We start from the raw sequence: 104,866 nt of genomic DNA on the forward strand, positions 1-104,866 counted from the left end.
TGGTGCTGACCTACCCCACCGCGAAGAGCGCTTTGCCTTTCTGTGGTGATCGCATTCTGAACAGCGGCACTGGTGCCTCCCCCCCCCTCGACCAGGACTGGCTCCCCTCCCCGGATCCGGTCTATGCCGAGATGATCCGGCATACATGGACGGCGCGCCCCGCCGCGGCACCGGCTCTCGAAAGCAGCTGAGAAAATCTATCCACATTTTTCGGTTCGCATAGGTTTTGTCAGGGTATCGGGGCAGAATGAGATATGCGAAAAATAGACCGCGGCCAACAGGCTGCGCTCAACGAGAAAAACCGGAGACACACATGTTCGGATTCTACGATCCCGCCAGCCTTTCCATCGGGGAGAAGAGCGCGGTCATCAACTTCATCAATGCGTCCGACGCCGACGATGTGACGAAAGTCAGCATCAAGACGCCTGCCGATGCGCGTCGCGTCTCTGAGGCGCTCGAGGTTCAGAAGACGCGCGGCATCACCACGCTTGCGGGCAATGTGGTCGAGTTCCGCGGCTCGATCTCCTTCAACCCGAAGGCGCCGGATGAGGCCCTGCTCACCCTGGATGACGCGGAGAACTTCGGACGCACGGTCCCCCTCAAGCTCGACTTCGACCTGGGCCAGGAAACCCTGCCGCGCCACGGTTACGCCATCGGCCAGGCGGCCGAGGTCGACGGTGCGCTCGTCGTCTACAAGCTGGCCATGCGCCCGTTCACGATGAACTTCGATCGCGACGTGATGCCCGGGAACTCTTCCCAGCTGAACTGATCCCGCTCCGGCAGACCGCAATAGCGCCTGAACAACCCCCGCAGCCGATGCCGCGGGGGTTTCTATTTGGAATGGCAGGGTGAGGAAATTCTAAAGCAGGTCGGGATTACAGACGATAACCTGCGCGCGGTGAAGGTCTTCGATGACTGCGAACGCGCGACAGCCGTGGTACCCCTTCGTTAGCCCCTACCCCTATCTCCTTTCGATTTGCCATCTCCGCGTTGAGACCGAAAGGGTACCCTCCCTGCTCCGGATTGGGCCTTGGGGACCTCGGTCGCTTTCTGAGGCGTTCCACCTGGATTTCGGCCCCGCAGTATCAGCCTCCAAATGAAGTGAGCCGCAGAAACAAGGAGGTACATGACGCCAGTTGAGATCGCCATGAGGAGCAGTAGGCCCCCGGTCGTTCCGGGATTGACCCAGATGGTAAACAATAGGCCGAAAACGAATGCTATGAGAAGTCCGCGGGGTATTTGAGCAAGTTCCATGTCAGCTACCCTGCGCCAATCAGCATTAAGAAGGCTTGTCCGTGTTGATCTGACCAGTCCCTGATCATCCGCCGCACATTCTCGATCGACAATCCATCGCGCAGCAGTTCAGGGTTCGTGGCAATCTTCTGCTGCCAGCTTTGCAGCTGCACCAGGGCCTGCTCGTAGGTGGTGACGCGCGACAGGTCCAGCATCAGGATGAGTTTGCCCTTCTGCCCATATTCATCCGCAGGTATCCAACCGAACAGATATGGTCCGCGGCCATCGAGCGTGATGTCCTGGGCTGCGCGAACATCCGTTAGCACTTCACGCGCTTGTCCATCATCATAATCGTCGATAGCCCTGGCGCATTTGGTCGACGTCTCAAGCCTGAGAAACGTACCGTTTAGGGAGGACGCCAACTTCTTGTCCTTGACCGGCCATACGGTGACAAATTGATCTTCTCGCTGCTCCCTGACTGATGACGTCGCTGGCAGACTGTTTACGTATGCTTGGCAGAGCTTCATGTGGCGGTCGTAATCATATTCTGAGGCCAGCGCGGGAAAGGCAAGAAAGCCATACCCCCTGAAGCGTGATGGCGGAAACTGTCCCGGTCCCGCGAAGACCCGGGTTGGAACCGGTGCTTCGAGGGGTGCGCTTGGCGGCGCCAAAGCAGCGGTCGCAATCGCAACAATCTGCTGGCGACCCTCCGCCTCTCGCGCTGCCGCTATAATTGCTTCAGCCTCTTTGGAAAGTGGATAACCGGTGGACGGGAAGCCCTTTGCTGCGCGGTACGCATTAAGCGCCCGTGATGTCCGTGATCCGAAGATCCCGTCTGCGGGGCCTGCATCAAACCCCAATACGTTGAGGCCTTGCTGTAAGTCGCGGATCGTTCGACGATGGATGCAAGGATTGTCTGGCACTGAAACACAGGGACGACCGCTATAAACCGAGGCCGCGCTCCCGGGAGACGGCGTGGGGAGGATTAAGTAGTTCGGCCTTTCTTTCGGTCTCCCAGCTACGCCCTGATTTCCGTTCACCTGGGCCTCGATCGCCGGTGCTATCCCTACAAGAAACGCTGCGAGAAATGCCGTGCAACTTGACCGAATACGAAATTCACTTTTTCCAAGCATGATCACCCGCCACAGACAAGTGTAGGACTAAACCTCACCCTGATGAGCATCTGATCTGCGGACTGGAATAACGTGATACAGAAGTCACCGAATACCTACACATAAAAGACTGCCTTAGGCGCCTTGCAAAATCAAGCTTGGCAAGCTTCGGCGCACCCGCAGGGAATACTATGAGCCAGCGGCACCAATCGTGACTGAAAGGTTCGTTGTAAGTGTCACCGCGTGAGCAGCCTTTCATCCCTATTTGGGCGGTAAGTCATTCGGCGACATCATGGGCAGCAACGCGCAGAACAGTTAGAACACGCCGCTTTCCATCACGGGTGTCCCAGTGGAGGGATGCCCCTTCGGACAAACCAATCAGGGCGACCCCAATCGGCGTCAGGATAGAAATCTGGCCCTTCGTGATGTCGGCCGCCTCCGGGTAGACAAGCGTGACGGTCTGCTCTTTCCCGGTGGCCTCATCGCGGTAGGTGACCTCTCTGCCAATCGACACGACGTTGGACGGCAGTTTGGCACGTGTCACAATGCGGGCCCGGCCGAGTTCGCCGAGCAAACGGTCTGCAAGGGCCGGGTTCCGGCGGATTGCGCCCTCGGCAAGCATCTCGAGCTTGTCCACACAGTCATCTGAGATGATGATCTTCGGTCGGCGGGCGGGACCGCGCGACACAGAGTTTCTTTCTTTCATGGAGTTCTCCTTACGCTCGTCAATCAAGGGCCTCGATGTGGGTGATCTGGTAGAGTGCCGGGAAACCCAGGCGCGCAATTCTTAGGCCACGCCGTTATCCGGTGCCGGAACTACGTCCAGAACAACGATCGTTTCGATGCTGCCATCATCCCGCAAAAGTGGAACCTTCTGCATCTTCCGCATGCCGACCAGGGTTGCGCCAAGCAGCGATGCGATGAGGACCCGCCCGGGGGCGGGCGCCGGGCTCATCGAGAGCACACCAGAGCGCGCGCCTCCGCCGCTGATCATGTACGTCACATGGCAACCGGCCACGACAAGCTCCGGCGGGGTGGGCCAGGGAGCGCCGCGCGAGATCCGCAGCTTGTGGTACAGGAACCCGCGCAGAAGCGCCGGATTAGGCGCATCTCTCATGCTCCGGCCGTGAAGAAGTCGCTCGATGCCAAGCCGGTCTTCAACGGTCAAGTGGAAGCCTGCGCCCAATGAGGTCCCCTCATAGAGCGAACGAAAGTCACTGCTCTCACGCAGCTGGTTCATCTTGATGATGGTCATAACATGTCTCCCGAGGCCGCAAGGCCCGCATTCTCGATTCAAGGATTTGAGAAGCCCCGGGTGGTCGAGAACGCGCCTATGCGCAGACCGCCCGGGGAACCGGGCGGTTCAGAAGAAGAAACCGGAATGGGTTTACGCTCTTAACCATAGGGAGAGCCTAGCCGCCGGGCACGCACTGTCAACCGTTATAAGTGTGCCCATGGCGACTTATTCGCCCACGCGGTTTTGTTGATGAATATCGCACCGCGGGCAGAAGCGGCGCTCGCGCACCAGGTCCGAGAACTTAGTCCGCGGCCGGGAAAAGTCGGTAGGTTCTGCCCTCTTTCTCCCGCCTGATTTCCCCGTTTTTCTCAAGGTATGCAACCAACCGGGCGGCCCGGCGGCCATCTTCGATGCCCAGCTCCGCCTTGATCCGGTTTTGAAGGGTGCCCGGCCTTTCCCGGACAACCCGCCTGATACGGGTGAACAAGTCGAGATCCTCGAAATGTGTGTCCGCCACTTCGCGGTAGTCCACGAGGTGCTCGAATTCCTGAACCAGATTGCGCAGCTCACTCAAGCCATCCCGGTCGGCCATAATTGCCATCATGGTTCCACCCTGAGCCAATGCTGGAATCCGTATGTCGAGTCGGTCCTGGTCGTCGGCCGGATTTTTCAGCCAGTCCCTCAGGTACGGCAGGCTGGCGCGCGCGGCGTCGGCAGCGGTCTGGTAATCGCGGTCAGATATGCTCTGAGACAGACGGTCCAGCTCTTTGAAGTATCCCTTGCCCGGAAGGGCTGGGGAAGCAGCTTCTGCTATCGCTGTTTCTGCGCTTCCCTCGGATGCCGCCCCGCTCCTGACCTCCGTGTCCCCAACATCTTTTCTGCCGCCAAACAGCCAGCTCAATAAACCCGGCATAGCCGTACCTCACTATTCTAATGTCCCAACCGAACCCTAGGATCTGTCAAAATTTGCCTTCCGATCTAGCTGCATAGCGTTCCCCTCGAAACCCCGTAAAACCCACCGAACATCAGGCCAGCCCTGACCGGGAATATTGACATTGCCGCGCGCGGCACTATTCTATGTCTTGCCTTATGACCGGTGCTCCCTGACTTGGCCTCAGTCGCCTTGTTACAGCCCGGTCTTCTAGTTTCAGACAATAGCGCATTATCATTGAGATACCTCAAGCAGCACAAGCCTATCGATGAATGCATCGACCTCATGTTGCTGAGAGGGATGGAAATCCCCGATCGATGTTATGCCGAACGATCATTGCACCGTATTGGGTACTACCGCCTCAGTGCTTTTACATATCCATTCCGCGACTTCTGTACGGTTCCGGCCCCAAACGGAGGAGGGGAGGAAAAGGTTCGGTGCGATAAGTTCAAAGCGGGCACGAAGTTCGAGCACGCGATCAACTTCTATCTCTTCGACAAGGCTCTCCGCATTGAGTTGCTAGATGCAATTGAGCGCATCGAGATTGCAGTCAGAACCGCGATTGTCGAGGTCCTCGGGCAACTGAACCCTCACGGCCACCGCGACAGGCGCTCGTTTAAGGATCGCTTCAGCGAAGACGACGGATCCGGGGATACTCCGCTCAACAGCTTCATCGAAGGCCTGGAGAAGCACTTCAGGAGTTCAAAAGAGGATTTCGCGAAACACTTCGCGGCCAATTACAGCGGGCCTCCGCCGATCTGGATAGAGGCTGGAACATGGACCTGGGGCAACCTGACCCATATTATCGCCAATCTATCCGACAGGAACAAAATGGCGGTCGCGGCACGTGTCCATCCGGACCTTCCCATGAAGACCTTCGCGTCCTGGATCACCGCTTTGAATGACGTTCGCAATAGCTGCGCACATCACGCCAGGACGTGGAATAAGCCGCTCATCAACAGTCCGGGCGTGCCTTCGCGCGCAAAATTTGCTGAATTGGACCACCTGCGGCAACCCCGCATGGGTGATGATGCCCCCACCAAGAAAATCTACAGCGCGCTCGTTGTCATGGCCTTCATGCTGCGCCAGTTCTATCCCAGAACGCGGTGGCACGTCAGGCTACGCAAGATGATCCTTGATCAAGAGTTCCCCAATGAAATCCGCCCATACACTGCCGGCTTCCCGGAAAAGTGGGAGCGAGAAGCCATCTGGAATTAACGCGTTGCGGATCCCCCTCCCAGGCGTGCAGGGTAGCGGCTAAGAAAGTACCCGCGCCTTGTGAAAGCGCGGGCCGGTATTTGGTTTTTTCGCAGAATGGCGTCAGGCCATTTCCATCGCCGGATCGTATTCCTCATCAGCATCGAGGTCTCCGTTGATGATCTTGGGCGCCTGCTCTTCAGCCATTGCCTCGATGCCGTCGACCAGTTCGGAAACCTCGCCGCGCAGGTGCGACAGACGCTCGAACTCGGGGCCTTTAGTTTTCCGGGACAGGGCAAAACTCTCCTGCACGCCCGCCGCCTCATTGACCGAAATGCCGCGCTCTTCGAGATGCTCGGCCAGCTTATCCATGTCCAGCTTGGTGACGATCGGCGCGCCCGCATCCAGGTAGTCTTTGAGCAGTTTGCTGACGGCTTCCTGGTCCTCTTCCTTGAGGGCCGCATGCAGATCCTGCAGGAAATCAGTAGCTGCCTGGGCGTCGACTTTGCCCTTCTTGTCGGGGATCTCGAAGGGTGTCACATCGATGTCTGCCGCCTCCGCCAGGTCGCGCAGCTTGTCCTCGTCCCATTTACGCTTCCGGCTGAATGCCGCAACGGTCAGGTCCATTTTGCCCGTTGCCACTTCATGCCACTCGGCACCCATGGTCGAGATCCGTTCGATAAGATCCTTCTGACGTTTGCCGAGCTCGTCGCCGAGGACTTTCAGGAAGGCAGCCTGTACACCAAAGTTCTTCAGCGCGGCGTCTTTAACGTTCAGCTCTTCGACGGCCGGCGCATCCGGGACAACGCCCATCATCACATTCTCATGCCACAGCCGGTGGCAGGCGCCCGCAATCTCTTTGGCCAGCTCGATGTCAAACTCCACCGGGAAAGAGACAATCTTGAAGCTGCGGGGATCGAAAGCCTCGATCGACATCACGTCGAACTTGGAGCCGGAGGCCAGCTGCAGGATCGCATAGTGATGCACCTGGCAGATGTAGTCCATCGACACACCGTTGTTCTCGTAATCCTCGACAACGGCGGCCGAGGGGGCCTTGTAGTCGAGGCAGCGTTTCAGACCGGCCAGATCGCCCTGCGTGTGCGTGACGATATCGTCCGGCGTGCCAACGGAGGCGGGGCGCTTTGCCCAGCGGAAATTCTTCAGCTTGGCGAGATCTTCCTCATCGCTCTTCACGCCATGCTGCTCATGGTACATGCGCTGCACCCAGGGCTCAGCGCGCACGCCGCGGGCCATCTCTTCGGTGGAAGGCTGCGGCGACATGATCAGCAGCTTCTCCAGCACCAGGTTGTGCGCATCCCCGAAGGTGCCCTTCTTGCCGCGGTAGTGCTTCAGGACGGTTCCGGCCTCCGAGCCGCCAATCCCCGACGCCCGGCGCACGTGCCAGAAGACATGGTTGTGAACATCGGCAACCGTGGCATTGCCCTCGCCGTGCTCAAGCTCCATCCGGTCAACGGCGGTGCGCATTGTGCGCTCCAGCCAGCGCGCTGCATGCTCATCCTTGATCGCGCGGCGCTGAGGCAGCTTGTCGATCAGCGCAGCCAGGCGCTTGCGGCTCTCCTCGAAATCGGTCGGCGCCTTGCGCGCCGCCTCCGCGTCAGCGGCCGCATCAAAAGCACGAAAGAGCGGCAGTGAATCCTCAAGCGGGAAAATTTCCGGCGCTTCCTTGGCACTCTTATCTTCGGTCGACATGCAAGTCTTCTCCAGTTTGCGAAAATCTAATTTGCTCACGCTGACCTTAATCGTAAAATTCGAAAATCAAAAGCACCACCTTGAGGGCCGAAACTCCGGATAACTCCCTCTGGGAAATATTTTTAGTCAAGCCGGGCTGCTAATGGCCTGTCAAAACTGAGGAAAACGATGAACGCACAGATATTGCGCCTGGCTATGCCGCCAGAGGAACACCAGGCCGCCCAGTCCCTCACCTCACTTCTTGATTTGCGAAATTCTGATTGTATCACTTGCGCCCTCGAGGACAGCACGCCTCCGGCAAACCCGGTCGCGGCCCGCAGCCGGGAGATCCTGAAGGAGGCGCTCCAGATATTCCATCAGCTGGAAGACGGCACGCCGCTGGTGCGCGTTGCGACAAACGCCAAGGAGGTTCACGCGCTCGGTATTGGCCAGCTGCTGTCGAACGGTTACCGCAAGGGTCTCATTGACGCCGATCTGAGCCCCGCGGATATCCTGAACCAGGTCTTCAATGCGGAAACCATGCGCATTCAGGACCGGCCCATCAGCCGCTACCGCTTTATCATCCACCTGAAGGCCCTGGGCATCGTGGCCCAGCGTCAGAACGAGCGCCAGCTGAAGCCTGCGGGCACTACGCCCTGCATGAAAGCGCTGGCCGCGCTGATCTTCGAGAACACGCAGATCTCCATGGATCAGATTGCCTCTGAGAGCCGCGTAAAGAAAATCGTGATCGCCCGGTTCAAGCTGATCTGGCTGATGCGCTCGGTTTGCGGGCACTCCCTGACGATGATCGGACAAAATCTCGGGAACCGGGACCACACCACGATCCTCAATTCCATCAACAAGGTGAAAAACGAGTGCGCCTCGGATGCCGGCTACAGCCGGTCGATCCACATACTTTGCGAAAGAGCGGATACGATTGGCATCCTGCAGAACCGCAACCTGCTGTTGCGCGCCAGCAAACACCTGCACTGATTATTGCGAAAAATCGAAAATGAAAGCACCCGTCACACCGTGGCGGGCGCATCTTCACGCGCTCAGCGCGCATCAGGCCATCCGGATGGCCCGTCCATGCGCGGCTTCAAGCGCCTGGTCACCGATCAGGGAGTCCAGGATGCCCTGCAGACGCTTGACCTCCTCTTCCCCCGGGATCTCTTCAGGCGAGATATTCAGGACTGTCTCGTTGCCGATCTCGGCCAGCGGGATGCGATCCGCGGTGGGCCAGGAGTAGACGAAGGCTTGCCCGGAAGCGGATCCGACTGAATCCCGGATCGCCAGGATGTCGATCCCATCCACCGAGAACACCTTCATCTCGAACGTATATCCCGGCATCTGCTCGCCGGTAATTTCCTGCGCGCGCCGCTGCGCGCGATCGACCCATTGCCCCGTCAGGGCCCGGTCGGACAGCTCATCGGCCAGGAGGTCATACTCCATGGAGCTGACCGCGGCCGCGCCCAGGCGGGAGAGCGGCGTTGCGGTCAGGGCGCCAAAGACTTCCCGGCTGAGCCTCTCGTTGGACATGATCATGCCGCGCAGCGCTTCATCCGTGACCTCCATTCCGCCGATCGACCGGATCTCCCCCCCGGACTGCGCAGAGGTACGGATGCCGATGTCCTGGAACACCTCGTCCAGATCTGCAGCCGCGGCGGCAGACAGCCCGTCGGGATGATCCGGCCGCACCCGGGTGATCTGTGCGCGGATCATATCCGCCCGCGCCTTGCGCCCGAACTCCGCATCGGAAATCGATGTGCCAATACGTCCGGCATGATCCAGCAGGGAGCACATGAACGCCTGACCGATCAGCTCCTCGCTGAACACAGCGGGATCCGCTTTTGCTGCGACGATCTCGAACACACCCTGAATGCCTTCCAGGATGGTCCGCTGATCCGCATTCAGCTGACGCCCGCGCGGCCCCATCGCCAGCAGCTGCTGGCGGGCGCTGAGCATATGGCGGCCGGTGAAAGGGATCTGGCGGTCAAAGCCATCACTCCCGGTGACCGGAACCACGAGACCGGCATCGCGGCCAGCGGGAATGTGCAGCCCCTCTTTTTGGCCATCGGGCCGGGCGCGCGATATGAGGATGTCGCCATACCGCAAGGACGGCAGGCGGGAAGGGTCAAACGGCGCCAGGCCGACCTGAGCCGCACGCGCGCGTTCGACGCTGTCTTCCGTTATGAACACCGCGCGCGCATCCAGCTCGGCATAGCCCCCCGTTTCCGGGTCGCTGGCCAGGCTCTTGCAAGCAAAGCCGCAGGTGTCCAGGAGTGCCTTGGTGTGTATTTTCATCGTGTTTTCCGGAACTTCACTGGTCTGCTCATCGAAAAAAGATTAGGCGTCTCCCGTGAAAACGGGAAACGCCTCCTCATCAGGCCATTCCCGGACCCGCCATTGCGGGCTTGGGCGCTGCGAAGGGATCGTCCTGGCCGCCTTCGGGGGTCATGTCCCACTGCATCGCCACATCCTCTTCCGCCTGGATCACCTCCATGTTTGACGGATCAGGTTCGGCACCCTTTTTCTTGCCCAGATTTCCCAGTTCCCGGATGGATTTCTCTTTCTGAGCCAAGGTAATCTTTTCTGCTGCGGCCTCCTCGATGTCCTGCTGCACTTCACTGTCACTCAACGGCTTGCGTGCGCTGGCATCGGTCGGCGCGGGCCCCATGTTCTGGGTCTCCACCCGCGGCTGCTCATTGGTGGCTCCCGGCGGTGTCGGCATGACCAGGTGGCGCCGCTTGTAGAGATTCCACGGACCGTAGAACTCAATGATCTCGGCCTGCACGTTTGCCTGCTTCGCCGCTTCGATGGCCGCCATGGCAAATTTGCGGTCCCCCTTCATCTTCATTGTGCCCCAGCCGCGCGCCACGCTTTCCTGGACCGCGAGATGAACCGATTGCGGGGTGATTTCCTTGAACCGGATTGCATCGGGGTGAGCAACCACGACCCCGCCATCGTTGGTTGTGGCGGTATTGTGGGCCCAGGCGCGCACCAGGTTGGATGCCTGACGGGTTGTCTTTTCGTCCAGCAGGCTGGCCCAGCGGATGCCGTAGTGGAGATCATCCGACGAGTGTTTCAGGTGGCGGCGCGCGCCATAATCAGCCCACGTCGGAACGCGCAGCTTCCTGCGCACAAAGGAGCCGCGCGGAACGCGGGGGTCATTGTGCTTGAGGATGTATTCGTTGATTTCCTCGGCTCGCGCCATCATCCTGGCCTGCATCTCCCGCATCCCGCGCAGATATTCTTCCTGCGCTTCACGGGAGGCTTTGCTTTTGATCAGCATGTCGAAATCAGGCTGCATTGGCCAGGCCATGACCACAGGCCACGACTTCGGCCGCTTCGGGAAACCCAACCGTTCCATGTGCTCCGCAACCGACAGCTCGTGCTCCATGGGGATCTCCGGTTCGGGATCGCCATTTTCGATCACGCCAAACCCGCCGCTGGCACCGGTCATCAGTTCCGCTTCAGCCTGTTCGGAGGGCGATGTCGCCGCCACCGGCAAGGGTGGAGCGCTCTCTGCCTCGGCAGAGGGAGCCGGTACTTCGCGCGCCAGCTCCTGGGCGAGCACCTTATCCAGAGCCGGAGAGCCTTCGATCCGGGCGCGGACCGGGCTGGTCTCGTCATGACCGAGCTTCGCGCGTGCCACACGGGTCGCCAGGTACGCCAGGTTCATGGTCTTGGTCAGGCGTTCGACATCGGCATCGCTGGGGTTATCGACACCGCTCTCCTTAAATGCGGCGGCGACTGCCGCGCGGATGAACGCCTTGCGCCGGGCATCGAGCTCCGCTTTCACTTCTGCGGTCAGCGTTTTCAGGGCCGGTACGACATCCCCTGCCTTGATAATCTGCTCATCGCCCAAGGTTGGCATTTCCAGACGATAGTCACCCACAGTCGGGTCAAGGGTGTCTTGTGCAGTTTTTTTGTTTTCCTGGTCCCCGTTTCCGGGTTCTTGGCTCGATGCCTGCGGCGCTTCTTTTTTCTCTTTTTCTTCTTCCTGGGAAGGGGATGTGGTCGCCGGCACGGCGCGGGCCTGCGGCGCTTCTTTCCTTTTTTCTTCTGCCGCATGGCGAACGGAAGCTTTCTCCCAAGCGGACTGAAGAAGAGTGTCCATCCGAATTCCATGAACCTCGAGATTGATTTCCGGCGCCGGAACAAACCGGATGCCCCGCGCTGAAGCCAGATGCGCGGCCATCAGGGCGCCCTCAACATTGGCAACGAAATCGCGCCGCGTGTCATGCGGCACCTTCTCGCTGCTGGACAGAATGGCTTCATGCATGGCTGCCTTGGCAGCGCGGCGCGAGATTTCCAGAACCTCAGCAGCGTGATCGGGGCTCATGGCGTGCAGCCTGGCCAGCGCCTCCTCACGCGGGAACGCCGGAATGTCGCTGCCGTCGGCCGAGCGCAGCCGGAACGGCACCTTCGGCGCCTTCGCCATATCCTGTTCGCTCCAGTCCCAGGCATTAGCACCGGCCGCCTTTGCTTCAAGATCCTGGTTGATCTGATCCCAGGCATCCGCGTCTGCCTGAGTTTTCTCAACTTCGAGTTCCTGGTTGATCTTGTCCCACTCGTTTCCAGCAGACTGGCCCTCAAACTGCTCGTCCAGGACCGCTTCATTCGATTTGGGCATCATTTTGAAAAGTTGGCTCATGATTTCTGTCTCCAGTGGTCCTTACATGGAAGGTTCAAAGTCGGGGTTGTCCCGAGGGTCCTCATGGTACGGGGGCTCCCAATCGTAGTCCGGCACCATGTCCCCAAAGTCGGGCTCCCCCTGCTGCATCTGCGCGAACTCCTCTTCGCTCACCGGTGCGAAGGGGCGGTCGTCCGGATCCTCCGGAAGCGCGCGTTCGGGAGGCAGCATCTGCTCGGGCGCGAAACCCTGATCGAAAAAGCTGTCCTGAACCGCGGCGGCCGGTGCGGGCGCAGCCGGGCTGCGGGTGCCAAGAAGTCCGGCCAGCTCCTGACGGGGCGGCAGCTTCAGTGCATCATTCCCGCTTGGGGCAGCCGGGGCCTTCTGAGCTGCCGGGCGCGACACGGGCTTAACGGGGCCGACCTTGTAGACCGCGTTGTTTGCACCCTTGATGGACGTCATCTTGAATGCGTTGTTGGGGCTGAGCCGCATCTCATCGATGAAACGCGAAGGCCGGTCGGTGCGGCCCCGGATGAACGGGCAGCCATAAATTTTCCAAGAGCGCGAAATCCGGACATCGTCGATCGCACGGGTCAAGGCCACATAGGCCAGGCGGCGCTCTTCTTCGATCGCCGCATCCCCTTCTTCCAGCGCGCGCCCATGCGGGAAGATACCTTCCATCCAAAACGGCAGGCGGACTTTCGAGAATTCCAGACCTTTGGAGGCATGCACGGTCATCACCTGGATACCGGCGGCCTGCTCGCTTTGGTCCATCTCCAGCGTTGCCTCCTGCATGAAGGCTTCCAGGCTTGCATGCGGCTCGGCCTGCTCGAGGAGCAGGGCGATGTTGCCAATCCGGCGGGAGGCTTCGGACAGCTGCCCCGCCCGGTCAGCAAGATCCTCCGAGCTGATGTCCTCGCCCACCTGCTCACGCTTGGAGGAGGTTTCCCGGATCAGCGCGGTCAGGAACTCGCGCGGCGGCAGATTGTCGAAGTCGACGTCCTTCAAGCCCGCCGAGCGAAGCGCATCCCGGCGCATGTTCGGCAGATAGCCCGAGCGCTCAAGGATGGCACGGATTGCCTCGCCCGCATTGGAGGCCGCATGCGCGTCGCTGCGCATCTGGCCGACCAGGAAGCCGAACTCCTTCAGCTTCTTCACGAAGGCAGGCTTGTACCCCTCCCCGTCTTCCGGGATCTCGATCCGGTCATTCATGATCGAACGCAGTTCCTCGATGAACGACATGTTCTTTTTTCGCGCATTCGCGTTTACGCGCCCGGTCGATGTCGGGCCAAGCCCGCGCGCAGGCTTGTTGATGATGCGGCGCAGGAATACCTCGGCATCCGGGTTCGTGATGAAGCCCGCGAAGGCCATCGCATCCCGGACCTCTGCCGTTTTGCGAATATCGGACGCCTTGCCCTCTGTGACCGGCAGGCCGGCGGCCCGCAGCTCCTTGGCAACCGCCTTGGCCAGATCCCGGGTCCGGGTCAGGATGGCGAATTGGGAGGGGTCTTCGCCGGAGGCGATATGGTTCTGCGCCTCGGCTGCCAGGCGGCGGATTTCATCCTCCGGGCGCTGATGCTCTTCAACGTATACCGGGGCGCGCGGGCGGGTTTCATCGGCCGCCTTGATCACCTTGTCATAGCGTCCGGCATTGTTGCGCACCAGCGTGTTGGCCACATCCAGGATGGCGGGCTGGCAGCGATACGACTGGCGCATGAACTTCACATCGAGACCCGGGTAGCGGTCGGTCAGGAGCCGCATGATCGAGGGATCTGATCCCCGGAATGCGTAGATGGACTGATCATCGTCCCCCACGAATGCCACCGTCGGCCGCGGGAACTGGCGGATGCGGAAGCCGTTCACTTCATGCATGCCGTCTCCGGCATTGGCAAACGCATTCTCGTCTGCGCCTTCCGGCATTACCATCTCGCGGCCGCCATCGGTCAGGGCATCAAGCCAGGCGACCTGCGCGCGGTTGGTGTCCTGGACCTCATCCACCATGAAGTGGCGGAACGTCGAGCGCCAGGAGTTGCGCACCTCTTCGTTTTCCTGGAACAGTTTGGTCACCCGGTTCATCAGATCCGAGAAGTCGACCGCGTTCTGTTCATCGAGCGCGGATTGATAGGCGGTATAGACGCGCGGGAAGTCCTGGGTGTGGAATGTGCCGAGGATCTTCTCCCAGGTGGCGAGGTTCTTGGGCAGAACCGGGCTGTCGAGCTTCGACATATGGATATCGAAGACCTTCTTGGACAAAAGGTCTGCCGACAGAAGCCGCGCCTTCGCTGTCTCGAGATCCCGGAAGAACTCATCGACATCGAAGCTGTCCAGGTCCAGCTGCTCAGCGACCTCCTTGGCAAGGCCCGCGGCATCGGATTCATCGAAGATCGAGAAGTTGCGGCCCAGACCCGCCTTTGCCGCCTCGACACGCAGAATGCGCAGCGACAATCCATGGAAGGTGCCGATCCAGGGCTCTCCTGTGATCCGCGGGTTCATCGCCTGCAGGGCGCCGATGATCGGCTTGATACGCTCACGCATCTCCTTTGCGGCCTTGTTGGTGAAGGTCACCATCATGATCGAGTTCGGGTCAGCCCCGAGGCCGCCCATCGACTGCGGCATCATCAGGTGGATGAACCGCCCGATGAGAGTCCTGGTCTTCCCGGAACCTGCGCAGGCGATGATCATGACCGGATCATCGGTCTTCAGCGCCGCGGCGCTCTGCTCGTCAGAAAGGGACCGCAGATATTCTATGGCGTCGTTGGACATGCCCTACTCCAGCTCGTTTGCCTGATTCTACAGGGGATTTGCGAAAATCGCTCAAGGTTTTCCCCATATTCCCGACAAGACCAAGCCCAAAATGCGAAAAACAAAAGTGCGGCACGACCCCATTGGGGATAGATTCAAGGAATACAGAGGGTCCAGCCCCGAAGATTGATAAAGGAGATCCCGATGAGCACTCGTGGCGAAGCGGAGAAGCTGCGCTCGGTCAATGTGAAGATGACCGACGCGATGAGCGATGAGCTCACAAGGAAGAACCCGAACCGCAGCAAGCTGGTGCGGGTCATTCTGGCCGCCATCCTGAAGGCTCACGCCGAGGGGCAGCACGATGCCTTCGAGGCCGCGGTGGTTGCCGCGCAGCGCAGCTCGGCGCGCGTGCAGAAGCTGACCGGCACGACCGGCATCGCTTGGCGTAAGGTCATCGTCTGGATCCCGGAACGCATGCATCAGGAGATCGTGGCGGAGATGCGCAGCCTGAATCTACGCCCGGCCGACTTTATCCGCGGCGCCATCATCGGCTTCACCGGCGTTGACCCGACCGAGGGCATCATCGGCGACGGCCGCGAGCTGTGGACCAGCGCTGTGGTGGACGAAGGCCGCGAAACCAAGGAAGGCTGAGCAAAATATGCCTGCAGGTCTCTATTCCCTGACAAATCTCGCTGTTGCTGTGGCGGGGACCCTGATGACAAGCCCGATGGGTTCCTTGTCTCTTCCGGGCCGGATGCCGGTTGATGTGACACCTGAGGCCCAGCCCGGGTATGTCATCCGCATCCATTCAGGGAAGGATGAGCCGATTGGCCAGGTGATCACATCCCGTCCGGTGCCGGTCGAGATGGGCAAGCTTCCCGCAGACTTCCTGAATGCGGTGATTGCGGCTGAAGACGAACGCTTCCTCGAGCATACCGGTGTTGATCCGGCCGGCATCGCCGCCGCCGCGCTCGATACGCTTGGCGGCAATCTCCGCGGCGGGTCGACGATCAGCCAGCAGATGGTGAAGAACACCCTTGTTGGGAATGAGAGAAGCTTAGGGCGCAAGCTGACCGAGGCCATGTCGGCGGTGCGGGCCCATCAAAAGTTCAGCCACCAGGAGATCCTGCGTCGCTATTTGCAGAGCGCCTGGTACGGGCGCGGGCTGACGGGCGTTATGCGGGCCCCCGAAGTCTGGTTCGGCAAGAGCTGGGACGAGATCTCGCTGGCAGAAAGCGCGACCCTCGCCGCAATGCTGAAGGGCCCATCGCTTTTTGACCCCTGGAAAAATCCGGATATTACCCGCGAGCGGCGCAATGCGATCCTGAAGGTGATGTCGCGCCACAGCTGGATCGATGAGGACGCCCTGGCTGCCGCTCTGGATGAACCGGTCCGGGCAATAGCGCCCGACTTGCCTGGCGAGGCCAGCCAGTGGGAGCAGCGCGCGGCAAAGCTGGATCTGGAAGATCGCGAATTTGTCCCGGACTACGGGATTGCCCTGAGCACCATCGACAGGGATTGGCAGGACCTGGCTGAAGAGGCGCTTGCGGACACGGTCCGGGAAGTTTCACCGGTGATTGCGCCCAGGAGGATCTCTGAGCAGCGTGTCTCGGAGTTGCGCGCTGCGGGGGATGGCATTCGTTTGCCTGCCGATCTGCGCTCTGCCCTTCCCGCAGGCTCCCCGTATCGCAGCGCCCTCCTCATTGAGGAAAGCGAGCAAGGCTGGGACCTCTTTGTGGAAGGTGAGGGTCTGCAGCAGGGTGTGGTCCTCATGGATCCGCACCCGGAATACGCGCCGGCACCGGGCGACCTGGTTCCGGTTGCGCAGCTCGATCACATCGGCGGCAAACCGGCCTATGATATCCGGCTCCCAACCCGGGTTGAGGGCGCCATCGTTATCCTGGACCCCCGCACCGGCCGCCTTCTTGCAACGGTTGGCGGCGTGGATGCCGGGCTGAGCGAGTTCGACCGGACACGCGCGCAGCGCCAGCCCGGATCCGTCATCAAGCCATTCCTCTATCTTGCGGCGCTGCAGTCGGGCTTCAGCCCGGAAAGCCCCGTTGAGGACATCGAACACACCTGGCATTCGGCTTCGGGCGTGGCCTGGCGCCCGCGGAATTATGACCACAGCCAGTCCGGGCTTATCCCGATGTACAGCGGCCTTGAGCGCAGCTCCAATCTTGCGGCAGCCTTTCTTATCAACCGGATCGGTGTTGAGGCGATGGCGCGCCAGGCGGAAGCGGCCGGGGTTTACCCGGAGGGCGGCATGCACCGCCACATCTCGGCCGCGCTTGGCACCTCGGAGACCACGCTGCGCGATCTCGCGGCCGGCTACGCTGCAATCGTCAATGACGGAATGCCGCGCAAGCCGCATGCGGTTTCCCGGATCACTGACGGAACCGGAGTGGCTTTCCATCAAGATTTCCGCCGTCCCGGACCCGTGGCCAGCCGGCGCTCCATCGAAGACCTGCTGGGCATGATGCGCGGCGTCACCCGGCGCGGCACCGCCTCGCGGGCCTTCGGCAAGCACCCGGTGACGATCGCAGGAAAGACCGGGACAACGCAGAATTGGCGGGATGCCTGGTTCATGGGGGTCACGCCGCATCTGGTGATCGGTGTCTGGCTCGGACGGGATGACAACAAGCCGCTTCCCAACCGCATGACGGGCGGAAGCGCTGCAGCTCCGATTGCCGCCGATATTCTGAAGACCGCCCTCGAACGCGGCCTGATCCGGGAAGATGGCTTGCGGGATGATGCGGTCAGCGCGTCGATCACCTGGCCGCCGGAGCTTCACGAACAGGGAGCCTCAACATCTCCGGGCAACACCCGCCAGGTGATCGCCGCGGCGAGCGCACTCCCGCTTTCCCCGGCAGGCGCCGAGGACGGAATATCCGGATTTTGGGGCGGACTGGAAACCCGCGAGGCCGCGCCCATCCCGGAAAACCGGAACGGCGATCTCCTGAACCTCTTGCGCTAAACGAAGAGCTTTGAATTCGGGGGCTTGCCGCCCTGCGGGGAAATGGGGCAGGCTCGTCCGGAAACCGGATAACCTCAGGAGAAGACATGGCAACCGGCACCGTAAAATGGTTCAACGACACCAAAGGGTATGGCTTCATCCAGCCGGATGAGGGCGGCAGCGACGTCTTCGTCCATATCAGCGCGCTGCAGCGCTCTGGCATTCAAAGCCTTCCGGATGGCCAGAAGGTCTCCTACGAGCTGGAAACCGGCCGGAATGGCAAGGTCTCGGCGGTGGATCTGTCCCTCGCCTGATCCCGCGGCACCGCTCTGACAGATAAAGACGGAGCCTGGCAGAATACTCTACCAGGCTCTTTTCGTTTTCACGATTTTCTACGACCCTTCTCGCAATGTGAAAAAGGGTCCGCCATGCTCATCAAATCCTATCACGCGTTTCTTGAAGATGGGGTGAAGCCATGAGCCGCCGCCCTTTCTACTCCACCTGCGTAAAATGGCCGGAAGGCCTGATGGCAGCGAAGGATTGGCTCGATGACCACGGCGAGGAGATCGGGCGAGAAGATTTTCTACGCCGAGTAGACAGCGGCGTGATGCGGCAGATCGAGCGCGGCCTCGGATATGGCAAACACCTGAGAATGGTGGATGACTATCATGTCAGGTATTTCCTGGAACCACGCAGCGGGATCCCTTTCTTCGTTCATTCTGCCACTGAATATGTCTTTGCAGAGGAGCGAGAGATCGAGGTGCTGGACCGGCAGGCACTTGATGCGGAACTCGCGAGAGACGATGGAATCCTTGTGATCGACCGGATCGGCCGCATGGCTGGCAAGCCACCGAAAGACCCCGAATTTGAAGGCGATCTCCAGGATGAAGCGGTCGAGCGGCTGATATGCCACCAGGGCGCGATTATCATCGTGGCAGATACTGAAGACGCGAACCTTCCGGTATATGTATCTCTCACCATCGAGCGCGCGCTGCAGCATGCCGGCCAGGAACGTACCGCTCGAATTTGGTTGGGCTTGCGGCCACAAGATGGCGCGCAGACCTCTTGGGAAGAGGTCATCGAAACGGAATCCGCTCTCGCGTCCAAGGTCAGCGAGATCTCTGTAAGCCGCGGATTTTACGGTGAATTGGAGTTCGTTTCCTCACTCGCTGAAACGGAACCCCAACCGGCATTTTGATCGCCTCTATCCGCCTTCTTCCGGCCATCCTGCCCGGACACAAGCAGAGCGGCCGGCCTGAAGCGCCTCAGAATTTCAAGAACCGGCGGACTTCGCTCTCGTCGACATAGCCGTCAGCGGCGTGGATGGCCTTGTTGCCATTGCTGTCGCGGACGATGCGCATGGCGCCATCATGGATCAGCGGCGCAAGCAGCAAGGGCAGCTCGTCTTCCCGGCAGCCTGAGATCAAGGCGAGATGCTCCAGCGGCATTGCAGGGCGCACCGCCCCGCCTTCCGCGCGCAGGTAGAACCCCGGATCCTCGATGCGGGCCGCCTTGGCACGCGCCAGGCGCGCGTGGGTGTTGACGATGGCCAGCAGCCCCAGAAGCTCCGTGAAGCTCACACCGGACGCGTCCCGACGCATCATTTTCACACGGCCGCCCTGAAGCGCTCCGCACAGGCTGACCGTATGCTGCAGCCTGCTGGTGTAGACGTCGCCAAGCTTGACCGAAAGGATGCGAAGCAGGCGCGAAAACTCTGCTTCGTTCCCATCAATCTGAAAGGCAGTCATCCAGGCGCCGGTGCTCGGTGACATGTCCCGACCGATGCTTTCAGTTCCTGTGTTCATCTGCACTTTCCGTTTTTTCCGGGAATCCAACCATATGTGATTATTGGATTCTATATCTTGCCTATTTGTTTTTCAAACATTTTCCTCCCGCTCTTGTGCATTTATGCAACGGGCAAAGGGCCAGCCCCGCTTGATCGGCCACCGGGATTGTGGATTTCTTGTGCAAATGTCTATCTGTTTTTCGCATAGCCGCTTAGTCTGGGCGCAACCCGGATCCGCGGATCCGAACCCCGGACACTCTAGGTTTGAATGTGATCTCCCGCGCCATCAGAGCTCTCGTGAATACGGCCGCCTGGCTGGCAGTCTGCGCATTGGCCGGACTTCTCATGTGGCGCCTGGCCGAAGCCTGGGCTCCGGAACTCCTTCCCCACCCGGATATGCTTCCGATCATCTTGGGGGCGGCCTGCGCGGTCATACTGCTTGTGCGCATCTGCAGACACCTACCAGGACTTGGCGGCAGCAGGCCGCGCTTCAATCCTGCCCGGCCGCCCAGAAATGGCCACCTGTTCGAGCACTGGGTCGCGGAGAACCTCCGGCGGCACGGATGGCGCGCCAGCGTGACGCGCGCCAGCGGCGACCAGGGCCTGGACATCATTGCGCGCCGCGGCGGGCTGACCCTTGGCATACAGTGCAAGCGCTATAGCGGTGCTGTCGGCAACAGGGCCGTCCAGGAGGCCTATGCGGGTCAGGCGCATTACCGCGTCATGGCAGCTGCCGTTCTGACGACCGGGCACTACACAAAGAGCGCCCGGGACCTATCACGCAGCACCGGCGTGCATCTGCTGTCGGTGAAGGACATCCCATCCATGCACAAGACAATCCGCAAACGCACGGTCCGGGCGGCATGAGGCCAGTCGGGGCAGCTCTAAGGCCTATTCGCTGACCGATCCGGGGAGAAGCTGGGCAGTCAGCTTCTTGCAGAACCCTTCAAGGAACATGTTGCCCTCGGGTTCGGCCTCAAGGTCATAGAGCTCCTGCTTCATCTCAGCGAGTTCCAGCTCGGAGAGCTCGGCCTCCGTCTCCTCTGCGACAGCTTCAAAGTTTGAAAAGGCCGCCTCGAACAGATCGTGCTGGCCGTAGGTGGCCCGGCAGTTCGCAGCGATCGCCACCTGTAGTGCGGCAGCCTTGAACTCCTCATTCCCCTCGGCGGCGGCCTGCGAGGCGGCGGCCTGCGAGGCAGCTACTGCGAGGACGATGGCCAAGACCGGCTTGCGCATTTTCATTCGCCCGCCTTGAATACTTCGCCGTCCGCATAGACGAGACCGCGGACGCAGGTCGACACCACGACATCCTCCGGCGCCACGTCGGCAAGGCGGGTGTTTGTATAAAGCCCCTCCTGCTTCACAGATCCGCCGGCTGCGATCTTCTGGTCGGGCTCAATTGCAATGCGGATGATGTCCCGGCCGAGCACGTCCTGGAACAGAATGCTGCCATCAATCATCCGGATGTCACGACCGCTCTCATTGCTGAGCTGGACGTTGAGTTCCAGACCATTGGAGTAGGCAACCTGGGTGACGGACGCGTCATACTCCTGAACGGAGAGGAAATCGCTGCGGCCACCACCACACTTGCTTTGCGCGCTGGCGGCGGCGCCGGAGATGGATGCCAGAAAAACTGCTGCTGCTAAACTTAGACGCATAATACGGGTCCCGGAATCTACTAATGGGCTATGCCCTTGTTTGGCACCGAACTGCCCGCCGTGCAATCTATAGAAAAGGCGCCAGCCTCCATCTCCCGAAAGCTGGCGCCCAAGATGCGCAGTTCCCCTTTATGCCCTTCCAGGAAAGGCCGGTCTGTTAATGGGTCTCGATGCTGAGCAGAGAGCCAAGCCCTCCGGGGTTCATCATCGCGCCCATCATCACCTCAACGAGACCCACCGGCTCGATCGGGTTCATGGTTACACCGCCACGGCCGTTGCGGGCGATCCCGTTGATCCACTCCATGACCGGTTCGGAGATCTCCGACGGCGCCATGGCGGCCAATCCCGCCAGGCCGGCCGCATGCGCCGAAACGGGTTTTCCGGTGCCGCGCTCGATCAACTGCCAAATCCCACGGTCTTCAATCGAGAATTCCAGCCCCTCTATCTGAAGGTAAGGCAGAATGATCGCTGCCGGATGGCCGCCGGTCATGGCCATTGCGGTGCCCCCGCCCGCCCCTGCCGTGATGACCATTTCCAGGTCGAGATGCGCATCCTGCATCCCTTCCAGATCCGTGTCCGCCACCAGGCGAATGCGATCGGCCTTTGAGGAGAGCGACATCGCCGCCGCTCCGGTGACAACCTCGCTGCCGTTGGAGCCGATGCGGTCGCGCTGAGAATTGCTGAGCATCTCGCCCAGCGGGATCCGCAGCCCGGAAGCCGTGTAATGGAAGCCGAAGTTCCCGTCGGCAAGCAGCTGCACGATATTCGGAACCACCTCCTGCGGGTCAGTTTCCGCAAGCGCCTGCAGTCCCGCCGTGATGCCCTCATCGATCGAAAAGCCGTAAGACACGTTTTCTGCCAGAAGCAGCTCATCGCCATCAGGCCCATAGGCAACCGCGCCAGCCATGGATGCATCCAGGAAAACCGGCTGGCCGGATCCGGGCAGGATATTCGCCCGCCCTTCGGCACGGGTCACGCGCCCGATGGAGCCATCAGCGGCCACTGCCACCCCCTCATGCGCCGACAGCCTCGACACCATGAAGCATGGCGCATCAGTCAGGCCGTTGAAGGACATGCTGAGACGCTTAATGCGAATGACTTCCGGCCCGTTTGACGAGGCGCCTGCAGCAACCGCATTCATGACATCTTCAGGCGCACGCAAAACCAGATCGGCAAACTCCGCGTCCCCCAGATCCATCTGATCCGGGCCTGCAGCGCCGAACGGTGTGCAGCTGTCCTCCAGCATCAGGGTTTCCAGGAGTACGGCAGATTCAAAGCTGCCGTCCTGGAAGCTCAAGATGCCCTTGCCGTCATGCTTTGATTTGACGGTTCCCCGGATGACATTCACCTGGCCGCCCGGGCTAACAACGACACGATCGGCTTCAAGGATCATGCTGTCGCCGCGCAGGCTGAACCCGGAAAATTGAATGCCGGTTGCCGTGCCTGAGGCGATCACTGCGGCCGCGACATGGCTGTCAGCGCTTTGTACAGCGCTGCCGCGGGCAAAATCATCCGGCGTCAGGCCGAACAATCCCCGCTCGTCTTTCGCGGCCGCGAAGGAGGGCAGCATGAGAGCGATGGCCGCCGCTCCGAAAATTCCGTATTTCACTCTTTTTCCTCTTCGGTTTTCGCAGAAACATAGGTGCCAGACCAAATTCCGTGCGCTTTGTTTTTCGCATTGTCCTCGGAACGCAGGTAGGGGCTGATGCCGGTACCATTGTGCTCGACCATCAGGATCCCCGACGACACGCCGATTTCCGCCAGGTCCCGGCGGGACCCGTTGCGCAGCTCCAGGTCGCACCAGCCGTAGACCTCGCCATCCGCACCGGCCGCACGGTCCGTCAGATGGCATTTCAGCTCACGGCCATCGACGATCGTCTCCATGCCGCGCACAGCCCAGCCGGCGCAGTTGTAAGAACTGCCGTCAGATGTCTGGCAGGCATCCTCCTCAGACGGCGCGCGGACACCATCCAGCCGGATCAGCTGCCCATCTACATCCAGAAGATCTGCTGACCGGAATGTGACCGACCCCTCCGCCAGACCGCCCGCCCCGGCTTCGACCGGCGCATCCAGAGACCGGACCTGTTCGGGAGCCAAACCGGCGGGCACGTATCCGATTTCCCCGGCCGCGCGCCGGAAGTAAGCCTCATCCGGCTCCTGCAAGTCGCTTTCTTCGGCCATCCTGGCCCGGTGGAGCGTGGACCACGCCAGGCGCAGCTCTGGAGAGGCGCCATCTTCCCCGAGAACATATCCGGCCGCGCCCGCGCGTTCCTTCGTGCCCCCGATCTCCTCGGATAGGGTGACAGCCTTTTCCGGAGCCGGCTTGGCCCGCGGGATCTCAACCACGACCTTCTCCTGCGGAAGCACATAGGCCGCAGCAAGCGTGGCGCCGATCTTCTGAAGCTCGGCTTCGCCGGACGGCCCGTCTGGAACGGAGATGGCGTTGAGGACCGGCAGATCAGGCACGTCCGGGACCTCTTCGGGTGCCGCATAGCCCGCCACGTCGACCTGGCGGCCTTGGATACCGGCCCAGTGTGAGACCTCATGCCAGGCGGCCATCGCCAGCTCGGGCACCCGCGGCTCGGCCGCCAGCCGCACCCGCTCATGGTCCATCCACGTATGAGCCATGAAAAGTCCGCTGACCAACAAGGAAGATGAGGCCAGCAGCGTTGGAAAATCGAACCGCTTAAAGGCTGTATAGTTTTTCGCGTTCATTGAGGGACGTCCAATCCAGAAAGGTTTTGCGAAAAAGTATCACCTTCCTTGGCGCAGCTCAACGGAAAGATGCGGCGCGCGAAACGCTGCCCATGCCCAAGCCCCGCCCCCGGACGGCAAAGCGCGCGGACGGGCCGCGCGCTTTGAGTGGTCGAGTGAGAAGGCCGCTTATCCGGCAGACTTTTGCATGATGAAGGACTGCTCCTTCAGCTCCCGAACGAGGTCGCTGATCACATTCGTCTGCCCTGTCTTCAAACCGCGCTCGCCCATTTCCTCGATCCGGGCCATGCGGGTCTTGATCTCCGCTTCTGCGGTGCCGCCCGGGAACCGGGCTGCCAGGACCTGGCGTGTCGCCTTCGGACCGATCTGCTTGTAAAGCTCCGAGCGGAGCGCAACATCATCCGAGGTGGTTGAGAAGGCCCAAAGCTCGGCCGGGCCGAGGGTCAGCAGCAGCTCCTGGCGCACCTGACCCTTGCCCTTGATCTTGAAAAGCACCCAGACCGGGGCGCCGCGCGAGGACGGGCCATTGAGGTTGTGCCGGAGGATGGCTTTTTCATTCTCGGTCAGCCGGTACATCTCATCGAGATAGCTGACCGAGTTCTCCGAGCCCGCATTGCAGACGACGAGCGCGGTCGCAACTTCAACGATCGCTTTCGGGAAATCTTCGATCAGCTGCGATGCGACCTTGATGTCCACCTTGAATTTCCGGCCTTCGCGGGCATCCTGGAGGAGCTGATCGTTCACCGCGTCGATCGATCCGCAACGATGGTATTCATCCATGCAGAGGATCTTCGGAGTGTTCTTCATCTGTGTGGCGCGCTTGACGTGGTAGTCCATGTACATGTCGGGGACATCCCCGCGCTTGACCATCCCTTCGATCTCTTCCGGATCGATGAAGAAGTCGCGGGTCATGACCTGACGTGCCAGCATGTACATGATGGCCGTTTGCCGCTTGGCGGCATCGCCGGAACCCCGCGCCGTGACATCCATCAGGTCCATAGAGACAACCCGCGCCGAACCGATCGAGTAGCGGGTGCAGCCTGCGAGGATCGGATAATCACGGGCGACCTCCGAGATGACGCGCTGGAACGCATTCAGCACCGGCTGCCCGGTCGCGGCATCCACTGCATCCCCGTAGATCGAACGCACCTGATCCTGCTGGGATGCGGTGACGAGATCCGGAAGGGTCGGCACGGCCTGGCGCTGTGCGATCTCCAGCTCCGCCATCCGCCCATGCTCCATCAGAAAGTCCACGACTTCCCACCAGATGGTTTCCGGCATGGCCTCAAAGCCCAGCTCATCAAGCGCCTTGTCGACCGCGGGCTGATCATCGCGCAGATAGCGGCGCGGCGACCGGTGGTCCATCATCATGTCATAGGCCATGTCGATGGTGGCCGAAATCAGACCGCGCATGGGGCCGGAGGGCGGATTTGCACCGTCAGACATCAGAAGGGACATGAAGTTGATCTGGAAGATCCGTTCCCCGGACATCGGCTTGCGCATGCCGGGCTGCGTGTCGAAGATATTGATCGCATAGCTGGAGTCGTTCTTCAGCTTCTGGAACAGAACCTCATGGCGGCGATCCGCCGGCAGCGCCTCCTGAAGAAGCGAAATCAGCCCCGCAGAGGAGGGCCCGATATCAATGATGGAGATCCGCGGCAGCTGCGGCGTGTCCCCGACGGCCGCATTGGGGGCAATGGCCGAAGCGAAGTTGACCGCGTTCATCAGCACGGATTTACCCGAGCCGGGTGTGCCAACGATCAGGCTGACCCATGTCGTCTGGAGTGAGGATCCGGGCTGGTAGGCCCAGGGCTTTCCGGAACCGGTCCGGAACATCACCGCCCCGCTCTCCCACGGAGATGCCTGGCGGCTCAAGGGCATCATCGACAGCACATCCCGCATCGGCCCGGCCGCAACCGGAGCAGTTGACGACTGGGTGACACCCGGCATGGTCGACATGACGGTGGCCATCGGGTCGCCGGAGATGCCGTCGACACCACAGTTCCCCCAGCGCTTCACAGCACCAGTGACAATCTGGGAGTTCCGACGCAGAACATCCGGCTTGCCCGGAGGCGCCCAGGTCGAGAAAGACATCCGGAACCGGACGATGTTGTCCTCTTTGCCGTCGATCTCGCTGTTCAGCAGCAGCGCCTCGCGGATCCTGCGATTGTGGTTGCCGCCCGCCCAGGCAAAGATGGAGAGATACATCATCTTCAGGGTTTGAGCCTGAACCCCGCCGGACTCGATGCGCATCGATGCGCGCCACGGGATATCCATGCCCTTTGCGGTAATGTCGGCAACCAGAGAATTGAAGTCCGGCAGCACCTCCGGGGCGACCGTCATGTCGAACCCGTTGAAGACCATGTTCCCGATCCGGACCGACCGGTTGCTTTCGATGTAGCTGTCTTCTGTGGCCAGCTGCAGGTCGAAAGTCGGCACGGCGAGGTTCCCGAATTCCACCGCGTTCATCTGCGCGGGCGTTTCCGGAAGCATGGTCAGGGCGCGCTTGCCCGGGTTCACCGATGGCGTGGCTGCGCCTTCTTTCGACCAGGCGGGCAGGATCGGATGCCATTCATCCTTGGTCGGATAGGTGTCCGGATAGATGCCAGCGCGGATCTCCTGAAGCGCCTCGTGAACCCTCAGGACCCTGGACATCTGCCCCGCCTTGATCAATGTGCTGTTCAGGGCCTCAACCAGTGCGAGGTGACGGGCGTGCGCCGACAGCATTGCCTTGGAGGGAAGCTGACCACCTTCCATCACCGGCAGCTTGGCCATCCGCTCGCCGAGATTTTTCACATCCTCTTTCAGCTCCTCGCGGTCAAGTACCGCCGGGCGGGTTGTGACCGTGATCAGGCAGACTTCGCTGACCATTTTGGTCGAGAGGTTCGAGATCCGCTCCTGCAGCACGTCGTCGAGGTCGAGGCCGAGCCCATGCGCGCCGCGCTTGGTCCGGTTCACGATCCGCTCGATGTACTGCCGGGCGGCGTTGGCATCGCGCATGAAGTTGACTTCAATGGCATGGCCGGGTTTGGCGAAATACGACGCCAGCATGACGCGCAGCCGCTCCACCATCAAGGCGATCTCAGCCTCGCCTGGAGTTTCCAGGGCGCCCGCCACGTTGATCAGCGAGATCAGAGAGCCGTCTTTCAAGACCATGGTTGTATCATCTTCCATGGTTTCCAGGCGGATCTGGTCCATCATGGACTCCTGAAGCACACCGCCAATCAGCTTCGTGAATACGTCGAAAACGCCCATTCTCATTCCTTTTTCGCACTCATGCGGATGTCAGGATCCGGAACTGCCGGGCCCGTTCATCCGCTGGGAGATCCATGATCCCGTCAAGGGACCATAGTGCATTACGCTGGCGGCGGTGAACAACAGCAGACAGCAGGTAATCCACATCATTCCCGCCGAACAGGCTCGGTTCTGCCGGAATTGGAACCCCCATCTGCCTCAGAAGCTCCACGCTTTCCAGTGGCAGGATCAGTCCGCATTCCCAGGCCGCATCGACAACCAGCATCAGCAGCTCGATGTCCAGCGGACAGCGTACCGTGATGTTGCCGTAGTGGGCTGAGACAAGAGACGCCCCGACCTCTGCCAGCGCTTCGATAGCAGGCATCATGGCGGCCCGGTCCCGGGCGGCGATCCAGACGGCTTCCGCGGTCTGGCCGGGAGATTCCTTGCGGGCCGCCCTCAACGCCGAAGCAAGGATGTTTTCGGCCGCCAGGCCGACAGACCATGAGGCGCGCGCGGCATCGGCTCCGCCCGCGGCGGCCTCGAGACTGCGCAGCAGCTGGCCGGTTGCGGAGGGGCACCATTTGCTGCCCGCGACAACGCCCTCTACGGAAACCTTGTAATGACGCGCGAGAAGCTTGATCTCTTCATCGATAAACCTGGTGCGGTGGGTGTCTCCCATTGAAGTGTTCAGCCCATTGGCGAACACCTGCACATGCTCCGGAACGTAGCCCTCACCCGGCTGGCAGACAGCCTTGTAAATGGCCGGCCGGCCGGTCTGGCGCATATTCTCCAGAAAGTCCTCAACGCTCTGGTGATCCTTGCGATTGGCGATCTGCCAGATCGAGGAGGCCGGAACATCCTCTTCCGTGATGCGGCGCGCGTAGGTGAGGCGCGGGAAGTGGAACGCCAGGTTGATGTGGTCATCAGGCGGCTCTTTACGGCCCCCGATGTACATCCCGGCCTGGTAGGTTCTGGTGAAATGCTCGATCACACGCTTCTCAGATGACCCGGTGCGGGCAACCGCGGGCGCATTCACCGTGGCTATCGCGGTGGCAAGGGAGGCGGCGCGCTCCATCTGGCTTTGGAATTCATGCGGGGACTTGTAGCGCAGGTCGCCCATGTTATCGCGCAGCGCTTCCTGGGACAGGCGGTAGACCCGATGCGCGATTGTGGCGATGACCGGCAGCGACTGATCGGGGCGTTTCCCGCTGAGGCCGAAGGCTGTTCGGATCTGGTCAATCGAGAGCTTCAGCCAGCTATCTGACCGCATCGTCATGCCGCGCAGTTCCTTGCTGATCGCGCGGACCTGATCGTAGCCCATGTCAGCCACCCAAAGCCCTGGCTCAAGGCGCTGCGGCACACCCTCGCCCGCAGCGGTGAATCCGGTTCCGGTCCGTTGCGCCTGCCAGCTGCCATCTTCGCCGAAAAAGATTACCCCAACATTGGAGAAGGGATCCTCACTACCGGTACGGTCCTCTTGTTCAATATCCTGAAATTCAATGCCCATGGCGCGCTCCTCAAGCCGCCGCCACGGCCTCTGCCGCGGCCCGGATTTTCTCGAAATCGGGCGCGCAGTCCTGACGTATCGCTTGCGCAGCCTCATCTGCAATGACCTGGAACCCTCCGAGGCTCCACGTCGATAGCCGCGACCCTTTTTTGAGCCCCTCATACCCTTCCGTGAGTTCTGCAGGCCAGAACCGCAGGGACTGGTCGATGCGCAGAAGGGTTTCGGCCGCCTCCTTCTCCCCGATCAGCGCAGGCATCCCAAGGGCGGCCTCGAAAAGGGATTCCGCATCCTTGCACCCAAGCAGTTCACGAAGACGCTGACGACGGGCTTCGATGTCCGAAATCACTGCGGAAACATCGACAGGCGCATCATCCGGCGCATTACGCCATGCAAGCGCCACCCAGGCCAGGCGGTGAAGATCCTCCTGGCTCATGTCGGGTGCAAAGATCGGGATAATCCGCTTGCGGGCCCCGGCCCAGAGCGGGTGCTTGAGGTTGTGGCAAAACTGGCAGATGCAAGCCATGTCGGATGCCGGCGACTCACGGTGCCCTTTCAGGTGGTCGATTTCCATCATTCCGGGAACCCTGACACCGCAGATATGGCATCGTTCCTGGTCCCGCTTCATGACCTCACCGCATTCCTGCGCCTGCGGCACGAGAAGAGCGGCATGATCAACGACCCTAAGGTTCATCGTCACAAGCGACGATTTCAGCATATCGGAAAGCATCGTTCCCCCAAGTGCATCTGACAGAGCCGCTGGCTCCCGGCACGCATTTTTCAGTCAATCCGGATGAAGCCCGTTGTCCCGTTTGTCACATCAGCGCTGGCGCCGAATATGGTTGCCACGCCGGAGGACAGGAGAGACGGCAGAGCAACGAGGCACGCCCCGCACAGGATCAGCACGAAACCCGTCGAAATTGAGCTGGATGGATCATTCGGGCTTTTCGAATGCGCGTAGAATTTCAGAAATCCGCCGATCACCAGGCTTACACCGAGCAAGAACGCTCCGACGGTAATGAACCTGGTCCCTTCGGCAGCCTGACCGGTCATGCCGTTGGCAATTTGGCCCAGATCCCGGGCTTGCGCCGCAGCGGCCCCGGCTGACACCAGCGTGGCGGCCAATGCCTGAAAGGCGCGGGCCGGCGTGCGGATCAAGAATTTTGCCTTCATAGCTCTGCCCCCGAAGTGCCTAAGCGCCAAATATTTTTGGCGCTTAGTTTTTCGCATTTCGCTTAGTTCAGCGAGGTGAAGCCGCTGGTACCATCGGTTTTGTCTGCGCCGCTGCCGAACACGGTCGAGATACCCGAGCCCAAGACTGCAGGCAGCGCGACCAGGCCGGCGCCGACAAAAATCAGGATGAAGGCGGTCGACATCTTGTTCGACGGATCGTTGGGGTTCTTGGTGTTGGCATAGAACTTCAGGAAGCCCGCGATGCCGATCGCAGCGCCCGCCAGGAAGGAGATAACGGTTACCAGGGACACGGCTTCCGTGGCCTGCCCGCGGAGACCGCTCATGATGGTACCGGCATCCTGAGCCATGGCGGGAGCCGCAATCAGGGCTGCCGCAGTTGCCGCCGCAGCGAGGGCGGCACGTTTCTTCCAGGTTTTCATGTTCAATCCTCTCATAAACCTGCACGGCAGCGATCCGCATTCCCGGGCCGCCGCAATCTTCTGCATGTAGAGAATATGCGAAAAACTGAGAAATTCCCTAGTGCGCATTCGTATCCCGGCCAACGCAGATGTGGAAAACTCTGGCGGCCGGGCCGGAACTTCCCTTTCGTAACGCCTGGCCACCTATTGCCGGTTACACGCAACCATCTGTTTTCATTTGTTTTTTCTATCATGTATCGCTGTAACGGCGGTAACGGCAGGATTGTATGTAGAGGGGAGAGACTCTCCGTGAGTCCGGAAATATCCCTCTCTCTTCTTCTATATATATATCTATTACTATCTACCTGATACATAGATAGATAAATAGAAATAAAGGTGTAAAATCAATGACTTACTGGCGGATCTTCATCCGTAACGGACTGTAACGCTGTTACCTCATTGTTTTTATTGTCTTTTTTGGGATTTTTCATATCCATGCAGGAGCCGACCGACGCTCCGGCCTGGCGGATCCGGCCTCTCCGGGTTCCGGATAATATCTATTTTTTGTTTGTTTTCAGTGACGTAACAGTGATGAGGGGTGATCCGAGCATGTCGCGAAAACTTCCCCTCTTGCTTTTTCGCATATCAGGACTGATACTTGCCCCGACACACAGAACAGCGAGATTGCAAAATGGGGGAAGTGATGGCCGCATCCGGCTTCGGGCATGCGTCCGGCAAGGCTCCGGTTCGAAAGACCGGTCCCTGGCAGGATGAGGATGTTCAGCTCCTGATCCGTCTTTGGAAAGATGGTCACTCGAATTCCGAAATCGCAGAAAAACTGGGCCGCCAGGAGAACGCTGTAGCGATCAAGGCTTCACGCTTGCGGCTGCCGCCCAAGTCGGTTGCCGGCGAACGCATGTCTGCTGAGAATGCGAAAAATGGTAATGCGAAATTGCGGCCCTGTCTCACATGCGGGAAGACCTTTTTCTCGGAAGGCTTCGGTCACCGGATCTGCGATTCCTGCAAATCCACTTCAGCCTGGTCCTCCGGTGATTACGCCGTGTCCTTCGGAGGGAGTTTCTGATGGCCGCATATGCGAAAAAGAATGATGCGGCCAAAATGTCCCGCGAGGATATCATCCGGGCGTTCTCGGATCTAAAGGACGAGGTCAAGAGCCGCTATCGCATCGATCATGCGATCGCGGACCTGACGGGTGCCCAGCTGCGCCAGACCGGGCGCACCTTTGAGGCCCTCTGCCCGTTCCATGTCGAAAAGACCCCCTCATTCAAGGTCGATCCAAGCCGCGGCAACTACCGCTGCTGGGGGTGCGGGGAAAAGGGCGACGTTCTAACTCTGATCATGACCACCCAGAACCTGGACTTCCAGCCCGCCATCATTTTTGCGGCCGACAAGCTTGGTATTCCGGTCCCCGACCAGATCCGCAGCCTGGTGGAAGGCCGAAAGCCGGCCGGCCCCAAGAAGAAGCTCGTCCGTTACGAGAGCTCCAAAGTGCGCCCGGCGCCCGGAAATCTGGCGGATGCCGGGATTATCCCTGTCCCTGCCGATGTCAGGCGTCCCGCGGCGAAGCGTGACTTCCAGCTCTGGAATAACCGCGGCACATACGGAGACCGGGACCCGGCCGTTAAGCGGTATTTCCCGCAGATGGTTCATGAGTACCGCAATGCGGATGGGGATCTTCTCATGTGCATTCTGCGTGTCATGGGCCGTGACAAGAAATTCTTTATCCCTGCCCGCCTGATGGTTCCTACCGAGGATTGCCCGGAGCGCCTTCTGGAGAATGCCACGCACGACGGCAAGCGGCTTGCCTGGGTCTCGATCGGACCGAAGGTTGGCAGCGCAAGGCCGGTCTATGGCATGGAAGATGTGCGCGGCTGGAACGCTGCGGGCGGCAAAAACGTCCTCATCGTTGAGGGCGAGAAGACCCGCGATGCGGCTGCCCGCATGCTGCGTCAGGCCGACCCCGAAGGCAAATGGCTGGTGCTCACTCCGATGGGCGGGTCGAAATCGGCGATCTATGCTGATTGGGGACCCTTCTTCGATATCGTGGGTGACCGGAAGATCAACATCATCCAGTGGCCCGATGCGGATAAGCCGCTGCAGCGCCCGGATGGCACGGTCGAAGACCGTCTCAAGCAGGCCGTTGACCAGATGCAGTCCGTGATAGCGCAGCGCGCCCTGGACCGCGGCGTTCTGGACAATATCGTCCTCGGCCAGGTCAGGCCTCCCAAGGATGTTAAGTCCGGATGGGACGTCGCCGACGCTGAGGAAGAAGGCTGGGCACCGCACGAGCTAATCAATTTTATCAAAAAGAACTCCATGAGGACGAATATGGCCAACCTCGAGCTGCGCAAGACAGAGACCCCGAAGGACATGGACGCATCCGGCCTGGAGGAGCCGGAAATGGCTGCCCCTTTTGAGCTTGCCGGGGAACCGGCAGCTCAGGACGACGATATTGATTGGCTGGAAATGATTGATGAGACGCTGGATGATGGGGCTGACGGCACCGATACGGCGCCCATGCTCGACGCTCCGGAAATCGAAGACGTTGCGAGCGAGGACCTGATCTCCCCGGATGAGGTGGACCAGCATCAGGAGATCGAGGAAGAGAACGCGGGGAACCCCGCTTTCAACAGGCATTTCCGCTGCCTGGGCTACCTGGACACCGTCAACGTCTTCATGTCGCTGACCTCGGGCCAGGTGTTTGAGCTGGCCCCCAAGCAGATGAACTCAACTTCGTTGCTGCACCTGGCTCCCCTTGACTGGTGGGAGGAAAACTTCCCCAAGCTGAACCGCAACGGCCAGCCTGCAGGTCCGGACTGGCAGCGCGCGGTGGATTTCCTGATTCAGGCCACCTACAGTGCCGGTGTTTGGGATCCGAGACTGCGCTGCAGCCAGGGCGCGCGCCTTGACGGAGGAACAGTGGTATTCCACACCGGCTCACAGCTCTACGTCGATGGCGAAGGCAGTAAGCCGATTCACGAATTCACTGGTCAATACGTCTACACCGTCGGCCCCCGCACGCGGATGCCGGATGTCGTGACCCCGTTCACGGCCGAAAGCCCCGAAATTCGCCAGCTTCTCGATATCATCTGCAAACTGGACTGGCATCACGACCGCCGGGAGCTGTCGATCATGGCACTGATGGGCTGGATCGCAATTGCTCCAATCTGCGGCATGCTGCCGTGGCGGTCGCACATCTGGCTCGACGGTCCGCGCGGGTCCGGTAAATCCTGGGTTACCCGGAATATCGTCGGCAAGGTGCTGGGTGACTTTGTGGTGAGCGTGGTTTCCAACTCTTCCGAGTCCGGCATCCGGAACTTCCTGGTGAACCGCTCCGTTCCCGTCATCTTCGATGAGGCGGAGGGCGAAGATATGAAAGACAGGAAGCGGATGGACGACATCATCAAGATGATCCGCTACTCGTCGTTTGAGGATGACTCTGTTGTTGCGCAGGGCGTCTCGGGCGGCGGGTCTGCACGGGGCTACAAGGTGGCGTCCACATTCATGCTGACGTCGATTGTTCCGGGCCTCGAGAAAGCCGCAGACCAATCGCGCTTTGCCCGCCTCAAACTGTCCTCCGGGCGCAAGCACGACGGCTTCAAAAATGACATCGAAATCCCTGCTCTGGATCTGATCACCAAGGAATTCTCTGATCGGTGGATCGGCCGTATTCTGACCCGCGCCAAAGACTACATGGCGACTTACCGCCATATGGTCCATGCTCTGAGCTGCCTGGGTCTTGAGCGCCGCCTCGCAGACGTTTTCGGCAGCTTTGCGACCGGGTGCTGGCTGATGATGCGCGAAGGGACACCGGAAAACGAGCAGGAGGCTGTCTCCTTCATTGCAACCGAGTTCAACGTGATCGAGCAGCTGACCGACTTCAGTGACGTGGTCTCCGAAGACAAGGACCACACCCGCCTCTTCGCCGCGCTCCAGTCACATGAGGTGCGCCTGGATGGTCAGAACAATGCCGGCGCGCGCTCTGAGCTGATGGGCACCATTCTGGAGAGCGCATGCGGCTATGAAGGCAATGATGACGTGATGCTGAACGGTGATGAGGCGCGCAAGGTCCTTCTGCGCTACGGCATCCGGCCCGGCGTCGGCGATAAGCCCGCCCAGGATGGCGAGGTGGCCACCACCGTGCTTATCCACAAAAACTCGCAAGCGATCCGGGGCATCCTGGAGAAGACCCCTTACGCGCACTCCTACCAAGATGTTATGCATCAGGCAGACGATGTGAAAATGGGAAAAACTGTTCGTTTTGGCAGCGGCATGCCGCCATCCCGTTCCATCATCGTCCCGCTGAAGCATTTCTCGATTGGGGTCGACAACGGATGAGCATGAAAAACAGGTTCGGGGGCACTGAAACGGCCCTCGCACGCCATGAGACCTATCAGACCGGTTTCAAACGGATGGCGATTGCGGCCATTGTTGCATCCTCTGCGGCCGTAACCGCGACCGGTGCGGCCTGGTGGGCCTTCACCCAGAAGCCGGAGCCGCGCTACTTCATTGCCCGCGAGGATGGCGGCATTATCCCCCTGACGCCGGTCACCCAGCCCTACCTGAACGACGGGCAGGTCACCAACTTCGCCGTCGAGGCGATCACCCGGTCCCTGACCTTCAACTTCGTGAACTGGCGCCAGGATCTGGCGGAGGCATCGGAGTATTTCGAACGCCCCAATGGCTGGAACAACTTCCTGCAGGCCATCGAGGGTTCCGGGATGCTGGACTTCGTCCGCAACCGGCGCCTGATCTCCAGCGTTGTCGCCAATGGCGCCGTGATCGTCAAATCCGGGCCGGATGCGACCGGCCGCTTCAGCTGGGTCGTGCAGGTCCCGATCACCATCACCTATCAATCGTCCTCCGAACAGAGCACGGAAGACCGGATGGCCGAAGTTCAGATCAGCCGTCTGCCCACCTGGCAAACGTCGCGTGGCGTCGGGATCACCCGCGTCCTCGTCAAGTGATCCGGTTTTGCGAAAAAGGAAGTACCAGATGACCAAAACCAAACTTGCCGCTGGCGCCGCAGCCATCGCCCTGCTGTCCTGCACCGGGATGGCTCTTGCACAACAGAATCCGTCCTCCGCGGGCACTTCCCCCGCCGCGGAAATGGGCGGCCAGGCCGACGGCAGCTCCGGGATTTTCTCGGGCTATGTGCCGTCGGCCGCACCCCGGGGCATGGCCACCGGCGGCAGCGCTGTGCCAGCCGCACCCACGGATGCAAACGGCAATCCGCTGCCAAAGCTGAACGATGGCAATCAGCTCAACGCGGACAAGATCGATGGCTTCAACCAGGCCATCGAAAACAACTTTCCCATGACGCCCGAAATGGTTCGTAAGTTCCGCGATATCTATGAAGCCAACCAGCGTGCGCTTCTGGAACGTGAAGAGCCGGATGCGCGGGTCGATGCAGGCTTTATCAGCCTCGAGCCGGGCGAAACGCCTCCGGTTCTGACCCTGGCGCCCAGCATCGCCTCGGTGATCGGGTTTTACGATGTCACCGGTCAGCCCTGGCCGATCACGCAGTACGTCGTGGGCTCCGGTCAGGATTTCGAGGTCATTCAGCTCGGCGAGCAGGCCAACAACCTGGCGATGACCCCGCTGACGAAAGTCGGGTTCACCAACCTGGTCGTGATGCTCAAAGGGCAGGCCAAGCCGGTTGTGATGCGCGTCGGCATTTCCAATGAGACCGCTCATTTCCGCCATGACATCCAGATCATGAGCCAGGGGCCCAATGCCAAGATCAACACGGCCGTTGCGTCTGACAGCGTGACCGAGGCGGGCTCTGAGCTGCTGCTGTCCTTTCTCGCCGGCGTCGATATTCCCGCGCAGGCAAAGCCGGTGGCAATCCAGGGCGTCGATGCCCGCGGATGGCTGATGGGCGAGAAGGTCTACCTGCGCTCGAAGCACCCGCTGATGTGGCCCGCTCACACCAATGCCATGTCCGGCCCGGACGGCATCCGCGTGTATGAAATCCCGCGCAGCTTTACGGCGCTCTTTTCCGTCGCTGGCCAGATGGTCCGTGCCGACGTTGTCCTGCCCTGAGGAGCCAGCAATGACTGACAATCCCAACGAACTGGACCACATCCCCGAGGTTGAGGTCATGGAAGATCCGGCGCCCGTGCGTCACAAGAAAGGGCTGCCGCCGTCTCTGAAGCTGGCAAGCATTTCGGTCGTGGCAATGGTCGCGATTGGTTGCGGGATCTTCTACAACACGCAAAAGCAGGTCGAGCCCAGCAAGACGCCCCGCGCGGCCAGCCTGGATTCCACGCCGGGCGGTTCCGTCCAGCAGGATAGCCCTGAATATCAGCAGAGCCTGCAGGAGCTGAATGATCGCCGGGCGCAGCGCGCCGCAGAGCTGGGCGTGACATCCGTTCCCACCCCCGAGGGCATCCTGAAGCCTGTCGATGAGCCGGTGCAAATCGAGGATATCGCGGTCGAGGAAGAAAAGCCTGAGCCGAAACCGGAGGTGAAGCGTCCCGTTGTGACCGAACGCCGTGTGCTGCCTCGTCCGGAACCGGCGCCGCAGGTTGCGGAACGCCGGCGGGTGCCCGTCGCAGTGAAGCAGCAGCCCCAGCCCGTGATGGCCCCGGGTGCAGCTGACGAGCAGGAGAACCCGTATGTCGCACTGATGTCGAACCAGATGAAAACGGTTGCCAAGACTTTTGCCACCTCCGGGATGGCTCAGGGCGAAGTGTCGATCCCGAACGATGGATCAGACGCAAATGGCACCGGCTCCGGTGCCGCGGCGCAGCCTGCAGATGGCGGCGCGGCAGGCGGTGGTGCGGCTGAGATGATCCTGCGGCCTGGCGATGTCCTCTATGCTGAAACGCTGACCAATGTCTCTTCAGACATGAACTCGCCGGTGCTTGCGGAAATCGTCTCCGGTGATTTTAAAGGCGCCCGCCTGACCGGCAGCTTTACGGCTGACAAGACGGCAGACCGGATGGTTGTCAGCTTCACCAACATGACCACCAAGGACGGCACGGTCTATCCCGTGAATGCCTTCGCGGTTGATGGCGCCACCGCGGAAACCGCCGTGGCAAGCGATGTGGAGCGCCGGTACGTGTCGCGCTATGGTCCGCTTATCGCCGCGACCTTCATCAGCGGCTATGCCCAGAGCCGAGCGCAAACCGCGCAGACCGTGATCGGAACGGGTGACAACGCTACCGTTGCCACAGGGTCCGCCAGCGCCAAGCAAAGCATGTACGCCGGTGCGGCGAATGCTGCGAGCGCCATTTCCTCGGACATCCTGGCGAATGCGCCGAAGGGTCCGAAAATCATTCTGCGAAACGGCTACCCGATCGGGATCATCTTTATCGATCCCGTCGAGAAGCTTGTCCAATAATCACCAGAGCATCATCGGGGGAAAAGATGAGCAAGAAAAGCGCATCCACCGCTCAAATCCAGTCTGACACCGAAACCGGCATCGTTCTGGCAGGCAGCGCAAATGCTGAAGAAGTCCAGGCACGCAACCACGAGCTGCTCGACGGCAAGGCTATCGACCAGGCGACGTCCGACCTGGGCAAATTCGAGGAGCGTCTGACGCATCTCTCCAATATGTCGACCATCTTTGATGACGACGAGGATGCGGGCCCCATCAGCATGGGCGGCGGCACATCTGCCGTTGCGCCCGAAGCGCCGGCCGCACCGCTGCCCGCGGCGGATGATGCGGATCTCGATGCTGAAGAGGATGCCGTTGTGATCGGCGGCCTGGCTGATGAGGATGGGGGTGACGATCTTCTGGGCGATGTCTTCCCGGAAGGTGATGACCTGATGGCGCCCTTCGCCGATGACGCCATCTCCGGCGCCCAGGATACGGCCTATGCCGAACCTGATTTCCAGGAATTCACCATCCCCGGCGATGATGAGCTGCAGCAGAACAGCGCGGCTTCGGATACCGCTCTGGCACATGCGGACGCCGAAGATGAGGCGATGGATGATCTGTCCTACCTGCATGATGAGCTGGATGGCTCCGATGCGCTGGATGATCTGTCCGGCGAAGACGAAGCGGAGGCGGAGCCTGCAGCGCAGGACGGCTCCGCAGAGGAAGAGCCCGCGCCGCGGCATGACGTCCTCAATGTGGCAACCACCGAGGTGTCCGAAGCAGAAGATCAGAGCCTTTCCAGCCTGATCGGCGTGCAGCCCGCTACGGAGATCGTCTCCGGCGATGAAATGCAGAGCGAAGCCGATCCGGCGGAAAACTGGATTGATGATCTGGATGACGCGCTGCCGGAAGCCGAAGACGGTGCTGTCGACATTGATGAGCTGGATGCGGCGCTGAGCGATGCCATCCAGGACACCGGTGCCGCGCCAGCGGAAACCGAAGTCACCGGATCGGATGATGACTGGCTGTCGATGGATGACATGCCGCGTCCGGACTGGGCCGACACCGCAGATGGCACCAGCGTGCCCGGTTCGGCCTGGCAGGATGACACCTCAACGTCGGAGAGCGCGGTGTCCACGCTCGCTGATGATGGCGATGACCTCCAGCCCTGGAGCGTTGATCCGGACGAGGGATCGTCCGATGACACCCCGGTCAAAGATGTGGATTTCTCGGATGTGGAGGTTTTCACAGAGCCTGAACAGACCGATTATGCATCCTATGAAACGCCCGTCGATGATTACCGTGACGGGTATCAGGATGACGCCGCTGAGGCCGTGGCGGCCCCCGCTGTTGAAGAAGGACCATCGGGCGTGAGCGAAAAAGAGAACAACACTTCCGGTATCATGGATGGCATGGAACCTGACGCCGCTCGGAGCGAGGCGGTCGACGACAGCTGGTTTGATGCCGGCACACCGGATACTGCCGAGGAGACCGCTCCTGCGCAGGTGCCGTCCGCAGCCGATGCGGGGCAGCAGGATGCTCCGGCTCCCGCCGCTGAACCCAAAAGCAAGCGCGGACTTCTGATGTTCGCAACAGGCGCTGTTGCCCTCGTGATTGCTGCATCCGGCGGATACCTGGCTCTGAACAGGCTCTCCGCCCCCGCAGCATCGAGCGCCACCCAGGCACAGCTGCCCGCCCCGCAACCGGTTCAGGTTCAGGCTGAGCGGACCATTCTCCCGGCGGGCACGGCTGTTCCGGCAGAAGATGTTCAGTCAGAGGGTGGCACGTCGAAGACGGATGACCAGGAGAACGCGGCTGCTGTGGACTCCGGGGCCCCGGATCCGGTCACGCTGCCTGAGGCAGAACTGCCTGTCGACAACGGCGATCTTTCGGAGCTGATGCTTGAAGAGATCGCGGCACCGGGCGCTATTGAGGGCGAACAGGCTCCCGCAAGTGAAGCGGCAAGCAACCTGAATGACCTGACCGAAGATCTGGCCAGTGCGGCCGAAGGCGATCTGGATGCGTTGTTCCTGGACCTGCCCAGCGAGGAAGCTGAGCCCGCACCGGCGGCGCCTGTGCTGAACGAGGACGTCCTGGCGGACTATGCGAAAAAGGATGAAATCGCAGAGGTCCGCAACGCCATCGACCTGATGTTCGAAACGGTCGAAACCCTGTCGGCCGAGGTCGTGGAGCGCGATGCTGCAATCGTCTCGCTGCAGGAACAGCTCGCCCTGGCTGAGGCAAAGGCGCAGCGCGCGGAAACCCTGGCGCTTGGCCAGAACGAGGTTCTCGCCGAGTTCCTGCGGGTGAAGGAAAAGGTCGACATGGCCGAAAACCTGATCGTCGACCTGTCCCGCCGGACCGCCGCGATGGAAACCGCAGATCCTGCTGACCGGGTTGCTGTGGAACGTTCGATCACGGATCTGAACGAGCGCCTCGAGGGAATGGCGCGTGATCTGGGCCTCATTGCGCGGGTCGCCATTAACGGCAGCACCGCCAAATCAGGCGCCGCCACTGCCGCCGCGGGCGTCCCGGGTTCGGACACGGTCTATGTGAAGTCGCCGGGCGGAATTCCGGCACCCGGCACGAAAGCGCATGTCCCATCTGATGTGAAGGTCGGCGATTTTGTCGAAGGTTACGGCTATGTTCTGCAGATCATGCCCACCTCGGAGGGCGGCAAGGTTGTCGTCATGGAAAACAAGTCGGTCCTGATCCCGGGATGATACTTACGGGGCGGCTGCAGCTGCCCCTTCGACCTTAATGCGAAAAGTGAAGCCGGAGCCCTCCAATGGTCGATCTCCTTAAGATCATCGAAAACCTTGTTGCTGCGATCTCACCGGGCGGCGGCGGCCTGACCGGCCTGCTGTATGTGCTGTCCTGGATCACGGGCATCGTGATCGTGATGATGTCCATCAAGGCGGCTTCCAAGCGCAGCGAGATGGGCCGCAACGCCGGATCCTGGGCCTCTCCGGCCTGGTCTTTCATTATCGGCGTCTGCTTTATCGCCCTGCCCGGCCTGACCTCTACGATCGCGCAAACGATCTTTGCTGAAGAGGCTCATGACGCCGCCTCCATCTTTGCCTATGCCCCGTCGACCGTGGGCTTGTTTGAGGCGGATACCGCGGGCAGATCGATGATCGTTGGCATTGTCACGGTCGTGCAGTTTGTTGGGCTGATCGGCGTCATGCGCGGCCTGATGCTCCTGCGCGATACTGCGATTGGCGGCGGGGGCGGCCCCAAGACGTTCGGTCCGGGAATGACCTTTATCATTGCCGGCGTGCTTGCGGTCAACTTTCCTCTGGCGGTCAGCGTTATTGAGCAGCTCATCACGGCGAGCGCACCCTGAGATTAGCGTGCGGCACTCATAAGCTGGTAAAGTAAAGGAAGCGAGGGGGCATGTAGCCCTCTCGCTTCCTTTATCGTGTATGATTGGTGCAGGTGTGGAATACACCACTTGTTGACTAGCCCGGGGTATCAACCATTGGTGTTGAGAGTTCACCGGTCTCAACCTCAACTTTCAAGCTTTTCCACACACGGATTTTATCCAATGGTCAAACATACCCTTATTGCGATCGCCATTTCAGCGTTGGCCAGCACAGCATCAAGTTCTGAATGGGTACCGCGAGTTGTCAAGCACATGCACAGTCTTGGGTACAACATGCAGACGCTTGAGGCGTGTGCTGGGGTTCAGGAGGTTGATCAAAGCGAGAGACTTCAGATCTACCAGACCCATGTGAAATCGGCCGAGCAGCTATGCGCGGCCTCGTTCAATTCAAATGCCACCGTATGTCAGATTCATTTGGATGAGGGGCGCCGCCGCGCAGCAACTTCTGATAAGCCTTATTGTCAGCATGTGATGCGGACCGGGCCGAACCTTCCTGCCCAAATACAGAATACCCTTACCCCTGTAGCGCGTCCGCAAGGCGTACCTGAGAAGCATTGGGCGAAAATCTTGCGGCTTACGTCCATGATCGAAAAGATGCACTTTTGCCCAGAGCACATTGGGCGCCCCTCTGAGAGGCGCGCCTCAAGGCGCATAAGCCATGCGATTGATGATGCATGCGACTCGGTCCCCAATGTCCGGGGAGTATGCGGCGGTGCCTTCACGCACGCGGGGCAGTCGCTTGACGTTTTTTTTGACGGAATGACCGCAGCTGAAAGCGGGACCTATTTCGCCAAAGAGTGCCCCGCCCTTGCTGATGAAGCCAGGGAACTCGCAGAGAAGATGCTTGAGGGCTTGGCAGTCGGAGAGGTTTATAGCCCTGCGAAGCTCAATGAATACAATCGGCGGGACATGTTCCGCGCCGCCTATTTGCACTTCAATGCGTTTGGGGATGTAGCTGTATCGTACGAGAACGCGGTCGCAAACTACATGCTTTCGACCAGCTGCCAATACTCGGATGCCGTTCGCTGGACGGAGGATGAAGCTGAAGAAGTCTACGACTTCTGGTCGAGTATCGCGGAAGATCTCTTGTCCGAAGGCAAACTGACAAAGCATCACATCGACAAGGCGCATGAGGAAGGCGATCTCAACAGCCAGTTCCTGGAACGTGGAGACAAGCGGCTACTCAGAAGCGAATGCGCGCGGATTGCGATTGGGATCGAGTAATCGCCTTCGCATATGACAAAGCCGCCCGTAAAGGGCGGCTCCAAAGCGGCTTCAAAAGTCCGTCCTACTGCGGAAAGCGGATCTCCTCCCCATCCTCGATCGTCATTGTTCTGCGACGCTCCTCGACCGCGGCCATCGGCTCATACTCATCTTCCAGATCCGGCTCCGGGAAGCAGATGCGCTCATGTCCACGCAGACGCAGGATTGAGCGGGTCGCGGCCACATAAAGCGCATTCCACTCTTCGAGTGCGAGCGTCTTGTGCTTCTCGGATTGTGAGACCGCTTTGCGGTACCGCTTGCCCATCGCCCCGACATCTTTCCAGTCGGCGCCGAGCTGTACAGCTGGCCACTCAAGGCCCTTGGAGCGGTGCGCGGTGCAAATCATCACGGCCGCTTCGCCCTGGTCCTTGCGCTGATGGCTGGACAGCGCCTCGATCTGCGGGACCATCTCCCCCTCGACGAGGTTGACCAGCTTCATCAGGGACTGGTCCGCCTCCTCCGCTTCCATGCGCAGTTCATCCCAGGTGTCGTACTGCTTGAGATCGGCAGACTGAACTTTATCCGGGCGGCCCTCGTACAGAGCCTGGGCCGAGCGCACGTCCTGCAGAAGGCCCTGCATGTTGTCGACATGAAGGCTCATCCCTTTTCGCATGCAGTTCAGCGCCTCGTCGATCATGCCTAGGTTTGTGCGGCACACGATGGCGATCTTGGCTCCCTCATGCCCGGTGATGTTTCCGGAGCCGGCGCCGATAAGGCGCTGCTCCGGCCCGCCGTCCGGCCGGGTGTTGAGAATGTGCCGTGCGATTTCTGCGATGTCTTCTCCGAAGCGGAAGGACTGGGTGAGGTACTTGGTTTCGCCAGGCAGTAGGTCCAGCGCGTTTTCCGCCCCGCGCCACGAGTAGATCTGCTGGTACGGGTCGCCCACAGCGATGATCGGAAGGCCCGTTTTGGTGATGATCGAGCGTTGCACTGGGTTGATGTCCTGGGCTTCATCGACCATCAGGTAGCGGAAGCTGGAAAACGCTGCGCCACGCAGGTCGGCATCCAAGTCGAGAACCTTGAGGTACATGTCGTGGCTCATTTCCTGCTTCTCCAGGTGATGGGTCCACAGCGCCTCGGCCATGTTCATGAGCGGTGTCGCCAACCGATGCATCGCATCACGTGCCTGGTCGCGCTTGCGGGGGTCACGGATCATGTCCGGATCACCAAGGGAGCTAATCAACGCCTCTTCGGCATGGCTGATATCGAACTCCTCATGTGAGGAATTACAGAAGGCGGAAAGGGTGCGGCCGACGGCCGAGGCAATTCGGTAATTGTTCCATCCTTCGACATTCGGAATGTGGAACCGGGACATGATGCCAGCCTCGCGAATGGAGCGCGCATTGATGGTGACCGGCTTTCCAATGACATCCCGAAGGGCTCCGAAAGCGAGGCTGTGCATCGTTGAGGCCGAGCACTTTGTCATTGCGAGTTTGCGCTTTGCCTCATCTGCGATCGATTTGTTGAACGCGAGGTAGACACCGCGGTTCTTTCGTGCGCTTGCGACAGCTTTCAGCGTCGTGGTTTTACCAGCGCCCGCGAAAGCGATCACCTTCAGGTTATCCGAGGGGCCCATTCCGGCGGAATAGTCCTGAATATCCTGTTGTTCATGGGTCAGCCGCATTTTCGGACTCCGATTATCTTTTTCACATATCATGCGAAGCTACGCTGGGCAGATGAAAACACAAATGCCACAAATGCCACAAATGCTAGTTTGTGGGGATAACCGGTCCACCATCATATTTTTCATGAATTTGGCAAGGAACAGCCTCACACCTGCAATCCAGGCGCTTAACAACGTAAATTACTGTTTTAACACACTTTTCAGCAACCTAGACGTGCTTGGGCGGCACCCCATGCAAGCCCAAATGGCACCTAATGTTTTTCCAAGAGCGACTCTTGTGGATAATAAAAGGTTTGGGTTTTTCGCAGACCTTTCTAATATGCGAGACAGGATATTTTTCAGCAACCCGGAGAAGGGCAATGAAACGGAAGATAAAAATCTCCCTCGTGGCTTCGACGGCCCTGGCCGCTGTTCTGGCGCAACCAGCGATTGCGAGCGGTCGCTCTGACGGGTCTGACGTGAACTCTCTGAACAACCCGTCCTTTGACGCATACACGTCGACGAACGGGTCGGGGGATAACCTGGGCTCGCACATCGCGACGCGGGATCTGAACATGGATGGCTATTCCATCTTCAACCTGGCGGACCCTACCAATCCGCTTGATGCGATCAGCCTCAAGTACCTGCAGACCTATGTGTCTGCGAATGGCGACAACCTCGGAAACCATGTGGCCACTCAGGCCATCAACATGAACGGGTTCGGCATCTTCCAGGTACCAGCCCCTTCAGGACCGACGCACGCTGTGAACCGTGCTTATGTTGACACGGCTGTGGCCGGGGCGGGGGACGATCTCGGCAACCATATCGCGACCCAGAACCTGAACATGTCGAACCGGCGGGTCATCAATGTGGCCGCTCCTGTCAACGGTGCTGATGCGGTCAACTACAGCTTCCTGCAGACCTATGTCACGGCGAACGGGGACCATCTGGGCAATCACAGTGCGACCCGAAACCTGGACATGGGCGGTTTCAAGATCGAGGATCTTCTCGATCCGGTAGACCCGCAGGATGCGGCCAGCAAGTCCTATGTCGATGCGTCGGTGAAATCGACCCAGGATGACGTTGATGATCTCAAGGCGATCCGAATTGATACCGGTACAGGCTTGAACGGTGGTGGCGACCTCTCCCAAAACCGCACGATCTCCTTCGACACAAGCTGGGGCGATGGCCGATACGCACTGCGCTCGCGGCAGGTGATTGCTGGGACAGGTTTGACTGGCGGTGGGTCACTTGCTGGCAATCGCACGATCTCCTTCGACATCTCCTGGGGCGACAACCGTTACGCGTTGCGCACGCGCCAAGTGGCAGCGGGCACCGGCCTGACGGGTGGCGGTACGCTTGCGGCCAACCGGACCATCTCGTTCGACCTGGCTTGGGGTGACAACCGCTTTGTGAACAACGCGGGCAATGAAACCATTTCCGGCACCAAGACTTTCACCGGCCCGGTGATCGTCAACGCGCCGACCGCTGGCAACCAGGCTGCCAATAAATCCTATGTTGACGCAGCTGCCGCGGCCGCCAAGGGAACGACCTATTCTGCAGGTACCGGGCTCACATTGGCTGGCACCACGTTCAACTTTGACACGACCTGGGGTGATGCCCGCTATGCGGTGCGTTGGCGCACGATCAACACCGGCTCCGGTCTGGTGGGCGGCGGGAACCTGACGGCGAACCGCACCCTGAGCGTTGATAGCACAGTTGTACGCACGAGCGGAAATCAGTCGCTCAGCGGCGTGAAGACCTTCACTGGCGAGCTGCGCAGCTTCCGCAACAGCAACTCTCCTGGTGGGAATATTCGCTTCGGGCGGGATGCCGCCCAGTACATGACGTTCCATGGTGGAAGCTCAGGTCACTTCCTGACCGGTATTTCACCTGATGGTCAAAACAAACCGCTCTATGTCAGGCTGCAAAGTGGCAGCAACTCTCGGAACTTCGTCTTCCGTATCAACGGCACACTGGGCGGGCTCGCCAACCCGATCAGCAGTTCAGATGCTGCAACCAAATCCTACGTTGATGCGAAAGCTGCTTCGGCGCCCGGCACGACGTATACGTCGGGCACAGGCTTGCGGTTGAGCGGAACGACCTTCAGCTTTGACACCGGATATGGTGATGGGCGGTATGCTATGCGTGGCCGTACAATCTCGGCCGGCGTGGGGCTTACGGGCGGCGGAAACCTGGCCGGCAACCGCACCATCGCGTTTGATGTGGGTTGGGGCGATGGTCGCTTCGTCAACCTCACCGGCAATGAAACCATCGATGGATCCAAGAAGTTCATCGGCTCGGTTCTTGTCCCGGATCCGGGTGGTCCCAACCAAGCAACCAACAAGCGATATGTTGATGGAGCTGTTGGGGCTTTCACAGCGGGCACCGGGCTCACGAAGTCGGGCCAAGAGTTCAGCTTCGATACGACATGGGGTGATGCGCGGTACGTACGCCCCGGACGCAGGATCAACACCGGACCGGGATTGACCGGCGGTGGCAACTTGACTGCGAACCGGACCATCACGCCGACATCCATGCTGGCGGCCCTCCAGGGGCTTTCCGGAAGCAACACCGGGATCATCGTCAAGCGCAGCGGGGATGTTGTTGCGACACGTACCATCGGTGGGGGCTTTGGCATCGACGTCAGCAATGGCAACGGCGTGAACGGCAACCCGAGCATCGCGCTTGCCTCCAATCATCGCCGCAAGGGGGCATCCGACAGCTCTGCTGGGGTCATGAAGTACAACGGCAACGCGAAAGCCAATGGTCAGTTCTATGGCGGGAATAGCAACCCATCTCGCAGTACCCGCCTGAACTACGATGGCCACCTCTATGCCACGGCCTTCTACTCGAGCGCCTACTACTACTTCTCGGATCGCAACCTGAAGAAGGACATCGAGACGGTTCAGGCTGCTGATGGCATGAAGATCGTTCGCGATCTGAACCCGGTCACTTACTCTTGGAAGGCGACCGGGGAACAGGCCTACGGTGTGATCGCCCAGGAGATCGAGGCCGTCATGCCCACCGCGGTTCGCACCAATGCGGCCGGCACCAAGGCGGTCGACTACCTCCAGATCATCTCGCCCATGCTGGCGGCGATCCAGGAGCTGGACGAACGAGTGCAGACGCTCGAAGATGCGCTCCAGTAAGTGCGCAAGGCGCAACGAGAAAGGCCCCGATCTAATCGGGGCCTTTTTTGTGCGTAGGGTCGACGCCTCACGAAGAAATATCTTTGCTTTTTCGCATTATCTCGGCAGACTCTAGGGTAAAATGTGAGCGTGAAATGCAGGCCCTGATCATCATCGAAGCACACGGGAAGGCCCAGGCCTGGACCCGGATTATGGAGGCAATACGCATGCCGTCCCACGTCATTGCGACGGGCGGCCATGTTTGTCATTTCCCTAAACGGCTACTCCCGCTTGGGATCGATATCCGTAAAGGGAAACTGCTCGACCCCGGACGGCGTCCGGATCCTGAGAAGGTGAAGAGCATTATCGATGCTGTTTCCCGGGTTCCGGAAAGCTGCCCGATTGTCATTGCGATGGACAATGATGTCGAGGGGGACGTGATCGCATATGACGTTGTCGAAATCATCCTGTCTCACTTCCCCAAGCGGGCGAGCCGCATGGTCCGGGTACGACCCGGCCCAATAACCCGTGAAGGGGTGAGAGCTGCCTTGGCTTCTGCCACCCGGATCTCGGGCCGTAAGATCGTGGCCGACGCGGTTCACGGGCGGGCGCGTGCGGTGACGGACCGCTGGATTGGCTCGACCTTCTCACGCCTGGCCGGCGTTCCGGTTGGCAGGGTGCGTTCAGCCGTTCTTGGCGCCACGCTGCTGCTCAATCGGGCTCCGGCACGCCTCAAAGCGCGCCCGGAAACCGGAGAGATCACCTTTCAGGCCCGTTCCGCCATGGGCGGGCGCCCCTTCATGGCGCGGATCGCACTGACCGGCCAGGAAGACGGCAAGCGAATACGGCGGCTTATGGAGCTGGCCCGGCGTCATTCCGGCCTTCTCGTTCCCGGAACCGTACGCCCGTTGCAGTCCCTGAGCGCCGCGGTTGCCCCGCGCGTTGGCACGGTCAGGCCGTTCAACACGGCAGATGCGCTGGCCTATGCATCCCGTCACCACGGGATCAGCTCGGCTCTGGCCATGCGCGGACTGCAGGATGCATATCAGGACGGGATCATCTCATATCCGCGCACCGACAGCAGAACGATATCCCCGGCAAGCGCCTCCAAGGTGGTCATGCTGGGCTTCTCCTGCGGCCTCAGCGGCCTCGAAGCGGATGTATTGGGGAATGAGGGGCGTATCACGCCTGATGGTGATGTGGTGACGGGGGATACGCATGAGGCGCTGCACCCCGTTCTGGCCCTGTCGACCCTGAACTCAGACCGGCTTCGCCAGATGATCAGGCGCCCGATCCGGCAGCCGGAGGGCGGATGGACCCGGCCAGCCATCAAGGAACTGATGGCTGCGCTTGTGTCGCGCCGTGCCTTTGAGGCGGCCCGGGAAATCCATCTGGAACCCGGAAGCTGGCGCCTGGACAATGTCAGCGGCATCGATCCTGAGGATGCGGAACTGCTGTCTGACCTGGATTGGCAGCGGGAGGTTGGTTTCAACTACCCGTGGACCCGGAGCCTGATTACCGGCGTCCGGAGCTGGCCGATGGAATCCGTGCTTCTGGAGCTGATGGCCTCGGAAGGGCTGGGACGCCCGTCGACCTATGCCGGTCATTTGCGGACCGCGACTTCCAGCGGCGAGATCGAACAGGCGGCGTTCCCCGCACCCCCGCGGCCTTCCCCTCAGGGGATGCGCTCCCTGCGCAAGACGCCCCGGTCCGTTTGGGATCCCGCAACATGCCGGATGATCGAGCGCGTCATGGAGAACCCGGGCAATATCGTCCGGGAAGATGCGTCGGGAACCCTGGGTGAGCGGGCCCGCCACCGGGTGCTGAGTTGGTTCGGCCGGATCCCGGAAGAAATGCGGCTCCCTCTCGAGGAAGCCTTGCGCGCGAGCCAATCAGGCGGAAGGCGCACCGGGAACCGTCAGCAATTGCAGGCCGACAGCGCCCATCCCGGAGAGATGAGCACCGAGCCGGCGCCGCCTTCGCCCTATAACAGCTGATCCGGGATCAGCCGAACCATACACGGGGTTTCCCGGAATCGATGTGAACGAACCGGCCGCGGTAGTGGCCGGTTCCACCGATTTCCAGCCACTGCGCATAGCGGGCCACGTTGGCGACATCCCCGCCCTTGACCACAAAATCAATCGCCCGGCCCTTGAGATGGAATGAGTTTACCGCGGCCCCGTAGCCCTCGCTGCGCAGGTAGTCGTTGGTGGCCTTGCTGCGAAACCCGGAATTCACCTGGATCTCGCCGCTCAGCCCGTCGCGCATGGCCGCGGTGCGGATCGCCGCGAGCCCCCAGTAGAGGCGGACGTCCATCTGAACGACTTCATCCTGGCGCCAGTCGCGCAGCAGGTAGTTGATTTCCCGGATGCCAGCACGGTTGTAACCGGTAGCCCCAAAAAACAGGACCCGCTTTCGCTCTCGCGTATGCGGGTTGTAAAGGTCGAGCCTCGGCTCGATGAGCGGAACCAGCCGGTCGAGGCGGCTGTTGTCCCGGACAGGGTCCGGGATATCAAGATCAGCACCCAAAGCCGGGATTGCGGACAGCGCACTGCAGGCCGCAGCCGCCGCAACCTTTCCGATGAATCCGCGTCTTGAGATCATTGATGCCCTCCATCAAACGTCGCACCCCAACATAACACATCTTTGTTTTTCGCATACCACCGCAAAACTGCCTGTGCCCATGATTTGTGTGGATATCAGGGTTCCTTGCTGGATCATCCCTATTGTGTAATTGTTTTTCTCAAATATACTGGAGCCGCTAAAAAGGGAAATCCGACCATGCTTACATATGCGGATGCTGAAGCGTTAAAGGACAAACAGGCTATGGCGCGCATCCGCGACGCGGAAAAAAAGTCCGGCTTCAAGACCGGGCTGCGCTTTTCAGATCGCGGCTGCCACCTGGTGCAGGTGTCGCTTTACCCGTCGACCAAATGGTGGATCACCGATGCGGAGCTGACCGGGAAGCCAATTGGTGAGCGCCGCCCCATGACGGCCGAGGAATTTCAGACCACGCGCGGCCTGGCACTGTAAGGAAAGGAGAGGCTGTGTCCGCAATTTTTAGAGACATGACTGCAGACGGGTTGCATGCATCTGCAGAAAATCAAAAGCGCGCATTTACCAGCTGGCTGCGGCCGGGGGAGACGGTCTCTTACTCGGGGCTCGCAGCTGAACTGAACCGCATCTCTCCCGCTCCGGACGGCGTGAAGTACCCGTACACGCGTGCCGCGGACAGGCTGGTCCAGAAACTGCGCAAGGCCGGGATGATCGAACTGGTGAAAAAGGAGTGGCAGCTGACGCAGGATGGCGCCGCCCTTCGTGCGGAACTGCTGCATGAGGTCTCGCCATGACCATGCTGACCAGCGATCGCATCCGGGGGACGGATGATGCGCTTGCCTTTCTGACGGAATGCACGCTTGCGACCGTGGAGGGGCTTGCCGGAAGGGCGCGGCCTCCCAAGCATGAGCTGTCCAGGCAGATCTCAATTGCGCAAACCGGCATTACCCACCTGGGCGGCATTGTTCAGCCGGGCGTCAACTGCGGTTGCCCCCGCGTTCAGGACGTCATTGAATCTGGCCTCAGCGTTGAAGACTGGATCAAGGGCAAGCAGGAAGCCTGGTCCCGGCTGACCTCAGCAAAGACTTGAAAGCGCTCAGGCCTTGCGGCCTGATCGCGCACCAGGTCCCCCCCTTGCACCCGGAAAAGTCTCGCATCTGCGCTTCTCCCGGCCCCATTACGGGCCACGTCTGCGCACTTTCCCGAAAAAACCTCCTGATCCGTTTGGGATTTTCATCGTCCCGGAAGAATATGGTTCTGAGCAGAACAGACTTCACGGAGATGGAAAGTGTATCAGCGGAAATCAGGGGATATCGCCCGGGCGCATCGCTTCCCGGTCCCACTCCCGGACCAGCTTATGACGCATCGCGAGAATGCGGTCATGCTGCGGTACGACGGAAAGTCGATTGCCGGAGCCAGCATCTTCTTTGCCGTCCTGCCGGTAGCGGACCTGGCAAAACTTCCCGGGCTTGGATTGAACCTCAGCGAGCAGGACATCGACGGCGAGACCGCATTTTTCCGGGAAACACCGCAAGGCGTCTCCCTCTATCTCGAGGCTGACACCCATTCCGACCGGCTTCTCGGCCTGCGGGAAATGGCGCGCGCTGGCCAGGTTCACCTTCTGGATTGCCTGGGCGACCTGCGGATCATGGGCGCGCCTGACAATCTCGATGCGCCCCAGCAGGCGGCCTATGAGGAAAACGGTTTCCCCGAAGTGGATGCACGCACCGGCATCATGCTGCTGCGCGAATTGTCCGCGGAAGCGGAGAAGGCACGGGGCTGCGATGAAGATCCCTCCATATCTTCCGGTTTCTAAGCTGACACCTGGAATGACCGCACGGCCGTCGGAGGCATTCTTTCTTCGGCCGCGCGATTACCGCGTCATTGACGGGGACACCTTCAAGGTTCTGGCGCCGCCCGCTGCGCGCGGGGAGCGCCGGGAGGAAGCCTTCCGGATCCGGTTGTATTCGGTGAACACGCCGGAGAAACCAAAACGCCGCGGATCTGATGAGACCCTCCGCAAGGCTGGCATCGATCCGCATGCCAACAGCCCGGGGCGGCAAGCCTCCTTGCTTGTCAAAGCGCTCTGCAGCGGCCGCGCGCTGTTCGTGGAGCCGGTACAGGGGGATGGCGGCAGGATTGTCGACCGCTACGGGCGCTTGCTTGCGAATGTCAGCATTTCCGGCGCTCCCGGACAGAACTTCAACACGGAGCGGGCATATGCTCTTGGACCGTATCTGGTTCGCCGGGGCTATGCGCACCCGATGCGCGGCAAGGAGCTGCCCCCGGATGTTCCCTATGCCATCTGGCAACTGAACCGGGCACAGAAAGACAGCTATGAATTCACACCCTGAGGTCCGGGCGGATTGCTAGACTTCTTTTTTTCGCATATCATCACGAGCTGAGCTGAACTGGAAAAATCAGGATTTTCACATGCCCCTCTTCTCAGTCCGCGCTTTGGCAGCGCTCGCCCTAACGGTTGCAGCCCCTGCGGTTGAGGCGGCGGAGTCTTCGCCCCCTGAAGGTTTGGCTGAGATCCTCGATCAGATGCCCGGCGCGGATCAGATCACCGACATCACCTATTTCGACATGTCCAGCAATGGCCGATCAGAAGCTCTCGTCTATCTGGGCGGCCTGTGCGACCAGGGCGCCTGCGAATGGAAGCTCTTCGCTGAGGGCGAAAGCGGCTGGCGCGCAGTGGGCGGAGGGATGGCTCAGTCTGCTTCCTTCGAGCCCACAGTGGACACGGGCGCCGTGGTCAATGCGGATGGCATCACCTGGGCCTATAGCGGCGGTCCATCAATGTACATGTGGGGCGACCTGCTCGAGGGCCTGCGTCCGTCAGCGGCCAGTGACGATGAATACCGCCTGGTGGGATCGACATCCCAATACCAGGAGACGTCCAGGCTTCGCCTCGACAAGTTTGAGCTGGATCTGAATGGCGACAGCCATGCGGAACGGATCTTCCTGGTCGGCGGGCTGCATTACAAGGTGGGCATGTGGGGCACGCCCTACCTGATCTACGACCAGAATGACGACCTGATCCTGTCCGGTGTCTCAACAGACAGCCCGCGGATCTTCCAGGGCGCAGATGGCTCCTCCGTTGTGGTCAATGTGGTACCGGCGGGTCTTCAGGTTGCCGAAATCAAATGAGGAAGTGAGGGCGCAGCCATGCGAAAATCAATAATTCTTTCGATTCCTGCAGCTGCGTTGGTGCTGACGGCCGCTCTGAATCCGGCCTTCACTCCAAAGGCCGCATATGCCGGCGCGGACTCGGCGACGGCAGGCAGTGGCGAGTGCGGCCCTTCGAACAACTACGGAGAGGCGGTGCTTGGCTTTGAGGGCGGCGGCGATCAGTATGCCACCAACCCCGGCAGCACGGCGACCGGCTCCTACCAGTTCCTGTTCGGCACCTTGGTTGACCTGGGCTACATCGAGCCGGGGCAGGCAAAGCCGCCAAACGGCGCCGGAAACTGGGAAGGCATCGTCTGGACCGGGAAGGGCGGCATCTACAGCCGCGATCAGTTCATGTCGAGCACCGAAGCGCAGGATCAGGCGCTGTCCGAATTCACCAACAGGAACCTCTCCCATATCAAGAACACTTACCAACCGGGGCAGATGGTCGATGGCATTCCAATGACGGATGGCGGCGCCGCACTAGCCTCGCACATGCTGGGTAGCGGCGGGTTTCAGAAATGGGCTGAGTCCGGGTTCTCCCCTGCCGGCCTCGATCCTGATATCGCGGCTGCCCATGGCTGGACCCCGGAAGAATACCAACGGCATCTGATGGAACGCGTTGCGGCTGGCGGCTGCTATGACCCAGCGAACATCGACAGTAGCGGTTCCGGCGAGCTGCAACAGGATCTCCCGGAGATTTTCCTGATGCCTTGGGAGCCCAACTACACAGTCCCAGCCATCCTTCCCGGAATGCTGCCAACCGCGACCTGACCAGACGCCCTCCGCAGGCTTTGCGGAGACCGTGTGCCGAAATTTCCAGAAGGTAATTCACCATGAAAAAAGAGAAGCCGACAAAAGAACCCCTGCTGTCCCGGGTGGGGACGTGGGGTAAGAACAGGTTCCGCAAGCCAGAGCTCATTGCACTGTCGCGCCGGAATGTGCGTTCAGCAACCACGGCGGCGCTGGACGCCATGAAGCCGGCCCGATTTGACAGGTCTGAATTTATGAAGGGCTATCACGGGCGTTATCAGGACGGAGGGCGTGCGCGCTTTGCGCAGGTCGTCTCAGAGTCCAAACTTTCCGAGGCGCATATCAGGGGTATGGACATTCAGCACTTCCGGATTGCGCTCATCTTTGCGGCCGCCTCAGTCGCATCGATCGGCTTTGGCCTATATACCTTGATCGTCGGCACCGGTCTGCTTTCCCTGCTGAGCGGCGCCAGCCTCGGTGCGGTGTTCTTTCTGTTCCTCGCCCTGGCAATCCGCCATGACTTCTCGTCCTGGCAGATCAATGCTCGCCGTTTCGGCGGGCTATCAGAATATTTGGACGCACGTTTCGGAAGCAATGACAAGGGTCAAAAACAAAGCTGACTTCTTTTTTTCGCAGATGTGCCCGATCATCCACATGAGCAGCCAAGGAGGAGCTCATGAGCGGAAACGGGAATACGGAAGTCACTTACACACAAGACTTCAAGGAGCGAGCCACAGAGGTTGCCCGTAAGGGTTCGGATGTCAAAGCCGCATCGCTGCTGCTTGCGATTTGCCGTCAGGTCCGCCGTGAGTGTCTTGCGCAGGCGCCCGGCGTGCCGGACTTGTCGCGTCACCGCGGCCAGGTTCCGGAGAGTGCCTTGGTCTACGAATACCTCCCTGAACTCGTGGCCCGGGTCTACGCCCGCAACGGCTTGCAAATGATGCGCACATCCGATGAACGGGCTGTGCCCTCCATGGACCATTTTTCCGATGATGATCTGCGCATCGCCATTGGTGAGGCGCTGCAGCATTCCCGTTTTCCGGACATCGCCGATCGGTTGGGTGCAGTGCAGTCCGGAAGCAAGATCTGCACGGAGCTCTTGGGGGCCAGCCTGGCTTCTGGGAACATCGCCGAGATTCTGACAAGCCGCTTCATCCCCGCATTCGCTCCGGATCACCCTGCTGCGCAGCGGGATGTCCTGGAGCTTGAACGCACAAAAGCGCTTCGCAAGGCGGTTTGTGCTGAGCGGGACTTTCAAGACGAGCCCGCTTTCTCTCCAGAGCTTTAAGCAACCAACCGAAAGGATTTGAACGTGCGATACGTAGTTTCCGACCCGGAATGTCAAAATGCCTGGCAGCACGGTTCCGCGTCGCAGGATGATCCGGATACGAAGCGCGAATGCCACTTCGTGTTCGATGTTCAGCGGAGCGAGGTGATCGCAATGCAGATCCTCCGGAACAGCCAATGGGAGATCGCTAGCGCAGATGAAGCGGAAAGCTTGGAAGACAGCCTTCTGTTTGGCGATCATGACGCCCTGGATGACCCGGAGACCCACGGGCTGCGGACCTCATCTGATGTTCCGGATTGGGCTGAAAAAGCCAAGATTGGCACGGAGGCGGCCGGATACGTTGCAACGGACCCGGAGGGCGGCACGACATGGTCGCACATCTTCGATGAGGACGGCGACGAGATCCAGCGCGACTGCCATTTTGTCTTCGACTGCGCCTCCAATGAGGTGATCGCAATGCGGGTAGAGCGTGATCTGGGTTGGGATGATGCCAGCCGCTCAGAGATCGAGGATCTGGAAGAAAGCCTGAAGGATGCCAACCACGAGGCGTTGGAGCAGCCGCACTCCTGGGGGCTGCGCAGATTGGTTGCTGCTCCAGAATGGGCGGCAGAACCTTTGACCTGCGGCGTTGATGCCGGCCCGGAGATGTAACTCCGATGCCCTCTCCCCGACACCCTCGCATCATATCCAAGGCGGGCGCTGCTTTGCGGCAGCTGCCGCGCCTGGGGAGCACGCCGGCAGAAGCCGACGCCGGACTGCTCCAGCTGCCCTTTGCGGGGCGTTGCGTGATGCTCAAGGGGCCGATCACCCAGTGCGAAAGCTATGCGCAGCCCGGCATGCGGGCGCGGGTGTGCAAGCTGCGGACATGCGGCAGTGAAGGCGCTGTCGCGGTGACGCTCGACTTCTCGGAGTTCGAGGCCCACAACCGCAGCCTGGAAACGGTCGCCTGGGATGATGATCAGCTAATCGTTCGCCTGACGGCCCGGGAGGCTGAAGAATACCAGCCCGTAGAGGACTACTTCCTTCCCGGGGTCGATGTTCTGATGGAGTATATGGCGCCCCTAAATGAAGAGGCGGCCCTAGGCCTGTATCGCAGCTTCCTGGAGGAAGGGCGACCGCGCGAAGACTACATCGCCTGGCTGGAAGAGCAGCTGGCGCTGGCACGGCCGGATCTGCTTGAGGAGCTCCGCGGTTCCTCTGAGCCGGATCCGTAGGGGCGCAGATGGCAAGCCTGATCCTTTGGCATGGCTCTAAAGAGACAATATGCGCATTCCGGCCTGAAATGACCGTTGATCGCGGTTTCCACTGTGGCTCAAAAGAGCAGGCGGAGATGCGCAACGCTGCCGTATTGCACAAGGTCGAGCTTGATATAACGAACGTTCGGCGCTGCCGGGACCGGGGTGGGGATTGGGCTGGCCGTATTGCGGATGCCCGTCGCCGCGGCTTCTCAGCAATCGTCTACCTGAACCGCTGGGAGGGCATCCCTGTTGAGCGCATCGATCATCTTTCCCGAACCGGTCAGCTGGACCAGCTGGACAGGCTTGGCGACCGGGCCTTTAAGCGCTTGGTTCCGGAAGCGCAGGACAGCTATATTGCTCTGAGCCCGGACACCGTTCGAATTCTTGAAACCATCGTCCGGGATCGAGAGCCGGACATTCCGATTGTTGGAGAAAAATCGGAATTGCCTTTCCCGTACTGACTGGTACTTTGCTCCTTGTTTTCGCACAATCAAGGAGCTTCACATGACGACAGCCCAGCATGGGCTCATCGCCTGCCGGAATTGCTGGAAGGATTGCGACGGGTCCGTCCGCCATCTGCACGAAGGAAAATGGCAGCTGGTCAATGACCCGGGCTATTGGGGTGCTCCGGACCCCAAGGTTCTCATTCTTGGGATGACAAAGGGTACAACCCAGATGCAGTACATGCAGGATGCGCATGAGTCCGGGAACTTTGATGCGGTCGCGTTTTCCGGGTTCCGCCCGCGGCTGCTACAGGCACTGCAGGCGATCGGCTTGATGCAGGACGTGGATGACATCTCCCCATTCCTGACTGCCGCCAGCACAGACTACGGGTTTGCGTCTATCGTTCGCTGTTCCCTGACCGCGCGAGACAAGCACGGCATCTATCGCGGCAACTCTGCTCCGGTCATCCGGGGCATGAAGAGCCCGGAGGGGCAGGATGTCATGGCCCGCTGCATCGAGACGCATTTGTCCCGGCTCTCGGACAGAACGCGCCTGGTGGTGCTGCTCGGCAATGACACCAACTATTTTGCCGCGGTAAAGGGCGCCATGCTGAAGGCCTTCAATGAGTATCAGCCGCTTCCGGGACTTGGCCAGGTTGCATTCCGGGCGGGTGGTAGGCTGTTCGTCCACATCGGCCACCCGTCTCCGCTCAACGGGCATTTCAAAAGCTTCCTGGAGGGCGACGCTACGGCCGGACAGGGCCTCAAACGCGAACAGGCCAAAGCAGGCGTGGCGCTGGCCTGAATAAAAGAGGGGGATCCTCGCGGTCCCTCAATACGATTTCCTGCAGGGGGTCTTGCGCAAGATCTTGTAGATTAGATCTTCGGATGAACAATACGTGGAGAATACCTTTCCAAGCACCTGGCCTCGACAAGTTCAGCATAGGTATCTGCAGCCCGTTTCTGCTCACCTTCACCGATTTGACGCGAATACGACCAGACCTCGGTCTCGAGGTTATCGAAGAACCTCTGATATCGTTGGGTAATTGGTGCTCCGCCAGACATCCGAGCCCAAGCATAGTTATGCGCTTCTGTTCCTTTCGGCATGCCGTTCTGGCGGGCCTCCATCAAACGAAAAGCTACTACATGCATTCTAACACATTCTGTTTTGGCCTCTGCTGAAGGGGCGGTTAGGGCCTCGACCTGCTGTAGTAGATCTCGATTTTCACGGATTTTTTGCCCTAACATCACAAAGCAGGCCAAGAGCAGGGACGCTGCCGCCATAATTGAAATTTGCCACTTCACTATCCGCCCTCCAACCTTGATTTGAGGTTGCTACTGAAAGATCTTGGCTTAATTGTGGCTGAATGCGTCTAAGCAAACCGGACCCCAGAGCAAAGATCGAGCGGGTCGCAAACGGATCCGCCGCGTAGAACCTTGCTATATAGCAATGGATGGCCCTTTGGGCCTCCAAGTTTAAGCTGTACCGGAAGCCCACCTGTTTGCTTGGTTTTTCGCAATAGCGATCAACGGCTATCCTTCGATCATGTTTACGTTCAGGCAGAGGAGCCGGGCAGCATTCATCAGAATGTCGATCTGTGTATTGTCGCCGATCGCCTCCCACCCCTCCTGTCCGCCCTTGAGGTGTCCGACATGGCGGCGCAGCGCGCGCTCGCATGCCTCCTGGAGCGGCGCCTTTTCAGCAGCTTCCAGCCCGGCCGGGATCTCCTTTCCGACCACGGAAATGATTTCCTCCGGAACACCGAAGGCGAATTCCCCAACCTCGAAGCGCCTGATCTTCTGCGCGGTCCCCTCCCGTAGCGCCCGTTTATGATCGAGGATCATGACCATGGCCGCGATCAGCAGGCCATAACCCGCCTCTTGCGCCTCCGCGGGGGTTTCATGCGCGCCCGGCGCGCCGATGAGGTCTGGCATGCCCCGTGGGGTATCCCGGAGTTTCAGGGCGGAGATGTAGCGCCCCTCGCCATCCTGGACGACCAGGACGGCATCAAGGTTCCGGGTTTTCAGACCGGAGTGAAAGCGCAGCCCATCACGTGCGGATTCAGCAGCCTCGCCATGTTCGATCAGCCCGTGCGCCGCAGCAGCTGCGTTGTCGCGCAGAGCCTTCAGACGCTTGCGTCCGGCATAGAGTTCAGCTTTCCCGATGACGATCATATTTCAATCCCTTTTCTCCAGCCTATGACTGGCCAACATCACGCAACCCGGACACCCGGGATGAGTTGCGAAACTCTATTTGTGCTTTCGTTTTTTCACAAGTATTCTGATGCCGCATGAAGGAGGTCACATGAGCGCGACAGGCAGCCCAATTTCTCAAATCCCGGAGCTTCCGGACGACCTCTCGGACACCATTCTTCTGGACGGGGACGATGTTGTCTTTGACTACTGCCCCGCGTTCGGTCGCTGGCTCGAGCGGACCCACGGGGTTGCGCCACTGTCTCCGCGGCCGACGAGCTACAATATGGAGGGCTGGCTGCCGGAAACACACCAGCCGCGCGCTTCCCAACTGATTGCCGAGTTCAACAGCTGCCCAGAGTGGTTCGGCCACCTCCCCCCAACTCCGGGTTCAGTTGAGTTCGTGCGCTTGGCCAAAGCCGCCGGCTTCAGGCTGCGGATGCTCACGGCCTGCTCGACAAGCGCCAGTGTGCGATCTGCGAGAACTGAAAACGCAGCGCGCATCTTCGGCGAAGATGCCTTTGACGAGATCATCTTCTTCGACCTGGGTGCATCAAAGCTCCATGAGCTGCGCAAACAGCCACGGTCGCTCTGGGTGGATGATCTTCCGAAGCATGTCCGTTCCGGATACCAGGCGGGCCACTACGGGGTGGTTGTGACAGCAAGCCACAACCGCTCGCAAAGAAACTGCCGGGAGCACCAGGACTTGCCGTGGATCAGTAGCCTGGCTGACCTTGCTCCAGCATTGAAAGCGCGCCAACCCTCAGGGCTTAGCCATTCACTGGCATGACGTTTCAGATCTGTTTTCCACAACTTTCAAAGCCACTTCACGAACCTCACATATCCCGCCCTGAACGCCGGGGCTATACTTCAACCAACCAGATTGCATCAGGAGAGCACTATCATGACTCAGGTCACCTCTGCAGAGTTCCAGAAGAACTTCGGCACGTACAAACGCGTCGCCCTGAATGAGCCGGTGGAGATTACCATCCACGGGAAAGCAACCCTCGTGGTTCTGTCGAACGAGCGCTATCAGCAACTGCTTGCAGGCCTCGGTCAAGACGCGCAGCCCGCACCGGAAGCGAGCACGGAACCGAGCCTCGAAGATCAGCTTTCGGCCCTGGAGCGTATCGCCAATGAGCCCGCGGGCGTCCAGTTCCAGGATGATCCGATCAAAAGCTGAACGGAATGCGAAAATATCTTTGCGTTTTTCAATTCGCAGGTTATGAATGATCATCAGAACCAGTAAGGCAAATCCTGAATGACACGCACCGCCTCATATTCCAGCACGACCCAACGCGCTTCCGGCGCCGCTGGCTGCTCGCTGCTGCGCATGGCGATGCCCGTCTTTGACCGGGATCCGGCCTTTGCATGGAATGGCCATTTGATTGAGGGGCGCAAAGCCCGCACCGGCCGCAAACCGTCAACCCCAACCAGCACCAGCCCGTAGGTCCGCCCCTTTCTGTTCTGGCGGATCACAACCCGAACAGAAAGGAGCATCTCATGAACCGGAACCTGGACGCGCTGGTCCTGAACGCTGATTTCCGGCCGGTTACATCCTTCCCGCTGTCTACCCTGAGCTTTGAGAAAACCGCCAAAGCGGTTTTTCTTGGCCGTGTTACCGTGGTCGAAGAGTACGATGTCGAACTCAGGAGCAGCAACTCCGTCTACCGGCCCGCCTCTGTTGTTGCGCTGAAGACCTACGCAAAGACGCCCCGGGCTGTGCCTTTCACGCGCATGAATATCTTTCTGCGCGATGAATTCCGCTGTCAGTATTGCGGTGGCGAGTTCAGCTCCAAGGATTTGACCTTCGATCATGTCGTTCCGCGCCATGACGGCGGCCTGACGTCCTGGGAGAACATCGCAAGCGCGTGCGGCCCCTGTAACTCCCGTAAAGGTCATCGGCAGGATATCAAGCCGATCAGGATGCCGAAGGAGCCCACGCCCCGGGAGATGATCAAGCTGCGCAGGCTGAAGCCGGAGAACTTCCACCGCAGCTGGCACGACTACCTCTACTGGTCCGGGGTACTGGAGCGGGATGACTGACCTTCATCAGGCCAGCCGCCGACCGCTCCTCCTGGAAATACCGATGAAGAACCAGCAATGCATCAGAGATCAGGGCCGAGAGCTAGTATCCAGCTCTCGAGCAACCTGCCAATGCAGGTCTGATTTTGCCAGAGGCAATTTCCAATCGGATACCAGTTGATCTGAAAGTGGGTATGCGGCGACTCCCAGGGAGGAGGAGGAGAGAGTCGCCGCTATTTTCCAGAGCCCAGAGGGAGGAGATAGAGCTCCAGGAAACTTAGGGGCACCAGTACGGCGCCGATGCCCCTATATCGCCGAAGAGCGTAGGAACGCGCAATCATCGTCTCAGAAGACCCGCTATGCGCCCCGCGCAGAGGTAATCAATTCCTCAATCCGAGGGCGCCCAGAAAATGCGAATATTCTTGTCTTACCACCCTAAGTGCCATATAATTTTTCACAAATGGCTGATTGCCATTCTATTGAAGCAGAGCATTCGTGGAGAAGAGATATGAGCCAGCCTCCCAGTGGCGCCACCTTGGACAACACGACCCGGAAAGACACCGCCGAGACTGGCCGCCCCTATCATGAGGCTCCACGCGATGGTCGGTCTATTCTGATCCTGGATGTAAATCAGGCAGGCCGACAGCATTCGACCTCCGTGTTCTATTATCGCTACAGCGATGCAGATCGCGCGGAGCATGGGATCAGCGAAGATGGCCTCTGGTGCTACACTGATGACCTCCTAAATGACGCGGCGCCGATGGGCCCAAAAACCCCGTTCAGGTGGCTTCCTGACCCCTTCGCAGATGCAACCGGACAAGGCTGATGGAAACCGGCAAGATCGCCCCTCCGCCCGTTCCTTGCGGCTCCTGCCCTTATCGAAAGGATGTGCCTTCCGGTATCTGGGCTGCCGAGGAATACTTGAAGCTACCGGCCTATGATGCCGAAACCGCACAACAGCCGCCTGCCCTCTTCATGTGCCATCAGCGCGATGGCTGCCTCTGCGGCGGCTGGCTGGCGGCTCATGATCGCGATCACCTGCTGGCGCTGCGCTTCCACGGGCGCAACCTGGATCCCGGCGTCTGGGATTATGAGCCGGGTGTCGACGTGTTCGGGTCCGGGGCGGAAGCGGCGGAGCACGGCCTGTCCGGGATCGCTGATCCGGGGCCGGAGGCGCGGCGGAAGATCGATGGGCTCCTGAAGCTTCGCGACCGGCAGTCCGCGACAGGCACCCAAAGCACAAGGAGAAACTCTGAATGAAAAAATCTGCAATGAAGCCGGAGAGCGAGGAGGCTATCCGCAAGCGTGTAACCGAGGATCTGCGCCGCGCCGCCAAGACGCTGTCCGAGATCGGAGATCATGGGACCGCCGCCCAGATCCGCCCGATCGTCGACCGCATGGCGCAGCGCCGGGCAGTAACGCGCGCGCAGAAGGGCCGCCAGGAGGCTTGATGCATCCGGCATTTGCCGGTAGAAGCATTTGCGAAAATCACTAAGGACAGCAGCGCGGGCCGCCCTCCCTACAGGATCGAGAATGTCTGATTTGTTCGACGCAGCGGCCCCTCAGGGCCACACCCCTCTGGCCGCGGCATTGCGGCCGGAAACGCTCGATGACATCATCGGCCAGAGCCACATCGTGGCGCCGGGCTCGCTGCTGCGCCGGCGCATTGCCGCGGGCGCGCTTGGCAGCGTTCTGCTGTACGGGCCTCCGGGCATCGGAAAAACCACGATCGCCAGGGCGGTGGGTAACATGCTCGGCAAGGCCTTCTGCCCGCTGCATGCCACCCAGGCCAAGGTGGCTGATATCCGCAAGCTCGCGGATGAGGCCCGCATTCGGCCGCTCTTGATCTTCGTGGATGAGATCCACCGCTTCTCTTCAACCCAGCTTGATGACCTGCTGGCCATCACCGAGCACGGCACCGCGGACTTCATGGGCGCCACCACCGGCAACCCCTACCACACGCTGACCCCTGCGCTTGTTTCCCGATCGACCATCCTCCAGCTGGAGCCGATGACCATCGACGAGATGGTGCGGGTCGTGGACCGCGGAATTGATCATCTGCGCGGCACCGGGATCGATGTTCAGATGAGCCCGGAGCACCGGCGCCTGGTTGCCGGCCGCTCGGGCGGCGACGCGCGCCGCGCTCTCACCGCGCTGGAAAGCCTGTGCCTTGGCCATGGCGGCGGGCCGGTCAGGGTGACGGACGCCATGATCGAAGAGGTCTATGCGGCGGCACCGGTCAATCACGACCGGTCGGGGGACCAGCATTACGATGTGGTCTCCGCCTTCGTGAAATCCATGCGGGGATCTGATCCGGACGCGACCCTCTATTACCTGGCCCGGCTGATCCATGCCGGAGAGGATCCGCGCTATATCGCGCGGCGCATCATGATCCACGCTTCTGAGGACGTGGGCTTGGCCGACAACACGGCGCTGCAGACCGCGGTCGCGGCCGCAACCGCGGTGGAGAAGATCGGCTACCCGGAAGCGCAGATCGTTCTGGCCCATGCGGCCCTGCATGTGGCCCGGGCGCCCAAGTCGAACTCAGCGCACCGCGGCATTACGCTCGCGATGCAGCTGGTCACCAGCGAGGCGCCCCAGCCGGTTCCCAAGCATCTGCGCGACACCCATTACAAAGGTGCCGAGGCGCTCGGGAATGTCGGCTACCGGTTCCCGCATGCGGACCCCCGCGGCTGGGTCGAGCAGGACTATGTTCCGGGACTGCAACCCGGAAGCCTTTACCAGAGCGACGCCCGCGAAGCCGGGAATTTCGAGAAGCGGGCCGACGACTACTGGCGCGCCGTGACCGGCATGGATCAGGCCAAGACCTTCGGGAGCTGATGGAGAGAGTATCGTGGGACAGAAGAAACAGCGCACCAATATCAACCTGCCTGAGCGGTCCTTCAAGCGGATCGAGACTCTGAAGGAGATGACGGACGCCTCCAGCACAACCGAAGTCGTAAAAGCCGCGCTGCATCTCTACGAGACCGTGGCGCTGCAGATCGCCGGCGGCGCTGAGATCTCGCTGCGAAAGCCGGATGGGACCTCTACCCGCCTGGAGCTGATGATCGATCTGCCGCGGGCGGCTGCAGCAGATGGCGCCGGTCCCGGCCCGGCCTGATCAGCCCTTCCTGCCGCCAGCCGCGCGGGGCGACTTGAGCATATCATCCTTGCGGATCTTCGCCGTCAGCCGGTCGCAGAGCACGCGCTTCAAAAACCAGATTCAACACTTCTTCCAGGGGCGCCAGCGCCTCCGAGAAAATCTCCTCCTCAAAGGCTGTCGTCAGAACTTCTCGGGAGAACTCGACCGGCAGCGTAAGCCCAATATGCACAGGCAAAGCGTCGAACAGATGAATTGTACCCACACCGAATGCCGTCAGACCTGGACCAAACGCATCGGGTGGATCTTCGCTCACCAAGTTTAGACCGTTGAAGTCAAAGCGCAAACCCTTCAAAAGAGAAACACCAGGTGGGGACTCGCCCGACCTGGTGCTCCAAATCTGGTGTCGAGGGCGCTTGGTATATCCAGTGGGGCCGCTTCGACTGCTATACGAGGAAGGTACGCAGGCCATGCGGGAGCGTCAAGGCACATGGACACCCCAGCCTGGCCTGATCAGTCCTTCCTGCCGCCGACCGCGCGGGGCGAATTGCGCTTATCATCCTTGCGGATCTTCACCGCAAGCCGCTCGAAGAGCGCGCCCCCAGGAAAACAGATCCAGCCCCTCCTCAAAGGCCATCGCCAGAGCTACGCGGGAGAACTCGCCCTCCAGCTTTAAACCGTTGAAAAAACTCTTTGCATGAAGTTACCGATTGGGATCTTTTTCGGGGGTCGTTGGCCTTCTTCACACAAATGTTCCCGAGCGGGAACAAATTGCCACTACATCGCACCAACCACTTCATTTGTTCCCGACCGGGAACATTCAGCATTGTATTCATCCGATAGTGTCATATGTTACCGAGCAGGAACATCAGTCCCCCTGGTCAAGCAGTCGAGGTGCTGCCATGAGCAACGAATATCAGTCGTCCGCCATATCGCAATCGGATCGGACCGGTGCCGAAGATGCGCGCCGTTTCGGGCTGATGGTCCGTGCTAGGCGCAAGGCACAGGGGCTGCGCCAGGAAGATGTGGCCAGCGCGACCGGCGTGGGGCGGCGCTACGTCGTGGACATGGAGAACGGGAAGCCGACCTTGAGGATCGGCCCTGCCCTGATGATCGCTCGCTTCCTTGGCATCGTACCGATGGTCGAGCACGCACTGAGCACCCCGCCAGACAGCGATCTTCCTGACATGATCCCCGAAGATTTGCCGCGGATTGAAGACTAAGATGAAGATCTTCTACGAAAGCAGGGAAGTGGCCGAAATCGCTCCGGGCGAGGATGGCGCTGTGACTCTGATTTACAATGCCGACTGGCAGCGGACCCGCGGTGCCTTCCCGGTATCGACAAGGATGCCTCTGAAGGTTGCGAACCATGGCGCGGGCGAGGTCCTGCCGTGGCTGGCAAACCTTCTGCCGGAAAGCCAGCAGCTCGAGATGGTGGCTCGCGCCACCGGCGCCTCGCAGGCCGACCCCCTCGCGCTGCTGGCCAGCATCGGGCGGGATACGTCCGGAGCAATGTCCTTTTCCGAACGCGGCTTCGCGCGAATGACCGCTCGCGAGGTCCCAGACGAGGCAACGCTTGAGCGGATCATCGAAGAACTGCCGAAGAAGCCATTCCTCGTCGGCGAAGACGGTGTCTCCATGTCGCTGGCCGGCGTCCAGTCCAAGATCGGCGTGCATCTCGATGCTGATGGGATGATCTCGATCCCCGTCGAGGGCGCGCCGTCGACCTGGATCCTGAAGCCGGATGCCAAAAACCTACCTGGTGGGGTCTATAACGAGGCGCTGTGCCTGCGCTTGGCGGCGCTCATCGGCCTCGCCGCGCCGGAGGTGCGGGTGGGCCGCGCGGGCGCGCGCCGGTATCTTCTGGTAAAGCGCTACGACCGGCGTCAGGTGGGCGACAGTTGGCGCCGCCTGCACCAGGAAGACATGTGCCAGGCCCTGGGCCGCCTGCCGAGTGCGAAGTATGAGCGCAACGAGACCGGGCAGCGTGGCCCCATGGTCCGCGACATTGTCAGCGTGATGCGCACGCTCGATCCGCTCCGCGGGGTGCTGTCCATTTTCGACTACGTAATTTTCAATGCCATCGCCTGCAATACCGACGCCCATGCGAAGAACTATTCGGTCATGGTAACGTCCTCCCGCGCTAGCCTGGCGCCGATCTATGACGTGATGTGCGCCAAGCTCTGGCCGGACATCACCAGCAAGCAGGCGATGTCGCTCGCGACGAAGTGGGAAGGCGATTACTTCAAGGGTCGCCACTGGCAGCGGGAGGCTGCACTTTGTGGCCTGAACCCCACAGCCGCGCTGCGTCGCGTAGAGATGCTTTGCAAGGCGACGATGGAACATATTCCGCAGGCGGCGGAGGAGGTCATTGCGATGGACGCCGACGCCGAGCCTTGGGTGCGTGAAGTGGAAAAATTCATAACCGAGCGCGCGACCTTCCTGGTCAACGGCCTTGCCGAACAGGACCCAGAGGCGGCCACCTGGGCGCGGGCGCGCCTCAATGCGGCCGGCTAACGCTCTCCCTAGTGGCCTGCACAGCGGAGCGGGCGGTTACAGCATCAAAGTCGGCCCCACCGCAAACTTGGTTCTGAGCAAAACGAGCCGCAACCCCTTACTTACGGGAGGGGTCCCGGCCTGATCAGGCCTTCCTGCCGACCGCCGCGCGGGGCGACTTGCGTTTATCATCCTTACGGATCTTCGCGGCCAGCCGGTCGAAGAGCGCGCGCGTCTCAAAAACCAGATCCAACGCCTCCTCCAGGGGCGCGAGCGCCTCCGAGAAGTCCTCTTCCTCAAAGGCCATCGCCAGAGCTTCGCGGGAGAACTCAAGCGGCAGCGTAAGCTTGCCCTCCGGATCCCAATGAAAGCCCCTTGAGGCGAATTCAGCCATAAGCTCCGGGTTGCTTTTGAGAACGCGCTTCAGAGGGGCTGGTGAGAGGGTGTTGGACAACGGCTCCAGATGCACGCCCAAGCCGGCAGTCCCCGCGAAGTATGCCAGCCAGGTTACGGCCTCTCCAGTCATGTCCATCGCGACGAAAAGGTCGTAGTTGCCATCTGGATCATCTTCCGAGATCCATTCCGGGGAGGACAGCCAGAAGTCATCGTCGATGGTTTCAACGGCATCTCCGTGCCAGCCGAACTTATCCCTCTTCCGCTTCAGAATATCCCCGATTTCCTGGCCAATGAGGCGGTCCATCGTTTCCGAGGCATAGCTCATTGCACTCTCGAGGAGATCGATATTGCGCACGATCGCCGCGCCGATGTCATTGTCTTGCTGGGTCATGTCGATCGCCTCCTATAGGTCTGCAACGAAATCGCCGAAACGGGCGATATACTGTTCGATGAAACTCCTGCCGCGCTCCGGCTTGCCCGCGGTTTCGCGGGCGGCCGCGGCTAGATCTTTCCATGTGGTGGAGCTGACGCCGTCCCGGGTCAGCGGGTATGGCGCCAGGAGAACCAGGCTGGCGCGGCGGCCCATGTGCCTGCCCCTGGCCTCGAGCGCTTCCGCGTAGCGCTCCAGCTGCATCGGCCCCAGCCCGGCATCGATCTTGACCTCGATGCCGATGAGGTGATTGCGGGTCTCGATCATCAGGTCAATACGGTCGGCCAGCTCACCAAGCGGATTTACCTCATTGCGCAGCCGGTACCCGGACTGCAGCTCCTCGAGCCAAGATATTCCGGGGATCGCGCGGTAGAGATAGCGTGCCAGAAAGCTCCGGGAAATGCTGCCGCCAAAGTCTTCCTGCCAGAGACCCGCGAGCGCCGCAGTGACCCGGACCTCGTTCCGGCCCAATCCGGCCAAGGCCCAGGGATTGAGCAGCCCGCCCCGGGCCTTGGCATCCTCCACCGGGCCGCGCAGCTCTGCAAAGGCACGTTCGAGATGGGTTGCGGATGGCGCCTTGGGCTTCTCCTTGGAAGCCCGCGCCCGCAGCGGCGCCAGCTCGCGAAATAGCGCGGTCAGATCTTCTGCGGTGAATGTCGACAAGGTGACCCTGTATTTAAAAACGAGATTTCAATATTAGCTCATCTAGCCATTTGACAGTCGGCAAGGCAAGTGAGTACCTCAACGGTCGATCTGGGAGACTGAAGAAGCTTTTCTTGCTTGGCGCGCCCCTTTCATCCTCTATAAAGCAAGATCAACAAAAAATTATTACCAGTCAAAAAACTCAACGCTTAGGATACAACCGCCATGATTAAGGCACTGTTCGCCATTCTGAAGCATTATGCGGCCAAGCTGTTCATTGGACTTCTGATCCCATACGTTCTGTCTGCCCATTATGGACTTGAGGACCCGTACATACTGCTGGCGATTTTCATCTTTTCGTACCTTGCCAGCTCATTGATCCTACCCAAACTCCACCTAAGGAAGTCCTGTGCATGGTGCGGCAGCCGAAAATTGTCCTACCAAGAAGGTCGAGAAGGGATGGCAATCTGGAAATATCGAAATGCTGATGGCTCCCGTGACAAGCGGGTGAAAGACAACTCATCTACGGCAAACTTCCTGTCCAAGTGGCTTTGCAAAGACTGTGATGCTGTGACCAAGTTTGTTCACAGTCCTCACCGCCGACCCAGCAAGAGAAGATCGATCATCATACGATCCCTGGACTCCGAAGGGAATACAGACCGTACAGGCACTGATTGGGAGTCGATGTTTAACTACACATACGAGGGTGCAAAACGTAAAGGGCGCGCATAGTTATGCGCGTCTTGCGTCGTCCTCCGTGTGGCAACATGGGAGCGGGCTTGTGTCAGATGGATATGATGGCCAGCTCTTTTCGCGGCGCGCTCGGTTTTTCGCTTGCTGACATGATTATGCGAAAATATAATTCTTGAGGTGACCTGAGGAGCCGCTCCGCGGGACCTGCAGAACCCGTACCGTGCCCAAGGAGTGCGCCCGATGCATTTTGATGATGAGACCACAGGCTGGAAGGCGTTTGAGAACGGAACCCGGACAGATGAGCATCTGTTCGTCATCCCGGACATTCACGGTCACGCCGACCTTCTGGAACAGATGCTGGCCCTGATCGCGCGGATTCCGGGAAACGGCCGTCCGCGCACCATTGCATTCCTGGGCGACCTTATTGACCGGGGCCCGGAAAGCTTCCGCGCTATTCAGTTGGCGCTGGATGCGAAAAATCAATGCGACAAGCGAATCTATCTTCCCGGAAACCATGAGGGAATGCTGCTGGATGGGCTGGATCTTCCGCTTGAGACCACCGCCTTCTACCATTGGTTCGATTGCGGCGGTAGCAGCATGGTGGCAGAGCTGCCTGGTCACATGACGGCCTCCCAAGAGGAAATCCGTGAGCAGCTTCGTGAAGCTCTGCCGGCTGGCTATCTGGATTTCCTGCGCACCGCGCCCGGCCACTATAAGTCTGGGGATCTCCTGCTGCTGCATGGAGGCCTTCGCCCGCCTGTTGGCCCTGACCCGGAAGGTGAGCGAGAGCGGTTTCTGGCCCAGCCGCTGGCCAGCGCTCCGCGGGTCCACTGGGCACGCCTGCGCCATGAGTTCCTTTTGTGGAAGGGAGGCTGGGATAAGGCCCGCCGGGAAATCGTTGTCCACGGGCACACGGTGATGTGCGAAAATGGGATAGAGTCCGGAGTGGAGGCCGCCGACCTTGCGGATCATGTCTCCACGCACGCCCGGATCAGCCTGGATATGGGAACCGGTTTCCTGCCCCAGCTCCTGGCCCTGGAGGTCGCAGGCGGCGCGTACCGCTTTCACTATGTCCGCAAGGAGAAATACCTGCCATGAGCGATATTTCGGATCAGCTTCTCGAAGAGCTCCAGGAAGAGCTGGAAGGCACATGCACGAGCCTGACCGGGCTCATTGAACGCCACGGCCTCGACGTCAGCGAAGATAATCTGGAAGATCGCCTGCTGGACGGTGCTCACGCTGTTGAACGTTGCGGTGGCTGCGAATGGTGGTTCCGCTGCGGCGACTTGGAGTTCGATGAAGAAAAAAATGCAGGGTTCTGCGCCTCCTGCGAGGAGGACTTGTGTTGACTGCGGCAATGGTCGGCCTTGTCCGTCTGCAGACACTTGTGAAGGACCAGGTTACCGGCAGAGACCGCGCCTGCGCCACTCAGCCCCGCAGCCCTGAAGCTGCCTGACGTGGGATGAAAATTATGACAGCACCCCTGAAGAGCGCAGCCACAATCCATACACTTCCGGCCCGGCCGGATCCGGATCTGATCCGGGCCCTCGATGCAATCCGCAATGAGGGGTTCAGCGCCGGGGACCTCGCGCGAGCCCGGGCGGCTGCCAAAGACCGTGGCTTGAGGTTCACAAGCGATTACGACGCCATCCGAGCACTCCGCGCCAGCGGTGCGACTGTGCGCCCGACATCGACAAAGCGTGACCGGCTGCCCGACCTGCTGCCACAGGGCGGTGAAGAGCCGGACCGCGCTGCACAGTCTCGCAGGAATGGCGTCCGCGCGCTCAAGCGGTTGGCGGCATTTGTGGCGGCGCCAACGGTCGCTGCAGCCGTATATTTCTCCACGATCGCCACCCCATTGTATGTGACCCATTCAGAGTTCGTCATCCAGGGGGCTGAAAAAATCGGCACGCCGAACGGTCCTGCCGCCGGCATGAGCGGCCCCGCCCTTCCGGGAAACCAGGATGCTATTTCCGTTCAGGGCTATCTCACGTCGCGGGCCGCATTTGCGCAGATGGACGAGGCGGAAGGTTTCACCGAGCACTTTTCAGGACCCGAGATCGACTTCTTCAGGAGGATCCCTGAAAACGCCACTTCGGAAGACATCTACCGATCCTTTCAGCGCCACGTGAAGGTCAGCTTTGATCCCTCTGAGGGCATTTTGCGTATGCAGGTGTCGGCCGCCGATCCGCACATCAGTCGCAGTATCTCCCTGACACTCCTATCTCTGGCTGAGGATCATCTCGACCATATGACGGCCAAGCTTCGCGATGATCACGTGGAAACCGCGGCAAGGGCCCGGGAGCGTGCTGATCAAGCGGTGGCGGAAACGCAGCAGAAGCTGATCCAGCTCCAACAGGACTTCTCCGTGCTTTCAGGCGATCTCGAAATGGACCTTCTGCATCAGCAGATCGGCGCCATCGAGGCGGATCTGGCGGAGGCGCGCCTCGCGCGCGCCCAGCTCCTGTCCAACCGGCGGCCGAACACGACCAAGATTGAGCTGGCAAACCAGAAGATCCGCCTTCTGGAAGAGAGCCTCGCGGTTCAGCGTGCCAGAATTACGGATGCATCCGAGAATGGCGTGTCGGTTGCACGCGCTCAGGCAGAACTTGCTGTCCTGCAGGCGGAACTGGAGGCGCGGCAGAAAATTCAGACGGAGAGTGTCCTCGCGCTTGAGCGCGCCCGGTCCGAGGCCGGGCGGCAAGTCCGCTATCTAGCGCTCGGGGTTGAGCCGGTTCTGCCGGGCGCGCCTGAGTATCCCAGACCGCTCATACACACGCTTATGGCCTTTGCCGCCTTCCTTGGCATCTACCTGTTTGCCTCTTTGAGCTTCACGATGATCCGGGATCAGATCTTGAAGTAGGTCCGACCAATGAGCAGCCAGCGCTCAAGGCGACCATATGAGAACGTAGGGCCAATCAAGTCATTCAGTTCTCGGGCCCTGCGAAAATCCACAACTTTAACGCAAACAGAGATACCAATCCGCAGCCCCATCCAATAACTTGGCGCAAACACGGAATTTCATCACGAGAAGTCAGGAGACAGGCCTTGAGCCAAGAGACCATTAACAACAACGCGTCTTTCATTTGGTCCATCGCGGAACTGCTCCGTGGAGATTTCAAGCAATCCGAATACGGTAAGATCGTTCTGCCATTTACGATCCTGCGCCGGCTCGACTGTCTTCTGGAAAAGACGAAGCAGGCCGTGCTGGACACCGCGTCGGGCCTTCCGGACGAGATGGACGATCAGATGCGAATGACCATCCTCGCAGAGATCGCGGACGCGGGCGGTCAGATCTACAACACCAGCCAGTTTACCTTCGCGTCTCTGCGTCAGCAGGATGCCGGACAGCTGCGCAGCAACCTGGTGGATTACCTGACCGGCTTCAGCCCGAATGTGCGTGATATCTTCATCGAGAAGTTCAAGTTCACCGAGATCCTGAAAGATCTCGACGACAAGGGCTCGCTCTGGATGGTATTTGACCGGTTCTGCCAGCTACCAATCCACCCGGATGAGGTCTCCAACCTTGAAATGGGTTACCTCTTTGAGGAACTGATCCGCCGCTTCTCGGAGATCTCGAATGAGACGGCTGGTGAACACTTCACCCCGCGTGAAGTGGTCCGCCTTCTGGTTGACCTTCTGCTGGCCAATGACGAGGAGGCGCTCTCCGGCACCGGTATCATCCGCCGCGTCTATGATCCGGCCTGCGGTACCGGTGGCATGCTGTCGGTGGCAGAAGAGGCCATGAAGGACTTCAATCCCGGGCTGAATGTCGACCTCTTTGGCCAGGAACTTAACGGCGAGTCTTTCGCGATCTGCAAATCCGACATGATGGTCAAGGGGCATGATGCCTCGCGTATCGCCTATGGCAATACGCTGACCCAGGATGCGCATAAGGGCGAGACCTTCCACTATATGCTCTCCAATCCGCCTTACGGTGTCGACTGGAAGAAGTATGCTGCCCCCATCAGGGAGGAAGCCGAGCTTCTCGGAAATGAGGGCCGTTTCGGCGCAGGGCTGCCGCGGATTTCCGACGGCCAGCTGCTTTTCGTGCAGCATATGATCTCCAAGATGCGCGATGACGAAAAAGGCTCCCGTGTGGGCATCGTCATGAACGGCTCACCCCTGTTTACAGGAGGCGCCGGGTCGGGCGAAAGCGAGATCCGCCGCTGGCTGCTGGAAAACGATCTGATCGAGGCGATCATCGCCCTGCCGACGGACATCTTCTATAACACGGGCATTCAGACTTACATCTGGATCCTCTCGAACCGGAAGCCGGAAGAGCGCCGCGGCAAGGTGCAGCTGATCGACGCCTCCGGCGAACGGTTCTGGCAGTCCATGCGCAAGTCGCTGGGCTCGAAACGGCGCGCCATCGGAGATGACGCCCGCGCCGAGATCGTACGGATCTATGGTGAGTTCCTGAATGGGAGAGCCGGTTTCGGGGATGTGTCCAAGTCCTTTGACACCTCGGATTTCGGGTATCGCGAGATCCGCGTAGAGCGGCCCCTGCGTCTGCGGTTTGAAATCAGCGCGGACCATTTTGCTGCCCTCCAGGCCAATCCCAAAGAGATGGACAAGATCGAAAAAGCGGGCAAGAAGATGCCCGGCTTCTCAGAGATCCTGTTTTCCGTATTGGCGGAGAACATGGGCAAGGTCTGGATGGATCGCGAAGATTTCACCGCAGATATCTCGGAGGCCCTGAAGGAGCGGGGCATCAAGCTGCCGGCCGCCGCGCTGAAGGTGTTGATCGCCCAATTTGGGGAAACCCATGAAGAGGCGGAGATCTGCACCGACAAGGACGGCAACCCCGAGCCCGATCCGAAACTCCGCGACCACGAGCTGGTGCCACTTCTGGAGGATTGGCAGACGTATTTTGCCCGTGAGGTCGAGCCCTTTGTGCCGGATGCATGGGTCGACACGTCGTACCGGGATGCATCAGACCACGAGGTTGGCCGCGTGGGCTACGAGATCAACTTCAACCGGTATTTCTACCAGTATGTGCCGCCTCGCCCGCTGGCGGAGATCGATGCGGAGCTCAAGACGCTGGAGGCGGAGATTGCCGGGCTGCTGAAAGAGGTGGTGGCATGATGATGCCAATCAAACATGCTGCGCATTTTTTGAATGGCGCCGCTTTTAAGCCATCTGATTGGGGCGAAGAGGGCCTGCCAATCCTGCGCATCGCGCAGCTCACGGGCAAGCCATTTGACAATTACTTTGACGGAACCATAAATCGTGGCTTGCTGATCAAAAATGGGGATTTGTTATTCTCATGGTCTGCCACGATCGACGCCTTTATTTGGGAGCGTGGTGATGCAATTTTAAATCAGCATATCTTTAAGGTCATCCCGAAAAAAAGTGCTGACAAGACTTATTTGTATTACCTTATCAAGGCTCATGCTCCTCGATGGGCAGACGACGACGCCCATGGCAGCACTATGCGTCACATCAAAAAAGAAAGCCTTTCAAACAAAGTCTGGGTTCCCGACCTCCTCACCCAAAAACGGATCGCCTCCTTCCTCGACCGCGAGACCGCGCGGATTGATGAGCTGATCGCGAAGAAGGAGCGGTTGGTGGAGGTTTTGAAAGAAAATCTCCTGTCCGGATTGGAGCGGTTGGTAACACCTGAAACAGTGACCCTAGACGAAATGATCCCTTTCCGATGGGTGTGCCGCATCACTGAAGGGCAAGTGGACCCGACCCACCCTGACTGGGCTGACAAGCCGTTGATTGCTCCGAACCATATCGAGTCCCGAACGGGACGCCTCATTGGTATGGAAACGGCCGCTGACCAAGGTGCGATCAGCGGGAAATATACCTTCCCCAAGGGAACGGTGCTTTATAGCAAGATCCGCCCTAACCTCGCCAAGGCTTGTGTCGCACCTGTTGATGGGATGTGCAGTGCAGACATGTATCCAGTTCTGCCGGACAAGAGATTGCGGCCGGAATTCCTTCTGATGCATCTACTCTCAGCAAGGTTCACAGATTGGGCGACATTGGAGTCGATGCGTGTCGCTATGCCGAAAATCAATCGCGAAACACTTGGCTCATATCGTCTATGGACACCTCCACTGGAGCTCCAAGACGCCGCCACGAAGAAGTTTTTTGCAGAACAATCGCGAAACGAAGCCTTATCGGAAAAGGTCCGGCAATCAATTAGCCGTCTCAAAGAATACCGTTCCGCCCTGATCACGGCTGCGGTCACTGGCCAGATCGATGTGGAGACCTACGGCAAGGCAGGCGCCACTTCCGCCACGCTTGACCGGATCGAAGAGGAGATGCAGGCATGAGACCAGACCCCCAACCTGATATCGGAGCAGGCCTCGTGCCTGGCTCCATGTTGCCCGGGCACGAAGATCGACTCGTGAACGCAGACACCTCGAAGCACAACGTGCCCGAGGATGTGTTCTGCTATTCCCGGCCGGATCTTTGGCAGGACCGCATCTGGCATTTGATGGGGGACTACCTGACTGAAGAAGTCAAATCAGCCTTTCTTGCCGATCTGCCAGAATTCGTCGTCTCCGATGATCTCTCCTGGCTTGATGATGTCATCGAGGAGGTCACCGGAGAGCGACCGAACATCAAAATGGAAACGGCTGATCGCCTGATGGGTGAATACCGGGCCTTCAGGATGTATCATGCGACTCGTACGAATGATCTGTCCAGCTACTACCAAAACGGCCTCCGCTTCCTGTCCAACATCGATATTGAGGATCGCGCACGGTCTTTCTTTATGAACGGAACGCATCCCCAGGTGACAGAAGAAACCCTTTCGAATGCGATTCAGGAGCTGAACAGCGGGTCGTTCACGTATCGAAGCGACCTGACGCCATCGGTCTATTGTTGCGCCGACGCACGTGATTTTACGACGACGTCGGGCGGATGTGGGCACTACTTGGACTTTGGAAGTGAATATCTTTACAATCTGGGGATCAGATTGATCGGCCCGCATCGCGCTCAGGAAGTGTTGCGTTCTCACGGGAGTCCGACGATCTTCGTGATCGATGTCCCAATGGACCTTATCCGGCAATCGACCATCACGGAGTTCGCCGGCAGCATTCTGGAGTATATGTTCTGCAGCCTGTCAGATGAGCTGGAAGCTTATTCACTGTCCCCTGGATCAGGATCAGGCGTCATTCTCAGGGAAGCGATTACCGCCGAGGCATTCGTTGGACATTTCCATCCTGAAGAATTTCCCCATCACCTAACTTGAGTGAATTCGATGACTAGCCCAGCCATTTCTCCGCAAAAGCTCCACACCGAAGAAGCCGTTGAGCTCCACATCGTCGATCAGCTGGTCACGTACCAAGGATGGCGTGAACGCCCCTACACGGCCTTCGACCGCAAGACGGCCCTCGACCCGGAAATGATCGAAGAATACGTCCGCACAACGCAGCCGGATGCCTGGAAGAAGCTCTGTGACCATTACCCCGGCAAAGAGCGCGCAACCCTGACGAGACAAGTCGAGGCCCGCCTCAAATCGGTCGGCACGCTTGAGGTTCTGCGGAAGGGCATCACGATCGTTCCGGGGATCAAGATCACCCTGTGTGCCTTCAAGCCCGCTTCCGGCCTGAACCCGGCCACCCTGCGCGCCTATGAGGGCAATATCCTCGGGGCGATGCGGCAGGTGCGCTACTCATTGCGGTCCGAGAACGCCATCGACGTGGTGCTTTTTGTGAACGGCATCCCCTTTGCCACCATGGAGCTGAAAAATACGCTGACCGGCTCGACCTATCAGACGGCTGAGAAGCAATACCGAAAAGATCGGTCCCCGAATGGTGAGCCGCTCCTGACCTTCAAGCGCGGCGCGCTCGTGCATTTTGCGCTGGACCAGGACAACGTCTCCATGACAACGCACCTCAACAATGGCAAGACCCGCTTCCTGCCCTTCAACCGCGGCCGTGATGGCGGCGCTGGGAACCCGGACGTCGAAAACGAGTTCCGCATCGCGTATCTCTACCGCGATATTGGTTTGCGAAAGGCGGTGTTCTCGCGGGAAGTCCTTCTTGGGATCCTGCATCGCTTCGTTCTTGTGGATGAAGTCGAGCAGCCAGACGGGAAAGTAAAGCGCACCACGATCTGGCCTCGCTTCCAGCAGCTCGACGCCGTTCGCATGCTGATCCAGGATGCAAAAGCCAATGGCGCCGGCCAGAACTACCTGTTCCAGCACTCTGCGGGCTCCGGCAAGTCCAATACCATCGCTTGGGCGGCGCACCACCTGGCGACTCTTCATGACGATAATGATCAGGCGGTCTTCGATACCGTCATTGTTGTTACCGACCGGGTCGTGCTGGACCGCCAGCTTCAGCAGACCATCAAGTCCTTTGCGCAAACGGAGGGCTACGTGAAGGCCATCGACGGCACTTCACGCCAACTCAAGAAGGCCATCGAGGACGGCGCAAAGATCATCATCTCTACGATCCACAAGTTCTCGACGGAGCAGCTTTCCGTTCTGAAGAACGAAGACCACAAACGCTTTGCGATCATCATCGACGAGGCCCATAGCTCTCAGTCAGGCAAGCACGCCGATAGTATGGCGCGCGTCTTGGCGGATGGCGAGCTCTCCGATGAGGAAAAGGAGCTTGATGCGACCGAGCAGGCCCTTCTGGAGCTGCAGCGGCTTCGCGGCCCCCAAGCCAATCTGTCCTATCTTGCGTTCACCGCAACGCCCAAGAATGTCACCATGGAGCGTTTCGGGCGCATGGGAGAAAACGGCCCGGAGCCGTTCCACCTTTATTCGATGCGTCAGGCCGTTGAAGAGAATTTCATTCTTGACGTGCTGCGCAACTACCAGACTTACAAGTCCTATGCGAAGCTTGAAAAGGCGATCGATGAGGATCCGGAGCTTCTTCAGCGCAAGTCTTCTCGCAAGGTTGCCCGCTTCATCGACTTCCATGAAACGGCCATGTCCCAAAAGGCCGAAGTGATAGTGGAGCATTTCCGCCGCCACGCAATTCCGGAGCTGGGCGGCCAGGCCAAGGCCATGGTAGTGACATCGAGCCGGGAGCACGCAATCAAGACGCATCAGGCGATCACGAAATACATCAAGGATAACGGCTACACCGAGGTGACCGCCCTGGTCGCCTTCTCTGGAGAAGTTTTGGTTGACGGCGAACCCTATACCGAGCCCGGGGTCAACGGTTTTTCCGAGACCGAACTGCCACGCCAGTTTGATGGGGATGCCTACAACGTTCTGGTGGTCGCCGAGAAGTACCAGACCGGCTTCGACCAGCCGAAGCTCGTGGCGATGTATGTCGACCGCCGTTTGAGCGGGTTGCAGGCGGTTCAAACCTTGGCGCGCTTGAACCGCATTTATCCCACCAAGGAGCGCACCTTTATCCTCGATTTCCGGAACACCGTTGAAGAAATCCAGGAGGCCTTCAAGCCCTACTACAATGTCACGCAACTCGAAGACATTTCGGATCCCAACCAGGTCTATAACCTGGAAGCCCGCCTGAAAGCTTTCGGTATCCTCAACACGGCAGAGATCGACCGGTTCGCTAACCGCTTCCTGACGGCCACCAAGCGTGCGGATGAACGCCCAGTTCTTGAAGGTATTGTTCGCCACGCAGTCACACGCTTCAGCGAGAACCTGAACGAAAGTGACCAGGAGGAATTTCGCCAGGTTCTGGCATCCTTCCTGCGCTTCTATTCCTTCATTGCCCAGGTCGTGAATCTTGGAGATACGGACCTTGAAAAGCTGCACCTCTATGGCTCCTGGTTGAAACGCATTCTGCCGACCCGTCAGGCCCCACAGGGCGAGGATGTAACCGACGACATGCTCGAGATGGCTGCATTCCGGCTTCAGGAAGAAGGGGAGGTGCAAGACGCCTCACTGGGGAAAGACGACAATCAGGCATTGAGCCCGATCGACCGGTTTGGCGCCAACCCCTACACGGAAGAGGAATCCAAGACCCTTACCGAGATCATCACCGCTTTCAATGCGCGACACGGCACCGAATTCTCCGAAGAGGACTACATCCGCTTCGAGGCGGTGAACAACGATATCCTGGGAGACGACATTTGGGCGGAGATGCTGCGCAATAATGATCCGCGGGATGTACGGCCGCGGTTTGATGCTGAGTTTATGCGCCGGGCGATCCAGGCGTTCCAGCGCGACAACGCGATGCGGAACGCGTTTATGCAAGACCAGGAGGCGCGAGAGATGCTGATGGCTTTGATGTTCCAGCGCGCAGTACGCGGCGCCGGGCGAGCCGCTTAAGCCTGGGGATTGGAAATTCTACAGGTAAGCTATTAGGATCTGTCCTGCGGATTGAAGCATGCATGCGGGGTTCGTGTTGCCACATTGGGAGATCGGCATGGGTCAGGCACCTTTGAGCAGAGATGAACAAATCGCCTTCATGAAGGATGCCCCCAAGCGCCGCGCGGCATCCGTCGAGCGCTGGTCTAAGAGCGAAATGCTGCAGGACGCCCTGCGCGAGCCTGCACACCGCGATACACAGGACACCCAGTAGTCGCGCACCTACAGGGCTGGGGAGGGCTTCGGCTCTCCCTTCACCAGGGCCGTCGAGGGATACCCGGCCAGACAAACCCTAAGAAAGGCGCCAGAAGAACGCCCTGCGCGGTGACCGTCGTCGACAGTCTTTGCTGCTAGGCGGACTCGACGCGCCACCACTTAAGCGTGTATCAAGAGCACAATCCTTTTCATGGAAATTTGATTGATGCTGATACTACGTTCTTTTGCCTGCATCGCGGCCTTCTGCCTGGCTGCTTCCCCGGCCTTTTCTGGTGCTTTCGACTACCGGCCTTCGAAGCTAGCCGGGAAAGCGGCGAGCGCTGGCGCAGGGCGGCAGGCGGCTGGCGATTGCACGTTTGTGCATTCCACATCCAAGATGACGCTTGCCGATGGCGACCTGAAGCACCGCGACTGGTTCCTGAACGCCAACCTCGGCCCCGTTGCCTATGTGGTGCCGGAATGAGCCTGAGCCAGACCCAGATCATCCGCTCCCTGTCTGAGGCGCTGCAATGGTTTGAAAAGGAACTCGCATGGGGCGCTCCAATTGCGGAGCTTCGCCACCTGACCGGCCGGATCGGAGAGCTTTACGCCGCAATGATCACGCGCGGCCAGCTGGCCTTATCGGTCAATCAGGCCGGTTACGACGTCGTCTCCGCCGAGGGTGAGAAGATTTCGGTCAAGACTTTCACCTCCTCAAAGCGGATCAACTTCAATGCCAGCACGCTTGATCATGCCACCCGCGTCATGGTCCTCCAGATCTGCATTGAAGAAGATGAGCCCTCCATCAAGGAACTGCTCGACTGCTCAGTTGAGGAACTGAAAAGCGAGCTGAGGGAAGTGGCAGGTGGGGTCTACCTTCCGGTCAACGCCATCCTGAAGCCGCCCGCCAAGCCGATCTCGGAACTTGCGGAAGTGGCCAGCGCAACCTGGCGGGACATGCGCGTGGCGCAGCTCGAGAATGGCACGATCATCGCCTTTGAAAACGGCCAGCTGGTTCCGGTGACCAAGCCCGCCCTGCGGCCGATCGCATCGGATATCGGTGTTGAGCTGCTGAACTCGATGAGCAGGGCCAAAAACACACGCAGTCTTGGCTCCGAGATCATCAAGGTTCTGAACTCGCTGCAGGCGGATTGATCTGTTTCTAGCAGCACCCCCACGCAGAAGCAGATCAAGTCATAAGGGAGAGCCTCGGCTCTCCCCTAAAGGTCTTCGTCAGTTGTCCGGCAGATGCTTGCTCTTGGCGATCGCCCGCTCGATCCTTTCCTTGATTTGGCCTGCTTCCTGGGGGTCTCTGCCAGAGAAGACTTCCGACTTGTGACCTCCCACCTTGATTGCCACGACATATTTCATGCCGTCGTAGAGGAAGTAGGCCGCAATCAAGGATAAAATTCCGCCAATGGTCAAGGCCGTAGCAACAGCAGGCGACCTGACCAAGATCCCCGGGAGCGTGAAAGCGGCAATGAGGAAACTCAGGCCTATGCCAGCTGCCATGATGGAACCGTCGGAAGTGTCGTGCTTGCAAACCGATACCTCTTGGATATGGCCTAAAGCCCATGCCCTGTTTCCAACCCGGACGAACTCGTCCGAAATATCGATGCTGTGAGATGCTTGGCTCTTTCTGTGGAAATGCTGAACACCAGCTGCAGTATTCATAATCCTGTATCTCTTTCCGCCTGAGGGCATTGCTACCCTATTTTCAATGAGGACATCCTAAGCTCCTCTGATCGAAATGCAAGATTGTTTTTCGCATCTCGCATGCAACCTCCCGCAAACCCTACACGGCATAATGTTCGCCGGAGCGCACATTATGACTGTCCGCTTCACCACCCTCACGGCGCGGTGGATCAAATGCCGTTTTGTTTTTTCGCACACCGTCAATATCTTGACAGAAGTGTAGCCAATTGGCTGCGTTCGCGATGAGTTATCCGGAAAATGAAGCTAGCTGACCTGCATAAGAAACTGGAAGACTGGGACCGGAAAGGGCGGCGGGTCTTTACAACGGGTGATTTGCGAAAACTGTTTCCCCAAGGGAAGTATGACTCCTTCCTCGTGCAACTGCGGAAGTTCGCGGCGGCGGACCAGCCAGTAATCAAGCGCGCCGCGCGCGGCATTTACGTCTTCAACAGGACCAGCCAGCCGACCACCAACCTGGTGGAGGAAATTGCACGAACGATCCGCCGCGGTTCCCACAACTATGTGAGCCTGGAGTGCGCTCTGTCCGAACACGGATGGATCTCCCAGATCCCGGTGGGACGGCTGACGGTTATGACAACCGGCCGATCCGGAGAATTCAAAACACCTTGGGGCGATATCGAATTCACCCATACCCATCAGCCCTGGAGCGAATTCTTCGACCAGCTTCAGGATGTTGGCCGCCCCTTGAAAATTGCGTCCCCCGACCGGGCCCTGCGGGATCTGCGCCGTGTCGGGCGCAACACGCATCTGGTCACACCCGAGGTGGAAGAGGAGAGTCTTGATGCCGAGTTTTAATGAAGTTGTTGATCACGCAATGCGTGACCCCGAGCTCTCCGGTCTCCGCCCGGTGGTTGAGAAGGAGCTGCTGCATTATGACATCCTCTTCGCCCTGGATCGCGAAGGGCTGCTGGAAAACCTGACCTTCCAGGGCGGGACCTCGCTGCGCCTGTGCCACCGGGCGCCGCGTTTTTCCGAGGATCTCGATTTCGTCGGCGGCCGCAACTTTGCGCCATCGCAGCTGAAGGAGATCCGGGACTGTGTTGAGGCCCATATCTCGCAGCGTTACCTCTTGGATATCCGGGTGAAGAACCCAAAGGAGATGCGGGAGGATGCGACCTATTTCGGGGTGAAGACTGACCGCTGGCAGATTTCAGTGATCACCAACCCTGGGCGCCCTGACCTGCCGCAGCAGAAGATCAAATTCGAGGTGGCGAATGTTCCCGCATACACCTCGGAGCTGCGCTCCCCAATGCGAAATTACAACATGCTGCCCGATGGGTACGATGACATCCTGATCGGCACGGAAACGCTGGACGAGATCCTGGCCGACAAGATCGTCTCCCTTGTGGCCTGCACGACCTACAAACGGCACCGGGACATCTGGGACCTGCAATGGCTTGCAGGAAAGGGTGCGGAGGTCAGGCCAGAGCTGATTTGCAGCAAGATCGAGGACTACGGCATTGAGAATTACGAGGATCTGATCGACCAGCGGATCGACAGCATCAGGGAAACAGTGGCGTCCCGGGAGTTCACAAACGAGATGTCCCGCTTCATTGCCCCCGCCGCGCGCCGGAACACCTTCGATCGGCCCGGCTTTACCGGTTACCTGGGCGAAAAAGTCCACGGCCTCCTGTCAGACGCAAAGCAGCTGATCTATGCCCCCCGGCAAGAGCCGGAGTTCGATATGGGATAGCAGCAGGATCAGTTGGCGTTCAGCCCATGAGCCCTGGCGCCAAGCTTGTCCTTCCAAAAGCTCTCGCGCCTGATAATATCGGCCGCGGCCATATCCGGTGATGCAACCTCAAGGATCGAGATCTGATAGTCCCGATGGCCGCGCTCGATGAGAAGCCGGTTGCCGCCATTTCCGTTGGCCGCATAGTGGCGCCACCGTCCGAGGAAGCCATCCTGCCCCGCGGCCGAACCAACGTATTGATCGCCGTTATCCGCCACCAGCAAGTAGATGCCGCCCACTGAGCTGAGCGCATTAAGCCAGCTCGCGGGGAATTTCTGGATCTCGCTGATCCGCGAGAGGAAGGCTGAGAAACCCGGAAAAGGCGGCTCTTGCGCCGTGAGGCGGATTTCCAGGATGTCTTTCGGCTGCTCGCCGGCCCATTGCGACCAGGTGCGGGCGTTCCTGCCCCAGTGGATAAGCATGCGCTCCGAGTAGTCATGACCAGGCTCGATCCATTCCAGATCAAATGCCTCCACGCCCTCTTTCCCGCGCTCGCTTTCAATCACCTCCGCATCTTGCAAGGCCGGCAGCCGATCGCCATTCCAAACCCACCGGTCGAGGATGCGTGTGGTGCCAAGGAAAAGCGCTGTGTGTGAGCCATCAGGGCGGCCTGGGCCGGGCAAGAAGTGGCATGCATGGGTGACGTTGCCGTTATAGGGGGAGTTGTCGAGCGTTTGAAAGCTGGCGAAACACCCGAAAGCGCGCTCGCGGCCGCGGCGCCATGCAGCGACGCTGTCCCCTTTCTTATGACGCAAGAGGCGCGTTCGCGCCGGGTCGAGGCCGATCCTCTGCAGGAACTCGTTGAAACTGAACATCTGCGCTGAGATCCTCCTCGGTTTGGCCGGCTAAACCCGATTAATACAGTGGCTTAGCAATAGCCCAGAAAAAAGAAGGCCCGCAAGCAAGCGGGCCTTTCTCATCTTGAGATCCGGGCTGATCAGCCGTTGACAGCATCCTTCAACGCCTTGCCGATGGTGACCTTCGGCGCCTTGTGCGCGGCCTTGACGAAGGTCTCGCCGGTGGCTGGGTTACGCATGGTGCGCTCGGGCTTGTCCACCGCAGCGACTTTACCCACGCCCGGGATCGGAACAGTCGCGCCGCCGGCAACCTGCTCGCGGGTCACTTCCTCGATCGCATTCACGATCTTTTCCGCCTCGGTCTTCGTCACGCCTGCTTTCTCAGCAATCGCGCCCAGGTAATCTGATTTGGTCATGTTGCTCATGATGTCTCCTTTCCGGGTTTCAACCGGCCTCTGTGCTGACCGGGTGGTGCCCGGTTTCGCTTCGTTTCATGGATAATTTCTAGGCGCTAGACCCGCACTCTTCAATTGATCAAATGCAAGGCAGCTCATTTACGGCCCTGCGTGGCCCTTTTTCGCTCCAGGATCTTCCCGGCGCAGCACCTGCAGATCCAGCGGCCGTCAACAAGAACGGCGCCCGCCCGGCGGCCAGCCTCCTCAATTTCACGATGCGGAATGCTGTGGGTGGCATATACGCCCGCTATCTGCTCCGGACAGGTCGAGCATCTGACTTCAACCCAGACCTCGAAAGCACCGGACGGGGCGCCTGTCCGGCGCCCCTGGCTCAGAAGGCTGTCACCCTTCACGTCAGACCGGCCGGATGATCAGTTCGATCCGCTGATTTTCCGCGGAACCGCCGTCTGTGAAGGGGAACTTCATCCCCAGGCCGGTGGCCTTGAGCCGTGCCGGGGAAATCCCCCTGCTTTCCAATGCGGATTTGGCCGCGACCGCCCGGCGCTGAGTGAAGACGTAGGCTTCGTAGTCATTGGCACGGGTGTCATGATGACCCACGATCTCCACGCTGACGCGTTTCTGATCGGCCAGCTTCTCAGCGACGAGTGTCAGAACTGCAACCCCATCCGGGTTCAGCGCATCTTTTCCGGGAACATAGGCCAGGCTGGCCGGAATGCGGACCCGCAGGTGGCCGGGGAGAACCCTGGTTTCGACCGGGAGATCGGCCAGCGTGTCGTTCAGCTTCTCCGCCAGCGTGGCCAGGCGGTGCTTTTCCCAGGTGTAAAGCTCGCGGGTCACCCAGGGGTCGACCGGCTCCGAGCTTGCAACAGCGGCGCCGGACATGGCGACAAGGCCCGCGGCAGCTGCAGCGGTGAGAAAGCTCCTGCGGCCGGTCTTGCAGGGATCAAGGGTCATTATCGGCTCCATTCTTGCCTTCGAAGATCAACTGATGCGAGCATATCCGAATTCAATGCGAATATCAGACCACACCTTCAGATATTCACATAATTCACGGCTCAAGCGGAATGCGGTCCGCGACCTGTGAGTCCCTGGTATTTCGGATCACCGGCAGGCGGTCATTGGAGGCCACCTCATATTCCGGAAGAGGATCTTCAGCGAACCGCTGCCGCAAGGCCACCAGGACCTCGCTCCTGGTCGCATGCGCTTTGTTTGTGCCAACCTCTCCATAGTAGGATTGACCGGCTTTCTCGCCGGACATCATTGGCAGCGACGCCCAGGCCCTGGCCAGGCAATTGCCCACCCGGCTCTCACTCGCATCAGCCTCGTAGAAGTCGCATTTCACCATCATTCGCCGAGCCAATGAATCCTGCATGACCTTGCCGAACAGCTGATCTCCATCGATCTCATACTTGTCGACCATATAGGCCAGCGTCTTGCGGATGAACTGGTACCGCCCTACTGCGGATGAATGCGAGCCCTCCAACTGCAGCGCCCTCTGGTATTCCAGGACCTCATTGATGGTCATCTGTGTGATCGGCCGCGGCGGCTGCAGCGGTGCATCCAGGACAATATCGTCATAGCCGTCCGGACCTTCGATTTCACCGATCAGGTCCAGGAAGGGGCGATCGTTTACCGGTTGAAACCCGGCCTCCGCGTTTGCTGCTGCAGCTCCGGCGCAAACGGTTAGAGATAGCAGGGTCGTCCTCAGCATCGGTCACTCCAATCACTATTTTCGCACTTCGCCAAACTGTATGACGTGATCGTGAAAATGCGAAATTCACTGGACAAAACAGACTTTTTCAGCTACTCCGGCCGATGCACGCAGAGGTGAAACCCCAGCGCCGAGATGACCGCGCTCACGGTGCCAAGCCCCATATCGAGGCAGCGGCCATTCTCAATCGCTTCAACCCGGCCTTTGCTGACAGAGGCCATGTCCGCCAATGTCTGCTGCGTCAGACCCCGGCGCTGCCTCTCCAGGCGGACGAGGTTGCCAATCTTCGAAATCTCCACCTGCTGCCCCATCAATCAACCGCCCTCAGCCGGCGCAGGGCTTCACGCTTTCGGATTTCACCAGGAGACATAACGGGCGCAGTCGCGGGATCTGCACACCGCAAACGGCGGACCGGATAAGCCGCAGCAAGGCCGGCGCTGCCCTTGCTGCGCAAGCATCCGTGCCAGCGCAGTAGCAGGAGAAACGCGAGGTCATACACATCGCATACTTTTTCGCATTTTCCGCAGCGGCCGGTATCGGACAGGAAATGGATGTCGGGGAATTCGAGGCGCAGCTTCAGAAGACTTTCCTGGCCTCCGGGGCCCAGGCAGCCGCTGCAACGATTGCCGTTGCCAGGCCGGACCCCATGACCCGCTGGCTGCTGAATGCTGCTCGCACCAATCATGTGACTGTGGCGCACAGGCGCCGCAGTATTTTCAATCATCTTGTCACTCCAATCGAGCGCCCAAATAAACGGGCTGAACAGATCATAGCCTGATTTTATATTTTGTCAGTTACTTTTTCGCATTATTTTTGATTTGGCGCAGGCCCCGCCTCCGCAAGTGAGTCGGGGAGCACCTAGCGGCGCTCCCCTCTGCGATCAGCCGTCCGCGACAGCATCCCAGTCAGCATCGGAAGTCTCTTCAACCGGAATGACCAGGTAGCTTGAACCGGACCCCGAGAAAAAGTCGTGATTCTCGCTGTCATTGGTCAAGGCCGCCAGAACGGCCGGGTTCACATCGCCGGCCCCGACCGGGAACAAGGGCTCATAGCCGAGGTTCTGCAGGGCCTTGTTGGCATTGTACTGCAGGAAGCGTTTCACATCCTCGGTGAGTCCGGTCCCGTCATAGAGCTCTTCCGTGTAACGCTCCTCGATCTCGTAGAGCTGAAACAGCAGGTCAAACGCCCAGCCCTTCAGCTCCTCACGCTTCTCCGGCGAGACCTTCTCAGCGCCGCGCTGGAACTTGTAGCCGATGTAGTAGCCATGGATGGCCTCGTCCCGGATGATCAGGCGGATCATATCGGCGGTGTTGGTGAGCTTGCCGCGGGAGGAGAAATACATCGGCAGATAGAAGCCCGAATAGAAGAGGAAACTTTCCAGGAAGGTCGACGCAATTTTCTTCTTCAGAGGCTCCCGGTCTTCCTCATAGGCATCGATCACCAGGCGGGCCTTGGCCTGCAAATGCTCGTTTTCTTCGGACCAGGCGAATGCCTCATCGATTGCATCGCTCGAGCACAGGGTCGAAAAGATCCGGCTGTAGGACTTGGCATGCACCTCTTCCATCAGCTGGATCAGCGACAGGCAGGATTTTTCATGCGGCGTGATCGCATCATTCAGCATCGACGGCGCGCCGATCTGCGCCTGCACGGTATCGAGCATGGTCAGCCCGGTGAAAACCCGCATGGTCAGCAGCTGCTCCGCTTCGGTCAGGCGCGACCAAGCCTGCAGGTCATTGGAGACCGGGACCTTTTCCGGAAACCAGATGTTGGTTTTCATCCGGTCAAAGACCTGGCTGTCCTTTTCGTCTTCGATCTTGTTCCAGTTGATCGCGCGAATGGTATCTTTCATGTGTCAAATCCTCTGATGGAAGAGGCTGCCGGAGCGGCCTGGCGTCATCGTAAATGGGGAATTCAGGGTGAGGGCGCGCTGCTCGCCTCTTCAGGCTCCGCAAGCGCTTCGGGCTGAACGAAAGCCGCATAGACGGCCTGCAGCCGATTGTGCGCAGCACGAAGGGTGATGCGGGGGCCAAGAGCAAGGGTATGCCCATCCTCCACGCACGCATCCACGTATGCGGAAGCCGCCTCAATCAGCTCCTCCCCCAATTGCTGAACCGGCGTGTTGTGCAGGTAGGTGGCATCCTCCGTTCCCCTCAGGGACAGGATGAGCGCACTTACCGCACCGTCGCGCTCGGCGGCATCCTTGGTTTCCGCAATGCGCGCAATGCGGTCGGCAAGGGGCTCAAGGAAAGGGCACTTCGGCGGCCCGCCGGGAAAGCGGGCCATGCCTTTGCTGATCAGTTCAGCGATTTCGAGGTTTCCGTGTTTGATCATGGCAAGCCCCTCAGATGGAACAGGATTCACAGACGGCCTGATCATCCATCCCCTCGAGCTTGTCGTCGCTCATGCGGATGTAGTAGATCGTCTTGATCCCCTTGGCGTAGGCGTAGATCTGCGCCTTGTTGATGTCGCGGGTCGTGATCGGCCTGCGGCCGCCCTGCCCGTCATCAATGTTGCGCGTGAAGAACAGCGTCATTGCGGCGCCCTGGTCGATATGCTCGGTGGCGGCGGCGTAGACGTCTACGATTGCCTTCCAGCCGATCGAATAGGCATCGCCGTAGGTGGCCATGTTCTCATTGCTCAGGAACGGCGCCGGGATGTAGATCAGGCCGGTCTTCCCTTCCTTGCGGTTCTCAATCAGCTGCGGAGCCGGATGGATCGCGGAGGTCGAGTGGTTGATGTAGGAGATCGACCCTGTCGGCGCGATTGCCTGCAGGTAGGCATTGTAGATGCCGTGCTGCATGACGCGCTCCTTGAGCGCCTCCCAGTCTGCGCGTTTGGGTAGCTGCACACCGTGTTTGGCAAACAGGTCACGCACCCGGTCCGACACCGGCAGCCAGTCACGGGTCACATACTTCTCGAAGAAGCTGCCATCCGCATAGGTGCTCTTTTCAAAGCCCAGAAAGGCGCGGCCGCGCTGCTGTGCCAGCTCATTGGATGCCGAGATCGCATGATGAGTGATTGCAGCGAAATAGCAGCTGGTGAACTCAACCGCTTCCGGGCTGTCATAGCGAATGCCTTCGCGCGCCAGAAAGCCGTGCAGGTTCATCTGGCCGAGCCCGATCGCGTGCATCGCGTCATTCCCGCGGCGCACCGACGGGACAGCGTCGATCGCACTCATCTCGCTCACGGCGGTCAGGGCAAAGATCGCCGCCCGGGTTGGTGCTCCCAGATCCCCGCCATCCATCATCTTGGCGATGTTCTGCGAGCCAAGGTTGCAGGAGATATCGTGGCCGGTGTCTTCATAGCCCAGATCTTCCGTGAAAGACGAAGGCGTGGAGACCTGCAGGATTTCCGTACAGAGATTGGACATGGTCACGCGGCCATCCACCGGGTTGGCGCGGTTTACCGTGTCCTCGAACACGATGTAGGGGTAGCCGCTTTCAGCCTGGATGGCGGCGGCGATCTCCAGGATCTTGCGGGCCCGGACCTTGGTTTTGCGGATCCGCTCGTCTGCCACCATCTCGTCGTATTTCTCGGTGACGGAGATCTCGGTCATGCCGCAGCCATAGACCTTTTGGACGTCATGCGGAGAGAACAGGTAGACATCGCCATTGCGCTTGGCCACCTGCATGAAAACATCGGTGATCACGAGACCAAGGGACAGGGTCTTGATCCGGATCTTCTCATCCGCATTTTCACGCTTGGTGTCCAGGAACCTGAGGATATCCGGATGGTGGACGCTGAGATAGGCCGCACCTGCGCCGGGCCGCGCGCCAAGCTGATTTGCGTAGGAGAAGCTGTCTTCCAGAAGCTTCATCACCGGAATCACACCGGCGCACTGGCCTTCGATGCCCTTGATCGGCGCCCCTTCCTCGCGCAGGTTGGTCAGGTTCAGGGCCACGCCGCCGCCGCGCTTGGACAGCTGCAGCGCCGAGTTGATGCCCCGCGCGATGGATTCCATGTTGTCTTCGATGCGCAGAAGGAAGCAGGAGACCAGCTCGCCGCGGCTTTTCTTGCCGGTGTTGAGGAAGGTCGGCGTCGCCGGCTGGTAGCGGCCCGAGATCATCTCCCGCATCAGAGTCATCGCGAAATCCTGGTCGCCACGGGCCAGTCCAAGCGCAACCATGCAGATGCGGTCTTCGAAACGCTCCAGGTAGCGTTTGCCGTCACGCGTCTTCAGCGTATAGGAGCGGTAATACTTGTAGGCCCCCATGAGGGTCGGGAAGCGGAATTTATGGGCGAATGCCGCGTCCCAGATCTTCTCGAGGAACGAGAACGGGTAGAGATCCAAGACCTCTTTCTCGTAGTAGCCCTCATCGACCAGGTAGTTCAGTTTTTCCTCCAGCGAGTGGAAGAAGACCGTGTTCTGGTTGACGTGCTCCAGGAAGTATTGCCGCACCGCGCGCCGGTCAGCGTCGAAGTCGACATTGCCGTCCGGATCGGTGAATTTCAGGCGGGCGTTGAGCGAGTAGAAATCCTCGCTTACGCCGCCAAAGATGTTTTCGACTGAGCCGTCCATAGCCTGATCAATCCTTCTCTTACGCGGTCGACGTCAGCAGGCATCCCTGCCAGCTCAAACCGGTGCAGGACCGGCACACCGCAGTTGACGGAAACGGCCGTTGCACCCTGCGCAAACATCCGGCCGAAGTTACGATTTCCGCCGCCGATCACCCCCAGCAGCCAACGGCGATTGCCGGGGGCATTCAGAAATCGATCAACGGGTTTCGGAATGGCGCCGCGGCCCAAGCCATCGGCGTAGGTGGGCGTGATGAGCACGAAGGGCTCCTCGACCCGCACCGGATCCCCATGGTTGGCGATCCGGATACTGGGAAGGCCAATCTTGGAGACAAAACGCTCGGTGTTGCCGGTCTTGCCGCTCCAGTAGACGATCTTGCCCTGCTCGATGCCCAGCATGCCCGGGCCTTACGCCTGCAAGCCGGCGATGCGTCCGGGCTGGAAGCCGGACCAATGCTCATTGCCGGCAACAACAACGGGAAGGCTGCGATGGCCAAGTGCGGTTACCGCAGCCTCGGCGTCAGGATTGTCCGTCAGGTCGACAGCTGTGAAGGCAATGCCCTTCTGCGTCATCGCGCGCTTGGTCGCTTCGCATTGCACACAGGCGGGACGGGAATAGACAGTAACGATTGGATCAGGGGACACGGAAGCATCCCCCGGGGAGGTTTGTTGGGTCATTGGCAATCCATTTGGTCTTTCAGTCCGGAGAGGGCCGAAGCACGGCTAACTCCCCTTTTCGCACTTTGAGGCTAGCCGCCCCATATGAAATGATCAATCCGATTTTCGCACTTTGGGATGTCCAGTTCATTCGATCTTGACGATATCCCCACTGCTGGCGGATCCGCCCATGGCCAGGTTCAGGAGCTGCTCACCGGCGACGTAAGAAACAGATGTCACGGTGTCGCGGATATAGGTGTTGTATCCGCCGGACGCGCCTTCTGCCGCAAGCGAGATGGTGTAGGTGCCCGCACCGATCGGGGCACCCTGTGCATCGTAGCCATCCCAGGTGACAGAATTCAGCTTCCCGCCCTCCCCCGGGAGCCCCTCAATCATGCGCAGGACGTTGCCTTCGGCATCGCTGATGATCGCAGTCACTGATGCCGCCTCGCCTTCGATCTCGTAACTGAAGCTGACCGGCGACCCGGCCTCATCGACAGTAATGCTGTTCGAAGGCACAGTGACCGACCGGCCGATCAAAGACGCCTCAGACATCGAAGCCGTCAGGGCGAGCGTGGACCGCAGCTGCTCCAGCTGGGAGTTGGTTTTCACAGATTGCTCAACCTGGGTCAAAGTCGCGATCTGGGACACGAACTGCGTCGGGTCCATGGGCTCCAGAGGGTCCTGGTTCTTAATCTGGGCAACAAGCAAGCCGAGGAATGTCTCATAATCTTCGGAAAGCTTCGAGAGTGATCCATCGGAGGCCGGTGCCACCGAGGCATTGGTAATGGAGCTGATGCTCATGGGAACCCCCTTATGTCAGGATGTTAAGTCCGCCCGCGGACCGGGCCTGGCTGCGCGGCGCATTATCGTCTGGCCCGGAATTGTCCAGGCTCTCCGCCCGGTCCGGGCCTTCGCTTGAGCCGTCAGCGGTGCGCGGCGTCTGCCCCTGCTGCTGGCCTTGACCGCCCCGCCCGGTGCCGGGCTGGAAGAGGTCCATGTTGAGAGATCCCCCGCTGTTGCCTCCGGAAGGCTGGAAGAGATGGGAAATCGCGCTCCGCTCATTGCGCATTGCCTCCAGCACCAGAGGGTTCTGAACCCGCATATCCACTTCAAGGCGGCCATCGGCCGCCCGATCCACCGAAATCTCGATGACGCCCATGCCGTGCGGCTTCAGCCGGATCGTTGCGGTGCCTGTCTCAGTGGGAATTTGGACCAGCTGATCAACGACCTGGCGCACGATTGGGGAATTGGGCTGGGGTGCCGGTTGCGGGGCTTCCGGGCTCATTGCCGGCTGCACGGCCGCAAGCCGCATCTGCTGGGGAAGAATGGTCGCGTCCTGCAACTGGGGGCCGGAGGCTGCGGCTTGCAGGGATTGTGACGGCTTCGCCGCTCCCGCGGTTCGCACCTCCACAATGTCCCGCTCCGGCGCGCTGCCCTTGCCGCCCGCATCATCCACCATCCGGTCAAAGGGTGACGGTTGGGCGGCACCAGCAGTCAGGGCGCGCTGGCCGACCACATCAGGGCTCTTGGCCGAGGCCTGAAGGCCAGCCTCAATGGCCGCATTGCCGGGGCCGGATGCGGGCTGAGCTTGGCCGAGCTGCGACGCATTATGCACCTCAGATGCCCCGGCTGCAGCAGGCACAGATCCGGCCTGGACCGGTACAACCTCTTCAGCCCCGGTATCTTGCACAGCTGCAGCCTCAGCCAAGCCAGCCTCATGATCCTGAGCAGGTTCAACCGGCCGCACATCCAAAGACTGAACGTTACGGGCAACAACGGGCGCCGCCGCATCCGCATCGGGGATAACGGCGGCTTTGCGATCATCCCCGAGCGCAATCACCGCCTCGGCCGGTTCGGCATCCAGTCCGGTCACCGCTTCTGGACTGAAGGGGACGGACACGGGAATATCCTCACCGCGAGCAGCGTCTTCGACTGCCTCAATAGGCTCGCCCTGCGGCAATGGATCATTTCGCGCAGAGAGCGCTTGCTCTATGCCGCCAGCAGATGCCGCCTCCGGATCCGGAAGTTCCGAGCTGCCTGCATTGTCGGCCGGGAGGTCCTCGGGTTGGGGGAGCTTTTCAGGTGGCGCCTTCTGATCATCCGGCACGCCATCCCTGTCCGGGCGCTTCTCGTCCTGCGCGACCGGCAGGGGGTCTGTATCCGATGCGGCGTTGAGGACACGTTCAAACCCGCTCGATGAGGCGGCTGGTGCGGTTTGCGCAGGCGCATTGTGCGGCATCGTGAGGAAGGGGACTTGCATCAATACTCCGCATTCATGAAATCGGCGGTCACGCCGCGCTTGAGCAGATAATTTTTCATCCGGGCCATGGCTCGGCTTTCGATTTTTCGCATCTTCGCCACCGGCATGTCAAGTTTGGCAGCGAGCTCGTCCACAGGCCCGTCTTCGGACAGCCGGTTGAAGATGATTTCGGCTTCAACAGGTGTCAGCGCTTCCCCGGCCAGATCGAGCACCTTCCTGATGCCCGACTGGATCTCGTCCTTGACCATGGACGTTTCAGCCGTAACCGCTGTCGAGGACGCGGTCACCTCATGCAGGTCGTCGATGTCGGTAACATAGCGCGCCTCAAAGACCAGGGCGGCCTCATCTTCATCCATCTGGCCAGCTTTCGCTGTCCGCAGCCGGTTTTCCGGAATATCTACAATCCTGCTTGGAAACGCTGCCTCCTGCGCCATCGCGGAGCGGATGAATTTGACCGCATAGGCGAAGAACGGAACATCAGGTGCCGGCTCGTATTTGCGCAAAGCCTTGATCATGGCCTCCGTGCCAGCGGAAACCAGGTCATCACGTTCATTCTGAGATCGTGTCCGGCGCCGTGCCATGGCCTGAATCTTGGAGAGGTTCTTGTCCACGATGCGGTTTAGGGCCAATGGATTCCGGCTCCGTTTCCAGTCGCGTATCCAGCCCTGCTCGTCATCCACATCTTCATTGAAGCCAATCGTGGTGCTGTCCAGCATATGTATTCCCAAATTCCACCGCAGGGCCGGGAAAATCCGGATTTCCGGATAATCATTCGCGGACGCCGCGTCATTGGAGGTATTCCAGAAGGCAGGCAACCGCTTCCTTCGCATTTTTCCCAGCCCAGCAGCGGGGCGATGGAGAGAGTGCAGCATTTTTTCTTTTTTCACAAGTCCCTGAGCGGTAGAGTTACCATCGAAAGTCCATTTTTCACAGATGGACACCGCAATATCCTCACCTGGAAAGACAGAGCAACATGTCCCCGAAACACGACAATCATGCCGTCATCATCAAGCGTCCCAAGAAAGTGAAGAAAGGACATCATGGCGGGAACTGGAAGGTGGCCTATGCGGACTTCATGACGGCCCTGATGGCCTTCTTTCTGCTGCTCTGGATTCTGTCCGGATCCAATGAGGAGCAGCTGCGCGGCCTTGCGGACTTCTTCACGCCTTCAGAGATCCCCCTCGTGGAGATCAATGGCATCGGCATGGAGATCAAAGCGGTTCAGCAGCCTCAGAGCGAACTGACCCCTGAGGCGGATTCTTCTCCGACAGGCCCGGATCAGATCGGTCTTGAGGACACAGACACTGCCGAAGCCCGATCCGGAGCCGTAAACCCTTGGCTGCAGCTCGACAAGGAGACCACAACGCCCGAAGAAAAGGGCGGAGCCACTCTGTCTGAACAGCTTGAAGCCACCAGGGACCGCATCAATGAAAGCTTCGAGGAAAGCCCTGAGCTTGCGGCTCTCTCTGAGAACCTGATGGTATCCCTGAAGGAGAACGGCATGATCGTCGAGATCGTGGATCTCGGCGACCGGCCGATGTTCCGCACTGGCAGCGCAGATCCGAGCGAAGCCCTGCTGTCCATCCTGGGGCAGCTCGCTCCGGCGATTTCCGAACTCCCCCTGGAGATCCGCATTACCGGCCATACGGACGCCCGACCCTTCCGCAGCGGCAGCAACTACGGGAACTGGGAGCTGTCCGCCGATCGGGCCAATGCAATGCGCCGGGCCATGCTCTCTAAGGGAATTGCTGCAGGCCGTATCATGAGCGTGGCCGGGGTTGCCGCGGTTGATCCCCTGATAGAGGCGGATCCGGAAGATGCCCGCAATCGCCGCGTGACGATTGAACTGACCGCGCCGGCATCGGCCCAAGCTGAGTAAATCCGGCGTTCATGTCCCAAGCGCCACGCCCGGTTGTCAGGGCGTGGCGCTGCCTTTCCGGGTATCAGTCAGATACCTGTCCGGTAGAGAACTGCGTTCTCCAAAGTCAGCGAGCCGAGGCCGGCTTGCGGCGCCAGCTGGCCCACAGCCCGTCCGAATGCCTCCATGACATCCTGGCTCTGCCGCACGATCGGCAAGGCGCCAGCCTGGACAGCAATCTTAAGTGCCGCATCCCGCAGCGCTAGCCGCTCCGGCGCGACCCCGGCCTTCTGGACCAGAATTCGAGCATCGAACGTCGCGGTTCCATGACCTGGAATATTGGCGGCAATTCCCTCGACGACGACGGTCTCCAACGGCTCGGCCTCCGGAGCGGGCGTGAAGATCTTGGCTGCGGCCTCAGTCCCCAGCGCAAAGCCGGTTCCAGCGCAGACCGCCAAGAACAGGGCGATCACCGAACGTCTTGGTGCTGGTGGCGCATCTTCACCGGTTGCCTTGAAAAATATGCGGCGCATAGGCTCCTCTCTCGTTAGTAGGGCAGAACGACGTCGAGCATGTCTTCGCCGTAACGCGGGGTCTGCACACGGGAAATCTGGCCTTTCCCGCCATAGGAAATCCGGGCTTCCGCGATTTTCTCGTAAGGAATGGCATTGCTCATATCGACATCGACCGGACGGATGATCCCGGCAACGCGCAGCTCGCGCAGCTCGTTGTTCACCTTCACCTCCTGGCGCCCCGCGATCACCAGATTGCCGTTTGTGAGGCGGCGGATGATCATCACGGCAACCTTGAGGCTGATTTTCTCGTTGCGGGCAATGCTGCCCTGGCCTCGGGACGTGCTGGCCGAAGACAGATCAACGATCGAGCCTGATGGCAGTTCGCCAGGATCGATGCCCGGGAGCACCGCATCGAGCTTGCTGCCGTACCCGAGGAATGTAGATCCATCAATTTCATTGCCGGACGAGCGCGAGCGGCGGGACTGGTTTTCCAGCTCAGCCTCATCGTCGATGTCAATCATCACCGTAAGAATGTCACCCACCCTTGCGGCGCGATGGTCGCCAAAAAATCCTGTGGATCCGGTCTGCCACAGGGAGGAGGCTTCAGCCCGCTGCGGGGTCCGGACCGGCTCGGGATCAGGCATCGGCACATGCACGATGCTGGCTTCCGGCATGGTCTGGTCATCCAGGCCGATCCCGGACAGCTGAGGGTTCCGGTTTTCGGAGTAATTGGAGCAGGCGCCAAGAACCAGGCTGGCACACACGAGAATTTTCACATTCTGGAGAGACTTCTGTCGCATTGGGGTTCTTCTTTCGGAATGTTTCGCATCAGACGGTTTCACAGAGCTGCCGTCACCGCCCGTCCACCTGAACGACGCCATCTGAGATGACCTCCGCCGTCAGGGTGGCATTTGATTTCAAATTGACGATCCGGACTTCGTCGCCCTTGGCGCCATCTTCGAGCGCCTTGCCGGGCGCGCTAAGGTTCAGCCCTCCGTCCGAGAGCACAATCGTCACTGCATCTCCGCGATTGACGATACGGGGCTCGGTCACAGACCCCTCGATCACCGGGCGCCCCTGCAGGAGGATCCGGCGCGTCTCCTTGCCGATCAGCTCTTCAGGATTGCGCAGAGACCCGGACGGAAGGGCCATCATGGCGATTTCGGTCATGCGGAGATCGTTCTCCGCAAGAATAACCCCGGCCGGGATGCGCCTCACAGGCACATAGGCCGGAACCGCAATGACGGCCTGACCACGGAAACCGGTGCTGCTGCCGTCGGCCTCAATCAGCCGTGCGGCAAACATGCCGGAGCGCGGATCGTAGGAAAAATCCTTGAGCGTCAGGCCGCTGTCCGGCAGCCCCTTGGGCAGCCGGAGTTCAATCCGCCCGTCCTGCGGAATCTCCTGGCCGCTGGCCATCAGCAGCTGCTCCTCGACCAGAGTGGCAACTGCCGATCCCGCAAGCAGGTCTTCAGCCGCATGGAGCGCAGCGCCCGCAAGAAGCGACAGCCCCGCCAGCGCGCCGGTGAAGAAGGTCCGCGCGCTCATTAGCGGATCTGGTTTGCGGTCTGCATCATTTCATCAGCGGCCTTCAGCGCCTTCGCGCCCATCTCGTATGTCCGCTGAGCCGTGATGAGGTCCGTCATTTGCTTGATCGGGTCGACATTCGACCTTTCCAGGTAGCCCTGGCGGATGATGCCGGCGGAGTCCTCACCCGGATTTCCGATCATCGGCTCCCCGGATGCAGCAGTCTCCAGCATCAGGTTGTTGCCCGCCGGTTTGAGGCCCGCCTCGTTGATGAAGGTCGCCAGCGTGATCTGGCCGATCTCTTCGGGCTCTACCGCATCGGACGTGTAGGCCAGCACCAGGCCGCTCTGGGTGATTTCAATCTCAGTGGTGTTGTCCGGCACCACCATGGCAGGCTCCAGAAGATAGCCCTCCAGAGTCACGATTTCGCCTTCCGGGGAAAGCTGAAGGCTGCCCGCCCGGCTGTAGGCATTGGTGCCATCCGGCCTTGTGACAACGAAATACCCTTCACCATCGATCGCAAGATCGAGCTGGTTGTCGGTTTGGTCGAGTCCGCCCTGCGTATGGAGGCGGACCACGCCGGTGGCGCGCACGCCGAGCCCGACATCGACCCCGACCGGCCGCACAGTGCCGTCCGCATTGGGCGCGCCTTCACGCTCCATGGTCTGATAAATCAGGTCAGCAAAAGCTGCCCGCCCCGCCTTGAAGGCGGTCGTGTTGGCATTGGCGATGTTGTTGGCAATCACATCGACATTGACTTGCTGGGCCTGCATGCCCGTTGCAGCGATACCAAGTGTCCTCATGTCAATCTCCGTTTCAATTCTGTTTTTCGCATACTCTGGCTGTTTTACTTCGGCGCCAGGCGGCTCAGGGTTTGCTTGCGCAGGTCATCGGCCGCATTGGCGAGGTTCATCGCGGCCTCATACTGACGCTGGAAGGAAATCATCCTGGTCATCTCGGTGACAGGATTGACGTTGGATTTCTCCACGAACCCCTGAGACATGCGGGGCTCAATGACGGGCACAAGATCCACAACCCCGTCCCGCGGCGCCATCATGCCACCGCCCAGCTGCGTCCAATGCCTGCTGTCAGGCGCCTGGAACACGCCGATGCGGGCAATTTCGCCGCCCCGCTCATCAGTGATTGTTCCGTTTTGCGCAATCTCCACCTGGCCAGAGCCCGGCGGAATGTTGATGGGCGCACCGCCCTCATCCAGAACCATGTCGCCGGATGGCGTAACCAGGTCTCCCTGGGCGGTGAGGAGAAAGCTGCCTGCCCGTCCAAGAGCTGTCTGACCGCCCTGGGTCAAAAAGCCGAACCACCCGTCGCCGGTGATCGCCACATCCAGCGGGTTGGAGGTTTGCTGCAACGCACCCTCGTCCATGCTGGTGTAGGTGCCGCGGTCGATCGCATAGGACATCTCCCGCATATCGCTGTCGGCGCCGGTGTCGACGACAAGGCTTTCAAACATCGCCGATGAGGCGCGGAAGCCGTCCGTGTTCGCATTGGCAATGTTGTTTGAGCTGATATCTGTTGCGCGCTGCAGCAGCGCAGCCCGCGAAATCGCAAGGTAGCCTATATTGTCCATATTCCCCGCAGGTCCGTGAGGTGTTGATAATGGCCGGTTTCTGGTTGATCCAGGCCAGCGCGATAGACTATACATGATCTTGTTTTTTCGCATAACCCCAGAAATGCGAAAATCAAATAGCCTCGAAGCAGAAGGTATCGATGATTTTGCATCTCCCCTCAGTCTCTCGCGCGCCCTCAAAGGCCCGTAAGCTTGCCGGGTGTGCAGCCCTCGCCTCCATGGCCCTGATCGGGAACGGTGCATCTGCGGAGGTGTCCGTCTATGCAGGCGGCGCAGTCCCGCTGCACACGCCGGCCGCCATTGAGGCCCGCCTTGATCTGGGCACACGTCTGGACGGTACAGGCTTTGCAGCCGCCCGCGCCCGACTGGACGAGATATACACATCCGCACCCGCAAACCTGCGCAGTTCGGCCGCTCTGGATTATGCCAGCTTCCTGATTTCCTGGATGATGCTGCCTGAAGCCGCCAGTTTCATTGAGGCGGCGCAGCGCGATAGCGCCGCCAATGGTCGCACTGATCCGCGTGCTGAAGCGTATCTTGGCATGATCCGGCTGCTCGCTGATGCAGCCCCGCCGCCAAACGGCTCCCCTGTGCCCGAGGCCGTCAGGAATGATCCGGTCTGGTCCGTCATCGCCGATATCCAGTCAGGCGAGGAGGTCAGCAAGACCAGGATCCGGACTGCGGCTGCGGGCCTGACCGATCACAGCCGGTTTGTATCCGGCCGCCTGGCGCCCCATCTCTTCAAAGCCGCCATGGACGCATCCGATTGGGATCTTGCCCGCAAGATCCTGAATGCAGCGCAGTCTGGCACTGACCTTGAGGGGACATCGCAGATGCTCCTCATGCGCGGCCAGCTGGCGCGCGCGGAAGGTCAGCAGCAGATGGCCTTCGACTTCTTTGCCTGGGCGGCAGAGCATCAGGACCGCGCAGCCGCAGAGGCGCGGATCGAGCTGGCCGAACTGGCCCTGCAAAACTCCGAGCGGTCCGTTCATGAACGGGTCAGGGACCTTCTGGCAGAGGGGCTGCCAAAGTGGCGGGGCGACAGCCTTGCGCTGAAAATGCGGGCACAGCTTGCACGGGTTTCGGAAGACCTCGGGGATGCGGAGACCGCCGTCATGACAATGGCGCTCATTGAGGCCGATCATCCTGGCACCCCGGAGGCGGAGCTGGCGGAGCGGCGCATCAAGGTCATCCTGAGCCACCTTGGGGATGCGATAGCCCTCGAGGCCATGGGGATCAGCGAAGCGGTGGCGACCGTGCGGCGGATCGAGCCTTACATGGCGGCTCACACGGAGCGCGCAGCAGTGCGCGGCGCCCTTGCGCACCGCCTTGAAGCCGCAGGACTGACCGTGGCGGCACGCGCAGAGTTCACGGACATCTGGGACAGCCTGCTGGCCAGTGAGCGGGATCAGATTGCCCCGGACCTCTTTGACCGACTGGTTCTTGAGCAGGCAAAACAGCTTGTGCGCCAAGGCACCCCCGGGGCGGCTCTCGATCTTCTGCGGCTGCGGCCGGACCGCCGGGTGGCCAGCCTGGATGCCGACTACGCCAAAGTGGTCCTGGAGGCCGGCGGCGTGCCTGATGCGCGCGGCGAAAGCGCCGAGCTTATTTCACTGGAAATCGCCCGCAGCGCGCTTCGTGAAGGGCGGGATGCCATGGCCCTGGCTGCCATGAAGTCTGCCGGACGCCTTCCTGCCCCGGAGGGCATCGCCGCAACCCGCCTGGCCGCTGAACAGGGCCAGACCGCAGCTGAAGAGTACCTTGAACGTGTCCCTTCGCCGAAGCGCGGTCATGTTGAGCAGCTCGCCGGAATGAGGGCCGCGGACCCGCCGCCGATCACGCCGCTCTCAACGGGCACGGCGCAACACATCCTGCGAAGCGCAGCCACCTCTATCGATGCCGCAACCGCGCTGACCGCGCAGAACTGACAACCACTCGCAAGAACCCGGCAGGCGCAAATCTGCCAGACTACTCCGAAAGGGAACACTACATGTCCATCCAGAACGCAATGCAGGCAGGTGTGGCAGGCCTCAAGGTCAACTCCAAGGCCGTCGCCAATATCTCCAGCAATATCGCGAACTCCGGCACCATCGGCTACAAGCGGAGCTTCACGCAGATGGTCAGCCAGGTCGTAGGGGATTCCGGTTCCGTGAGCGGCGTCAGCCGTAAGGATGTCGAGACCGGCGGCCCGATCATCTCCTCGAGCTCAGCCACCGATCTGGCCATTGATGGCGACGGCTTCTTCGTGGTCATGAAGGATCCCAACAGCACTGACCAGTCCAATTTCATGCTGACCCGGGCAGGCTCCTTCGAAGTCGACAAGAACGGCTACCTCGTGAACTCCGCCGGCTACTACCTGGCGGGCTATTCCTACGATGACACCGGCAGCATCCCGGGCGTTGACCGCAATACGTTCAATTCGCTGGGCGCCGTGAAGGCGGGCGCGGCCTCGCTGACGGCTGAAGCCTCCGCCGCGGGGTCGATCAGCGGCAACCTCCCTTCGAGCCTCACCGGCACGGGCGTTGCCCAGGACCCCTTCATCTCCAGCATGACCTACTTCACCGCGTTGGGTGAACAGGAAGGCCTGACCTTCTCCTGGACGCCTGACACCGCTGTCGACAACGCCTGGAGCGTTGAGGTCGCCGGCAGTGACGGCACCGTCTATGGCACGGTCGATGTAGCCTTCTCGGATTCAGGCCCCACGGCCGGCGCACCGGCATCCTATGCCTTCACCGCGGATCCCGGCCTCGCTGCGCCTGCCGCCTTTGCGGTCGACGCAAACGGCAACATGACCATCACCGTCAACAATGGCACCGCGCCTCAGGTCCTGAACATCGCCCTGGGCGCAGTGGGCAGCCATGACGGGATCACCCAGTTCGACGGCGACTATGAGCCCCAGAAGATCACCGTGGACGGCTCCTCGACGGCCGCTCTTGAGAAAACCGAGATCGACAAGGAAGGCAATATTGTCGGGGTCTTCGACAACGGCAAGCGCCGCTCCCTCTATCAGATCCCGGTCGCGACCGTGGACAATCCCGCGGCGATGGACGCTGTGACCGGGAATGCTTACACGCTGACGCTGGGGTCTGGTGATGCGGTCATGAACGTTGCCGGCTCCGGCGCGGGCACCGTTGAGTCCGGCGCAACCGAAGCCTCCAATGTGGACATCGCGCAGGAGATGACTGACCTGATCCAGGTTCAGCGGGCCTATTCCTCGAATGCGAAAATCATCACGGCCTCTGATGAGATGCTGCAGGAAGTGAACAACCTCAAACGCTGAAGGTAATCTGAAATGGGACTTTCTTCTGCATTGAACATTGCGCGGTCCGGCCTCACCGTGGCCGCGCAGCAGACCGACCTCATCTCGCGCAATATCGCCAATTCCAAGACCGAAGGCGTCAGCCGCAAATGGGCTGAGCTGGAAACGACCGCTACCGGCGGTGTTCAGGTCACCTCTATCGAGCGCAGCGTCGACAGCCTGCTGCAGCGGCTTGACCGGGCCAACGGGTCGAAGATTGCGCATAACGCGACCGTTTCGGATGGGCTCAAGGCCTACACCGATTTCCTCGGCCAGCCGCGCGATGAAACATCCCCTGCGGCGATGATGGCGGAGTTTCATGATGCCATTGTGAGCCTGTCGGCAATGCCGGGCGAAGAAGCCTCGCAGATTCAGGCCGTCACCAAGGCCAAAAAGCTGGCGGAAGGGCTGAACAGCCTTTCCGGAACGCTTTCCGACATCGGCCAGGAAGTCGAGCGCAATATCCGCTATGACGTTGCCAGCGCCAACGAGGCGCTGGAAAACATCGCGATCCTCAACCAAAAAATCCTGCGGTCCGATGCCGGTTCGTCCGCTCAGGCGGAATACCGCGACAAGCTGGACCAGCTCCTGAACGACGTGTCGGGCTACATGGACATCCAGACGGTCACCTCGGATGATGGCGCGGTCAATGTCTACACCGGATCCGGGGCCGAGCTGGTGGTGGGCAGGAATTCGGCGGCCATCACTTATGATCCGATCGCCGGAACACTCTCGGCGGGGGACGTCGATATCACCCCCGGCTCAAACGGCCGCGGCATTTCTCAGGGCAGCCTCGGCGGACTGTTTGGTCTGAAGACCGGCCACCTGCCGAAATTTTCGGAGCAGCTGGATGCTCTGGCTGGCGCCCTGATTACCGGGATGGAAACCGCAAACCCCTTCGGCACCGGCGGCACGGGCCTTTTCACGGATGCCGGCGCGGCATTCGATGCGACTGCCATCAGCGGCCTGGCTGGCCGGATCACGGTGAATGCCGAAGCGGACAGCACCGTGGGCGGCGACCCAAGCCTCCTGCAGAGCGGCGGCATCGCCACGACACCCTCTGGGGACGCCTCCTTCGTCACAGCGATGCTCGATGCCTTTGGCCTGACGATCACCGTGGATCCGGCTGGGCTCGGGGACACGCTGACCCTGTCGGACATGGCCCCCGCGCTGGTGTCCCAGCAGCAATCCCTGCGCGCCAATGCGGAAGCCTCCACGCTGACCGCCAAGTCGGCGGGCGAAACGATCTCCGCCTCCCGGGCGAATTTCGAAGGGGTGAATATCGACGACGAGATGCAGAAGCTCCTGGTGGTCGAACAAAGCTACCGCGCCAATGCGCGCGTCATGACCTCCATCAGCGAAATGATGGACACCCTCCTCCAGGCCTTCTGATAAAGGACACCCGATGACGATCTCCACAATCTCGACCACCCAGCAGTCCAACAGCATGCGGCTGATCATTGCCCGCCAGAACGAAGAGCTGGCCAAACTCACCATGGAGTCGTCGACCGGCTTCAAAAAGGATGTCTACGCTGAGAACCCGGGCTCTGCCACGCAGAGCCTGAAAATGCGTTCCCTGATGGCCAGCACGGAATCCTTCCAGACCTCCAACAAGCTCCTGGAGGGTAAGCTGGAGACCGCCTATGACACCCTGTCGAATGCGACGGCGGTGGCCCGGGACTTCCAGGACCTTTCCCTTGCCGGCGAGATCACCTCGATGAACCGTTCGGAATACCGCCAGCAGGCCGAGGATACCCTTCACCGGATGGTGTCCGCCCTCAACACGACCTACGGCGGTGAGTTCCTGTTCTCCGGCCTGGAGACCGGCCAGAAGCCGCTGGAGATCAATGCCGCGGGGACTGGCGTGACCTATCTTGGCGACACCACCGGCAACCTTTCAGCCCGGATCGATGGCACCACGGACCTCAACTATGGCATCCGCGCCGATGATCCGGCCATCATGGATGTCTTTGATGCGCTCAACACCGTCCTGTCGACAAACCTCGACGCGCTCTCGGACGCGGACTTTGAGATCCTGCGTGACAACGTCACCGGCCTGATGAACCAGGGCATCACCGGCATGACCTCCCTGGCCGCGGATCTCGGCAACAACCAGGCCATTCTCGAGAACAAGATCACCGATCAAGCGTCACTCCTGAAGATCTACAACAATGCGGTGGCGGATGTTGAGGTTGCGGAGCCGGAAGAGACCGCCCTGCGCCTCAAGCAGCTGATGAACCAGCTTGAGGTCAGCTACCAGGTGACCTCGAGGATCTCCGGCATGAGCCTGCTGAACTACCTCTGATCCGCAGGCCCTGATAATGGAAACGCCCCGCTTGTGCGGGGCGTTTTTAGTGAGCGGATCTTGTACTCAACAAGCTAAAACGACAAAACCAAGGAAAGCTTACTGGGCGTCATCGACATTACATCGAGCCGGCTTTGGCTCAGACATTTGTCAACATGACCTAGAGGCAAAGTGGGTAGACTTGACCGCTCGACTCTAATGGCATTTTCTGCCTTCAAGAAGTACGGAGTAATAAAATGACTTTTCATGAAAAGAATTCCAATCGTATCAGCGCGGCCAGCTGGAAGTACGGTATGTTTCTCTCCACCAGTCCGATGTTCGGCTGGCTTACCAGCAGCTCATACAGCCCTCTGTTCTGCGACATCTGGTCGAGATCGATTAAGCGGCGATATGAGGTAGTTCTGCTCCCTGGTTACAGGCGGCCATCGCGCCTCAACGTCCGAGACATCGATGCGATTTGGTATGAGGGACCTGTTGAAGCCCCTACAGTGGTGTGGGACAGCGGGACTCCAAAAGGGCTCTTCGAAGTCATTCATGAGTGCTTCGATCCGCACATGGAGATGAAAGACTTCATCAAGGTTCGCGACACAGAAACCGGAGAATTCGTGGATGATCCACGATCCGCTGAGGTTCTGAGGCGGCGTCCGGTGCATGATTTCCGAGAGGATATTCTGAGCTTCGAAATGAAGAATGCCAGGAAGGCTCACTTCGTTGGTATGAAGGAATTCTACGGCCAAATGAGCGATGAGCAGCTCCTCAGCCATGCCCATTACTGGGCAGACATTTGGACGAATGTCAGGGATGGAGCAGATGGTTCTCGGCGAGGAATGTTGGATTGGATGAGCAAAGAGGAGGCCGACGAAGCATTCGCCTGGCTTTCTACGCTTTCCAACAAAGATCGTTTGAGAGATCCGCGTATGCGCTTTGGTCTTTCGATCTATGAGACGGAAAAGAGCAAGAAACCGAAGATTTTTTTCGATCAGATGGACCTGGACCCACATTCTCCAAGTAAGTCGCTGATTTCGCTGTCGTAATCGTGATATTTCGCATATAAATCATGGCGTTGACGGCTGCGAGGGGCGCGTTTCATGGATCACCTGGAGGGTGCGGGCTTGGCGCGGGGAGATCGGGTT

At 60.0% G+C, this 104,866-nt stretch carries 106 protein-coding genes; 60 read left to right on the plus strand and 46 right to left on the minus strand.

All coding sequences use genetic code 11. From position 1 onward, the window contains the following. Both AB9K35_RS03980 and AB9K35_RS03985 read left to right on the plus strand, forming a co-directional pair. The coding region (locus AB9K35_RS03980; protein WP_369924604.1) for a hypothetical protein at window positions 1-191 on the plus strand (191 nt) is incomplete at its 5' end. A gap of 122 nt (window positions 192-313) precedes the next feature. Further along, complete coding sequence (locus tag AB9K35_RS03985; protein WP_369924605.1) at window positions 314-769, plus strand: hypothetical protein; 456 nt, start codon at window positions 314-316, stop codon at window positions 767-769. A gap of 490 nt (window positions 770-1,259) precedes the next feature. Here the strand turns inward: AB9K35_RS03985 and AB9K35_RS03990 are convergent, their stop codons facing one another. The 4 genes from AB9K35_RS03990 to AB9K35_RS04005 form a co-directional block, all read right to left on the minus strand. Continuing rightward, window positions 1,260-2,366 carry a peptidoglycan-binding protein gene (locus AB9K35_RS03990; RefSeq protein ID WP_369924606.1) on the minus strand — a complete coding sequence of 369 codons (1,107 nt, stop codon included), beginning with the start codon at window positions 2,364-2,366 and terminating at the stop codon, window positions 1,260-1,262. Between the two features lie 256 nt (window positions 2,367-2,622). Beyond that, entirely contained in the window at window positions 2,623-3,051 is a 429-nt protein-coding gene (rnk, locus tag AB9K35_RS03995) for a nucleoside diphosphate kinase regulator (protein ID WP_369924607.1), read from the minus strand. A gap of 81 nt (window positions 3,052-3,132) precedes the next feature. Further along, window positions 3,133-3,600, minus strand: coding sequence for a hypothetical protein (locus tag AB9K35_RS04000; RefSeq protein WP_369924608.1), 468 nt, complete (start codon window positions 3,598-3,600; stop codon window positions 3,133-3,135). A gap of 283 nt (window positions 3,601-3,883) precedes the next feature. Beyond that, entirely contained in the window at window positions 3,884-4,495 is a 612-nt protein-coding gene (locus AB9K35_RS04005) for a hypothetical protein (protein ID WP_369924609.1), read from the minus strand. A gap of 255 nt (window positions 4,496-4,750) precedes the next feature. On the opposite strand from AB9K35_RS04005, the gene AB9K35_RS04010 reads away from it, so the two are divergent. Further along, the gene (locus AB9K35_RS04010; protein WP_369924610.1) at window positions 4,751-5,731 is read left to right on the plus strand and encodes an Abi family protein; all 981 of its coding nucleotides are present in this window, start codon (window positions 4,751-4,753) and stop codon (window positions 5,729-5,731) included. A 102-nt stretch (window positions 5,732-5,833) separates the two neighbouring features. Here AB9K35_RS04010 and AB9K35_RS04015 read toward each other — a convergent pair whose 3' ends face one another. Further along, on the minus strand, window positions 5,834-7,420 hold the full coding sequence (locus AB9K35_RS04015) for a YqaJ viral recombinase family protein (protein ID WP_369924611.1): 1,587 nt from the start codon (window positions 7,418-7,420) through the stop codon (window positions 5,834-5,836). A gap of 168 nt (window positions 7,421-7,588) precedes the next feature. On the opposite strand from AB9K35_RS04015, the gene AB9K35_RS04020 reads away from it, so the two are divergent. Continuing rightward, complete coding sequence (locus AB9K35_RS04020; RefSeq protein ID WP_369924612.1) at window positions 7,589-8,392, plus strand: helix-turn-helix domain-containing protein; 804 nt, start codon at window positions 7,589-7,591, stop codon at window positions 8,390-8,392. A gap of 72 nt (window positions 8,393-8,464) precedes the next feature. Here the strand turns inward: AB9K35_RS04020 and AB9K35_RS04025 are convergent, their stop codons facing one another. The 3 genes from AB9K35_RS04025 to AB9K35_RS04035 all read right to left on the minus strand — a co-directional run bounded on the left by AB9K35_RS04025 (window position 8,465) and on the right by AB9K35_RS04035 (window position 14,798). Beyond that, window positions 8,465-9,703: a hypothetical protein gene (locus AB9K35_RS04025; protein ID WP_369924613.1), complete on the minus strand. Its 1,239-nt coding sequence runs from the start codon at window positions 9,701-9,703 to the stop codon at window positions 8,465-8,467. 79 nt (window positions 9,704-9,782) lie between these two features. Then, window positions 9,783-12,056 carry a hypothetical protein gene (locus tag AB9K35_RS04030; protein ID WP_369924614.1) on the minus strand — a complete coding sequence of 758 codons (2,274 nt, stop codon included), beginning with the start codon at window positions 12,054-12,056 and terminating at the stop codon, window positions 9,783-9,785. Between the two features lie 21 nt (window positions 12,057-12,077). Further along, on the minus strand, window positions 12,078-14,798 hold the full coding sequence (locus AB9K35_RS04035; protein WP_369924615.1) for an ATP-dependent helicase: 2,721 nt from the start codon (window positions 14,796-14,798) through the stop codon (window positions 12,078-12,080). A gap of 183 nt (window positions 14,799-14,981) precedes the next feature. Here AB9K35_RS04035 and AB9K35_RS04040 point away from each other — a divergent pair, with 183 nt between their 5' ends. The 4 genes from AB9K35_RS04040 to AB9K35_RS04055 all read left to right on the plus strand — a co-directional run bounded on the left by AB9K35_RS04040 (window position 14,982) and on the right by AB9K35_RS04055 (window position 18,931). Then, entirely contained in the window at window positions 14,982-15,428 is a 447-nt protein-coding gene (locus AB9K35_RS04040) for a hypothetical protein (protein WP_369924616.1), read from the plus strand. A gap of 64 nt (window positions 15,429-15,492) precedes the next feature. Next, entirely contained in the window at window positions 15,493-17,754 is a 2,262-nt protein-coding gene (locus AB9K35_RS04045) for a transglycosylase domain-containing protein (protein WP_369924617.1), read from the plus strand. A gap of 86 nt (window positions 17,755-17,840) precedes the next feature. Beyond that, the gene (locus tag AB9K35_RS04050) at window positions 17,841-18,047 is read left to right on the plus strand and encodes a cold-shock protein (RefSeq protein ID WP_369924618.1); all 207 of its coding nucleotides are present in this window, start codon (window positions 17,841-17,843) and stop codon (window positions 18,045-18,047) included. A 161-nt stretch (window positions 18,048-18,208) separates the two neighbouring features. Beyond that, a complete protein-coding gene (locus tag AB9K35_RS04055) occupies window positions 18,209-18,931 on the plus strand; it encodes a hypothetical protein (RefSeq protein ID WP_369924619.1) in 723 nt (240 codons plus the stop codon). Between the two features lie 67 nt (window positions 18,932-18,998). Here AB9K35_RS04055 and AB9K35_RS04060 read toward each other — a convergent pair whose 3' ends face one another. Continuing rightward, complete coding sequence (locus AB9K35_RS04060) at window positions 18,999-19,538, minus strand: hypothetical protein (RefSeq protein WP_369924620.1); 540 nt, start codon at window positions 19,536-19,538, stop codon at window positions 18,999-19,001. Window positions 19,539-19,789: 251 nt separating this feature from the next. On the opposite strand from AB9K35_RS04060, the gene AB9K35_RS04065 reads away from it, so the two are divergent. Next, the gene (locus AB9K35_RS04065) at window positions 19,790-20,386 is read left to right on the plus strand and encodes a restriction endonuclease (RefSeq protein ID WP_369924703.1); all 597 of its coding nucleotides are present in this window, start codon (window positions 19,790-19,792) and stop codon (window positions 20,384-20,386) included. 24 nt (window positions 20,387-20,410) lie between these two features. Here the strand turns inward: AB9K35_RS04065 and AB9K35_RS04070 are convergent, their stop codons facing one another. The 9 genes from AB9K35_RS04070 to AB9K35_RS04110 form a co-directional block, all read right to left on the minus strand. Next, complete coding sequence (locus tag AB9K35_RS04070; protein WP_369924621.1) at window positions 20,411-20,761, minus strand: hypothetical protein; 351 nt, start codon at window positions 20,759-20,761, stop codon at window positions 20,411-20,413. Further along, a complete protein-coding gene (locus AB9K35_RS04075) occupies window positions 20,758-21,177 on the minus strand; it encodes a hypothetical protein (RefSeq protein WP_369924622.1) in 420 nt (139 codons plus the stop codon). The genes AB9K35_RS04070 and AB9K35_RS04075 overlap by 4 nt, the downstream gene beginning before the upstream one ends. Window positions 21,178-21,334: 157 nt before the next feature. Continuing rightward, the gene (locus AB9K35_RS04080; RefSeq protein WP_369924623.1) at window positions 21,335-22,786 is read right to left on the minus strand and encodes a hypothetical protein; all 1,452 of its coding nucleotides are present in this window, start codon (window positions 22,784-22,786) and stop codon (window positions 21,335-21,337) included. Then, window positions 22,783-23,805 carry a hypothetical protein gene (locus tag AB9K35_RS04085; protein ID WP_369924624.1) on the minus strand — a complete coding sequence of 341 codons (1,023 nt, stop codon included), beginning with the start codon at window positions 23,803-23,805 and terminating at the stop codon, window positions 22,783-22,785. The genes AB9K35_RS04080 and AB9K35_RS04085 overlap by 4 nt, the downstream gene beginning before the upstream one ends. 255 nt (window positions 23,806-24,060) lie before the next feature. Further along, the gene (locus tag AB9K35_RS04090) at window positions 24,061-27,147 is read right to left on the minus strand and encodes a hypothetical protein (RefSeq protein ID WP_369924625.1); all 3,087 of its coding nucleotides are present in this window, start codon (window positions 27,145-27,147) and stop codon (window positions 24,061-24,063) included. Window positions 27,148-27,166: 19 nt separating this feature from the next. After that, window positions 27,167-28,636 (minus strand): hypothetical protein, encoded by a 1,470-nt coding sequence (locus tag AB9K35_RS04095; protein ID WP_369924626.1) that lies wholly within the window; start codon window positions 28,634-28,636, stop codon window positions 27,167-27,169. A 10-nt stretch (window positions 28,637-28,646) separates the two neighbouring features. Then, on the minus strand, window positions 28,647-29,363 hold the full coding sequence (locus AB9K35_RS04100; RefSeq protein WP_369924627.1) for an HNH endonuclease: 717 nt from the start codon (window positions 29,361-29,363) through the stop codon (window positions 28,647-28,649). A 50-nt stretch (window positions 29,364-29,413) separates the two neighbouring features. Next, window positions 29,414-29,806 (minus strand): DUF6750 family protein, encoded by a 393-nt coding sequence (locus AB9K35_RS04105; RefSeq protein WP_369924628.1) that lies wholly within the window; start codon window positions 29,804-29,806, stop codon window positions 29,414-29,416. A gap of 62 nt (window positions 29,807-29,868) precedes the next feature. Beyond that, complete coding sequence (locus AB9K35_RS04110) at window positions 29,869-30,246, minus strand: hypothetical protein (RefSeq protein ID WP_369924629.1); 378 nt, start codon at window positions 30,244-30,246, stop codon at window positions 29,869-29,871. A gap of 682 nt (window positions 30,247-30,928) precedes the next feature. Here AB9K35_RS04110 and AB9K35_RS04115 point away from each other — a divergent pair. The 8 genes from AB9K35_RS04115 (at window position 30,929) to AB9K35_RS04150 (ending at window position 42,182) form a co-directional block, all read left to right on the plus strand. Beyond that, a complete protein-coding gene (locus AB9K35_RS04115) occupies window positions 30,929-31,309 on the plus strand; it encodes a GcrA family cell cycle regulator (RefSeq protein WP_369924630.1) in 381 nt (126 codons plus the stop codon). After that, the gene (locus tag AB9K35_RS04120) at window positions 31,309-34,584 is read left to right on the plus strand and encodes a CHC2 zinc finger domain-containing protein (protein ID WP_369924631.1); all 3,276 of its coding nucleotides are present in this window, start codon (window positions 31,309-31,311) and stop codon (window positions 34,582-34,584) included. The genes AB9K35_RS04115 and AB9K35_RS04120 overlap by 1 nt, the downstream gene beginning before the upstream one ends. Continuing rightward, window positions 34,581-35,213, plus strand: a complete 633-nt coding sequence (locus AB9K35_RS04125) for a type IVB secretion system apparatus protein IcmL/DotI (RefSeq protein WP_369924632.1) — start codon at window positions 34,581-34,583, stop codon at window positions 35,211-35,213. The genes AB9K35_RS04120 and AB9K35_RS04125 overlap by 4 nt, the downstream gene beginning before the upstream one ends. A gap of 28 nt (window positions 35,214-35,241) precedes the next feature. Further along, window positions 35,242-36,291 (plus strand): DotH/IcmK family type IV secretion protein, encoded by a 1,050-nt coding sequence (locus tag AB9K35_RS04130; RefSeq protein WP_369924633.1) that lies wholly within the window; start codon window positions 35,242-35,244, stop codon window positions 36,289-36,291. Between the two features lie 10 nt (window positions 36,292-36,301). Continuing rightward, window positions 36,302-37,594 (plus strand): DotG/IcmE/VirB10 family protein, encoded by a 1,293-nt coding sequence (locus AB9K35_RS04135; protein WP_369924634.1) that lies wholly within the window; start codon window positions 36,302-36,304, stop codon window positions 37,592-37,594. A 26-nt stretch (window positions 37,595-37,620) separates the two neighbouring features. Beyond that, the gene (locus AB9K35_RS04140; RefSeq protein WP_369924635.1) at window positions 37,621-40,296 is read left to right on the plus strand and encodes a hypothetical protein; all 2,676 of its coding nucleotides are present in this window, start codon (window positions 37,621-37,623) and stop codon (window positions 40,294-40,296) included. A 65-nt stretch (window positions 40,297-40,361) separates the two neighbouring features. Then, the gene (locus AB9K35_RS04145) at window positions 40,362-40,919 is read left to right on the plus strand and encodes a hypothetical protein (RefSeq protein ID WP_369924636.1); all 558 of its coding nucleotides are present in this window, start codon (window positions 40,362-40,364) and stop codon (window positions 40,917-40,919) included. Window positions 40,920-41,120: 201 nt separating this feature from the next. Next, on the plus strand, window positions 41,121-42,182 hold the full coding sequence (locus AB9K35_RS04150) for a hypothetical protein (protein ID WP_369924637.1): 1,062 nt from the start codon (window positions 41,121-41,123) through the stop codon (window positions 42,180-42,182). A 64-nt stretch (window positions 42,183-42,246) separates the two neighbouring features. On the opposite strand, the gene AB9K35_RS04155 is transcribed toward AB9K35_RS04150, so the two are convergent. After that, on the minus strand, window positions 42,247-43,845 hold the full coding sequence (locus AB9K35_RS04155) for a UvrD-helicase domain-containing protein (protein WP_369924638.1): 1,599 nt from the start codon (window positions 43,843-43,845) through the stop codon (window positions 42,247-42,249). 359 nt (window positions 43,846-44,204) lie between these two features. Here AB9K35_RS04155 and AB9K35_RS04160 point away from each other — a divergent pair, with 359 nt between their 5' ends. Continuing rightward, complete coding sequence (locus tag AB9K35_RS04160) at window positions 44,205-46,976, plus strand: tail fiber domain-containing protein (RefSeq protein WP_369924639.1); 2,772 nt, start codon at window positions 44,205-44,207, stop codon at window positions 46,974-46,976. A gap of 332 nt (window positions 46,977-47,308) precedes the next feature. Further along, a complete protein-coding gene (locus tag AB9K35_RS04165) occupies window positions 47,309-48,952 on the plus strand; it encodes a DNA topoisomerase (protein WP_369924640.1) in 1,644 nt (547 codons plus the stop codon). Window positions 48,953-48,959: 7 nt separating this feature from the next. On the opposite strand, the gene AB9K35_RS04170 is transcribed toward AB9K35_RS04165, so the two are convergent. Beyond that, a complete protein-coding gene (locus tag AB9K35_RS04170; RefSeq protein ID WP_369924641.1) occupies window positions 48,960-49,559 on the minus strand; it encodes a YcbK family protein in 600 nt (199 codons plus the stop codon). Between the two features lie 222 nt (window positions 49,560-49,781). On the opposite strand from AB9K35_RS04170, the gene AB9K35_RS04175 reads away from it, so the two are divergent. The 13 genes from AB9K35_RS04175 (at window position 49,782) to AB9K35_RS04235 (ending at window position 57,212) form a co-directional block, all read left to right on the plus strand. Continuing rightward, complete coding sequence (locus AB9K35_RS04175; protein WP_369924642.1) at window positions 49,782-49,988, plus strand: hypothetical protein; 207 nt, start codon at window positions 49,782-49,784, stop codon at window positions 49,986-49,988. A gap of 14 nt (window positions 49,989-50,002) precedes the next feature. After that, complete coding sequence (locus AB9K35_RS04180) at window positions 50,003-50,305, plus strand: hypothetical protein (protein WP_369924643.1); 303 nt, start codon at window positions 50,003-50,005, stop codon at window positions 50,303-50,305. Next, entirely contained in the window at window positions 50,302-50,601 is a 300-nt protein-coding gene (locus tag AB9K35_RS04185; RefSeq protein WP_369924644.1) for a hypothetical protein, read from the plus strand. The genes AB9K35_RS04180 and AB9K35_RS04185 overlap by 4 nt, the downstream gene beginning before the upstream one ends. Before the next feature lie 267 nt (window positions 50,602-50,868). Beyond that, window positions 50,869-51,327, plus strand: a complete 459-nt coding sequence (locus AB9K35_RS04190) for a hypothetical protein (protein ID WP_369924645.1) — start codon at window positions 50,869-50,871, stop codon at window positions 51,325-51,327. 13 nt (window positions 51,328-51,340) lie between these two features. Then, window positions 51,341-51,865, plus strand: coding sequence for a thermonuclease family protein (locus tag AB9K35_RS04195; protein WP_369924646.1), 525 nt, complete (start codon window positions 51,341-51,343; stop codon window positions 51,863-51,865). A 79-nt stretch (window positions 51,866-51,944) separates the two neighbouring features. Beyond that, a complete protein-coding gene (locus tag AB9K35_RS04200) occupies window positions 51,945-52,664 on the plus strand; it encodes a hypothetical protein (protein ID WP_369924647.1) in 720 nt (239 codons plus the stop codon). 18 nt (window positions 52,665-52,682) lie between these two features. Further along, window positions 52,683-53,459 (plus strand): hypothetical protein, encoded by a 777-nt coding sequence (locus AB9K35_RS04205; RefSeq protein WP_369924648.1) that lies wholly within the window; start codon window positions 52,683-52,685, stop codon window positions 53,457-53,459. 62 nt (window positions 53,460-53,521) lie between these two features. After that, complete coding sequence (locus AB9K35_RS04210; RefSeq protein WP_369924649.1) at window positions 53,522-54,058, plus strand: hypothetical protein; 537 nt, start codon at window positions 53,522-53,524, stop codon at window positions 54,056-54,058. A gap of 56 nt (window positions 54,059-54,114) precedes the next feature. Then, window positions 54,115-54,726 (plus strand): hypothetical protein, encoded by a 612-nt coding sequence (locus AB9K35_RS04215; RefSeq protein WP_369924650.1) that lies wholly within the window; start codon window positions 54,115-54,117, stop codon window positions 54,724-54,726. A gap of 24 nt (window positions 54,727-54,750) precedes the next feature. Beyond that, a complete protein-coding gene (locus tag AB9K35_RS04220) occupies window positions 54,751-55,377 on the plus strand; it encodes a hypothetical protein (protein WP_369924651.1) in 627 nt (208 codons plus the stop codon). 53 nt (window positions 55,378-55,430) lie between these two features. Beyond that, window positions 55,431-55,940 (plus strand): hypothetical protein, encoded by a 510-nt coding sequence (locus tag AB9K35_RS04225; protein ID WP_369924652.1) that lies wholly within the window; start codon window positions 55,431-55,433, stop codon window positions 55,938-55,940. 8 nt (window positions 55,941-55,948) lie between these two features. Then, window positions 55,949-56,425, plus strand: a complete 477-nt coding sequence (locus AB9K35_RS04230) for a hypothetical protein (protein WP_369924653.1) — start codon at window positions 55,949-55,951, stop codon at window positions 56,423-56,425. A 43-nt stretch (window positions 56,426-56,468) separates the two neighbouring features. Beyond that, window positions 56,469-57,212: a hypothetical protein gene (locus AB9K35_RS04235; protein WP_369924654.1), complete on the plus strand. Its 744-nt coding sequence runs from the start codon at window positions 56,469-56,471 to the stop codon at window positions 57,210-57,212. Window positions 57,213-57,283: 71 nt separating this feature from the next. Here the strand turns inward: AB9K35_RS04235 and AB9K35_RS04240 are convergent, their stop codons facing one another. After that, entirely contained in the window at window positions 57,284-57,712 is a 429-nt protein-coding gene (locus AB9K35_RS04240) for a hypothetical protein (RefSeq protein ID WP_369924655.1), read from the minus strand. Window positions 57,713-57,940: 228 nt separating this feature from the next. Continuing rightward, entirely contained in the window at window positions 57,941-58,582 is a 642-nt protein-coding gene (locus AB9K35_RS04245; RefSeq protein WP_369924656.1) for a hypothetical protein, read from the minus strand. Window positions 58,583-58,712: 130 nt separating this feature from the next. Here AB9K35_RS04245 and AB9K35_RS04250 point away from each other — a divergent pair, with 130 nt between their 5' ends. Next, window positions 58,713-59,390 (plus strand): hypothetical protein, encoded by a 678-nt coding sequence (locus AB9K35_RS04250; protein WP_369924657.1) that lies wholly within the window; start codon window positions 58,713-58,715, stop codon window positions 59,388-59,390. A gap of 114 nt (window positions 59,391-59,504) precedes the next feature. After that, on the plus strand, window positions 59,505-59,783 hold the full coding sequence (locus tag AB9K35_RS04255; protein ID WP_369924658.1) for a hypothetical protein: 279 nt from the start codon (window positions 59,505-59,507) through the stop codon (window positions 59,781-59,783). Between the two features lie 53 nt (window positions 59,784-59,836). On the opposite strand, the gene AB9K35_RS04260 is transcribed toward AB9K35_RS04255, so the two are convergent. Next, entirely contained in the window at window positions 59,837-60,100 is a 264-nt protein-coding gene (locus AB9K35_RS04260) for a hypothetical protein (protein ID WP_369924659.1), read from the minus strand. 3 nt (window positions 60,101-60,103) lie between these two features. On the opposite strand from AB9K35_RS04260, the gene AB9K35_RS04265 reads away from it, so the two are divergent. The 5 genes from AB9K35_RS04265 to AB9K35_RS04285 all read left to right on the plus strand — a co-directional run bounded on the left by AB9K35_RS04265 (window position 60,104) and on the right by AB9K35_RS04285 (window position 63,746). After that, a complete protein-coding gene (locus AB9K35_RS04265; protein WP_369924660.1) occupies window positions 60,104-60,646 on the plus strand; it encodes an HNH endonuclease in 543 nt (180 codons plus the stop codon). A gap of 804 nt (window positions 60,647-61,450) precedes the next feature. After that, window positions 61,451-61,885 (plus strand): DUF6283 family protein, encoded by a 435-nt coding sequence (locus AB9K35_RS04270; RefSeq protein WP_369924661.1) that lies wholly within the window; start codon window positions 61,451-61,453, stop codon window positions 61,883-61,885. Next, window positions 61,882-62,076, plus strand: coding sequence for a hypothetical protein (locus AB9K35_RS04275; protein WP_027234513.1), 195 nt, complete (start codon window positions 61,882-61,884; stop codon window positions 62,074-62,076). Before AB9K35_RS04270 ends, AB9K35_RS04275 begins: the two co-directional genes overlap by 4 nt. Before the next feature lie 82 nt (window positions 62,077-62,158). Then, complete coding sequence (locus tag AB9K35_RS04280) at window positions 62,159-63,466, plus strand: replication-associated recombination protein A (protein ID WP_369924662.1); 1,308 nt, start codon at window positions 62,159-62,161, stop codon at window positions 63,464-63,466. Between the two features lie 13 nt (window positions 63,467-63,479). Then, entirely contained in the window at window positions 63,480-63,746 is a 267-nt protein-coding gene (locus tag AB9K35_RS04285; protein WP_369924663.1) for a hypothetical protein, read from the plus strand. A gap of 43 nt (window positions 63,747-63,789) precedes the next feature. Here the strand turns inward: AB9K35_RS04285 and AB9K35_RS04290 are convergent, their stop codons facing one another. Beyond that, entirely contained in the window at window positions 63,790-64,041 is a 252-nt protein-coding gene (locus tag AB9K35_RS04290) for a hypothetical protein (RefSeq protein WP_369924664.1), read from the minus strand. A gap of 586 nt (window positions 64,042-64,627) precedes the next feature. On the opposite strand from AB9K35_RS04290, the gene AB9K35_RS04295 reads away from it, so the two are divergent. Both AB9K35_RS04295 and AB9K35_RS04300 read left to right on the plus strand, forming a co-directional pair. After that, window positions 64,628-64,948: a helix-turn-helix domain-containing protein gene (locus AB9K35_RS04295; protein WP_369924665.1), complete on the plus strand. Its 321-nt coding sequence runs from the start codon at window positions 64,628-64,630 to the stop codon at window positions 64,946-64,948. A 1-nt stretch (window position 64,949) separates the two neighbouring features. Next, window positions 64,950-66,242 carry a HipA domain-containing protein gene (locus AB9K35_RS04300; RefSeq protein WP_369924666.1) on the plus strand — a complete coding sequence of 431 codons (1,293 nt, stop codon included), beginning with the start codon at window positions 64,950-64,952 and terminating at the stop codon, window positions 66,240-66,242. Between the two features lie 124 nt (window positions 66,243-66,366). Here AB9K35_RS04300 and AB9K35_RS04305 read toward each other — a convergent pair whose 3' ends face one another. Together AB9K35_RS04305 and AB9K35_RS04310 are read right to left on the minus strand one after the other, a co-directional pair. Further along, window positions 66,367-67,008 carry a hypothetical protein gene (locus AB9K35_RS04305; RefSeq protein WP_369924667.1) on the minus strand — a complete coding sequence of 214 codons (642 nt, stop codon included), beginning with the start codon at window positions 67,006-67,008 and terminating at the stop codon, window positions 66,367-66,369. Window positions 67,009-67,020: 12 nt separating this feature from the next. Further along, window positions 67,021-67,710 (minus strand): PD-(D/E)XK nuclease family protein, encoded by a 690-nt coding sequence (locus AB9K35_RS04310; protein ID WP_369924668.1) that lies wholly within the window; start codon window positions 67,708-67,710, stop codon window positions 67,021-67,023. 204 nt (window positions 67,711-67,914) lie between these two features. Here AB9K35_RS04310 and AB9K35_RS04315 point away from each other — a divergent pair, with 204 nt between their 5' ends. From AB9K35_RS04315 to AB9K35_RS04365, 11 genes are all read left to right on the plus strand, one after another. Next, window positions 67,915-68,421, plus strand: coding sequence for a hypothetical protein (locus AB9K35_RS04315; protein ID WP_369924669.1), 507 nt, complete (start codon window positions 67,915-67,917; stop codon window positions 68,419-68,421). 201 nt (window positions 68,422-68,622) lie between these two features. Continuing rightward, the gene (locus AB9K35_RS04320) at window positions 68,623-69,480 is read left to right on the plus strand and encodes a metallophosphoesterase (RefSeq protein ID WP_369924670.1); all 858 of its coding nucleotides are present in this window, start codon (window positions 68,623-68,625) and stop codon (window positions 69,478-69,480) included. Next, the gene (locus tag AB9K35_RS04325; RefSeq protein ID WP_369924671.1) at window positions 69,477-69,731 is read left to right on the plus strand and encodes a hypothetical protein; all 255 of its coding nucleotides are present in this window, start codon (window positions 69,477-69,479) and stop codon (window positions 69,729-69,731) included. Before AB9K35_RS04320 ends, AB9K35_RS04325 begins: the two co-directional genes overlap by 4 nt. A 113-nt stretch (window positions 69,732-69,844) precedes the next feature. Continuing rightward, window positions 69,845-71,245, plus strand: a complete 1,401-nt coding sequence (locus AB9K35_RS04330) for a hypothetical protein (RefSeq protein ID WP_369924672.1) — start codon at window positions 69,845-69,847, stop codon at window positions 71,243-71,245. 185 nt (window positions 71,246-71,430) lie between these two features. Continuing rightward, window positions 71,431-73,470 carry an N-6 DNA methylase gene (locus AB9K35_RS04335; protein WP_369924673.1) on the plus strand — a complete coding sequence of 680 codons (2,040 nt, stop codon included), beginning with the start codon at window positions 71,431-71,433 and terminating at the stop codon, window positions 73,468-73,470. Continuing rightward, window positions 73,467-74,669, plus strand: coding sequence for a restriction endonuclease subunit S (locus tag AB9K35_RS04340; RefSeq protein ID WP_369924674.1), 1,203 nt, complete (start codon window positions 73,467-73,469; stop codon window positions 74,667-74,669). The genes AB9K35_RS04335 and AB9K35_RS04340 overlap by 4 nt, the downstream gene beginning before the upstream one ends. Then, window positions 74,666-75,592 carry a hypothetical protein gene (locus AB9K35_RS04345; RefSeq protein WP_369924675.1) on the plus strand — a complete coding sequence of 309 codons (927 nt, stop codon included), beginning with the start codon at window positions 74,666-74,668 and terminating at the stop codon, window positions 75,590-75,592. The genes AB9K35_RS04340 and AB9K35_RS04345 overlap by 4 nt, the downstream gene beginning before the upstream one ends. A 9-nt stretch (window positions 75,593-75,601) precedes the next feature. Then, a complete protein-coding gene (locus AB9K35_RS04350) occupies window positions 75,602-78,601 on the plus strand; it encodes a type I restriction endonuclease subunit R (protein ID WP_369924676.1) in 3,000 nt (999 codons plus the stop codon). Window positions 78,602-78,659: 58 nt separating this feature from the next. Continuing rightward, window positions 78,660-78,854 carry a hypothetical protein gene (locus AB9K35_RS04355; RefSeq protein ID WP_369924677.1) on the plus strand — a complete coding sequence of 65 codons (195 nt, stop codon included), beginning with the start codon at window positions 78,660-78,662 and terminating at the stop codon, window positions 78,852-78,854. A 207-nt stretch (window positions 78,855-79,061) separates the two neighbouring features. Beyond that, entirely contained in the window at window positions 79,062-79,319 is a 258-nt protein-coding gene (locus AB9K35_RS04360) for a hypothetical protein (RefSeq protein WP_369924678.1), read from the plus strand. Further along, window positions 79,316-79,990, plus strand: coding sequence for a hypothetical protein (locus AB9K35_RS04365; RefSeq protein ID WP_369924679.1), 675 nt, complete (start codon window positions 79,316-79,318; stop codon window positions 79,988-79,990). The genes AB9K35_RS04360 and AB9K35_RS04365 overlap by 4 nt, the downstream gene beginning before the upstream one ends. A 78-nt stretch (window positions 79,991-80,068) precedes the next feature. Here the strand turns inward: AB9K35_RS04365 and AB9K35_RS04370 are convergent, their stop codons facing one another. Next, a complete protein-coding gene (locus tag AB9K35_RS04370) occupies window positions 80,069-80,509 on the minus strand; it encodes a DUF6232 family protein (protein ID WP_369924680.1) in 441 nt (146 codons plus the stop codon). A 279-nt stretch (window positions 80,510-80,788) separates the two neighbouring features. Here AB9K35_RS04370 and abiEi point away from each other — a divergent pair, with 279 nt between their 5' ends. Both abiEi and AB9K35_RS04380 read left to right on the plus strand, forming a co-directional pair. Further along, window positions 80,789-81,346, plus strand: a complete 558-nt coding sequence (gene abiEi, locus AB9K35_RS04375) for a type IV toxin-antitoxin system AbiEi family antitoxin (protein WP_027234502.1) — start codon at window positions 80,789-80,791, stop codon at window positions 81,344-81,346. Beyond that, entirely contained in the window at window positions 81,333-82,244 is a 912-nt protein-coding gene (locus AB9K35_RS04380; RefSeq protein ID WP_369924681.1) for a nucleotidyl transferase AbiEii/AbiGii toxin family protein, read from the plus strand. Before abiEi ends, AB9K35_RS04380 begins: the two co-directional genes overlap by 14 nt. A gap of 8 nt (window positions 82,245-82,252) precedes the next feature. On the opposite strand, the gene AB9K35_RS04385 is transcribed toward AB9K35_RS04380, so the two are convergent. The 14 genes from AB9K35_RS04385 to AB9K35_RS04450 all read right to left on the minus strand — a co-directional run bounded on the left by AB9K35_RS04385 (window position 82,253) and on the right by AB9K35_RS04450 (window position 93,583). Then, entirely contained in the window at window positions 82,253-83,098 is an 846-nt protein-coding gene (locus tag AB9K35_RS04385; protein WP_369924682.1) for a GIY-YIG nuclease family protein, read from the minus strand. Between the two features lie 122 nt (window positions 83,099-83,220). Next, on the minus strand, window positions 83,221-83,505 hold the full coding sequence (locus AB9K35_RS04390; protein WP_369924683.1) for an HU family DNA-binding protein: 285 nt from the start codon (window positions 83,503-83,505) through the stop codon (window positions 83,221-83,223). A 384-nt stretch (window positions 83,506-83,889) separates the two neighbouring features. Next, on the minus strand, window positions 83,890-84,450 hold the full coding sequence (locus AB9K35_RS04395) for an OmpA family protein (RefSeq protein ID WP_027234497.1): 561 nt from the start codon (window positions 84,448-84,450) through the stop codon (window positions 83,890-83,892). Between the two features lie 94 nt (window positions 84,451-84,544). Next, on the minus strand, window positions 84,545-85,207 hold the full coding sequence (locus AB9K35_RS04400; protein WP_369924684.1) for a hypothetical protein: 663 nt from the start codon (window positions 85,205-85,207) through the stop codon (window positions 84,545-84,547). A 92-nt stretch (window positions 85,208-85,299) separates the two neighbouring features. Then, complete coding sequence (locus tag AB9K35_RS04405; RefSeq protein WP_369924685.1) at window positions 85,300-85,506, minus strand: helix-turn-helix domain-containing protein; 207 nt, start codon at window positions 85,504-85,506, stop codon at window positions 85,300-85,302. 11 nt (window positions 85,507-85,517) lie between these two features. Further along, window positions 85,518-85,931: a hypothetical protein gene (locus tag AB9K35_RS04410; RefSeq protein ID WP_369924686.1), complete on the minus strand. Its 414-nt coding sequence runs from the start codon at window positions 85,929-85,931 to the stop codon at window positions 85,518-85,520. Window positions 85,932-86,087: 156 nt separating this feature from the next. Next, a complete protein-coding gene (gene nrdF / locus AB9K35_RS04415; protein WP_027234494.1) occupies window positions 86,088-87,056 on the minus strand; it encodes a class 1b ribonucleoside-diphosphate reductase subunit beta in 969 nt (322 codons plus the stop codon). A gap of 62 nt (window positions 87,057-87,118) precedes the next feature. Then, window positions 87,119-87,538, minus strand: coding sequence for a hypothetical protein (locus AB9K35_RS04420; RefSeq protein ID WP_369924687.1), 420 nt, complete (start codon window positions 87,536-87,538; stop codon window positions 87,119-87,121). Between the two features lie 10 nt (window positions 87,539-87,548). Next, on the minus strand, window positions 87,549-89,726 hold the full coding sequence (nrdE, locus tag AB9K35_RS04425) for a class 1b ribonucleoside-diphosphate reductase subunit alpha (RefSeq protein ID WP_369924688.1): 2,178 nt from the start codon (window positions 89,724-89,726) through the stop codon (window positions 87,549-87,551). After that, complete coding sequence (gene nrdI / locus AB9K35_RS04430) at window positions 89,690-90,121, minus strand: class Ib ribonucleoside-diphosphate reductase assembly flavoprotein NrdI (protein WP_027234491.1); 432 nt, start codon at window positions 90,119-90,121, stop codon at window positions 89,690-89,692. Before nrdI ends, nrdE begins: the two co-directional genes overlap by 37 nt. Window positions 90,122-90,130: 9 nt before the next feature. Continuing rightward, window positions 90,131-90,400, minus strand: coding sequence for a glutaredoxin-like protein NrdH (gene nrdH, locus AB9K35_RS04435; protein WP_369924689.1), 270 nt, complete (start codon window positions 90,398-90,400; stop codon window positions 90,131-90,133). A 126-nt stretch (window positions 90,401-90,526) separates the two neighbouring features. Beyond that, on the minus strand, window positions 90,527-91,183 hold the full coding sequence (locus AB9K35_RS04440) for a flagellar hook assembly protein FlgD (protein ID WP_369924690.1): 657 nt from the start codon (window positions 91,181-91,183) through the stop codon (window positions 90,527-90,529). 10 nt (window positions 91,184-91,193) lie between these two features. After that, the gene (locus AB9K35_RS04445; protein ID WP_369924691.1) at window positions 91,194-92,642 is read right to left on the minus strand and encodes a hypothetical protein; all 1,449 of its coding nucleotides are present in this window, start codon (window positions 92,640-92,642) and stop codon (window positions 91,194-91,196) included. Continuing rightward, complete coding sequence (locus tag AB9K35_RS04450) at window positions 92,642-93,583, minus strand: sigma-70 family RNA polymerase sigma factor (protein ID WP_369924692.1); 942 nt, start codon at window positions 93,581-93,583, stop codon at window positions 92,642-92,644. Before AB9K35_RS04450 ends, AB9K35_RS04445 begins: the two co-directional genes overlap by 1 nt. Before the next feature lie 32 nt (window positions 93,584-93,615). Between AB9K35_RS04450 and AB9K35_RS04455 the strand changes: the two genes are divergently transcribed. Next, the gene (locus AB9K35_RS04455) at window positions 93,616-94,521 is read left to right on the plus strand and encodes a flagellar motor protein MotB (protein ID WP_369924693.1); all 906 of its coding nucleotides are present in this window, start codon (window positions 93,616-93,618) and stop codon (window positions 94,519-94,521) included. Between the two features lie 68 nt (window positions 94,522-94,589). Here AB9K35_RS04455 and AB9K35_RS04460 read toward each other — a convergent pair whose 3' ends face one another. The 5 genes from AB9K35_RS04460 to AB9K35_RS04480 are packed head-to-tail and all read right to left on the minus strand — an operon-like array spanning window position 94,590 to window position 98,130. Beyond that, window positions 94,590-95,033, minus strand: a complete 444-nt coding sequence (locus tag AB9K35_RS04460; RefSeq protein ID WP_369924694.1) for a hypothetical protein — start codon at window positions 95,031-95,033, stop codon at window positions 94,590-94,592. Between the two features lie 14 nt (window positions 95,034-95,047). After that, entirely contained in the window at window positions 95,048-95,815 is a 768-nt protein-coding gene (flgH, locus tag AB9K35_RS04465; RefSeq protein WP_369924695.1) for a flagellar basal body L-ring protein FlgH, read from the minus strand. Between the two features lie 52 nt (window positions 95,816-95,867). Then, on the minus strand, window positions 95,868-96,563 hold the full coding sequence (gene flgA / locus AB9K35_RS04470; RefSeq protein ID WP_369924696.1) for a flagellar basal body P-ring formation chaperone FlgA: 696 nt from the start codon (window positions 96,561-96,563) through the stop codon (window positions 95,868-95,870). Next, window positions 96,563-97,345, minus strand: a complete 783-nt coding sequence (gene flgG, locus AB9K35_RS04475; RefSeq protein WP_027234482.1) for a flagellar basal-body rod protein FlgG — start codon at window positions 97,343-97,345, stop codon at window positions 96,563-96,565. Before flgG ends, flgA begins: the two co-directional genes overlap by 1 nt. 44 nt (window positions 97,346-97,389) lie before the next feature. Next, the gene (locus AB9K35_RS04480; RefSeq protein WP_369924697.1) at window positions 97,390-98,130 is read right to left on the minus strand and encodes a flagellar hook-basal body complex protein; all 741 of its coding nucleotides are present in this window, start codon (window positions 98,128-98,130) and stop codon (window positions 97,390-97,392) included. 218 nt (window positions 98,131-98,348) lie between these two features. Here AB9K35_RS04480 and AB9K35_RS04485 point away from each other — a divergent pair, with 218 nt between their 5' ends. The 5 genes from AB9K35_RS04485 to AB9K35_RS04505 all read left to right on the plus strand — a co-directional run bounded on the left by AB9K35_RS04485 (window position 98,349) and on the right by AB9K35_RS04505 (window position 104,767). Further along, window positions 98,349-100,058 (plus strand): tol-pal system YbgF family protein, encoded by a 1,710-nt coding sequence (locus tag AB9K35_RS04485; protein WP_369924698.1) that lies wholly within the window; start codon window positions 98,349-98,351, stop codon window positions 100,056-100,058. A 62-nt stretch (window positions 100,059-100,120) separates the two neighbouring features. Beyond that, window positions 100,121-101,410, plus strand: coding sequence for a flagellar hook protein FlgE (locus AB9K35_RS04490; RefSeq protein WP_369924699.1), 1,290 nt, complete (start codon window positions 100,121-100,123; stop codon window positions 101,408-101,410). 12 nt (window positions 101,411-101,422) lie between these two features. Then, window positions 101,423-102,820, plus strand: a complete 1,398-nt coding sequence (flgK, locus tag AB9K35_RS04495; RefSeq protein WP_369924700.1) for a flagellar hook-associated protein FlgK — start codon at window positions 101,423-101,425, stop codon at window positions 102,818-102,820. A gap of 13 nt (window positions 102,821-102,833) precedes the next feature. After that, window positions 102,834-103,733 (plus strand): flagellin, encoded by a 900-nt coding sequence (locus AB9K35_RS04500; RefSeq protein ID WP_369924701.1) that lies wholly within the window; start codon window positions 102,834-102,836, stop codon window positions 103,731-103,733. Window positions 103,734-103,969: 236 nt separating this feature from the next. Next, window positions 103,970-104,767 (plus strand): hypothetical protein, encoded by a 798-nt coding sequence (locus tag AB9K35_RS04505; protein ID WP_369924702.1) that lies wholly within the window; start codon window positions 103,970-103,972, stop codon window positions 104,765-104,767. Window positions 104,768-104,866 lie beyond the last annotated feature (99 nt).

It is taken from the genome of Leisingera sp. XS_AS12 (assembly GCF_041224635.1).
Taxonomy (GTDB): Bacteria; Pseudomonadota; Alphaproteobacteria; order Rhodobacterales; family Rhodobacteraceae; genus Leisingera.

Coding starts and splice junctions, on each gene's coding strand:
- AB9K35_RS03985 (WP_369924605.1), top strand. CDS start 314: ATGTTCGGATTCTACGATCCCGCCAGCCTTTCCATCGGGGAGAAGAGC.
- AB9K35_RS03990 (WP_369924606.1), bottom strand. CDS start 2,366: ATGCTTGGAAAAAGTGAATTTCGTATTCGGTCAAGTTGCACGGCATTT.
- rnk (WP_369924607.1), bottom strand. CDS start 3,051: ATGAAAGAAAGAAACTCTGTGTCGCGCGGTCCCGCCCGCCGACCGAAG.
- AB9K35_RS04000 (WP_369924608.1), bottom strand. CDS start 3,600: ATGACCATCATCAAGATGAACCAGCTGCGTGAGAGCAGTGACTTTCGT.
- AB9K35_RS04005 (WP_369924609.1), bottom strand. CDS start 4,495: ATGCCGGGTTTATTGAGCTGGCTGTTTGGCGGCAGAAAAGATGTTGGG.
- AB9K35_RS04015 (WP_369924611.1), bottom strand. CDS start 7,420: ATGTCGACCGAAGATAAGAGTGCCAAGGAAGCGCCGGAAATTTTCCCG.
- AB9K35_RS04020 (WP_369924612.1), top strand. CDS start 7,589: ATGAACGCACAGATATTGCGCCTGGCTATGCCGCCAGAGGAACACCAG.
- AB9K35_RS04025 (WP_369924613.1), bottom strand. CDS start 9,703: ATGAAAATACACACCAAGGCACTCCTGGACACCTGCGGCTTTGCTTGC.
- AB9K35_RS04030 (WP_369924614.1), bottom strand. CDS start 12,056: ATGAGCCAACTTTTCAAAATGATGCCCAAATCGAATGAAGCGGTCCTG.
- AB9K35_RS04035 (WP_369924615.1), bottom strand. CDS start 14,798: ATGTCCAACGACGCCATAGAATATCTGCGGTCCCTTTCTGACGAGCAG.
- AB9K35_RS04040 (WP_369924616.1), top strand. CDS start 14,982: ATGAGCACTCGTGGCGAAGCGGAGAAGCTGCGCTCGGTCAATGTGAAG.
- AB9K35_RS04045 (WP_369924617.1), top strand. CDS start 15,493: ATGACAAGCCCGATGGGTTCCTTGTCTCTTCCGGGCCGGATGCCGGTT.
- AB9K35_RS04050 (WP_369924618.1), top strand. CDS start 17,841: ATGGCAACCGGCACCGTAAAATGGTTCAACGACACCAAAGGGTATGGC.
- AB9K35_RS04055 (WP_369924619.1), top strand. CDS start 18,209: ATGAGCCGCCGCCCTTTCTACTCCACCTGCGTAAAATGGCCGGAAGGC.
- AB9K35_RS04060 (WP_369924620.1), bottom strand. CDS start 19,538: ATGAACACAGGAACTGAAAGCATCGGTCGGGACATGTCACCGAGCACC.
- AB9K35_RS04070 (WP_369924621.1), bottom strand. CDS start 20,761: ATGAAAATGCGCAAGCCGGTCTTGGCCATCGTCCTCGCAGTAGCTGCC.
- AB9K35_RS04075 (WP_369924622.1), bottom strand. CDS start 21,177: ATGCGTCTAAGTTTAGCAGCAGCAGTTTTTCTGGCATCCATCTCCGGC.
- AB9K35_RS04085 (WP_369924624.1), bottom strand. CDS start 23,805: ATGGCTCATACGTGGATGGACCATGAGCGGGTGCGGCTGGCGGCCGAG.
- AB9K35_RS04090 (WP_369924625.1), bottom strand. CDS start 27,147: ATGGGCGTTTTCGACGTATTCACGAAGCTGATTGGCGGTGTGCTTCAG.
- AB9K35_RS04095 (WP_369924626.1), bottom strand. CDS start 28,636: ATGGGCATTGAATTTCAGGATATTGAACAAGAGGACCGTACCGGTAGT.
- AB9K35_RS04100 (WP_369924627.1), bottom strand. CDS start 29,363: ATGCTTTCCGATATGCTGAAATCGTCGCTTGTGACGATGAACCTTAGG.
- AB9K35_RS04105 (WP_369924628.1), bottom strand. CDS start 29,806: ATGAAGGCAAAATTCTTGATCCGCACGCCGGCCCGCGCCTTTCAGGCA.
- AB9K35_RS04110 (WP_369924629.1), bottom strand. CDS start 30,246: ATGAAAACCTGGAAGAAACGTGCCGCCCTCGCTGCGGCGGCAACTGCG.
- AB9K35_RS04115 (WP_369924630.1), top strand. CDS start 30,929: ATGGCCGCATCCGGCTTCGGGCATGCGTCCGGCAAGGCTCCGGTTCGA.
- AB9K35_RS04120 (WP_369924631.1), top strand. CDS start 31,309: ATGGCCGCATATGCGAAAAAGAATGATGCGGCCAAAATGTCCCGCGAG.
- AB9K35_RS04125 (WP_369924632.1), top strand. CDS start 34,581: ATGAGCATGAAAAACAGGTTCGGGGGCACTGAAACGGCCCTCGCACGC.
- AB9K35_RS04130 (WP_369924633.1), top strand. CDS start 35,242: ATGACCAAAACCAAACTTGCCGCTGGCGCCGCAGCCATCGCCCTGCTG.
- AB9K35_RS04135 (WP_369924634.1), top strand. CDS start 36,302: ATGACTGACAATCCCAACGAACTGGACCACATCCCCGAGGTTGAGGTC.
- AB9K35_RS04140 (WP_369924635.1), top strand. CDS start 37,621: ATGAGCAAGAAAAGCGCATCCACCGCTCAAATCCAGTCTGACACCGAA.
- AB9K35_RS04145 (WP_369924636.1), top strand. CDS start 40,362: ATGGTCGATCTCCTTAAGATCATCGAAAACCTTGTTGCTGCGATCTCA.
- AB9K35_RS04150 (WP_369924637.1), top strand. CDS start 41,121: ATGGTCAAACATACCCTTATTGCGATCGCCATTTCAGCGTTGGCCAGC.
- AB9K35_RS04155 (WP_369924638.1), bottom strand. CDS start 43,845: ATGCGGCTGACCCATGAACAACAGGATATTCAGGACTATTCCGCCGGA.
- AB9K35_RS04160 (WP_369924639.1), top strand. CDS start 44,205: ATGAAACGGAAGATAAAAATCTCCCTCGTGGCTTCGACGGCCCTGGCC.
- AB9K35_RS04170 (WP_369924641.1), bottom strand. CDS start 49,559: ATGATCTCAAGACGCGGATTCATCGGAAAGGTTGCGGCGGCTGCGGCC.
- AB9K35_RS04175 (WP_369924642.1), top strand. CDS start 49,782: ATGGCGCGCATCCGCGACGCGGAAAAAAAGTCCGGCTTCAAGACCGGG.
- AB9K35_RS04185 (WP_369924644.1), top strand. CDS start 50,302: ATGACCATGCTGACCAGCGATCGCATCCGGGGGACGGATGATGCGCTT.
- AB9K35_RS04190 (WP_369924645.1), top strand. CDS start 50,869: ATGACGCATCGCGAGAATGCGGTCATGCTGCGGTACGACGGAAAGTCG.
- AB9K35_RS04195 (WP_369924646.1), top strand. CDS start 51,341: ATGACCGCACGGCCGTCGGAGGCATTCTTTCTTCGGCCGCGCGATTAC.
- AB9K35_RS04200 (WP_369924647.1), top strand. CDS start 51,945: ATGCCCCTCTTCTCAGTCCGCGCTTTGGCAGCGCTCGCCCTAACGGTT.
- AB9K35_RS04205 (WP_369924648.1), top strand. CDS start 52,683: ATGCGAAAATCAATAATTCTTTCGATTCCTGCAGCTGCGTTGGTGCTG.
- AB9K35_RS04210 (WP_369924649.1), top strand. CDS start 53,522: ATGAAAAAAGAGAAGCCGACAAAAGAACCCCTGCTGTCCCGGGTGGGG.
- AB9K35_RS04215 (WP_369924650.1), top strand. CDS start 54,115: ATGAGCGGAAACGGGAATACGGAAGTCACTTACACACAAGACTTCAAG.
- AB9K35_RS04230 (WP_369924653.1), top strand. CDS start 55,949: ATGGCAAGCCTGATCCTTTGGCATGGCTCTAAAGAGACAATATGCGCA.
- AB9K35_RS04235 (WP_369924654.1), top strand. CDS start 56,469: ATGACGACAGCCCAGCATGGGCTCATCGCCTGCCGGAATTGCTGGAAG.
- AB9K35_RS04245 (WP_369924656.1), bottom strand. CDS start 58,582: ATGATCGTCATCGGGAAAGCTGAACTCTATGCCGGACGCAAGCGTCTG.
- AB9K35_RS04250 (WP_369924657.1), top strand. CDS start 58,713: ATGAGCGCGACAGGCAGCCCAATTTCTCAAATCCCGGAGCTTCCGGAC.
- AB9K35_RS04255 (WP_369924658.1), top strand. CDS start 59,505: ATGACTCAGGTCACCTCTGCAGAGTTCCAGAAGAACTTCGGCACGTAC.
- AB9K35_RS04260 (WP_369924659.1), bottom strand. CDS start 60,100: ATGCTCCTTTCTGTTCGGGTTGTGATCCGCCAGAACAGAAAGGGGCGG.
- AB9K35_RS04265 (WP_369924660.1), top strand. CDS start 60,104: ATGAACCGGAACCTGGACGCGCTGGTCCTGAACGCTGATTTCCGGCCG.
- AB9K35_RS04270 (WP_369924661.1), top strand. CDS start 61,451: ATGGAAACCGGCAAGATCGCCCCTCCGCCCGTTCCTTGCGGCTCCTGC.
- AB9K35_RS04275 (WP_027234513.1), top strand. CDS start 61,882: ATGAAAAAATCTGCAATGAAGCCGGAGAGCGAGGAGGCTATCCGCAAG.
- AB9K35_RS04280 (WP_369924662.1), top strand. CDS start 62,159: ATGTCTGATTTGTTCGACGCAGCGGCCCCTCAGGGCCACACCCCTCTG.
- AB9K35_RS04295 (WP_369924665.1), top strand. CDS start 64,628: ATGAGCAACGAATATCAGTCGTCCGCCATATCGCAATCGGATCGGACC.
- AB9K35_RS04300 (WP_369924666.1), top strand. CDS start 64,950: ATGAAGATCTTCTACGAAAGCAGGGAAGTGGCCGAAATCGCTCCGGGC.
- AB9K35_RS04305 (WP_369924667.1), bottom strand. CDS start 67,008: ATGACCCAGCAAGACAATGACATCGGCGCGGCGATCGTGCGCAATATC.
- AB9K35_RS04315 (WP_369924669.1), top strand. CDS start 67,915: ATGATTAAGGCACTGTTCGCCATTCTGAAGCATTATGCGGCCAAGCTG.
- AB9K35_RS04320 (WP_369924670.1), top strand. CDS start 68,623: ATGCATTTTGATGATGAGACCACAGGCTGGAAGGCGTTTGAGAACGGA.
- AB9K35_RS04325 (WP_369924671.1), top strand. CDS start 69,477: ATGAGCGATATTTCGGATCAGCTTCTCGAAGAGCTCCAGGAAGAGCTG.
- AB9K35_RS04330 (WP_369924672.1), top strand. CDS start 69,845: ATGAAAATTATGACAGCACCCCTGAAGAGCGCAGCCACAATCCATACA.
- AB9K35_RS04340 (WP_369924674.1), top strand. CDS start 73,467: ATGATGATGCCAATCAAACATGCTGCGCATTTTTTGAATGGCGCCGCT.
- AB9K35_RS04345 (WP_369924675.1), top strand. CDS start 74,666: ATGAGACCAGACCCCCAACCTGATATCGGAGCAGGCCTCGTGCCTGGC.
- AB9K35_RS04350 (WP_369924676.1), top strand. CDS start 75,602: ATGACTAGCCCAGCCATTTCTCCGCAAAAGCTCCACACCGAAGAAGCC.
- AB9K35_RS04355 (WP_369924677.1), top strand. CDS start 78,660: ATGCATGCGGGGTTCGTGTTGCCACATTGGGAGATCGGCATGGGTCAG.
- AB9K35_RS04360 (WP_369924678.1), top strand. CDS start 79,062: ATGCTGATACTACGTTCTTTTGCCTGCATCGCGGCCTTCTGCCTGGCT.
- AB9K35_RS04365 (WP_369924679.1), top strand. CDS start 79,316: ATGAGCCTGAGCCAGACCCAGATCATCCGCTCCCTGTCTGAGGCGCTG.
- AB9K35_RS04370 (WP_369924680.1), bottom strand. CDS start 80,509: ATGAATACTGCAGCTGGTGTTCAGCATTTCCACAGAAAGAGCCAAGCA.
- abiEi (WP_027234502.1), top strand. CDS start 80,789: ATGAAGCTAGCTGACCTGCATAAGAAACTGGAAGACTGGGACCGGAAA.
- AB9K35_RS04380 (WP_369924681.1), top strand. CDS start 81,333: ATGCCGAGTTTTAATGAAGTTGTTGATCACGCAATGCGTGACCCCGAG.
- AB9K35_RS04385 (WP_369924682.1), bottom strand. CDS start 83,098: ATGTTCAGTTTCAACGAGTTCCTGCAGAGGATCGGCCTCGACCCGGCG.
- AB9K35_RS04390 (WP_369924683.1), bottom strand. CDS start 83,505: ATGAGCAACATGACCAAATCAGATTACCTGGGCGCGATTGCTGAGAAA.
- AB9K35_RS04395 (WP_027234497.1), bottom strand. CDS start 84,450: ATGACCCTTGATCCCTGCAAGACCGGCCGCAGGAGCTTTCTCACCGCT.
- AB9K35_RS04400 (WP_369924684.1), bottom strand. CDS start 85,207: ATGCTGAGGACGACCCTGCTATCTCTAACCGTTTGCGCCGGAGCTGCA.
- AB9K35_RS04410 (WP_369924686.1), bottom strand. CDS start 85,931: ATGATTGAAAATACTGCGGCGCCTGTGCGCCACAGTCACATGATTGGT.
- nrdF (WP_027234494.1), bottom strand. CDS start 87,056: ATGAAAGATACCATTCGCGCGATCAACTGGAACAAGATCGAAGACGAA.
- AB9K35_RS04420 (WP_369924687.1), bottom strand. CDS start 87,538: ATGATCAAACACGGAAACCTCGAAATCGCTGAACTGATCAGCAAAGGC.
- nrdE (WP_369924688.1), bottom strand. CDS start 89,726: ATGGACGGCTCAGTCGAAAACATCTTTGGCGGCGTAAGCGAGGATTTC.
- nrdI (WP_027234491.1), bottom strand. CDS start 90,121: ATGCTGGGCATCGAGCAGGGCAAGATCGTCTACTGGAGCGGCAAGACC.
- nrdH (WP_369924689.1), bottom strand. CDS start 90,400: ATGACCCAACAAACCTCCCCGGGGGATGCTTCCGTGTCCCCTGATCCA.
- AB9K35_RS04440 (WP_369924690.1), bottom strand. CDS start 91,183: ATGAGCATCAGCTCCATTACCAATGCCTCGGTGGCACCGGCCTCCGAT.
- AB9K35_RS04445 (WP_369924691.1), bottom strand. CDS start 92,642: ATGCAAGTCCCCTTCCTCACGATGCCGCACAATGCGCCTGCGCAAACC.
- AB9K35_RS04455 (WP_369924693.1), top strand. CDS start 93,616: ATGTCCCCGAAACACGACAATCATGCCGTCATCATCAAGCGTCCCAAG.
- AB9K35_RS04460 (WP_369924694.1), bottom strand. CDS start 95,033: ATGCGCCGCATATTTTTCAAGGCAACCGGTGAAGATGCGCCACCAGCA.
- flgH (WP_369924695.1), bottom strand. CDS start 95,815: ATGCGACAGAAGTCTCTCCAGAATGTGAAAATTCTCGTGTGTGCCAGC.
- flgA (WP_369924696.1), bottom strand. CDS start 96,563: ATGAGCGCGCGGACCTTCTTCACCGGCGCGCTGGCGGGGCTGTCGCTT.
- flgG (WP_027234482.1), bottom strand. CDS start 97,345: ATGAGGACACTTGGTATCGCTGCAACGGGCATGCAGGCCCAGCAAGTC.
- AB9K35_RS04480 (WP_369924697.1), bottom strand. CDS start 98,130: ATGGACAATATAGGCTACCTTGCGATTTCGCGGGCTGCGCTGCTGCAG.
- AB9K35_RS04485 (WP_369924698.1), top strand. CDS start 98,349: ATGGCCCTGATCGGGAACGGTGCATCTGCGGAGGTGTCCGTCTATGCA.
- AB9K35_RS04490 (WP_369924699.1), top strand. CDS start 100,121: ATGTCCATCCAGAACGCAATGCAGGCAGGTGTGGCAGGCCTCAAGGTC.
- flgK (WP_369924700.1), top strand. CDS start 101,423: ATGGGACTTTCTTCTGCATTGAACATTGCGCGGTCCGGCCTCACCGTG.
- AB9K35_RS04500 (WP_369924701.1), top strand. CDS start 102,834: ATGACGATCTCCACAATCTCGACCACCCAGCAGTCCAACAGCATGCGG.
- AB9K35_RS04505 (WP_369924702.1), top strand. CDS start 103,970: ATGACTTTTCATGAAAAGAATTCCAATCGTATCAGCGCGGCCAGCTGG.